Genomic DNA, 115343 nt, shown 5'->3' on the forward strand with positions numbered 1-115343 from the left:
AGCCGTGTCCACATCTGCATCGAGACGTCGCTTGCGGTTTCGCTGAAGGAAAGATCCTGTGGTCCGGCCAGAAAGGCCTTGAGGATGCGCGCTCCGGCCAGGGGATCGTTCTCGCGATCCTCGACCATCAGCGAGCCGCAGATGGCCGCGCGCAGCCGGCGGCCATTCAGCACCATTGGCAGGACGTTGACGCCGACAAATCCGGAAATGACGCCCTTGTCGTTCACGTGCACGAGGGGGCGTATCTGCGGATCGCAGCCGGGCGCATCGAGGTAAAGCTGCTGCATGTAATCGGCAAGTGCCGGCGGCGGTGTGCCCTGGTCGTTGCGGAACACCCGCTGGAACATGCCTGCGATCGCTGGGATGTCCGCGCGTTCAAGCGAACGGATTTCGCTCATTTTCACTCGTTTCCGGCCGCAAAAAAGATAATCATATCAAATATAAGTCGACTTTCTATCTGTCCCGCCACATCGAGTTATCAATTTGGTGCTCTAAGTTGGCACAAACATTTCGGGTTATGGGAACGAGACCCAATTCCCTAGAAGAATACGAACTAAAGAAGAAACGGAGGTGATCCTCGAAGTCAAGCGGGCAGTAGTGTGCTCCATGGCAGTTAGTGGGTTTGTAGATCCGCTTCCGCGAAGCAAGTCATAAGAGAGGCTCTTCATCAACCCACCCATAAGCTGCGCAGATTGGTGCAATGCCGCCAGGATGGCAACATCATGTCCCCTCCCACTTTGGAGCCACGTCTGCGGCCGGTGAAGGTATGACGCGATAGTTGCATTAGGATAATCTCACGCTGAAGCTTGTGCCAAGTAGAATTAGACCTAAACGAGTCGAACCCGGGATGGCATTGAACGGACTTCCGACAGACTATATTGGCGCCTGCAACGCCATGACCCCTACAACGCGCGAAGCGCATCGGAGCCCACGGCAGAATTCGTTAACTGGAAAAGACCCCGGGGTAGCGAAGAAGATGGCCGCGCCCGGCTATCCTTTTGACCGGGGCGGCCATATCGCCTTCGAACTACCAGGTTTGGCGACCGTACCAGTCATCAACTTCGCGACGAACGCGGTCTCGTTCGATCCCGTAAAGCTCCTGAATTCGGCCTTCGAGTTGCTCGCGGTTACCGGCGATCTGATCCAGATCATCGTCGGTGAGTTTGCCCCACTGCTCCTTGATCTTGCCTTTGACCTGCTTCCAATTTCCTTCGATACGGTTCCAGTCCATTCTAGGATCCTCCTCAATTTACAGACGTCACTCCAACTCGCGGAGACCGAATTGGTTCTCGCCAGGCCCACAAAAGACTGACCGAAAGAAAGCCGGAACCGCCGAGAGCCAAATCCAGGAACAAGGTGGTACGGCAGAGCAGAACGATGCAACCCAATGTCAGAATAGGGGAGCAGCAAGGCTGGCAGCGAGCAGCCTTCCCATTAGGGTGAAGCCACTCAATCTGGCCAAAGCAAGTCCAAGGCTTATCAAGGGCGGAGCGCCAAGTCTGCGACCAACGTGGCAGTCGAACTAGCCAATGCGAGACCGCGCATGGTCGACCAGGACACGCTGCGCCGGCGCAGAAGGGGTCCCCATAAAAGTAGTTCGAATTTCCGCGCAGCGGAACATTTTCGAAAGTGGGACGTACTAGTTGGGTCAGGTAGCACGAATCCGCAAATGAATGCCTGGTCGGAAGCGAGCAGAACCGATGCCGTCACGCCTATTCGATGAGGGCGCAGTCGCCGACGATGTCCTTCGGGCGCGTTTCGCTGCGATCGTGGAATCGTCTTTCGATGCCATCGTCAGCAACGATCTGGACGGCACTGTCCGCACTTGGAACAGGGCCGCGGAGCGGCTCTTCGGCTACATGGCAGACGAAATGATGGGGCAGTCCATCCTCGCCATTATCCCGCCGCATCTTCACGAAGAAGAGATGAGACTGCACGACCGCCTGAGGCGAGGGGAGCCGATCGAGCCGTTCGAGACGGTACGCCAACGCAAAGCTGGAAGCTACGTTACCGTTTCGCTGACGGTCTCGCCTATTCGAAACGGCGTGGGCAAGATCGTGGGAGTGTCGGTGGTTGCCCGTGACATTACGTCGACCAAAGAGAAGGAACGGCGCATTCGCCTTCTCCTGCGTGAGGTCAACCACCGGGTTCGGAACCAGTACGCAATCATCCTTGCAATGATCAGGCAGAGCCGCAGCGAGGCAGCCAATGCCGCCATTTTCCAAAAACGTCTCGAAGAGCGTATCTGGGCATTGGCGGCCTCTCACGATTTGATTGCGTCGGCCGACTGGAAGGGGGCCGATCTCGGTGACCTCGTCGAGACACAGATGGCGCCCTTCTATCCGGGTGACACCTATGAGATTGCAGGGCCGTCTCTCGCGTTGGTACCAGTCGCGATCGAGAATCTCGGCATGGCGTTCCACGAACTGGCGCTGAATTCGCTGCGAAGCGGTGTCCTGAAAAACCGAACCGGATCGATCTCTGTGCACTGGGCGCTTGCCCAACGGGGGCCGATCCGAGGCTTCTCGATTACATGGGAAGAGCGGGTCGCAGCGGGCAGCAAAGGTCCGAGTTTTCCGCAGTCCGGGTTCGGAGCCGTTGTGCTCAGGCGCATTGTGGCGCAAGCACTCTGCGCGACGGTGGATGTCGTGTGCGGCGACGGGGAGCTCCGGTGGCGACTGGCGGGACAGGCGGAGCGTTTCCTGGAGCCATACCAGACCGCCGCGGAGCCACGCCCGACCGATGGGTCATAGCGGCTCTGCGGTTCGCGCCGTCATCCTGTCAGGTGGCGACGTTCGTTCATGTACTTGTCGAGATCACTGCGCGCTGGTCCAACACGCCCGAAAATCTCGCGCGCGACCAAGGGCGTCAAACCGTATTCGGCAATGAATTCCGCGAGGTCGTAATGCCCGTAATAAACGGATTCCGACGGATTGATGATCTTCGCGCGCCCCCGTTTTGCAGGTGCGGACGGGGAAGCGGGGTGGTGCTGTGCCATCTCAGACCTCCTGATGCCCTTTGATGTCGGTGTTCGCTTCGCAGCGCCGACCTGTGGGACACTGTGTAACAGTGCCGAAGTGCTCCAAACGGCTTTTTGTTCCCTGTAGAAACCTTCGATCGCGACGGAAGAGGCGGTTTGATGCTGTCGCATCATCAGGGTGCTAGGCGAGGGGCGGTCGGTCGATTTGGTCAGTCGATCTTCCCCATCAGCGCCGTGCCGAGACTGCCCATGGCGAACGAAGCGCCGAAGGCGAAGATCTGCATGAGCAGGGCGACGGGTTCGATTGAGCCATTGTGTCCAAGCACCTGAGGGTTCTGGGCAACGATCACCAGAGCGGTCATTGCGCCCAGCAGGAAACCGGTCGACAGGTGCCAAAAGAGAAAACGCAACAATCTAGGCATTTTCCACCTCCGTGGATGAGGGGCGAGTACCTTCGGCAACAGGGGCTGTCGCAAACAGCGCTCAATCGGAATTGATCGCCTCGCGGCCCACACGTTCCTCCAGCATCACCAGGTAGGATTGCAGGCGGAGAAGCTTCTTCCGATTGTCGGCAACGAGCGCTTTGATCACCTTGGCGCGGTTGATGCCTGGCGCCGCGCGAACGACGGCGCTCGCATCCGCACGGATTGCGTCGATCTCGTGTTCGAGCCCTTTCGCCATTTGCCGCAGCATTACCAATTGGTCTTCGAGCCGATGCGCATACGCATCCGCATCGAGATAAAGCTGGTTGTGTGGTCCAGCATCGAGCGTCGGCGCTTCCTTGCTCATCACCGTGCACTCCTCCGGCAGCCGAACCGGCTAGACCGCAATTGGTTCCCGGCATTTGATTTCGCTGGGTTAACGTGCGGCACGGAAGGCCGCAATTGATCTTCGTTGTTATCCGGCCGTGAGCTTCAGAGCCTCCGGATCACGGACGCCCGATCGAACCAGTTTTTGAGCGGGAGCGCCAACAAGGCGGTACTCATGCGCGGCATCGGGGGCTCTATTGCGACTTTTTCGGTCCGCGCCGTCTCAGAAATCGAGCAAACTGGGCTTCATCAGTTCGAAGGCCGTTAGCCGCCTTCCCCTTGCTGCTTCCACGCGGGATTGTTTCCCCCGGATTTGAAAGAGCGAGAACGGCCGGATGGACATAGCTCTTGCGGCAAACAGCAGGCGTGTTGTGGAGGACTTCCGCGGCCGCCTCGCACATTTGCTTGACTGTCGGGTGCCGGCCCTCCTGCAGGGCTTGTCGCGCGACAGCAAAGGCAGCAACGCTTCCCGCCCAGGTTCTGAACGTCTTGGCGGAGATCGGGGTACCGGAAATATCGGCAAGGTAACGATTGAAACGGCCGGACTCGATAGGTTTCGCCTTGCCGTCGGGCCCAACTGACACGAAGAGCTGCCGCCCGGGAAGCTCTGCAATCTCCTCCAGAATCCGCTGTAGACGGGGATTGCGCAGCCGCCTTCGGATCCGCTGCCCACCCTTGCCCTTGAAGTTCAGCTCGATGCGCCCGTCGCGGATCCTGAGATGTCGCTTGAGAAGCGTAACGGCGCCGTAGCTGCCATTCTGTTCCACGTAGCTCGAATTCCCGATGCGAAGTGGCGCTTGGTCGAGCAAGGCAGTCAATACCGCAAGAATTGTGGTCGGATCGTCAATCGACCCATTCATCTGTCTGCGGACGGTTCGGCGTATCCGCGGAAGCACTTTGGCAAAGGTTGGAAGTTGATCGTACTTGGCGCGGCTTCGCAATTTCTGCCAGGCATCGTGATAGCGATATTGCTTCCGCCCGCGCGCATCATAGCCGGTCGCCTGAAGGTGACCGTTCTTATTCATGCAGATCCAGACACGGTCGTAGGCTGGCGGTAATCCAAGCGCTTCGATACGCGCAATGATGCTGGGGTTCTTCAGGGGCGCGCCGTTCGGACGTCGATAACAAAAGCCGTTCGCCGTGCGCGACCGGCTGTAGCCCGGTTCCTTGTCTGAAACGTAAACAAGGTCGGGCTCAGCCGATGATGCACTCTGGCCTATCTCCAATCAGATCCGCCCCATCAACAAGAGGACCAACAGGACGACGACCAGAACGCCCAGGAGACCGGACGGCCCGTAGCCCCAACTCGAAGAATGGGGCCATGCGGGAAATGCGCCGACCAGCAGCAGGATCAGGATGATCAGCAGTACGGTTCCAAGCATCTTACTGTCCTTCCGCTATTCATGCCCTTGGTTGATAATCATTGCAGGACCTCGATGACCTCGCGGGTCTGCGGATTGATGAGCACTCTCCGGTCGTTAAGGACCACGTAGCCATAGGTAGGCTGATCCGGGATCGTATGAATCTCGACGGTGTCGGGAAGGCGCGTTCCGACCACCAGGTCGCCCTGATAGACTACGGAAGGGCTGCTCTGCTCGAGGACGTATGTCTTGACTTCACCGGGCACAACGACGGTTGTCTGCGCCACGGCGATACCGCCGAAGGCGAGGGCCGCGAATACACTTGCTAGGATGATTTTCTTCATGATCAAGCCTCCTAACTTGCGGGGGACTAACCGACGAGCACGGGAATGGTTCCGAAATGCCGCAAACAGCACCGGTGGAGCGGGGCGGGTGGGCGAGCGTCTTCGGTCGGCCGCAAGGGTGCCGTGACGATGTCTATTCGCGGCTCAGCATCTGTTGCCTATCCAACGGAAATATCGCGCTTTTTGCGATTTCGTTCCGGGTCCGGTTCGATGGACTGTGGCCGGTCGATCAACTTGGCCGGAACCCGCGGTCGTCCTCCGAGTTTATTTGTCGAACAGGAGGAACGATGGTGAAAACGATCGAAACGAATGTCGACGCCGGCGCGGAACGTGGCTTCGAGTGTCAGTTGGCGATGAGCGATCAATTTCGGCTCCTAACGGAATTTGCCGAACATGCCGGTTGGTCGTGGGACGAAATCGCGATCGCTTTGCTGGAGTTGACCGATGATTATGTCGCCGCCATGCGCACGCCGTTGGAAGCCGCCGTGGAATGCGCCAAATTTGTCCCGAAGAGCAACACGCGGCACTGAGGTGAGCGGCATGTGCTGCGCACCAGGGCATCCTGCGGTCATGCTCGCAGCCGCGAAGCTTGGCTTCCACTCCTGTGGGGCGTATCCTTGGTACGGTGTCGCCACGACTGGCGACGCGCATGCCCGGCAGAGGACTGTAGGAACGACCAAGGTAGAAGCGATGGCTTCGGGCAAGAAGACAAATGATGAAAACGTTAGCTTGCTGATGGGCGATCCGGCTCCTCGTGCGGTCGAGCCGGCCGTGGGACGCGTCGATGATGTTCCGGACCGGCTGTTGATACTCGCCAACAGGCTGCAGAGGGCTCTCGATTCCCGGCGAGCCGCAATTGAGGTGGACAGAAATACCGAGGACGAACAATGATGCCGGGCCTGCAGCATTTGCGGGTGCTGGTGGCGGAGGATGAGTTCTTTGTCGCAAATGACATCGCCCTGTGGCTCGAGCGGGCCGGGGCGACCATCATTGGCCCCACACCTACGGTGCAAGAAACCTTGAAGAGCCTGTCGAAGGCGGACGATATTCAGGTTGCTATCCTCGACATCAACCTGAACGGAGAGTTGGTCTTTCCCGTAGCGGATGAGCTCACGCGCCGTTCGGTGCCCTTGATCTTCTTCAGCGGCTACGATGATGTGGGCCTTCCGGAGCGGTTCGGGTCGGCGGCACGTCTTAGCAAATGCGCTAGCTCCTCAGACCTGGTGAGCGCCGTTTTTGAGCAATACCTCATGAATGTGTCGACCCTTGCCCCAATCTACGGTGGCCTGTCCGATCAACTCGTTACAGATCTCGTTCCTGGCCTGCGTCTCCGGGCCAGGGTGCTGATGTCGAGCGTCAAGGCGGCCGATTATCTCGTCGAGCGCACACTCGAACGTGCGATTGCCTTGGCTGCCACGAGAGAGAGAGCACAGCCGCTCGACATGTGGCTACATGAGTTGATGACGAACATTTACAGCGAAGGCCCATACGGGCCGAACTGAGAGCGACCATACCCGGTTACCATGATGGGTGGGTGTGAATGGGTGGTTCACGGACTTCGTCCGGGTTGGGCGTTCGCTTTTCATCCGGCAGATCTTCGGGTTCTGGTTCCTCGATCGGGCGCGGTGTCCGGTTCGGCTCTGGTACTGGGGGCGGCTGCTGGCCGGGTCTATATGGGCTCGGGCTCATTTCGCTCTCCTCGTTTCCATGAAGAACCGGCGTTTTCCCGCATGGTTCCGAGAAGTTTTCGAGGATCGTTGCGGGCGGCGCTTTCGAGGGTATCGGACAGATCCGGCTGGCGCGGGATGGACGGATTCCGGCATTGTCACAGAACCCTTGTCGGCGCGGAAATCCGCCAAGGCGGAAACGGAACAAATCCATGTTTTCAGAGTTTGCAGAGCAACACTTGAGGAGGTCAGTGTCATGGACGACAAGGATGAACTCATTCGCCGGCGTGCCTATGCGATATGGGAAAGCGAGGGACGGCCCGAGGGGCAGGACGAGCGACATTGGGAACAGGCAAGCCGCGAACTGGCTGAGCGTGAGCGCCCCCATCCCACGCAAGAAGCCGACGACGATACAGGAACCCTTGTTGCGCCGTCGACGGCTCCGCACGGAAAGGCCGGTCGCCCCGCCGATGAATCCTGAACGCGGAAGGAGAACTCTCATGCGAATTGCCGAAATCATGACAAGGGACGTTCACATTGCCAGCCCGGACGACACGATCTCAACGGTTGCGCGGGAGATGGCTGATAACGACATCGGCTTCCTGCCGGTCAGGGATAACGATCGCCTGGTCGGGATGATCACCGACCGCGATATCGTCGTACGCTGTGTCGCGGATGGTCGCGACGACAAGACCCGCGTCGGCGATATCATGACTGCCGACGTCAAATACTGCTTTGACGACGAAGACGTGTCCGAGGTTGCCCGCAACATGGGCGACGAGCAGGTGCGCCGCCTGCCGGTCGTCGATCGCAACAAGCGCCTCGTTGGCATCGTTTCGCTGGCTGATGCGGCGCGTCGCGATCCTGCGCTCGCGGGCATCGGCCTCAAAGGCGTGACCGCTCCGGGGGGCGCTCACAACCAAAGGCCATAACGATGGCAGACACCCGCGATCGACGCTCACTATGGCGCTCCCCAGTCCTGCTGTCGGCGCCCGAGGAGCATGCTTGGGCGCGAGAAGTCGCTGTTCACGCCCACGCCGGCCAGCGCGACAAGGCGGGTGAACCGTATATACGGCATTGTCAACGTGTTGCCGATGCCGTTCAGGGTGACAAGACCAAGACCGTTGCCTTCCTGCACGATGTCCTGGAAAAGTCGCCGGGATGGACAGCTGAAAGGCTGCTGGATTCCGGCTTTTCGCCAGAGGTCGTTGCCGCCGTCGAATGTCTGACGCGGCGGCCTGGTGAAACGAAGGATGCGTTGACGATCCGTGCCGCCGCCAACCTGCTTACGCGTGAGGTGAAGCGGGCGGATCTCGGCGACAATCTTGTCCAGCTTGAACGCCAAGGCAAAAGCGGCGCCGAATACAGGCGCAGGCTGCACCTGCTTGAAGAAGTGGTCAGCGATAAGCAGGAAGCGGCGGCGGGCCTCGAGCCCGGCGATGCAGACCTGACGAGCGAAGCGCGGCTTGCCCGCATTGATGCCGCTCGCCGCGCACTTCGTAGCCAGTATACCGCTCGTGTCGCGAAACGATCTCTCGTCGTTCTTTTCGGCCTGGCGATCGTCGGTGCGTTCTATTTGATTTTCATGCAGTGATCCGAACGTGCCGGTTCATTCAACCGGCACGCCGTTCATGCGATAGGCGAGCTCGTCACGAGCTCGGCTGAGCCTGCTCTTGATGGTTCCAACGGCGCAGTCGCAGATATCGGCGGCCTCCTTGTAGCTCAGGCCGTAGCCGGCGACGAGGACCAGGACCTCCCGATGGACGGGGGCCAGCGTTTCGAGCGCAGTGCGCAATTCGCAGTTCAGCACATACCACTCTTGCGGCGGCGCCATGGGTATCGGCAATTCTGCGCAATCGATGACGCCTGGCGCTTCGCGCCGGCGCAACTTGTACTGGGTGCGGAACGCATTGTGCATGATGGTGAAGAGCCACGACTTCAAATTTGTGCCGGGCTCGAAACCATCGATACCCCGCAGCGCGCGAAAAAGCGTTTCCTGCAGGAGATCGTCCGCCTCGAAGCTGGAGGTGACAAATGTGCGTGCAAACGCTCGCAACGCCGGAATGAGATCTACGACCTGGGTTTCCAGCGGCTGCGTATGCTCTTCCTTCTTGAGGGTGGAAGGCATGGGGAAACTGCCTTTCGGGATCGTTTTGTTGCTGTTTTAACAATGCGTGGTTGGCCTTTATGTTCCGCCTCCGCTACGAGCGCCGGGGATGAAACCGAAGGGAAGTAGCGGAACCGTCATCGCTTCGCCAAGCACTCGGCCGCCCTCCTAGAGCAAGAACATTCCGGCCGTTGCAGCCAGCATCACCAAGGCAGTCGCGCCGCCGCGCGTCAACATCCACCAGGGCGCCTTGAGCTGGGCCATGACGTGACGATTGGCGGCCATCATCGTCATGATGGCGATGAGGGGGCCTGCGAGCATGCCGTTTATGATCGCGCTCCAATAGAGCAGCAGGAACGGGTGTTCGGGCAAAATCGTTGATGAACGCCGCCCATGCTTTCCATCGTCGTCATCATTGTCAAAAGTGCTCGTCTGCCGGACCGAATCCACCATGATCGGCCCTCCGTTACCGGTGTCAGTTCAGCGTCGAACGGCCTTGCCAAGCGATGGTTCCCTGCCATCCGGCGCTCCCATTTTGCCTCGTGATGCAACTGGCGACCCCTCCGCGCAATTCGGGACTGCGCGGAGGGGTCGCCAGATGAGAGAATGTCCGCTGCTATGCGGTGACGTTCAGCTTCCCGCTGATGTATCGAAACTCTTGCGTCTTGCCGCCGTAGCCGTAGGCGGCGGCCGGCACCTCGTGCACGAGAATGTAGCTCTCCGAATGCAGCTTGCCGAGCAGTTGTTCGAAGCGGCCGTATACCGCCTCCAGATAGGCAGCCATTTCCGGCTTCGTGTTTGTCCCGTCGACGACTTTGATGTCCAGCCAGAAGCTGTTCAAGTCCTGCTCCGCCAACGACGTGCCGCCGGCGAACCAATGGGCAGGATCGATGTAGGCGACGGCGATCGCAGTGATCGTCGGGTCTTTGCGCAGGTGTGTGGCCGTCAGCTCGCTGACCGCAGCTGCGATCCGGGAAGACAGAGCCGCGTCGGCCTTGCCGCTGACCGTGATGTTGATGATAGGCATGGAAAGCTCCTTTTGGTGAATTGAGATCCGTTGTTGAACTCAATGTGTCATCTTATTTCATGAATAAAAATCGAATTGTTTAATATAAATGCTTCGATTATTATGAAGTATGCAAGCTTTCGATCCCGACCTGCTCCGAACGTTCCTCGCCTTTGCCGAAGGCGGCTCGCTTGCTCACGCGGCTGCCGCAGTGGGCCGCACCGCTTCCGCTGTCACCGCTCAGATGCAGCGGTTGGAGGCAATGGTGGGAGAACCGCTGCTCGCCCCGTCGGGAAGAGGACGTGTCCTCACGCCGGCTGGGGAGGAACTGCTCGTTCATGCGCGGCGGATTCTCGAAGTCCATCGGGATGCGTGGCTCAGCCTAAAGGGCGCGAAGGCCGATGGTCGCCTGACGCTCGGCTGCACCCAGGACTTTGCCGACAGCAATCTGCCTGATCTCTTACGTCTCTTTGCGCGCACACATCCGCGCGTGCGCCTCGATCTGCGGGTCGGGCGCTCCCGGGAGCTGACGGCAGGCTACGACCAAGGAGCGATCGATGTCCTGATCGTCATGCGGGACGGCGCGCAACCGGACGAGATCGCGATGCTGAGCGAACCGATGCTGTGGTTATCCGCATCGGCTGATCCGGTTCCCGCCGGTGGTGAGCTTCCGATTGCGGTATTGGACCCGCCCTGCGGGTTTCGCTCGGCGGCCACCAGTGCGCTCGAAGACGCCGGCTTTGCCTATCGTATCGCGGCGACCAGTCCGAGCCTTTCCGGGTTACGTGCTGCGGTCCGCAGCGGCATCGCGATCACGGCACGGACTGCGCGATTTGTAGGCGAGGGGGTCGCCGTCGCGCCCCAAGCCCTCTCGTTGCCGGCGTTGCCGAAAGCGGAGTTCAGCCTGCGGCTCAAGCCGAAGGCGGACCAGGCCGCCTCCAGTCTCGCGATGCTTCTCGCAGAAGGATTGCCGAACGAGAGCAGCAGGCCTTGATATTATCTCGGTGGGGCCAACGGCAGCTACATTTGCACGGTCATGCCGCCATCGACGGTCAGTGTAATGCCGTTGACGAAGCTTGCAGCGGGCGAAGCCAGGAACACGGCAGCCGGCGCGATCTCTTCCGGTCGGCCCCAGCGTTTCAGGGGAATGCGGACGTCAACGAAAGCCTGGAGCGCCGGATCGGCGGCAAGTGCCGCATTGGTCTCTGTCGCGAACCAGCCAGGCGCGATAGCGTTGACCGTCAACGTGTCGGAGCCGAGCTCGACTGCAAGCGAGCGAGTGAGTGCATCAAGGCCGCCTTTTGCGGCGGTGTAGGCTGGGTCTCCAGGGCGCGCGGCGAAGGCGGCGATGGAGGTAACGAAGATCAGCCGCCCGGAAACCGAACGGCGAAGGTAAGGAAGCGCCGCCTTCGCCATCCCGTAGGCCGCCGTCAAATCCGCGTTGATCAGAGCCGCAAAGGAGGCGGAATCCATGGCGTCGGTGCCACGCCGGCCGCGCTCGCCCACCGCATGGATCAGGATGTCAAGCTGCCCCATCCCCGCTATCGCCGCGTCGACAATCTTTGCCGCATCTGTCAAGACATCGATCAGCGGCAACGAGAATCGATCGCCGGGGAGCTGTGCCGAATTCAGGCCGAGCCCGATCATCGCAAGGGCGACATCGTAGACCGACAGAGTGAACAGCGCGCCCAGCTCGGGGAAAAGAATTCATGGGGGATGAGCTGCGACGCCGTGACAAACGCCGGTGCCGCGGAAAAGAAGATCAGCGCTTGGGTTTGTGCGGGGGAAAGCCGTTTGATCAAAAGCCACCCACCGCGAAAAGGAAGTAGAGGCCGCATGCCGTGATGGCCCCGCCGACGCCGCGCGTGGCCGTCCCGCGATAGAACCGCTCGACGCCCAGGCCGAGGAGAATGCCGAAGACGTGGATCAAGCCGGTGGCGACGACGAAGCCGACGGCATAGGCAGCGGGATCGGCCGCCAACGGGAGTTCAACGCCATGGGCGTATCCATGGAAGATCGCGAAGACGGCAACGACGACGATCGAGACTGCTTCCGGCGGTCGCCAGCGCAACGCGATCGCGACACCGAGTGTGATGACGGACAGGGCAATGACGGCCTCGACATAGGGGAGCCGAAGCGCGTCCGACATGCCGATGATGCCACCGATGCACATGATCAGCGGGAACGTCACCGGCAGAGTCCAGACGGAGCGGCCACCAAGCTGGGCGCCCCAGATGCCGACAGCGGCCATCGCGAGAAAATGGTCTAAGCCGAGGATTGGATGCTGAAAGCCGCTGCCGAAGCCGCCAAAGGCACCGCCGAGGACATGGGCGTCGGCCGAACGCGTGCTGAGGATCGACGCTATGAGTGCGAGCGCCGGCGCGCTCGGGGCTCGCCAGCGCGAGCTCTTGCTGTTGCGAGTGTTCAAGTTGATTTCCTGAGGAATGGCGATTGAAAGCGAGATGCGCCTAGGCCAGGCGGGCCGCTGGAGCGAGGTTGGTGGGCGAGGCAAGCGTGGGCCGAGCAATAATTCGTTCCAGGCGCAATTCTGGCGCCGCAGAAACGGAAATCGGCTGAGCGCGGATCGCCCATCGGCCACCGGCAGGTCGACGGCCCGAGTTCCATGAGCGTCAGACGCCCGGTAATGGGAATGACGTGCGAGGGCTCTGGGGTCGAAGCGAGAAGAGGCTGTTCCACGATCTCGCCGGCGGCAATCACGAGAGCTGTATTTCCTACGACGCTGGCGCGGATCGTCCGGGGTCTGGCGGGAGCTGGTGCCTGATCGACGGCGCGGGCTTCCTTGCGAACAGACTTGATTGACGTTTTGGCGCGCCCGGGCAGGCCGAGACGATGGACCTTACCGATAACGGCATTGCGGGTGACGCCGCCAAGCTCGTGCGCGATCTGGCTGGCGCTCAATCCCTCGGACCAAAGTTGTGTCAGACGCTCAATGCGATCGTCGCTCCAGGTATTTTTCGTCTCGGACATGGACTGTTCTATTTCTTGTTCGTTCGGTTTTCCGACACCTCGTGGAGCCGTGGCGGGCCTGCGGTCTTGTGTTCACAGGGTGATCACGTGATCGGGCGGGTTACCGGCGAGCGCGGCGTAGAGCTGCGGAAAGCAACCGGCCTGGATGCCTGGCACCGTGCCCTTTGGTTTGATCTCGCCCTTTCCGCACTGCTCTAGGGTGCCGTCGGCCATGTTTCGACGAACAGCGCACTGATCGCACATCATCAAAAGGATGTTGTTGGACTTCGCAATTGCCGCGAGTCGTTCTCCGATCGGGTCACCTTCTCGCAGGACATGAAGATTGTCGTCGAAGAAGAACATGCCAACCACCGTTGCTCCGTGCGATCCATCCTCCATCTGCGGCAGAATCATCGTTGAGAGCTTGATGGTCGAAGCGTTGTTCGTGGCGAATACATAGGCGACTTTCATGATTGGAACTCCGTTTCGGTAGACGTGCGCGTTTGAAGCGGGTGCGGCCGGGAGAATTGCTTTGTCGCGGCGGAACTGGTTCCCTTCGCCTCGAGAAACAGCTGCTGCAGTGCGTCATCCAGCGCGAGTGTTTCCGTTTGCTGTGATCCCAGCCGACGCACTGACACGGTCGCCTCAGTTGCTTCCTTTCGACCGACGACGAGCAGCACCGGCACCTTGGCGAGGCTGTGCTCGCGGACCTTGTACGGGATCTTTTCGTTGCGGCTGTCGACTTCGGCCCGAAGCCCGCATGCCTGAAGCTTGTCGACCACATCGCGGGCGTAGCTGTCGGCGTCCGATGTGATTGTCGCCACCACGATCTGCAGGGGCGCGAGCCACAACGGCAGCTTGCCGGCATAATGCTCGATCAGAATGCCGGTGAAGCGTTCGAGCGAGCCGAACATCGCGCGATGCAGCATCACCGGCGCGATCTTCTCGCCGTCGCTGTCGATGTAGAAGGCGCCGAAGCGCTCCGGCAGATTGAAGTCGACCTGGAGCGTGCCGCATTGCCAGTCGCGGCCGATGGCGTCGCGCAGCACATATTCGAGCTTTGGGCCGTAGAAGGCGCCTTCGCCCTCATTGATCGAGAATGGGCGGCCGGTGGCGTGTAGCGCGTTCTTCAGCGCCGCTTCAGAACGGTCCCAGGATGCGTCCGAGCCAATCCGGTGCTCGGGCCGTGTGGACAGCTTGATCCGGATGTCGGTAAAGCCGAAATCCTCATAGATCGACAGGATCAGGTCGTTGACCATGACGCATTCGTCGGTGAGCTGATCCTCGGTGCAGAAGATGTGCGCGTCATCTTGGGTGAACGAGCGCACCCGCATCAGCCCATGCAGCGCGCCAGAGGGCTCGTAGCGGTGCACCTTGCCGAATTCGGCGATCTTGAGCGGCAGGTCGCGGTAGCTCTTCAGGCCCTGCTTGTAGAGCAGCATATGGCCCGGGCAGTTCATCGGTTTCAGCGCAAAGTCCCGCTGGTCCTCGGTCGTCGTCGTGAACATGTGTTCCCGGTAGTTCTGCCAGTGCCCTGAGGTTTCCCAGAGCTGCCGGTCCAGGATGTCGGGTGTATTGACCTCGTGATAACCGGCGGCGGCCTGGCGCTGGCGCATGTAGCCGATCAGGGCCTGGAAGAGCGTCCAGCCCTTCGGGTGCCAGAAGACCGAGCCGGGCGCTTCCTCCTGGAAGTGGAAAAGATCCATCTCGCGGCCGAGGCGGCGGTGATCGCGCTTTTCGGCCTCGGCCAGCATCGTCAGGTGAGTATCGAGCTCGGCCTGGCTCGCGAAGGCGGTGCCATAGATGCGGGTCAGCATCGGTTTGGTCGCATCGCCGCGCCAATAGGCGCCGGCGACTTTGGTGAGCGTGAAGGCTGAGCCGATCTTGCCGGTCGAAGGCATATGCGGGCCGCGGCAGAGGTCGAGCCAATCACCCTGCCGATAGATCTTGACGTCTTCACCTTCCGGAATCGTGTCGACCAGTTCGACCTTGAAGCTCTCGCCTTGGTCGAAGAAATGCCCTTTCGCCCGTTCCCGGCTCCAGACTTCCCTGGTGAACGGTGCGTCACGCGCGACGATCTCACGCATCCGCGCTTCGATGACGGGGAGGTCGGCTGGCGTGAATGGTTCCACGCGGGCGAAATCGTAGAAGAAGCCATTGTCGATCACGGGGCCGATCGTGACCTGCGTGTCGGGATAGAGTTCCTGGACGGCTTGGGCGAGCACGTGGGCGCAGTCATGACGAATGAGATCGAGCGCGCGCGGATCGTCTCGGGTGACGAACTCGATCGACGCGTCGGCATCGATCGGATCAACGACATCGCGCAGTGTGCCGTCGACCAGCATGGCGACCGCTTGTCTGCGCAAGGATGGCGCAATGCTGCCAGCGACGTGGCTGCCGGAAATGCCCGGTTCAAATTGCCGGCTTGCGCCGTCGGGCAGTGTAATGCGGATCATGATAAAACCTCAGAAAGGGAAGGTGCAGCTGGACGTGCGGCATGTTGTGTGGTCGGTGGAACCACGGTCATCATGTTGGCGCTCGCCGCCAGATTGTGCGGTCGGATCGATCCTCAATCGCGACACCGAGCTCGTCCAGGCGATCGCGGAGCCGGTCGGCGGCAATGAAGTCGCGGTTCAGTCGCGCTGTGTTGCGCTTGGCGATGAGCGTCTCGATCTCGTCAATCGATCCAGCGCCATCGGCTTGGAACCAAGCGCTTGGGTCTTGCTGGATCAGGCCGAGAAGGGCACCGGCCGAGAGCAGTGCCCCGCGCAAAGAGGCGCGGATAGTGGGCGAGGATTCGCATTGCGCCATGCGCGCGAGACGGAAGAGTTCAGCGAGCGCGGCCGGGGTGTTGAGGTCGTCGTCAAGCTTGTTGCGAAAGACGCCGAGATAGCGGTCGGGATCGGCCTCGTCGTGCGAAGCATCGCCGAGATCGCGCAGGATGGCGTAAAGGCGGTCGAGGCTGCGGCGGGCTTGCTGCAGGCCCTGAGCGCTCCAGTCGAGAGGCTGGCGATAATGGGCTGTCAGAAGCGCGTAGCGGATGGCCTCGCCGGATGCCTCGGCGAGGAGATCGCGCACGAGCAGCACATTGCCGAGCGACTTCGACATTTTCCGCCCTTCGACGGTGACGAAGCCGTTGTGAAGCCAATAGGTCGCGCGCGTCCCTTGAGCGATTTCGTTCTCATGGTGGGGAAAGATCAGGTCCTGGCCGCCGCCATGGATGTCGATCCGCGGACCGAGATGCCGCTCGATCATCGCGGAGCATTCGATATGCCAGCCGGGCCGGCCGCGGCCCCACGGGCTCTCCCATCCAGGCAGGTCTGGCGTGGAAGGCTTCCACAGCACAAAGTCGGCCGGGTGCTTCTTGAACGGCGCGACTTCGACGCGGGCGCCGGCGATCATCTCGTCGGGCGAGCGGCGCGACAAGGCGCCATAGGCTGCAAAAGACGGGACGTGATAGAGCACATGCCCGTTCGCCTGATAGGCGTGGCCCTCCGCGATCAAACGGCCGATGAGATCGATGATCTCTCCGATATGCTCGGTGACGCGCGGTTCGATCGTCGGCGAGAGTACGCCCAGCGCGGCCATGTCAGCATGATAGGCCCCGATATAGCGGTCGGTGATGGTACCGATCGGCTCGCCGGATGCGCGGGCCGCGTCGTTGATCTTGTCGTCGACGTCGGTGAAGTTTCGGGCATAAGTGACCATCGGAAAGCGGTCGCGGAGCAGCCTTACGAGGACGTCGAAGATCACGGCCGGCCGGGCGTTGCCGATATGGGCGTAGTTGTAGACCGTTGGCCCGCAGACATAGATGCGGACGTTCGCGGGGTCCTGCGGAACGAAGGGCTCTTTGTGGCCTCCGAAGCTGTTGGTGAGGATGAGAGACATAAGGATTCCTTGACTTGCTGAGCGGTCGCGAAGGCCTCAGAGCAGGCGGTCATCCACGCCGCAACAGCTCAGTTTGCCGAGGAAGATTTCAGAAGGCTCGATCGATGTTGACAGCGCGCCAGAGACGGGCCGGAAAGCGCCCGTGCCGGGGTGGGGGAGGCCGCGCAGCCAGCGCCGCACCGTCCCGAAATCGGCCGTCGTGATGCTTACGCCCGGCATGCGTTGAAGCCCTGTTCGATGATCTCCTTCGGGAGATTGCGACCGATCAGGACCAGCCGGGTGACGCGCTCTTCGTCGGCCTTCCAAGCACGCTGATGGTCGCCTTCGAGCAGCATATGCACGGCCTGGACGACGAAGCGGTCGTCATCGTCCTTGAAGGCGATGATGCCTTTCATGCGCAGGATTTCCATGCCGAAATTCTGGACGATGGAGCTGAGCCAGGGCAGGAATTTATTGGGATCGACCGGGTCTTTGCTGACGAGCGCGAAGCTCGACACGTGGTCGTCATGTTCGTGCTCGTGAAACTCATCGAGGAAGTCGGGCTCGACCTCGAGGATGCGATCGAGATCGAAGGCGCCGCGGCCGAGTACCTTTTCGAGAGCGATGTCGCAGCGTTGCGTCCGATGGATGGTCGCCGTGGGGTTGATGCGGCGGATGCGTGTCTCGACCTGCGTCAGTTCTTCCGGCGAGACCAGATCGGTCTTGTTGAGGAGGATCGTGTCGGCGAAGGCAAGCTGTTCTTGCGCTTCGTGGGCCTGTTCGATTTCGCCGAGGAGGTGCTTGGCATCGACGACGGTGACGATCGCATCGAGCTTGGTCTTGGAGCGGACGTCTTCGTCTACGAAGAAGGTCTGCGCAACGGGCGCGGGATCGGCCAGGCCGGTCGTCTCGATCAGGATCGCGTCGAAGCGATCGCGCCGACGCATCAGGCTTTCGATGATGCGGATCAGATCGCCGCGCACGGTGCAGCAGATGCAGCCGTTGTTCATTTCGAAGATCTCTTCGTCAACATCGACGATCAGATCGTTGTCGATGCCGACCTCACCGAACTCATTGACGATGACGGCGTATTTCTTGCCGTGGTTATCGGTCAGGATCCTGTTCAGAAGCGTTGTCTTTCCGGCGCCGAGATAACCGGTGAGGACCGTGACGGGAGTCGGGACAGAGGCGGGCTGCATGGTCGAAGGTCTCCTTAATTGACTGGCCGCTTTTGATCGGCCGCGTCCGTGGGGCTGTTTGGTTTCGTCTAGGGGTGATGATGGAAGGCAGCGGGGCCGCCGGTGACGAGGCAGGTCCCGCAGGTGCCCTGCAGCTCGACGACGCGGCGGGCGATGCGGAATCCAAGCGAGGCAGCATCGTGGTTGACGGCGCTCTCGATCGTCGGGTTCTCGACCTCGGCCGATGCACCGCAGGTCTCGCAGATGAAAAAAAACGCAGGCATGCGCATGATCAGGATGCGCGCATGGGACAAAAGCGTTTCGGCTCTCGATGCGCGAGACGAAGCGCTGCTCTTGCAGAAACTCCAGTGCCCGGTAGACCGTTGGCGGAAGCCGAGTACGCCCTCCAGGTCGGCCATGAGCTCGTAGGCGCCGAGCGGCTGTCCGGCGTGGATGAGGGTTTCCAGAACCTGACGGCGGATTGCGGTGAACTGCAGGCCGCGATCACGGCAAGTCCGTGCAACGTGTTCGAGCGCCTTAGCGATGATCCTCGGAGATGGGGGGCTGGGGCGGCGCAGTGGCGTGCGCTGGACGTTCATGGATGTCTCCCGTCAATTCATGTCGAAACAAGATGGGGTCTTGAGTGGTATGTTATAACGTTGCATGATGAACCGCAATATATCTGCTGGAGAAATCATGAGTAACGTTCTGCTGAGTGAGCCCCTGGTGGGCTTGGCGCCCGCAACTACGCCTAGAAGGCGCCCGACCCGCGAGACCGCGGAGGCTGCCGTTCGAACGCTGATCGAGTGGGCTGGCGATGATCCGGATCGAGAAGGCCTTTTAGGGACGCCGGACAGGGTCGTGCGCGCCTATGAGGAGTTTTTCGAGGGCTATCGGATCGATCCGGTCGACGTGCTCGGACGAACCTTCGAGGAGACGCAGCAGTATAGCGACATGGTCGTTCTGCGCGATGTTCGGCTCGAATCACATTGTGAGCACCACATCGTTCCGATCATCGGCAAGGCGCATGTTGCCTATCTTCCCTCGGATCGCGTCGTCGGCATCAGCAAGCTCGCCCGGCTGATCGAGGTCTACGGCAAGCGTCTGCAGATCCAGGAGACGCTGACGGCGCAGATCGCCGACACCCTCAATGAGGTGCTGAAGCCGAAGGGCGTCGCCGTGGTGATCGAGGCGGCGCACATGTGCATGACGACGCGCGGCATCCGGAAGCCCGGCGTCACCATGATGACGCGCCGGTTCATTGGCGCCTTCGAAACGGATGCGGAGTTGAAGCGGGACTTCCTCACCTCGATTTCTGGATCGCGGGAGGCATTCGGATGACTGAGCGAGCAGGCGATCGGCCCGCTCAATTCGCTCCGCGAGTGTCAGTCGAAGCGGTCGAAGAGGGGCCGCTTCTCGCGCCGAAATTCAACGCGGAAGGGTTCATTCCCGTTGTCACGACCGACGCCCGATCGGGCGAGGTCCTGATGATGGGGGTCATGACCGCAGAGGCGCTGCTACGGACCATCGAGACGGGTGAGGCGCATTACTGGAGCCGCAGCAGGCAATGCCTCTGGCACAAGGGTGCGACCAGCGGGCTCGCGCAGAAGGTCATTCAAATTCGCGTCGATGACGATCAGGATGCGATCTGGCTGAGAGTGGAGGTCGAGCATGGCGCGAGCTGCCATGTTGGCTATCGATCTTGCTTCTACCGGTCTGTTCCCATCGGCCATCTCGGGGATACCCAAGTCCGCCTAACGTTCGAGGAGATCGAGAAGGTCTTCGATCCGCGCATCGTTTATGGAGACGCACCAAACCCCACGCAGCTCTGACAGTCCGCCCGACGTGAACAGACCCATCCACGATTTCTCGCCACTCCTCCAGGCAACTTCCACAGACGCGGGCTGGATGGGCGAAGCTCTGGCGCTTGCGTCTCAGATGCAAGGGCTCGTGTGGCCCAATCCTGCTGTCGGCTGCGTGATCGTTCGGGAAGGCGATATTGTTGGTCGCGGACAGACGCAGTTCGGCGACCGCCCACATGCAAAGCGAATCGCGATTGACCAAGCTGGCGCCCGGGCGCGGGGCGCAACGCTTTACGTGACGCTCGAGCCATGCTGCCATTGGGGAAAGGCGCCGCCCTGCGTCGACGCCATCATGGCCGGGGTAGCCGCCGTGCATGCCTCAATGCAGGATCCTGACCCGCGCGTAAACGGCGGCGGCTTTCGACGTCTGCAAGAGTCTGGCATCCGCGTATCGGTTGGACTGGGCGCCGAGGAAGCGATGTCGATCATGGAGGGCTTCCTCAAACGGGTTGCCTGCGGGCATCCGCTGGTGACAATCTCCAGCCGCGCTCTGGATGCCTTTGGTTCGGTGTCGCAGCCCTTCGATGGCGTCCTGGCAACCTCAACGATCGGACGGATGACCTTTGTGGCGCGACCGGCAATGGAGAATTGCGATCTCACCCCGATTGAAGGGCATGTCACTGTCACCACGCTGATGCAGGACCTCGGTCGACGCGGACTCACAAACCTAGTCATCCTGCCGACCGACCCTCTCGCGCAGCAACGCCGGGCGGCGGGTATCGTCGACTACGACATCGACTGACAGCCTTTCGCACCGCGAGATCAGACCGCCGGCGGCATTTCCTCGAAGTCTCCCGCCAAGTTCACAACGTCGATTTCGGTTACGTCTGTGAGCGCCTTGTGGATCGCGAGCTTCAGAGCTCGATTTCCACCGGGCAGCACGAGAATGACTGTCTCTTGCGGCGGGCAACCAGGCTCGGCACAGGAGAGCTGATTGACGGAGACGACAACATCATCGCTGAGACCGAGCGCATTTCGGGTCCAGGTCTTGATCGTCGCGGCCTGCGCCGGAACACCGTGTCGCGGTCGGGCGAGTGGATTGACAAAGCCACTCATTGCTCGCCCTTCCTGTTCTTTCGGGAAGCACGCGGCAGAAGCGCGTTGAACAGGTCGCGGATTGGTTCGGTTGGCAGGTCCGTGCCGATGATGATGACCCGGCTGCGAACGTCGATGTCCGGCCAATAGTCGAGCCTGATTGGCGAGTAGAGCCTGTTTTGAACGGCGTGGACAACCAGTGGGCGGCCGGGATCGTCAGTCAAGGCGAACAACCCCTTCAGGCGCAGAATGCGCCCATGATGCTGGCTGGTCATGATGTTGAGAAAGCCCTCGACGGCACGCGGATCCAGGGGCTCGTCATGAAAGAGCGGCAGGGCCAGGATGCGATCACCATGCCGATTGATATCGTGATCGCCGGCATGGCCGTCGGCGCTGGCAAGTCGTTCCACGGCGAGCCACCCTGAGACGTCCTCCGGTTTGCCGCTCACGTGATAGGAGCCGTTGCCGATCAGGCTTGCGACATCGAAGGCCGGCTGGTGGCGGTCGTGGATTTGCGCGGCTGGGTTGAGATCGTTGAGGAGTGGCAGCGTTTCCTGGCTGGCGAGGGGCGGCAGGTCCGTCTTGGTCAGGACGATGTGATCGGCGAAGGCGAGCTGCTTCCAGCTCTCCAGATGCGTGTCGAGCGTCTCTCTGCCGCAGACGCTGTCGAATGCCGTAACGACGCCGGCAAGGCGAAAGCTCCGGGCGACGGTGTGGTCGCGTAGGGCGCTTGCCGGCGTCCCCCCGGGGATGAGGCTGTTGACGATCGGCGCCGGGTCAGCGAGCCCGGTCGTTTCGATGATCACGCGGGAGAAGGCTGGCGCGAGACCCTGTCGATGAGCCTCCAACAGCTCGAAGAGCGAAGCGCGGATGTCGCTTGTCGCGAGGCAGCAGATGCAGCCGGTGCTGGTGACCATATATTGCTCTCGGCCGCGCCGAACGAGGTGGTGATCGACGGAGACGGACCCGAACTCGTTGACGACCACCGCAGTGTCCGCAAGGCGCGGGTCCGCCAGCAGATCATTCAGGAGGGTTGTCTTGCCTGAGCCGAGGAAGCCCGTGAGAAGGGTTACGGGTTTCGCGTCGGGATTGGTCTGCTGGAGGGTTGGTCCGTCGAATGCGAGAGGTTTGGGTCCAAAGAAATGGGAGAGCAATGGCGCTAGCTCCCGAACTCGTCTGCATCATCGACGGCGAGGAAGAGACGGCTGATCCCGGTCCCCTCGATCGGCGGCGATCGGTGGAGCAGTGCGGGGAGCGTCCCGGTGGCGCCGTTGCCGCCGCGTATCAGCAGGATGGCGCCGGTCGGCGTCGACTTGATGGTGTCAGGAGAGATCGGCTTTCCCGTTTCTTGCGAGGCGAGCGCGCGGGCTCCGAGCCATTGCGTGCCCGGTCCACGGTAGGTGGTCGCGAGCCTGAGGCGCACATTGTCGGCGTGGAAACGCTTGCATGCATTCGTCGTGATGGTTTCAAGGCGGACGGGCACAGACGATGCCGATGTGAGATAGCGGAAGAGACGTGCAAGAAAGAACACGTCATTGAAGGGCCAGTCGCGGAGCCATGCCGGCTCGAGGCTTATCACGTCAAAGTGGCGTAGCAGCGTCGAGCGGAGCTCCACGGATGAAGCCGTGAAGCGGAAGTTGGGAAGCTGGTCAGCGGGCACTCTCTCGAGCGCCCGAGAGACATCAGTGTCGAGTGTCCGATGCAACATGCTGACCGGACTATCGAGAAGGATGTCGCGAGCCAGGCGTTTCGCCGTCGGGCAGCGGGGTGCGACCAGCCCTGAAGGCGGTGCGGCGCAATCAGGCTGCACGGGCTGGCTCCCACGCCGGGAAGGGATCGGGCAGATTGCGCCATGCTTTCGCATCAAAGCGGGTGTCGCTGAGGAGGCAGGCGTCGAGGGCTGCGCGGATCTTGGCCTCGTCCATGCCGGTTCCGATGAAGACGAGCTCCTGGCGCCGATCGCCCCAGACCTTGTCCCAGTTGCGGTCGATGACGTGCTTCCACTCCGGATGGTCGGGCCAGCGGTCCTTTGGCACGGCCGCCCACCAACGGCCGAGCGGGATTGAGCGCGCAATGGCGCCGGCGAGTGAGAATTCGCCGACCCAATCCGGGCGGGTGGCGAGCCAGAAATGGCCCTTGGCGCGGATCAGGCCCGGCCAGGTCTGGTTGACGAAGGCGCTGAAGGTGTGCGGATGGAAAGGGCGGCGCGCACGATAGACGAAGCTCTGGATGCCGTATTCCTCAGTCTCGGGCACGTGATCCTTGAAGCCGTAAAGCTCCTTGAACCAGAGCGGATGGCGTTTGGCCTTTTCCTCGTTGAACAGGCCGGTGTCGAGAATGTCGCCAAGCGGCGCCCGGCCGAAGTCGGTCTCGACGATGCGCGCGTCGGCATTGAGCGCCATCACGACCTTGCGGACCAAGGCACGCTGCTCGGGTGAAACCTCGGAGACCTTGTTGATGACCACCACGTCGGCGAACTCGATTTGCTCGACTAGGAGGTCGACGATGGTGCGCTCGTCGCCGTCGCTCGCCGTTTCGCCACGATCGCGTAGGAAGTCGTTCGAACCGTAATCTTTCAGCAGGCTCGCGGCGTCGACCACGGTGACCATCGTGTCGAGGCGCGCGATGTCGGAAAGGCTGTTGCCCTCCTCGTCCCGGAACGAGAAGGTGCTGGCGACGGGAAGCGGTTCGGCGATGCCGGTACCCTCGATTAGCAGATAGTCGAAACGGCCGCTCTCGCTGAGACGACGAACCTCTATCAGCAGGTCGTCGCGGAGCGTACAGCAGATGCAGCCATTCGTCATTTCGACCAGCTTGTCGTCCGTGCGCGAGAGATTGGCACCGCCCTCGCGCACCAGATCTGCGTCGATGTTCACCTCGCTCATGTCGTTGACGATGACGGCGACACGGCGCCCCTCGCGGTTGTTGAGAACGTGGTTGAGGAGGGTGGTCTTCCCGGCACCGAGGAAGCCGGACAGGACGGTGACGGGAAGGCGACGATCGGATGACTGAGTTTGCGGCATGGAGGGTCTCTTTGAATTGCAGTGATATGTTATAACGTTGCATATCTATAAGATTTGTGACAATTCCAAGTCAAGGGCCTTCGTTTTCCGAGGTCTCGCGAACTGGAGAGCGTTGGTCCAAGGGTTTATGGAATCAGGACGCACTGCGGACAGGGGGCGGGCAAAGATGCTGATAGAAAAAGGAAATCCGCCGCCTTGCCGTTCAAAGTGGCATGTTCGTCAGCTCGCACAATCTCGGGTATTTTTCGGTCGTTCCGCAGAAATCTGGGATTTCTGACCATGGTGGATTCGCGAAATCTTGGAAAATGACCGCGCAGCAGAATTGAGGAGGGAAGTGCATGATCCGTCGCAATCCATGGGGCGACTGGCCGAGCGTGTCTGAGAGCGCCTTTGTTGATCCGACCGCGATCATCTGCGGGTTGGGATCGTTGAGGACGATGTGTTCGTCGGCCCCGATGCCGTCATCCGCGCCGACGAGGTCGACGAGGCTGGTCAGATGGAACCGATCCGCATCGGGAGGGGCACGAACATCCAGGATGGCGTCGTGATCCATTCAAAGTCGGGGGAGGCGGTGACGATCGGGGCGCACACCTCAATCGCGCATCGTTCGATCATTCACGGACCTTGCACGATCGGCGACGAGGTATTCGTCGGCTTCAATTCGGTGCTGTTCAATCGCACGGTCGGAAATCGCTCAATAATTTCCGACGACTTGTCGATGGCGGTTGGCAGGGCGAAGCCGAATGGCTCGAAGGCTACTCGGCCCCGGAGTCGCTCAGAGGTGATCCCGAATTCGCGGCCATCGTGGCGCGGCAACGTGCGACGAGTAACGATGGGGAGGTGACCGACCGCGCCCATGGAGGCGCGGTCAGATTTCTCAAGGGCCTGGTTGATGCCAAGCGCCTTACTTCATCGTGTATACGTCGATCGAGAAGTACTTGTCGTTGATCTTCTTGTAGGTGCCGTCGGCACGGATTTCGTCGAGCGCCTTGTTGAGCTTCTCTCGAAAGTCATTGTCCTCCTGACGCACGGCGATACCGACACCATCGCCGACAAACTTCTTGTCGGTAATCGGCTCGCCGATGAGTTCGCAGCAATTCTTGCCATCGGCGTTCTTGGTCACCCAGTCGAGCAGCGGCAGCATATCGCCGACCTGCAGATCGAGACGGCCATTGACCATGTCGAGATTGGCTTCGTCCTGGGTCGGGTAGAGCTTGATCTCTGCATCGGGATAGGTGGCGGTGATGTACTCGGCCTGGGTGGTGCCGGATTGAGCGCCGATCACCTTGCCCTTGAGGGCCTCATTGGTGAACTCGGTGATGCCGGAGCTCTTTGGCGCAGCATGCGTCATCGCGGCAAGATAATAGGGATTGGTGAAGGCGACCTGCTTCTTGCGTTCCTCGGTGATGAACATCGACGCGATGATCAGGTCGTACTTCTTGGCAAGCAGGCCGGGAATGATGCCGTCCCAATCCTGGGCAACAACTTCGCATTCGACCTTCATGCGTTCGCAGAGCGCAAGCCCGATATCCACATCGAAGCCGCCGATCTTGCCGGCAGGATCGATAAAGTTGAAGGGAGGATAGGCGCCCTCCGTGCCGATCTTGATCTTTTCCGCTGCCTGAGCCGACGAGGCGGTCGCTGCCATGATGGCCAGCATGGTTGCTGCAATCTGCTTCTTCATTCGCGTTCCCCTTTGTTTGCATCATTCTTGATGCTTCCAAGGAAGACTATGTCGCTCCGGCCTATAAGCGAAATAGATAGGCGCGATAACCGGTATTGTTTTGGTTGATTGACGTTGTTTGTCAGGTGTAGCGACCGTGGCGCTGAAGCACCTCGATCTTGTAGCCGTCGGGATCAACCAGGAAAAAGAAACGAGCGAGCAGGGCGCCATCACGGTTGAAGGCGACGATCTTGCCAGGGTTGAGGCCCGCATCGGCGGCACGTTGATGCTCTGCATCGAGATCGTCGACCGAGAGCGCCAGATGGCCATAGCCATCGCCGAGCGCATAGGGCTCGCTTCGATCCTTGTTGACCGTCAGCTCGAGCTCGAATTCACTCTCCTCATTGCTGAGATAGATGAGGGTAAAGGTTTCGAAGTCCAGCCTTTCGGCGACTTCAAGCCCAAGGGCCAGGCGATAGAAATCGATCGACCTCTTTTCATTGAGAACCCGGATCATCGAATGGATCGCCTTGGCCATCTGCCTCTCCTTCAGCGTTAATTGCCGGTGGGGTAGCAGAGAGCGACGCTCCACGAAACCCCGCCTGGTTGCTCAACCCTTCGCCTGCCGCTTCTTCAGTTGTTGCTCGCGGAAGAAGATGAAGAGGCCCGAGGCGACGATCAGCGCCGCACCGACGATCACGGTCGGGCGGGGTGTGTCGCCGAAGAAGAACCAGCCGAAGACCACGGCCCAGAAGAGCAGTGTGTATTGCAAGGGCACGACGGTCGCGGCATCGGCAAGCTTGAGCGAGCGGTTGACCAGAATGTGCGCCAGCATCGCAACGATGCCGAGCATGCCGAGCTGCAGGAGTGCCTCGCCGTCGACAGGCGCCCAACCGGAAGGGTTGGCCCCAACGCCGACGAGCGAGAAGATCAATGCGCCGACGATTTGCCAGAAGACGAGGGTGGTGTCCGGCGTCGAACGCAGCGTACGACCAAGCATCAGTGCAAAGGCGAACGCTGTGCTGCCTGCAAGCGCAATCAGCGCCGGCAGGCTGAAGCTGTCCTTGGAGGGTTCAAGCGCAATCAACACGCCGGCGAAACCGACGAGGATCGCCGTCCAGCGCCGCCAGCCGACCTTTTCGCCGAGCAGGAACGGCGAAGCGGCTGCAACGTAGATCGGCGCTGCCAGCCAATAGGTCATGGTATCGGCAAGCGGCATATAGGCGACGGCGAAATAGAAGGCCGAGGCATCGATTGCGAAGAGCAGCGAGCGAAGCGCCTGCAGTCCCGGCCGCTCGACCCTGAACATCGAGCGCAGGCCACGCCTGAGGATGAAAGGCGATAGGAACAGAAGTGCCGCGATGCTGCGGATCACCATCAACTGACTGACGGAATAGGTCGCGACCAGCCATTTCCCCATGACGTCGTTCAGCGAGAACATCAGCATGCCGAGCAGCATGATGAGGACGCCGGTTCGGGCGGCGTTCGGGGCGGTTACGGGGGCAGTGATCACGGTCATGTTGGGGCCTTCAGCAAGTTGCGCACGCCATGACACATTCCGCCGGGTCGATCCATTGCCGTCTGCATATGGAACCATAAGTTTTGCGAATGAATCGGTTTGGGTATTGGGGCTCGACCTCACGGGACAAAATTGGTTCCGACCGGGGGGCTAAATTGACTTCACCGTTTGCGGCGCATGTTCCGATCCAAAAACGCTTGCCGCCTCAAACATTTAGATCCCAGGAACCAGCATAGCCCGTTGCGGGCGCAGTGATTGCGCCCGCAACGGGCTATGAGACTACTTCTCAAGTGCTGCTTGCGGCGTATTGCGGAAACTGATCGCCATGCGGTTGTAGGCGTTCATCAGGCCGATCGCGATTGTGAGGTCGGTGAGTTCACGCTCGTCGAACAGCGCACGTGCAGCCGTGTAGGCTTCGTCCGGCACACCCGTCTCGGCGACACGTGTGACGGTTTCGGCCCAGGCAAGGGCCGCCCGCTCACGCGCGTCGAAGAGGTTGCCGGCTTCTCTCCACGCCTGGACCAATGCGATCTTTTCGATCGGTTGGCCCTTTTTCAGGAGGTCGCGGGTGTGCATGTCGAGACAGTAGGCGCAATTGTTGATCTGTGAGATGCGAAGATAAACCAGATCCACCAGCACTGGCGGCAGGCCACTTTGCAGGACGTATCCGTAGACGCCTCCAAGGGCCTTGGCGCCGGCCGGTGCGATCTGGTTGTAGTCGAGACGCTTGCTCATTGTTCTGCTCCTGAATTCGGGTCTACTTGATTGGGGTGGTGAGTTCTTTTTCATTGGTGTCGGCGACGAAGACCGCCAGCAGCTTTGCCGGCGTCGTCTGGCTCGCATTGCGGCTGACGAGGTGGGTAGACGCTGGCGGTTCGTACCAGCTCTCGCCGGCGCGGTAGGTCTGCGTCGGGCCGTCATTGACCTTGGACACGATTTCTCCGGAGAGAACGTAGGCGAAGATGAAGGACGACTTTGCATGCGTGTGCGGAACCGAGGCACCGCCGGGGGGATAGTCGACGATCAGGGCGGTCAACGTCTTGCCCGGAATATTGGGTATCGCCTTTTCGAAGTGCGGCGTGACAACGTCGCCGGGATCGTGCGCTGCGGCCGGCAGCGCCGAAGTGATCGCGGCAAAGAGTGCGCCTGTGACAAATCGAGTGTTCATGATGACATTCTCCTTGATGAGATCTGGCAAGAAGCGAGCCCCCCAGGGAGGTTGGCGAGCTCGCTTCGACAATGATCAGGCCACAACGATGCGGAGCGGGTCGGCAGCTTCCAGGGCTGCTGCGCGATCGGCACTCGGCGGATAGATCCAGGTGGTGTTGATCTTCGTCTTGAGCTCTTTTGCTTTTGCGCCGGTCAGCTTTACCTGACGGTCCCACCCTTCGGTGTAGACAGCACCCCACGGGCCGAGATCGAGACAGGTGACGTACTTTTCCTGGCTGTAGGGAATCGAGGTCACGCCAAGCAGATCGGCTGCAACGTTGTGCCCTGCGGAACGCCCGAGGTTCTGGGCGTGCTGGCAGCTCATCATCGTTCGGTTGCCGACATCGTCCGTTGCCGCACACGCGACGTCGCCGGTCGCAAAGACGTTTGCGTGGCCGATGACCTTGAGGTTCCGATCAACGTGAAGACGGCCGAACGAGTCCTTGTCCGCGTCGATCTCCTTGGTAATCGGATTGGCGCGGGCGCCCGCCGTCCAGATCACGGTGGCCGCGTTGATGCGCTCGCCGGATGAGAGGGTGACGCCGTTATTGTCGATGGCAACGATTGGAGACAGCAGCCGTGTCTCAACGCCCAATTCCGAAAGCGCCTGCTCGATGACCGGACGCGGGCCCGGCCCGAGATCCGGTCCGATCGCATTGCCGCGCTCGACGATCACGACGCGGACGTCTGCATTTTCTCCAAGCGCGGCGCGAAGACGATGCGGCAACTCGGCCGCCGTTTCGATGCCGGTAAAGCCGCCGCCGGCGACGATCACGGTGTTGCGCGCTGGGGTTTCGGGAAGACGACCCAACTTAGAAATGTGTTCCTCCAACTTCGCCGCATCCGCAAGCTGGTCGACATTGAAGGCATGGGCGAGCCCCGGGATATCCGGACGGAACAGGACACTGCCGGTCGCGAGAACAAGTTTGGTGTAGCCGATCGTCGCTTCCCGTCCCTCGTCGTCCGCATAGGTGACGGCGTTGTCCGCTGTCGAGACGGACGTCGCATAACCCTTGATGAAACGCACGCCTGCGTTGGCAAAGATCTCGGACAGGGGCGCCTTCATCTTGGCCACATGCTTTTCGTAGAGGCGGGGGCGAATGTGGAGCTCTGGCTGCGGCGCGATCACGGCAACCTCGACGGAACCGTCTGCCCTTCCTTGCCGGTCCAGTAGCCGCATGGCGCCGAGTGCCGACCACATTCCGGCAAAGCCAGCGCCGATAATCAGGATTCGTTCACGCATTTCTTTTCCTCAGACAAGGCTTCGCCATTGGCTGAACAGGGCCAGCCATCGTGCGATTGCCGTTTCGGTAGAAGTCTCCAAACCGGAGACGGTTTTCGCGATGATCCAATGTCGTCGCTTAACTAGGACTAACTTAGTCGGAGTAAATGAGCAATGTCGAATCCGACCGGTTTCGGAAACGCACTGTCAACGCGGCGAAGACGTCCAAGGACTTGCGCAGCCGGGGCCTCGATGTTATCTCCGACTACATTTGTCGGTGTTTTGGTGTTTCCGTGGCCCACATAAGCGCAGGCGTCGAATACGCTCTCCACTGTCTCCTATTCCTCATTGAGGCAGAGGAGATAGACCAGCCGGCAAGTGCACGCGATCTTGCCGAACTGCAGAAGATTTCCGCCGAATTCGTTGCGAAGCTTTTCACCAAGCTCCAGAAGGCCGGCATCGTCGTCGCCCGAGAGGGGATTGGCGGCGGTTTCGCGCTTGCCCGGCCCGCCACCGACATCACCGCGCTTGATGTTATCGAGGCCATCGACGGACGGAAGCCACTGTTCGAATGCAAGGAAATCCGGGGACAGTGCGCGTTGTTCGGCGATCGGACGCCTGCCTGGGCACAGGACGGCGTCTGCTCCATTCACGCGGTCATGATCGAGGCCGAAAAACGGGCGAGAGAAGTGATGGCCGGCCATACGCTGGCGAGCATTGCCGGACGGGCAGCGTCGAAGGCGCCCAAGGAGCATGCGGGCAACATAAAGGATTGGCTCGCCGCCAGGACGCCGCAGCGCCGTCGCCGCGGCGCGGCAGCGAAGGCCGGTTGATGCTCGCCGCTGCGTTCGGCCGCGCTCTCAGGGGCCGTGCGCTCGGATTTTTTCTGCTTACGGACAAACACAACATCGAGAGGCGTGGGGCGAAGCGCCGTCGCAATGACGCAGTGGTCGCTTGATGTCGCCTCAGGCTAGGTGAAGTCGGGCAAGCTAACATGCTTGCCCGACTTCTTTGCGACATCGGCGGCCGGCTATTCAGCGGCGGACCGCCGCGGCAGCACCCAGTTCCGGCGTGGGAAGTGGCAGGTGTAGCCGTTGGGGTAACGCTCCAGGTAATCCTGGTGCTCCGGCTCGGCTTCCCAGAAGTCTCCGACCGGTTCGAGTTCAGTCACGACCTTGCCCGGCCACAAGCCCGAAGCGTTGACATCTGCGATTGCGTCCTCGGCAATTCGCTTCTGCTCGTCGTCGACGTAGTAGATTGCCGAGCGATAGGACATGCCGATGTCGTTGCCCTGGCGGTTCTTTGTGGTGGGGTCGTGGATCTGGAAGAATACCTCCAGAATCTGCCTGTAGCTGATCGTCCCCGGATCGAAGGCGATCTCGATGCCCTCGGCGTGGGTTCCGTGGTTACGGTAGGTGGCGTTAGGCACATCGCCTCCGGTGTAGCCCACGCGCGTCGCAATGACCCCGGGGAGCTTGCGGATCAAATCCTGCATCCCCCAGAAGCAGCCACCGGCCAAAACAGCTCTGCCAGCTCTATCGGTCATTTAGATATCCTCCACCTGGTTGATGAACGCGCCGTAACCTTCGCTCTCCATTTCCTCGCGTGGAATGAAGCGCAGGGAGGCGGAATTGATGCAATAACGTAGGCCGCCTCGATCCCGTGGCCCGTCGGGAAACACATGGCCAAGGTGACTGTCGCCATGCTTCGAGCGAACCTCGGTGCGGATCATGCCATGGGAACGATCATGCAGTTTCTCGACGTTTGCTGGCACGATCGGCTTGGTAAAGCTTGGCCAGCCACAGCCGGAATCGAATTTGTCGGAAGAGGCAAACAGCGGCTCGCCGGAGACGATATCGACATAAATCCCCGGGCGTTTGTTGTCATTGTACTCGCCCGTGAAGGGACGCTCGGTCCCGCTCTGTTGAGTGACGCGAAACTGCTCGGGCGTCAGTTTTCGGATCGCTTCGTCGGTCTTTCTGTAGGTCATTTCGTTGTCTCCAATGGGGGCGTGTTGTTTGGAAGCTGCGACTTGACTGGCAGGCGCCACATCTGCGGCGCGCGGCTGGTTACCTCGTCCTGGCCAGGACGCTGGCCGATGCACTTCGCGCAATACCTCGTTGCATCGGCCCGCGTCGTGGCTTGGTCACTGGTTGAACTGCCGGCGAGCGATAACGTCGATTTCGAAGCGGTCGATGCCGATGTCGTCGAGTTGGTGATCGCTGTATCGCCCAAGTTCCAAAGCGGTCTGGCGGTAGCGCTGGTGAGCGCGGATTCTCGACAAAAGATAGTGCATGATCATGAGAGGTTCCTTTGTTCAGCCGGCCACGTCGCCGGAGATGGTGTAGTCGTAGATTGCAGTGGATGAGGCGGACCGTTGGGTCGCACAATTCGTCAATCAGGACCGTTTCGAACGGAGCGCCGTAAACGAGTCGACGGCGATCCAGACGGAGAGGGCGAAGAGCCCGACATCCTTGAGCAGGAACTGCCCGGGAGCGACCGAGATCGCTGGAAAGCCGAGCTCAGGCACAAACACACCGGGTGTCGTCACCATGAAGCTGATGGTCGTTGCGAAAAGCCCGGCCGAGAGCAAGCCGCCGACGAGCGAGTAGATCGGCTTTATGACGCGGGCCACGAGGAGGGCGGCGATGCTTAGCTCGAGGATGCCGAGAAGGTTTGAGAAACCTTCCACGCTGAAGAGCGAATAGGTCCAACTCAGCAAGGGATTGTTGCTGACCAGGCCGACCAGACCCTCCGCTTCGTAACGGGTGAATTTCATGCCGCCGAACCAGCCGTAGATCACGGCGAGCGAGCCATAAAGGCCAGCCGCAGTGACGGCTTGGCCGTGGCTATCGATCAGGTCGAGGGCGGAGGCGGCGGAACGAACGTGGACACGCGGACGCGCCGCGCTGTGGTGTGCGAGATCACGAGGCATTGTCTTCTCCTGGTTGGCGGCGTTGGGCCATTCTCCCGATTGGCCTAGTAAACGATACAGGTCTGTATCGATGAGTGGTTAAATATACCGATCTGTATCGTTTGGCAATCCTTCTTTTGGGAATTTGTTGTCGCGTTACACGAGAAATACCGTTTAAAGATCTGGGGCGTGCCTTGGGAGCGGCGCTTGGGCAGCCGGCGCGCGTTGCTTGCATTTCTCGTCGACCGCGATAGAATGATACAAATCTGTTTTGTTTTAAGGAGTGAATATGCGCCGCTCAGAGATCCGAGGTCATCTGCTCGATACCGCTTTGCGCCTGTTCAACCTGCACGGCTACCACGCAACCGGGATCGATCTCCTCATCGCCGAAGCCGGGGTGGCCAAGACGACGCTCTATCGGCATTTTGAAACCAAAGAGGATCTTATCCTGGCCGCACTTGAGCGGCGTGACGAACAATCCCGCGCCGAGATGCGCATCTTTGTCGAGCAGCGTACGAACGATCCCTATGAGCGTCTTCTCGCGACCTTCGATTTCCTCGAAGCTTCGGTCCGGGACAAGCAGTTCCGCGGCTGCATTTTCATGAGCGCGGCGGGGGAGCACAAGGAGGCCGTCGATCCGGTGTTCCGCGCCGCTTTAATGCACAAACGCCTGGTCCTTGCCTATTTCGAGGAGCTCGCGCATGCGGCCCGCTTCGCGGAACCGAAACGCATCGCCGACACGATCAACCTCTTGCACGAGGGGGCGACGGCCATAGCGCAAATGACGCGAACAGGCGAGCCGGTTCGGCAGAGCAAGCGCATGGCGGTCAGCCTGCTCGCGCAGGAGATGCGCGCTTCTTCGGAACCATCCGCCAAGACCGAGGGTGGAGAAAAGCGAGCTACGGCTTCGAACGCAGCCAGAGCATAGGATCATAATATCGTAAGCAACACCGGAAGTGCCCGCGGGGGATACGATGGATCGTCTCGAAGCAATGAAAATGTTGCTGGCAGTCGTCGATGCCGGCAGTATTTCTGCCGGGAGCAGGAAGCTGAATGCTCCACTGCCCAGCGTTAGCCGAAAGGTTGCCGAACTCGAACGGCACCTGGGTGCGAGCCTTATCGTGCGCACCAGCCGCAATCTTCAGCTCACCGATGCCGGCCGGGAATATGTCGAGGCGGCGCGAAAGATCATGGGCGACCTCGAGGAGGCGGAACGTCGGGCGTCCGGCGAGTACCAGACGCCTCGCGGCACCCTGACGATCACCATGCCGGTCGAGTTCGGCGCCCGCTATGTGATGCCGCTCGCACTGAGCTATATGGAGAACTATCCGGAGGTGTCGCTCAACCTGCTCTCGCTCGACAGGACGGTGCACCTGGTAGAAGAACAAGTCGATATCGCCATCCGGTTGGGCGACCTCGCCGATAGTTCTCTCTACGCGGTCAAGGCCGGAGAGTTCGGCCTGCTGACTTGCGCGAGCCCCGCATATCTGCAGCGCCGCGGCGTGCCGGAGCATCCGAGCGACCTCGCAGACCATGACGGAATATTCTTCAACAAGCGGAGTTTCTTCTGGACCTTCGATGTCGCAGGCCAACCGCTCGAGTCGGTCCCCCGCAACCGTCTCGAGCTGAACACCGCGGCAAATTGCGTGGCAGCGGCGGTGGGCGGAGCCGGCATCGCCCGTTTGTTCGATTATCAAATCCCGGACGAGTTGGGCTCAGGCGCCCTCGTGCCGGTTTTGGAAGCTTTCGACCAAAGGCCCCGACCCATCCATATTGTCTATTCCCGCCAAGGTCAGTTGACGCTGAAGGTACGGTCCTTCGTCGACTGGGCGCTGCCTCGCCTGCGCGCTGTCTGCAAAAGAGGCGAGGTATCGCAGGCCTAGTCTGCGAAGGCGGCCCGCACCTCTTCAACAGTCCGGGCCGGATCCTGAAGATGCGGGAAGTGGCCGATACCTGCCAGAAGCCCGAACTCCGAACTGGTACGCTCGGCAAACTCCCTGCCCATCTCCGCGTTGATGTAGATATCCCGGTCGCCCCAGATCACTTTCAACGGAGTCTTGAGCTTGTGAAGATTGGCCTCGAGATAGTCCTCGTCGCGCGTGAAATGGGCGTAATAGAAGGCGAAGGCGTCGGCGCTTGTTACGCCGTCGCGTGCCCAGGAACCCTTCATGTCCGCCTGCACCTCGGACGCAAGTTCGTACTGGGCCTCCGGTGCTAGGCCACGGCGGTGCACGTTTTGCAGGATCTCGTCGCTGGTCTTGTTCATGTAAGCCCGCGTCGGCGTCGCCGTCGGCTCTGCCTTGAGGTTCTGCAGGCTCTCATACATGTACTGCGGCCTGTTGAACGGGGCGAAATCGCCGACGATGATCTTCCTTGCCACGCTTGGTTCGTCGAGCGCCAGCAGCAGTGCGGGAAGGCCGCCGATATCCGAGGCGTAGATGACCAAATTCGCTCGGTCGACGCCCGCCTTGTCCATATAGGCCCTGAGAACCTTGGCATAGTCCTTCGGCGAATAGGAGAACTGTGGCGGTGAGGGGCGCGACGACTGGCCATATCCGGGCCAGTCGAAAGCGTGCACCTCGTAGTCCTTGCCCAATGTTTCCGCGATCTTTTTCCAGACGGCCAACGTTTCCGGGAAGCCATGCAGGAAGAGGACCGTGCCCTTGCCCTTGGGATCGCTCGGATGAGCAACCATACGCCGTAGCGTGATGGTCTCGTCGATCTTGATGAAGTCGATCTTCGGGCCCGTCACCGAGATGGCGCCGGCGTGTGCCGATGCCGCCGATGCCATTGCCACCGAAGCGGTTGCGACGAAATTCTTGAGCGATGGGATAACCATGTCAGGCGTCCTTCAGGTCATTCTGATCCTGCCGATAAGATCCGATATCCGAATGGTCGCGGGCAGATGGTGTTTGTGAGAGGGACCCTCTTGAACTGAACAAAGGCCGCCGGCGGCAAGATGCCCTGCTCCAATGCTCGTTGCCGCGACCTCCTACTGCAACCAGCCGCCCCGAACGAACCATTTGTCCGTATGAGAGGATGGCTCTCAATCTCGCTGGGTGCTGGCCGCCCGACCTCGTTCTTAGCTTTCCGTTCATTCGCGGATCGTCGGTTTTCGACGGCGATCCCAAGCGAAACAGCGAGACGAAAATTTCGCTCGCCTAAAAAGGAAGATCAGAATGAACGATATGACATCCTCTTCGCAGAAAGCGATGCCGGAAAATGCCAGAGCGCTGCCCGGCCACTCGACCGTCGGCACGAACGATCTCGATACCGCCGCTGCCTACTATGACAAATTGCTCGCCGTTTTTGGCATCGGTCGCGTGCTCGTTCAGCCGGGGCGTGCCGTCTACTACGGGCACCGCGCCCTCGAGTTCGGCGTGCTCAAGCCGTTCAATGGCGAGACGGCCATTGCCGGCAATGGTACGATGATCGCCTTTGAGGCCCGCTCTCGGGCGCAGGTGGATCTCGCTTATGCGACGGCTTTGCATGCGGGCGGCTCGGACGACGGCGCTCCCGGTCCAAGAGGCCCTGACGGCGGTGACCCTTACTGCGCTTACTTTCGCGATCCGGAAGGAAACAAGTTCCTGATCTACCGCAAAGGTCCCGACGAGGCCTGACAATCAGCGTAGCCCGGGGCCTCGTCGCCAGGGTGAGGCTCCGACTTTACGTCCAAACGCGTTCGATGACGATCGTGTTCGCAAAGGAAACCCTTAAATGAACTTGGAAAACAAGGCTGGGAAGCGCCAGGTCACGCGGCGCTCGTTTCTGCTTTCAGGCGCTGCGATCGGTGCAGCGGCAGCGGTGCTACCTGTGTCCGGCGTTGCCGCAAACGTCGCGAAAGCGCCGATCAGCAGCGCCGACATCCGCCCCTTCAAGGCCGAAATTCCCGAGACCGCCCTCGCGGATCTCAGACGCCGTCTCGCGGCGACGCGCTGGCCGGACAGTGCGACCGTCAAGGATCGTTCCCAGGGTGTCGATCAGCAGACGCTTCAGGACCTCGTGGCCTATTGGCAATCCGCCTACGATTGGCGCAAAGCGGAACGAAAGCTCAATGCGTTTCCTCAATTCCTGACGAACATCGACGGGCTGGACATTCATTTCATCCACGTGCGCTCGCGCCATGAGAACGCACTTCCGCTGATCATGACTCATGGCTGGCCCGGCTCGGTCTTTGAGCTGCTGGACGTCATCGCGCCGCTGACCGACCCGACCGCTCATGGCGGCAAGGCTGAAGACGCATTCCATCTTGTCATTCCCTCAATCCCCGGCTTCGGCTTTTCACAGAAACCAACCTCGACGGGTTGGGACGCACAGCGGATCGCCATGGCCTGGGACGCGGTGATGAAACGGCTCGGCTACAACCGCTATGTCTCGCAAGGCGGTGACTGGGGCGCCATCATCAGTGACGCCCTCGCGCGTCAGGCCCCGGAAGGGCTGCTCGGTATCCACGTCAACCGGATCGAGCGTGGGACGACGTTTCCAGCCGACGCCGCGCAAGCGTTGAAGAACGGAGGGCCGGCTCCCGAAAGCTTGTCGGCCGACGAGAGGCAAGTTTTCGACGAGGCTCGCGACTTCCTGAACAACGGTTTTGGCTACGCTTCGATCCTCAGCACGCGTCCGGAGACGGTCGGCTACGGGCTTGCGGATTCTCCGGTGGGCCTGGCGGCCTGGCTCTACGACAAGATCGCGGATTGGGTGTTCACTCGAGGCCATCCGGAACAGGCTCTGAGCCGAGACGATATCCTGGACAACATCACTTTGTACTGGCTGACCAACACCGGGCCGTCGAGCGGACGCATTTACTGGGAGAACCTCAAGGCTGGAGTAAAGCTCACCGCGGCCAAGGTTCCTGTCGCCGTAACCGTGTTTCCGGGGGAGGTCTATCGGCCGCCAAGAAAATGGCTGTCAAAAGCCTATCCGAAGCTCGTCTACTATAATCACGCCTCGAAGGGCGGGCACTTTGCTGTCTGGGAGGAGCCGGAACTCTTCGCCGAAGAAATCAGGGCAGGCTTCAAGGCGATGCGTTTTCGCAACTAAGTTCGTCTCCAGGCATGGGCGGACAACGAATTGGGCCAGGGATTGGCGGGCGGCGACCACCGGTTGCAATCCTGACGGCGATTGATTGATTGATGCCCGTCTCATTGGTCAAGCTCCGGGATATGGCCGGCGAGGTGCGATGACGCCTGGCCATTCGCGGTGACTATCGCCGCGCACAATTCGTCAAGTTGCCATCTCGACAACGCCGCGATCACGAGGGTCGTTTGTGTCCCGTCGAAGCACGGCGCCATTGCGTGAGCGACATCCTAAAGCGAGCAGCGCCCTCTTGACGTTCCAACGGACGCTGCTAATTAGAAAGTGGTCCCGCCCTTAAGACATCGGACGCGGGATGAACACTGGTGCCGGGCCCCTCTGGCGAGAGTTTTTACGGCGCTCTCGTGATGTCGGTACCGCCAGCAAATTAGCCGGCGGATTAGCTCCAATGAAAACTGATCTCATGCCTCACGCATGTGCCCCTTCGGCCGTGCGTATTTCCGTTTTGAAACCGCATTTCTTCACCGAATCCGGCGTTGTTCGCGCGAAGGAGGCCCGTCGATGACACAGCCTCAATCGCATTCAAGCGCTCTCGGCTATTTCAAATGGGCCTTCATCGTCACGGTGGTGGGCCTGGTGCTCGGCGCCTGGCTCGGTTGGCAATCGACCGGAACCATCGGCGGTATGGCCTCGGTCTTCTTCATCTGCGCCGTGCTCGCGGTGCTCGAAATCTCGCTGTCCTTCGACAACGCGATCGTCAATGCCAACAAGCTCAAGGACATGACGCCCGCGTGGCAGCATCGCTTCTTGACCTGGGGCATCATCATTGCCGTCTTCGGCATGCGTATCGTCTTCCCGCTGCTGATCGTCGTCATTGCGGCGAACATCGGACCGATCGAAGCGATCGTTCTGGCGGCAAGCAAGCCTGAGGAATACGCGCGTATCATGAACGACGCGCACCTGCCGATCGCAGCCTTCGGCGGCACCTTCCTGATGATGGTGGGTCTGACTTACTTCTTCGATCACGAGAAAGACGTGCACTGGATCAAGTGGGTCGAGAGCAAGATGGCCAGGTTTGCGACCATCAAGGGCATCGAAATCGCCTTCGTTCTCGCCCTTATTCTTGGCTTTTCGACTCTGCTCGAACCGGCAGAGGTCCACACGTTTGTCTATTCGGCGATCTACGGCCTGTTGACGTTCCTCGTGGTTGAGGTGGTCGGCGGTTTGCTCGATGCCTCACAACAAACCATGAGTGCGGCGGCAAAGGGCGGCTTTGGCGCTTTCCTTTACCTCGAAGTGCTTGATGCCAGCTTCTCGTTTGACGGCGTCATCGGTGCCTTCGCACTGACGCAGAACCTCTTCGTCATCGCGATTGGCCTCGGTATCGGCGCCATGTATGTGCGCTCTATGACGATCATGCTGGTGGAGAAGGGCACGCTCAGCGAGTACCGCTACCTGGAACACGGCGCATTCTACGCGATCCTGATCCTCTCGGTGGTCATGTATTTCCAGACACTCGTCCACATTCCGGAAGTGATCACCGGCCTTGGTGGCGCGGCGCTCATCGGCATCTCGCTCTGGTCGTCGATCCGCTACAACAAGCGCGAACGTGAAGTGGAAGAGGTGGAAACGCGGGATTCGCAGCAGCAGCTGCGAGCCTGACAAGGTTTTGAGATGTAACAACGAGCCCGGCGGCCATGTCCGCCGGGCTTATTTTTTCGAGACTTACCCCTCGACGGGGTGCCGTGGTTTTGCGTTAAAACGGCTACGCGCGAAGATACATTTTTGTCGTTTTTGAATGAACGACTTCTGTCGCTCAGCCGAGAGATCGAGCCGTAGATTGTGGCGGGGAAGGACGCACAAAGCCCCGACGCACTGCGGGATGTGTAGGGAAGCGGTCGCGGCAGTATTTGCAAGTCACTTCGTCCGGAACGTGCCCCTGTTGCTTTGCACATATCGCTCGTCGATTTGCGCCGAAGACGCTAGACCCGTTCAAGCTCAGCGGGGGCGCAACCCGCGACCGTCGGCAATCTGCGGTCGCTCGGCTAAGTGCGCCACTTCCTGGTCATTGTGATGATCCGGGCGGACGTCCTTGGCACTGCCACCCTGATGGGCATCTCATCAGATTGACAAATGTGCTACTGAGTAGCAAGTTAGGCTCAAAGGAGTTCAGCCGATGAGTGTGAAATCGTCGATCTCGCTGACCGAGCAGCAGGATTCGTTTGCCCGTTCGCTGGTGGAAAGCGGCCGGTATTCCAGCATGAGTTCCGTTCTTCAACAAGGCCTGGAACTGCTTCGCCAAAAGACCGAAACTGAGGCCGTCGAAACGGCAGCCCTTCGCGAATTGGTCCAGCGGCGATTGAGCGGACCAATTATTTCTGCGACGGAAATGGAAAGCCGCGTCGCGGCAATGATTGAGCGCAAACGGCGGGTTGTTCGTGTGGGCTCTTGAATATTCTGAGGATGCTGAACGAGATTTCGAGTTGATCTTCGATCATCTGTTCGACGCTTATGTCGAACTCGGGGACGCGCCTGACGAGGCGGTTGAGCGTACCGCTGAACGGGTCCGCAAATTGCGTGTCGAACTCGATCGTCTCGTCGATACGCCTTATATCGGGACTCTGCGCCCCGATGTTCATCCCGGGATCCGGTTTCTTCGGCGGGACAAGGCAGCTATTTGGTTTCTTCCGGTGGAACATAGCCGCGCAATCGTTGTCGCGGCAATTTTCTACGGCGCGCAGGACCACATCAGAAATATGCTCGCACGTATGCTGGCGGGCTAAGGTTTCTACAGCCCCGAGGCGTTCGTCAGATTGACCCTAAATCGGTCGCGTCGGCGCTGGTATCTGCGGTTCATTTCCGCACTCGCATGGCCAAGCTGCTTTTGCACGTGGCGCTCGTCGGCTTCGGCCGAGGAGGCCAAGCCGGCGCGCAGCGGACAGATGTTCAGGAACGGCGCTGGAAACCTCGACCTATCTCGTTGGGTCGTTGTGCCGCGCATTGCCAAACTGCGCGCCGCGCCGGATAAACATTCAATGCTGGCCAGTGATTTAAGGAATGTGCTTGAGGAGCTTTACAAGGCGGGCGCCTTTCGGGTGCCGGCCGAAGAGATCTATTGGCCTCAGGAACTGCATGCGACTGTCTTCCGTGCCCTGAATATGCAATACATCACGCGACGAGAGGCCGATGACGGTCGCGTCGACTTCTCGCTGACGCGGGCCGGTTACGAGGCCATCGACGCCGAGGTGCCCTGGTCCTACATCTTGCGTAGGCGATTGCGGGACTTCTTCTCTTTGCGCTGAGCCGTTGAGCGACCCTCCGGCGCGTGACGCCGCTGATGCGCCCGGTCGCGCAGCGATTCAGTAGGCCAAAGCACGGCGCGCTTTAACGAACATGGATCGAGCGTGATTGGGTACGGACTTCTTTGGAAGGCGAAGGCAAGAAGCTTAGTCAGAGTCAGTTTGGCATCGACGTTGCATTCGCGCAAATCGGTTGGCTTTGGCTGCCTGCGCCATGTCCCTCCGTCGGAAATAAATCGCACGTCCACACCGGATGGGACTATGACCCTGCACGACGATGATCTGCTCGTCTTTTCTCATTGATTGGGTGATCTCGTGCGGCATAATTAGTGGGCGGCGTTGCAAATTGATGCTCTCCGATTTGCCCGAAGACTGTCCCTTCAAGGCCCAGCCGGAGTTACGCGAACTCCCTTTTACCTCGATCGTCATCTCGCCGCATTGCGCTGAGACATTTCGGGCAGTATCGAGCGCCTTGATCGCGGCATAGCTTGCGAAGGCGCAGCCATCGATCCATGAATTCGCGCCGGCTTTCCCGAAATGTCGCTCAAGCTGGCCGACAGACTGGTACATTAACATCATAGAGATGCCGTACTTTCGACCGCGATCACGCGCCTCCTCTAGCACCCGCATGTAGCCGAGGAGATCAACCTCATCGAGCATGAACAGCGTCCGGCGTGTGAAACTACCATCGGCCTGCACCATGGCATTGATCAGCGAGCCGATTATGACACGGCCGATACCCGGATAGGACCGAAGGATCGACGCCGGAATGTTGAGGAAGACGTCCTTGCTGCCGCTGACGATATCTCTTGACTTGAACGCATTGCCGCAGACCAGCGCAGAGTAACTGTCGAGCGACAGCCATTGACAGTCCTTAGCTACCGTCGAATACACGCCCGAAAAGGTCCGGTCGGTCATGTTGGTGAAGACGCCGAGCGTTTCACGAATGAAGGCGGACGCAGAATGTTCCTGAATGTCTCGCAGCATCGCAAGAACCGAAGGTTCAGGCTCTGACACGATCTGCCGGAGACTGCGCAAGCTGCGCCGCCCAGCATATTCGGGCGACAGCATCACGTGGGCGAGCAGACCTGTTAGGAGATTGTGCGCCTGGTTCTGGAAGTAGGCGCCATTTGAGCTTTCGAAGTGCCCGCTTTCGGACATCAGCATATGAGCAATGCCGACGATATCCTCCTCCTTTTGCGTCGAACTCTCGATCCCGTCGAGAACGTTGAAACCCATGACTGGATTTTTTGGATCGAGCACCATCACTTCGCGCCCCAGAACACGAGTGCGATGCTCGATCACCATCGGCGCAACCTCGGTCGACGGATCGAGGCAGATCAGCGGCCCGCCATAACGCAAAGCTGTCGGAATGACGTTGCTGGTGGTCTTGTAACCGCCTGACCCGGCAAAGAAGAGCATATGGGTAGAATCGAAATCCTGGCGATAAGTCAGTAACGCCGCCTTGCCACCTTGCCCCCATGTGGTCGGGTCATTCGGTGCGAAGGGCAGCGCGTGGACGATTTCCTTATCAACCCGATAGCGCTCGCCGACAACAATCTCGCCGTCGGGCGGAAACAGCTTTCCGGCCGCCGACATCGGCTGCCAGTCCGCGTCCCCAAAGATTCCACGTCTGGCGCGCTTCACCGGTTCGGGTACGGTGACCGAAATGCGAGCAGAAACTGCCACCGCCAAGAAACCAGCGACCATACCGACGGCTGCGACAAAATCGAGATAGGAGAGCGCCTGGTCCCACGACACGGCGCCGCTCTTCACTGATGGGACAAGGCGGTCGAGTTCGCGAAACGTGTAAAAACCAGCGACAGACAGAAAGCAAACGAAGCTTGCCATCGCAATCGGCCTTCGCCGGTGCAGCGGCAGCGTCCAGACGGCGAGCAGTCCTATAAGCGGGCCGAACAAAAGCGATGGCAGGGGCGAGGCTCGCAGGAACCAGTATGCTGTTTTCCCGGAGAGCCCCGCAGCCAGCCCTTGCCATCGCCAACCGACGACATAGACCGCAAGAGCGGTGAACACGCCCGGCACCAGAACGAGCAAAAGGCTCGGATGCGCTTTTGTCGGCGGCGTCATTCGTCCGCCTTGCCGATTTGCCGAAGACGGCCCTCAACCGGGGGTGCTTGGAACGCTTTCTCGCCAATCTCTCGAAGCCGCTGATATTCCGGCGAGCCAACCTCAATTCTTGCCAATTCGAGAAGACCACCGAGCAGGAATGCCCGGTCGACGGACGACAAGCCGGCGCGAACGACGATGCCGCCAAGCCGGGTATTTGCACGCACGGCGCGTTTGCGGTCAGCCGCCATGAGAAATCTCCGTCTCCGTTCCAGCCCGTCCAACTGTTGGCTGACGCTGCGAAGTGGCGGCGGCAGCAAGCCGCCTTTCTCTTCGCTGCGAAATCGCAAAGCAATCTCCTCGCATATTCGGCCGAGCGCCTCCTGGTCGAACTCCATGTCCGCAAGTCCTGACTTCGTAGCCGCACGCGCAAAGCGATCGGCGGACCTTAAGATCATGGTTCGCTTACGTTCACGCAGCTTCTCAATCTGCGCATCAATGCCGGAAACTGATGATTTCACCGCCATTCCACAGCTATGCCCTGTCGAAACAAATTCAAATAATGATAGTTTTACTATCGTGTTTAAGATAGTAAAAGGAGTTGTCCCGCGTCAACCCCAAAATGCGCAGCAGGCCATCTGACTTCGATTTTGGGAACCGAAGCGATTTCAAGTTCTGGAGACGATCGTGGCGATCATGTTCATCAATGCACAAATGATCAGCAGGGGAGCGGGTCGTCGCATTGTATCGGCGGCAGCTTATCGCCATCGGACCCGAATGCGAGACCAACAGACGGGGATTTCCTTCAACCACGGCCGCAGGGCCTCCGAACTTATCCACGAGGAACTGGCGCTACCGGACCAGATCCCGACCTGGCTGAAGAAGGCGATCGACGGACAGTGCGTCGCCAAGGCGAGTGAGGCACTCTGGAATGCGGTTGACGCGTGGGAAAAGCAGGCGAATGCACAGCTCGCCCGCGAACTGACCATCGCCCTGCCGAAGGAGCTGACGCGGGCTGAGAACATCACGCTCGTTCGCGAATTCGTCCGGGACAATCTGAGCTCTAAAGGAATGATCTCCGACTGGGTCTACCACGACAAGGAGGGCAACCCTCATATCCATATTTTGACGGCGTTGCGGCCGCTGACGGAGAACGGATTCGGGCCTAAGGTGGTGCCAGTGCTTGGCGAGGACGGAAGCCCGCTGCGCATCGTTAGGCCAGTTCGACCCAATGGCCAGATCGTCTATAAGCGCTGGGCGGGTGACAAGGAAACCCTGAAGGCGTGGAAGATCAACTGGGCGGAAACGGTGAACCGGCATCTGGCGGTCGCCGGCCATGAGATCCGCCTTGATGGGCGCTCCTATTCAGAACAAGGCCTCGATGGCATCGCGCAAAGCCGCCTCGGGCCGGCAAAGTCGGCACTCGCCCGTAACGGCGTCGAGATGTATTTCGCGCCAGCCGAGCTTGCACGCCGTCAGAAGATAGCCGACCGGTTGCTCGCCGAGCCGGAGCTTTTGCTGAAACAGCTCGGCAACGAGATCTCCACCTTCGACGATAAGGAGATCGCCAAGAGGCTGCATCGTCATGTCGACGACCCAGTGGACTTCGCCAATATTCGTGCGCGCCTAATGGCCTCGGACGAACTCGTCACGTTGAAGCCGCAACAGATCGATCTGAACACCGGTAAGGTATCCGAGCCGGCGGTGTTCACGACGCGGGAGATTCTGCGCATCGAATACGACATGGCGCAGTCGGTCACGCAGCTCTCAAAGTGCAGGGGCTTTGGCGTCTCACAGAGCCAAGTCGCAGCCGCCATCAGATTAGTAGAAACGGTCGACCCGGAAAGACCCTTAAGGCTTGATCGCGATCAGGTCGAGGCAGTCCAACATGTGACCGGCGACAATGGCATTGCGGCCGTTGTCGGTGTCGCCGGCGCCGGTAAGTCAACCCTGCTTGCCGCGGCGCGTATCGCCTGGGAGAGCGGGGGTCACCGCGTGTTCGGGGCGGCGCTTTCGGGCAAGGCGGCCGATGGTTTGGAGGACAGTTCCGGCATCAGATCTCGGACGCTTGCTTCTTGGGAAGTAGCTTGGGCAAGTGGGCGTGACCTGCCTGGCCGCCGCGACGTGCTGGTCGTCGATGAAGCGGGCATGGTGTCCTCGCGACAAATGGCGCGCGTCTTGAAGACTGCGGGAGAGGCGGGGGCAAAAATCGTTCTTATCGGCGACGCTATGCAACTCCAGCCGATCAACGCGGGTGCGGCCTTCCGAGCGATTTCGGAACGGATATGCTTTGCCGAACTTGCCGGTGTACGCCGCCAGCGCGATAAGTGGGCGCGGGACGCTTCACGGCACTTGGCCCGCGGAGAGGTCGCGAAGGGACTTGAGGCCTATGCCGCCCATGGGCGCGTGATCGAGGCAGAGACCCGTGCGGAAATCATCGACCTCATCGTTTCCGACTGGACTGACGCGCGCAAACGCGTGGTTGAGCAGTCTGTCTCGGAAGGGAGAGGAGGTCTTCTTGGCGGGGATAAACTGCTGGTCCTCGCCCACACCAACAATGACGTTAAGCGGTTGAACATGGCACTACGCCAGGTGATGCTAGAGGATGGCGAGCTCAGTGACAGCCGCGCCTACCAGACCGTGCGCGGGTTACGAGATATCGCCGCTGGCGAACGGATCATTTTTCTCGAGAACGCCCGTTTTATTGAGCCCCGCGCGCCGCTCCTTGGCATGCAATACGTCAAAAACGGCATGCTCGGCACGGTTATTTCCACCGGAGACAAACGCGGCGACACATTGCTGTCGGTCCGTCTCGACAATGGCCGCGACGTGGTGTTCAGCCAGGAGAGCTATCGCAACGTCGATCACGGTTATGCCGCGACCATCCATAAGTCTCAGGGCGCGACGGTCGACCGGACCTTCGTACTCGCCACCGACATGATGGACCAGCATTTGACGTATGTCTCGATGACCCGGCATCGTAATCGAGCCGATCTTTATGTTGCGAAGGAGGACTTTGAAGCGAAGCCAGAATGGGGAAGAAAACCACGCGTCGATCATTTGGCTGGTGTGACTGGTGAACTCTTGGAGGAGGGGGCGACAAAATTCCGATCCGGCGACGGGGATGCGCGGAGGAGCCCCTATGCGGATGTCATGTCGCAAGATGGGACCGTTCATCGCCTCTGGGGGGTGAGCCTGCCGAAGGCACTAAGGGACGCAGGGGCTTCGCGAGGCGACACCATTACGCTGCGAAAGGACGGCGTCGAGACGGTCAAGGTCAGGGTTGCTGTTGTCGATAAACAGACGGGCGATAGGCGCGTCGAGGAGCGTGAGGTCGAACGCAACATCTGGACCGCATTAAAGATTGGAACCGGTGAAGCGCAGCTCGAGCACACAAGTCACCGGTCGGATCTGTTCAAGCAGCTTACCGAGCGGCTTGGCCGATCCGGCGCCAAAACGACTACGCTCGATTTCGAGAACGAGGCTGGATACCAGATGCAGGCGCAAGATTTTGCGCGGCGGCGTGGTCTCTATCAACTCTCGCTGGTTGCGGCAAAAATCGAAGAGGGGGTCTCGCGGCCGCTGGCGTTCATTGCGGAGAAACGGGGGCAGGTGGCGAAGCTGTGGGAGCGAGCGAACGTGGCGCTCGGCTTTGCGATCGAGAGGGACCGGCGCGTCACCTACAATGACGAGCGGACGGTACCCCTCTATGAGGCTATTGCGCAGCCCAGATGCGATCTCATTCCGTCGATGACCGTGTTCGTGCGAAGTGTCGACGAGGATGCGCGGCACGCGCAACTTTCCTCGCCTCTTTGGAGGGAGCGCGAAGATATCCTGCGGCCGGTGCTCGAAAAGATCTATCGCGATGCCGATGCTGCCCTTTCCGCGCTGAATGCCCTCGCCTCGGATGCGACAAGTGAGCCTCGCAAGCTTGTCGAGGTTCTCTCCGCCGAGCCGCACAGGCTTGGCTGCCTGCGCGGCTCGGTATTATTAGTCGACGGCCGGACGGCGCGAGATGAACGGAGAGCCGCGACGACGGGGTTGGAAGCGCTGCTGCCCTTGGTGCGCGCCCATGTGACAGCGTTTCGTCGAAATGCCGAATATTTTCGTGAGCGCGAGAAAATGCGCCGCGCCACGATGTCAGTGTCAATCCCCGCGATCTCGAAGCAGGCAATTACTCGCCTCGAGGAGATCGAGGCTGCCCGGCGGCATGGCGGGGGTGGGGCCTATAAGATTGCCTTTGCCTACGCCGCCGAGGATCGGTCCCTCGTGCAGGAGGTGAAGGCCGTGAGTGACGCGCTGACTGCCCGCTTCGGTCGGAGCGCCTTCACCCAAAAGTCTGATGCAGTCGCCGAACGCAACATTACTGAGCGCATGCCGGAGCAATTCGCCGATGAACATCGTAGAAAGCTAATCCGGTTGTTCCGGGTGATCAGGCGGTTCAACGACGAGCAGGACCTTGGCGAAAGGAAGGACCGCTCGAAGATTATCGCCCGTGCTTGTGTAGAGGTAGGCACGAAATCCATTACCGTTTTACCGATGCTTGCCGCGGTGACGGAATTCAAATCATCCGTGGATGATGAGGCGAGAATCCGCGCGCTGGCAGCTGTGCATTATTGCCAAAATCGTGCGTCTTTCGCCGAGGCTGCAAAGCGGATATGGCGCGATCCGGCTGGTGCCCTCGACAAGATCGAAGCGTTGATCCTCAAGGGGATTGCAGCGGAGCGCATCGCGGCAGCCCTGGCAAGAGATCCCGTGGCGTACGGTACGCTGCGGGGTTCTAGTCGGATCGTTAACAGGCTGCTCGCTTCCGGCCGTGAAAGGAAGGAAGCGTTGTGCGCCGTGCCAGAGGCAGCGGCGCGACTGCGCTTGTTCGGCGCGTCCTGGGGCAGTGCCTTCGAGGCAGAGCGCCAAGCCGTCACGCAGGAGCGCGGCCGAATGGCGGTCGCCATTCCGGGCCTGTCGGATGCGGCTGAAGTTGCTCTACGCCAACTGGTAGCACACGTGAAAAAGGAGCATGAGAATGCGAGGCCCAACGTCCAAAAGCTCACCGTCGCCGCTGCCTTGATCGATCCCGCCGTCCGGCGCGAGTTCGCCGCCGTCAGCCGGGCACTCGACGCGCGCTTCGGTCGCAACGCCATCCTGAGCGGAGAGAAAGACGTCATCAACCGCGTGGCACCGGCGCAGCGCCGCGCATTCGAAGCTATGCAGGAGAGGTTGAAGCTGCTTCAGCAGGCGGTGCGGATCGACGACAATCACAAGATCGTCTCCGAAAGACGTGAAAAGACGATCACCCGGGGACGCGATGTTGAACGGTAGGGGCGTTGAAGAGATTGCTATCTACTGAAGTTGATTAAGCAGCCTCTCCCTTCGGCCACGACTAAGCCTTCGAGCGCTGTCATTCTTAGGGTGGGTGATTGCTGCGAATTCTAAGGCCTGACACGGAAAGCGGAGCGCGGGGAGTTTTCGTTATGCCCAATGCTGATGGCGTTGATGTGGGGAAGTGTGGGGCGAAAGAAAATACCGGCCTGAGTGCGGCATTTGCGATTGAGCGGTTGTAGTTTTCACCGATTGATACTATTTTTTGCCTCAAGTGAGGTGAGGTTTTTAGCGATGTTGGCATTTGAAAAAGTAGCAGACGTACTCGGTCTTCCTCCCAAGGAAATCGGAGCGCGATCACCGCTCGGTCTGGTTTCGCGAATTGAAGGAGGGTTGCCGATCACAGTGCTGGAGCGCGTCTCGCATCTGCTTGCTCCGAATGATGGGCATTTCAAATATCGGTTCGTCCCCAAGGCCACTTTGGAACGGCGCAAGGTCAGCCTGCGCCTCTCCCCAGAGGAAGGCATGAGGGTTGCCCGCGTCGCGCGGGTGTGGAACCTCGCCGTGGACGTTTGGCAAGGGCCAGACGCGGCGCGGGATTTCCTGTTCCGAAGCCACCCCATGCTCGAGGATAGAGCTCCGATTGACGTCGTCATTCAAAACGAGATCGGGGCCGAACTGGTGCTGGAGATCCTCGCCAGTCTCAAATATGGAAGTGCTGCGTGACGGCCCAGGTTCTTGATCGAACACTGTCGGCTTACCGAATAGGAGATCCCAACGGGGCTTATCCGATCTTTGACGCCACTGGTTCTACGATTGCGCCCGGGCGTTGGAACACGCCTGGAACGCCTGTCATCTACACAAGCGAACATTATTCCACCGCTGTATTGGAAAAGCTCGTGCACGGCAGTGGGCGGCTACCGCCGAACCAGCACTATGTTCAGGTGACAATTCCAAGGGGGCTGACCTATGAGGTGTTTTCGACCGCTGCGGTGCCCGGCTGGGACTCAATGCCGGCCGTTGCAAGCAAGGAGTTCGCCGAGGCCTGGTGCCTGCAAAAGCGCAGTGCCGTTCTAATCGTGCCGAGTGTCGTGGCCAGGCTCGATCAGAACATAATCATCAACCCTGCTCATCCTGGCTTTGCGAGCATCACGGTCAGCCTTCATCAGCCAGTATATTGGGATAGGCGGCTGTTCGGATCGTGACGGCGAATGGCACGCGCTGTTCCGTTCTCAGATCATCAACCTGGCTGCGCGTCCCTGCTTGCGTTCCGCGTCGTTGTAGTAGCGGGCAGCCTGCGTCACCGATTTGTGCAATGACTGCTGCATGGCTTCGGGGAGGGGGATACCGCGGTTGGCGGCTTCGGTGTGGTTGTTCCAGTTATCGAATTGCCGATTGCAGACTAGCGAGACATGGTTCGGTGAGAAAATGCATGAGAGTTCCGTAATAAGGTGTTCTCCCGTACAAAGTTAACAAAATCAGGAGTTTAATAGGGAGCGGTGTCGGTGACGGTTCGAATCCCACCAAGGCGAAGGATAGTGGCGAGGGTTACACCGCGATAGATCGGGGCTTCCCGCGGCTTTGTCCTTCCGATTGCCAACTGGGTCTGGCAATCGGACCCTCATCGCTCCAAGCAGACCACGGCCTCGAGTGCTGTGGTGCGTGGCCGCGCCGTAGCATTCGCCGGAGAGGTTCGCACAATCACCGAATCCACGCATTCCAACGCTGCAGCATCATCGCAGCATTGGTGTTGATCCACTCCGCGTCCGGCACGATGACGTAATTGCGAACGTCATCAGCTTGCGGCATTGTCCTGCGTGCTTCCTCCGACATCATTGCGATTGCCTCACGACTCGGCGGCGTGCAGGAAAGTGCTTCGCAGGCTTTGGCCTGCGCTGCTGGTGAATTCAGCCAAAAGGCTATCAGTTTGAGCGCGTTGTCATGATGGGGTGCGCCCTTCACCAAAGCGATGCGGTCGCCGACAAGGAAGGACGCCTTGTAGGACCAACTGATCGGCAGTCCTTCGTTCTGCATTGCCTTTGCCCGCGTCAGCCAAATTTGTCCCAGTGAATAATCGCCATTGCGAAAGCCTTGGACACTTTGATCACCGGATCTCCACCAGAGTGAAACTGAGGGACGGATCTCATCGAGCTTCGCCAGCGCGCGATCCACATCGAGCGGAAACAGATCATCGCGGGAGACGCCGTCGGCGAGGAGCGCGGCTGCCATGACGCGCCAGGGATCATCGAAATTGGGGAATGCGCGTTCCCCTGGGTATTTCATGGTGTCCCACATGTCGGCCCAAGTTTCGGGTGCGGCTTTGCCGGTCTTGTCCGTCCGGTAGGCCAGCAAGGTTGCAGTCGACTGGAGTAACGCGCCACCTGCTGAACAGGTATTCTCATTGAGATCTTCGCGATCTGCAAATTGGCGACAGAACACGGTTAGATCTTCTGTGACTGCCCGATGTGCCTTCGATGCGGCCTGAATTTCGCCGTCGAGATAGAGATCCCAACTGACATTGCCGGTTTTGACCATCGCCGCAGCCTTGGCGCGCATTTCGGCGTTTGTCGCCGCGACGATGACGACCTCGATCCCCGTTTCCTTCGTGAAGGGATCGAACCAGGCCTCCTTCAAGGCCCTGTCATAGGCGCCGCCGGTCGAAGCGATGATCACTTGGTCTGCGGCGAATGCCGGGAGAAACGGGATAGACGAGAGGAGACCAGCGAAAACAGCCGGTCTGACGAAGCTTGCGGAAAGTGGAAGCCGAGAAGGCATGCAGAGGTTCCTTCGTTTGATTAGAACAGGGTTTGACTTTCAGCTACGGGAACTGCGCGCGCTCACAAGATGAACTGTTCCCATCAGCAGGAGTGACGTAGCGACAAGCACCGTCGAAACGGCGGCGATAACCGGCGTCAGGTTGAAGTCGATGTCCTCGAACATCTTGCGGCCGATAGGTTTGCCGCCGATGTCGGATATGAAGAACGCAACCGTCGCTTCGTCGAAGGACGCGAGGAAAGCGAAGACCGCGGCTGCCGCTACACCCGATGCTATGTTTGGCAGCACCACGAAGAAGAATGCCCGCAGCCTGTTCGCCCCGCAGTTCAACGCAGCCAGTTCCAACGTTGGGTCAAACCGCTGAAGTGACGCGGTGACGGGGATGATAACGTAAGGAATTGCCAGCACCGTGTGCGCAATGAGGAAGCCGAGGAAGCTGCCAGTCAATTGTAGAGGCGAAAATGCGAGATAAAGCGCGACGCCAAGCACGATATGCGGCACGATCATCGGTCCGAGCGCGAGCGCCTGCAACGCGGATTTGAACGGAAGGCATCCGCGGGCAATAGCAAGCGCAGCCATAGTGCCGGTGATCGTGGCTGCGGCTGTCGTGGCGAGCGCAATCCTGAAGCTGAACCAGGTTGCTGCCATCCAGTCAGGGTCATTGAAATAGGCGCTGTACCACTTCAAAGTCAGGCCACGGGGCGGGAACTCAATGTGGTTCGTCTCGCTGAGCGACATGGGGATGACGATTAGGGTTGGTAGCAACAGAAAGAAGAGAATGCTTCCAATCGCTACGCCTGCGACAAGAACGCCACCTGCTCTCGAATACTTTCGGACAACGGAAAAAGGAATCCTGTCCAGCATAGTCGGAAGACGGCGTGGCACGGATGCTCGATCAATTGACATTGTTCAACCCTTTGCTGAACGATAGCGCCCTGCGGAAGAGCAAGACGAAAAGGAGTGTGACCGAGAGAAGGACGGTCGAAAGTGCTGCCGCAAAGGGCCAATCGAGCAGGACAATCGTTTGCTGGCCGATGAGTGTCGCGATCAGCATTGAGCCCGGACCGCCCACGAGCGCAGGGGTGATGTAGAAACCAAGGGCAAGCACGAAACACATCACGCTGCCGGCAAAGACGCCAGGTAGGCTGAGTGGCAATGTGACGGCGACGAAAGCCCGAAGAGCCCCGGCGCCGAGATTGCGGGCAGCCCGCACATAATCAGCCGGTAGGGCGCGCAATGCCGAATAGATCGGTAAAATCATGAACGGCATCAACACATGTGTCATGGCGAGAATAACCGCACCGTGCGTGTAGATCAGCTTTAGCGGCGCGTCTGTAACACCCGCGTCTGTGAGCAGGTTGTTCACGATGCCGTTTCGCTGAAGAAGTACGACCCATGCATAGGAACGGATGAGGACGGACGTCCATAGCGGGATGAACACGCAGGCTGCCACGACCATTGCCCGGCCCTTGCGCAGGCGTACCATTAGATAGGCAACCGGGAACCCGAGGAATAAACTCGCCAGCGTCACCCCCATAGCGACCTCGAGGGTGCTTAGGAAAACGCTGATGTGGAGCGGTTCGGCGATGATGCGCTGATACTGAGCAAGTGTTCCTTCGGAAAAGCTCAATGCGATAAGCTTCGAAACCGGGTACAGAAAGCCGACGCCTAGGGCTCCTATTAGCGGTAAGGCCAACGCGAAGGACGTCGGGAGCGAATAGTAACGTGCAGAGGCGATTGTAACGCGTCCAGGGGCTCGTGCATGCGGCGCTGATTGAGGTGGGAAGCCCGTCATGCCGCGTCCCTCGATGGGAAGACATGCACTGCTTCATAATTGAAAAGAATGTCCACATTGTCGTTTTTACCAAGCGGAACAAATCCGTCCGCGGCGATCTGCACCTGGAAGACGACTTCTGGCCGCGCCACCAATCGGACGAGGACGATGTAGATCGACCCAACGAACAGCGAGGCTTCTACGATACCTGGAAGTGCATCCGCACCGCCTTGGCCGCGCCTTAACAAGCGAATGCTCTCTGGGCGAATTGCTAAGCGAAGCGCCTCGCCCGGCGCGTACGCGCGATGGGAGCCACGCGCATCCAGGTTCAGGTTGAGTACTGTTTCATCGGAAAGGCGCACGACCGTATTGTTTGCCGCGTTGTGGAGGCAGTCGCCGTCAACGAAGTTCATGCGGCCAATAAAGTCCGCAACAAACTCGGAACTCGGTTTCCAGTAAAGTTCCGCGGGAGGCCCGAACTGCCTCAGCCGACCATTGGACATGATTGCCACCCGGTCCGACATCGTCAGAGCTTCGTCCTGATCATGAGTCACATAGACGACCGTCGCGCCCAGCCGCTCTTGCAGACGTTTGATTTCAATCTGCATGGCTTCTCTCAGCTTCTTGTCGAGTGCGCCAAGCGGTTCATCCATCAAGAGGACGGGCGGTTCAAACGCCAAGGCGCGCGCTAACGCGACCCGCTGCTGCTGCCCCCCTGAGAGTTGGTTCGGACTGCGCTCCCCATACTGGGCGAGCTGAATGAGTTCCAGCATCTCATCGACGCGCCGCGAAATCGCAGCTTTCTGCAGCTTGCCTCGCATCCTGAGTGGAAACGCGATGTTCTGGCGGATCGTAAGGTGGGGGAAGAGAGCATACTTTTGGAACACCATACCAATGTTGCGGTGATTGGGGGCAAGGTGAGTAACGTCCGCGTTGCCGATTATGATCCGGCCGGCGCTGGGTCCTTCAAATCCGGCAACCATCGTCAGGACCGTCGTCTTGCCGGAACCAGACGGGCCCAAAAGTGAGACAAACTCCCCGGCGGCAATATCGACTGACAGTTCATGAACCGCCGGCACGCTTCCGTATTGTTTTTGAAGCCCTACTAGGGACAAAGATTGGCCAATCAATTCTGTCGTTCCTTTCAGCTGGACGCTGAACAGCGCCTTCCCCCGATGCGGCCCTCAAATTTGGCCGTGATGAGACAGCCTCTTCCGCTTCGACGTCGGAATAGGGCTAAATAATTCGTGCTGAGATTGTTGATGTCCCGCAGGCTGCTTGTTCCGCCGCCTGCGTGACCATGCTTGGGAAAGCTGCTAAAGCTGTATTGACGCGACAAACGCTTTGCAAAACCTTCACACTTAATTTTTGTTGCATCAAAAAGTCGTGGTGTCAACCGAGTGGGGACGTGAAATGCCAAATAGACCGGATGACTCGCTAGATCCCGAGCGCGCTGTGGAAAGGTTGGGCGATGCTGCTTACAGGGAAATGAAGGAGCGGATCATCCGTGGCGTCTATAGACCGGGACACAAGCTTACCGTGCGTGCTGTTGCGCATGAGTTGGACGTCAGTACAACGCCCGCGCGCGACGCAATCAATCGCCTGGCCAATGAGGGGGCGCTGGTCTATGCAGGGCCGAAGACGGTCGTTGTCCCTATCCTGGACGCTTCGGCCCTTCGAGAAATAACTCTCACGCGGCTTGCGCTGGAAGGTCTGGCTTCTGAGCAGGCGGCCCCGCATGCAGCTCCCGAAGATGTGGAAAAATTGAAATCATTACAAGTGCTTATTAATTCTGCCCTCGAAGAAGGACGCTACGCGGATGCGCTTTGGCATAACAAGGAATTTCATTTCACCATCTACCGGCTTTCCGGTTTGCTGCACCTCGTCTCCATTATTGAAAGCCTGTGGCTGAGGATCGGTCCCTCGCTTCACAATCTTTATCCTGAGTTTGCAAATGAGAGATATGGGGTTCGCAACCATGAGGTGGCCATGGAGGCGCTCGAGGAGCGTGACGCGGCGAGCCTGAGGGCGGCAATGGAGGGTGATATTCGTGACGGTTACCGTCGCCTGAAGGTGTCGGTTGGCGTGATTTAAATGGCCGTCATGAACGGAGTTTTTGTTGTACGGACTTGACGATGTGGATTTTTGTTGCAACAAAAGTATAAAGCTCGTGCAAAACGAGCGATCCATATCTCTGTCAGGAAGCCGGAATCATGCTCGTTCATCCGAAAGACGAAATGCGGCAGCTCGCTGCCCGCAACAAATCCCGAATCCTATTTCATCGTGCAAAGGCCGTCTTTCCTGACGGAACTACGAGAGTAACCGTGGAGAGGGATCCTTTCCCGATCTACATTCAGGGCGGGGAAGGGGCCCATCTACTCGATGTCGATGGAAACCGGTTCCTTGATCTCAACAACAACTTCACGACACTTATTCATGGGCATGCCTTCGCGCCGGTCTGTGACGCTGTTTCCAAGCTTCTCCATTCGGGGACCTGTTTCGCCAATCCGACTGAACACGAAATCGCGTTAGCCGAGCTTCTGACCGCCCGCATCCCGGCGATGGAGCGCGTCCGTTTCGTCAACAGCGGGACGGAAGCGGTCATGTTCGCGATCAAAGCGGCTCGCGCCTTCACAGGCCGACACGCGATTGCCCGGATCGAGGGCGCGTATCACGGCGCCTACGATTGGGCAGAGGTTGGTCAAAACCTTGTTCCAGGCGCCGAAGGTTGGGAGCCATCCGCCGTCGCGGCGCCCGCCTACCGCGGCGCTCCGCCGAGTTTGGCTGAAGAGGTTCACCTGCTTCGATTTAATGACGTCAATGGTCTCGACGAACGCCTGGGTGCATCGCGTGATCGTATCGCTTGCATCGTGATTGACCCGATGCCGAGCCGAGCAGGCTTGATGCATCCGGAGCCCACTTTCATCGAAGCGCTGTGCAAAATAGCTCGCAAATATGGGATTCTGATTATTTCCGACGAAGTTCTCAATCTACGGCAAAGCTACGCTGGCGCCTCGGCCCGGTACGGACTTACGCCTGACCTGATCACGGCGGGAAAGATCATTGGAGGCGGCTTTCCGATTGGCGCAATTGGCGGCCGCGAAGAGGTGATGCGCGTCTTTGGTGCCGATCACGCAAAGCCCTTGTTGCCCCAGGGTGGTACGTTCTCCGCCAATCCTGTTTCCATGGTTGCCGGTCGAGTGGCTATGGAGGCCATGACGCAAGAGGCTTTCAACCGCCTTGAGGAAATGGGCGACAGGTTGCGCAGTGGCCTCAAGGCCATCATCGCCAGGTACGATGCTGATTTCTCTGTGACCGGCGCTGCCTCCCTGTTCCGCATCCATCCCAAGCGTAGAGCGCCGATCGAGTTTCGGGATGCCTATCAGGGCGCCTGCGAAGCCGCTGTGATGCGAGGATTGAGCAGCCATTTTCTTGAGATGGGTATTCTTCTTCCAATGGGTGCGGCGGCCTGCCTGTCGACGGCGATGGTCGACAGCGACATTGACCTCATCCTTGAGGCATTTGATGCGTTTTTAGCCCTGGAGGTACGGTCGTGAGAGGAACGGGCTCAATGACGAAACACACTTCCATCGAGACCGTTGCGCAACGCATTGCCGCAAGTCTGCGTCGCCATGACGTGGAGTTCATCTTTGCCCAAAGCCTCCCGTCGGCGGTTATCCTTGCCGCCGAAGCAATCGACATACGCCAGATTGCCTACCGGCAAGAGAATATGGGGGGCGCAATGGCTGATGGTTACGCCCGTCTCTCCGGCAAAGTTGGCGTTGTCGCCGCGCAGAATGGTCCGGCGGCAACCTTGTTGGTACCGCCGCTCGCTGAAGCCCTGAAGGCGAGTGTGCCCATCGTTGCACTGGTGCAGGATGTCGAACGTGACCAGGCAGACAAAAACGCTTTTCAAGAACTTGATCAGATCGCGCTCTTTCAGTCCTGTACCAAGTGGGTGCGGCGCGTAACTGTTCCTGAACGGATCGATGACTATGTTGACGCAGCATTCACGGCGGCAACGTCAGGACGTGCAGGGCCCGTCGCACTTCTGCTTCCCGCTGATCTCTTGCGCGCACGGGTGCCGGCGCCAAGCGCGCCAAGGTCTGTGAGCCTCGGCCACTGGCCTTTGGATCGGATCCGGCCATCCGGTCCGGCACTGGCGCGCGCTGCCTCTCTCATCGCTGAAGCGCGGGCGCCCATTATCATTGCGGGGGGTGGAATTCACTGTGGCGGTGCTGCCGCTGAGCTTATCGCGTTGCAGGAGGAAGCTTGCCTCCCGGTATTCACTACAAACATGGGGAAGGGGGCTGTCGACGAACATCATCCACTTTCTGCTGGCGTTCTTGGCTCCCTGGTCGGCCCCCGTTCACTCGGCCGCCGCACATTGCCAATGGTCGAGAACGCGGATCTGGTTGTTCTGATCGGAACGCGGACCAACCAGAACGGCACGGACAATTGGCGTCAAATTCCAACGAAGGCGACTGTTGTCCACATCGACATCGACCCGGTCGAGATCGGCCGAAACTACGAGTCGCTTCGTCTTGTCGGCGATGCACGCGAGACGCTCGCGGCGCTGCGGACAGAACTAAGCTGCGTCGATCTGACAAGGCGGCAAGCCGATCGCGCCCGCCTGGAGGGAGTTATTGCCGCATACTGGAAGGAATTTGAATTCGACCGGCGTGACGCTGCGACGTCTACATCCCGCCCGATACGGCCAGAGCGCCTCATGGCAGAGCTTCAGCACTTGCTGACGGCCAAGGCGACTGTCGTCGCCGATGCCAGCTATTCGTCCATGTGGGTGCTGGGACAGTTGCGGGCGCCGGCCGCCGGCACGCGATTTATCACGCCTCGCGGACTGGCGGGACTCGGTTGGGGGGTGCCGCTCGCGATTGGCGCCAAGGTCGCTCGTCCGGATAGTTCGGTCTTTGCTGTCGTTGGCGACGGTGGATTTGCCCACAGCTGGGCGGAACTCGAGACAATCGTTCGCATGAAACTGCCCATAACGATCATCGTTCTGAATAATGGGGTTCTCGGTTTCCAACGCGATGCAGAGACTGTGAAGTTTGGCAGCTATACGTCGGCATGTCATTTCGCCGACGTAGACCACGTGAAGCTGGCAGAGGCCTGCGGCTATCCCGCGGTGCGCGTCGACGACCCAAGTGAGCTTGCGCATCACCTCCAAATTGGCTTGACCGGAGCCCCGCTTCTTATCGAAGTCATGACCGATCCTGAGGCGCATCCGCCATTGTCGCTCTTTGCCAAGATGGATGCGGCGGAATGACGAAGCGGACTACTTCGAGAATTGCGGTCGTAACCGGGGGAACATCGGGGATCGGGCTGGCCACAGCCCGACGCCTGCTGCAGCGTGGGGACCGTGTAGCCGTCTTCGGACAATCCGCCACCCACGTGCACGAAGCCGCCCGCGAACTCACGGCAACATTCGACGCCGGGCGTATATTCGCGCGTAGCGTCGACCTGGCCCAGCCCGAACAAATCAGCGCTTTCTTCCAGGAATTGAACGAGCGGTGGGGTAAAGTTGACATACTCGTTTGTAGTGCCGGGATATCGCCTAAGGGACTGTCGGGTGCAGCAGTCTTCCAACAGATTACGCTCGACGAATGGAACGCCGTGTTTTCTGTCAACCTAACTGGCGCAATGCTCTGTTGCCAAGCCGTCCTACCTGGAATGGTCGCTCAGGGATTTGGGCGCATCGTATTCGTGGGTTCTATCGCTGGGCGTGCCCTGCCGAAGATTGCCGGTACCGCCTATGTCACCTCCAAGGCGGCACTGGCGGGCCTTACTCGTTCGCTTGTTGCTGGTCACGCGCCACATGGCATCACCATCAATCTTGTGGCACCAGGTCGCATTGCCACGGAGATGGCAGGCCCGCGTAACAGCGAAACCAATCGGGCCGCCATCTCGCGCATTCCGACGGGCCGCTTGGGTGAACCAGACGAAGTGGCGGCAGCCATCGGATTCCTCGTGTCTGACGAAGCAGCGTATGTGAACGGTGCAACCATCGACGTCAATGGTGGTGAATACGTACCGCCTTGATTGCAAGGTCACGAGCGAAGGCAGAGGTGGTGATGGCGTGTGGAGTACTCATTCAAACCGATAATGTTCAGCTCTTCCTTTTGCTGAAACATATTCTGGCAACCCAAGGGTTCGAGGTTCAGGTTTGCACAGGTCAAGCCGGTCTGTTTGACGCGTTCCAAAAAGAGGCGCCGGTAGCCGTACTGCTCGACTGTTCCTGTCGACCAGAAGCGCTTCTTGGACTTTGCGGGCGGATCAAGGCGGCGGATGCTAATGTGGCGATTGCTGCCTTCATAAAATCTTCTGATGCGGATTACTTCGCACGCCACCCCGGCGTCGACGCCGTCATCTGCAGCCCGTTCGATCCGGAACTCTTGCTCGGTTTCCTAATGCGGCTCCGCACGGCTACGGCTGATAATTCGGACGCTACATCTGGACCGGTCCTTCGTTACAGCGATGTTGAAATGAACATTTCGCGGGTGCGCGTTACTCGGAGCGGAAATCCAGTGACGCTTTCCGCGCTACAGTTTCGTTTGCTTCTGCATCTTATGAAGAAGCCCACCACGGTGCACAGTCGAGAAGACCTGATCGCAGCCGGGTGGCTCCCGAAAGTCGACGTCGAACCTCGCACGGTGGACATTCATATCAGCAACATCAGGCGTGCGCTTAACCGTTATGGCGCCGACATTATTCGTACGGTGCGGTCGGTGGGCTACTCACTCGACGAGAGCATGGAGGCGTGAAGGCTGAGCTTTGCCAGCCTTCTGAGGTTGTTGCTGAGAGCAGGAATTCATCGCGTGCACCACATGGACCACGCAGTCTCAACCTGGCCATTCGCAGGATGCGCTTGAGGTGAGCGAAGAGCATCTCGACCTTCTTGTGACGATGCCGTGAACGTTCGTAATCGGGCGTGCCGGCAATGGCTCTGGCGACGTCACGGGCATCCTCATTGAGATCACGAGGGACTTTGCGAGCAACTGCATTCGGGCAGCTTTCTTGCTGGCCCGATAAAGCCGGGTGCCTTCACTGGTGATGCCCGATCGGGGCGTCGCGTAGGTGCGGCGGAACTGAACCAGCTCCTTGCCCGCCGGGCAGATGTAGCGATCTCCCTCGCCATCCCAATTGAAGTCGGCACGTGAGAAAGTCCCGTCTGTCCGGTTGGACTTGTCGAACACAGGAATATGCGGAGCGATCTCCTTTTCCTTCGTGCTCTTCGAGACTGAAATCGTAAAAGAGCTGCGCCGGAGCCGCCTGAAATCCCATCATTCGCCTGATCCCCTGCCAAATCAAAGAGGATTGAATCACGCGTCCCAAGTGCCTGCAATGACGAGTTTTTCAACAGTATCGGCGCGAAGCAGCCGTCCCGTTATGGCGGCAATCCTCGAAACTACCTAAAGCATCTTGGTCAAGGTGCGACCGGGACACCGCTTACCATCAATCGGCGAAAGACTTCGAACCAAAAGTCATAGTCTGCAGTGCGGCGGTCAACCCAGGCTTCGAGCGCACAATACGCGACGGCCGTCGCCGCCTCATTCCCATAGATATCGGTCGCGACCGCAGCCGCCTCGCCGTGATTGAGCTCTCTGCAGCCATCTTTTCGTGACAGTTCAAAATTGGATGTAGGAATAATTCTGGACACGGGTGAGCCTCCTGGCGTCCGGCGCAGGGGATCAAGAGTTCTGCCGGACGTTTAAACTCGGCGCTCGCGAGCCACAGAACCTCTAGAGTGGTCCTTATCGTGCCGTCCCTGGCAATACGTGTCCTGTCGAGTATCGTCCGGCGAAGCCTCCTTCAACGATTGAAAATTTGCGCTGCAGCTGCTCAAGAACGCGCTGTTTTCGACCAGTTCAAGACTGGTCTTCATTTGTTCGAGCGATCGCGGACGTCTTGGAAGTGGATAGCGAAGCCCTTCTCTGAGTCTACTGAATGCCTATTCTCTCTAAAAAATCAACAAAAATGTTGCAACAAAAATTAGGGGATAAAGGCAAAGCTGGCGAGAATCCCGTTTCCAATCCGGCGGCTAATGGTTGTCTATGGGGTTACTTTTCAAGCGCAGAGATATTATTCCCGCTTTTTTGTGACATCAAAACGGCCCGTCATTGGGCAAGGGCATTACTCGCATGAAGGCTCAGCACGAAAAACCAGTGGTTCTCATTTGCTCGGACAACCCCGACCTTTATCTCCTGCTTTCACATATTCTTGTATGTGACGGTTACCAAACGACACTTGTTGGAGAAGAGGATGTCGTGACGCAGGCGTCGTCCAGGCCCACTGCAGCAGTCATCTTGGACTCGGCGAAAGATACGGACCTCATCCTAAGAGCTTGTGCTGCAATCAAGGGCACGGCATCTACGTCCCACATTCCGACTATCGGGTTGGTCCCAGCCGGAGAGGAATGTCACTACCTGGCTCTGTTGAAAGCTGGTATCGACGAGAACTTTGTTCGCCCGGTCTCTCCCGCAAGACTACTATCGTATCTAAACTCCCTCCCGCGAGGCCGTCTCGGCGGTGTGCAACCGCCGGACGCGAGCTTTGCGCATCTGGGGGGCTCCGATGTCCTCAGATTGAAGGCGGATCGCCGCGCTGTCGCCTACGGTGGATGTGAGGCGCAACTTGGCCCGATCGAATTTCAGTTGCTGCGTTGCTTGCTCGAGGCGCCAGGGCGGGTGTTTAGCCGTCAGGAACTGATTGATGCGGCATGGCCATCCAATTTTTTCGTGCAGGCACGTACCGTCGATGTTCACGTCGGGCGGCTACGTCGTTCACTTCTACGCCTGACGGGTCGAAATCTTATCCGCACTGTCCGTGCATCAGGTTACGCAATCGAGCTTGAGGAGGCTCGGTTGTGAATGCAAAGTAATACCTAGAACTGCTTTCGCCGCGGAATTATTCATTTGCAAAATTGAGTATGATTGTCGACTTCTTGAAGTATGGAAAACGTAAAAAAACTTTTGCAAGGCCTTTGTTGAGTTAAATACCGCGCCGATTAAACCTGCCCCTCCAGCAATTCCTGAAAGTGGAGGGAGATATTCATGAAAGTTGGAAATGGAACGCAGAGAAAATTTCGCGCCGGTGTATTCAGGAACACAAGCAGCCTTATTCAACAAGCTGATACCCACTTCGAAGCCGCGCATTTCCGTGGATTGATGGCTGTCTACGGACGACCCTTAGGCGGCCGCGCGGTTTCTCTCCCCAATGTGCAAGGGCGTCACGTGATCGACTTCGTACGGTGCTCGTATCTTGGCTTGGACAATCATCCCAAGATCATCGCCGGTGCCGTAGCCGCGTTGAACGAATATGGTGCGCTTCATTGGTCTTGCGCACGGACGCGTCTCAATTTTTCGATCCTTGGCGATCTGGAGGCAGCGTTGTCCGAGTTATTTGCTGCCCGGGTGATAACCTACACAACCGTCCTGGCGGCAAACATGAGCGCTTTGCCGCTCGTTGCTTCCGGACACCTGACTGGTGGCGCACGGCCCGTGATGGTGTTCGACCGGCTGGCGCACGCAACCCTTGCCTTTCACAAAGGTACAATCGCGACCGAAACTAAGGTTCAAACGATAGCGCACAACGATCTCGACACACTAGAGGCCCTATGTCGCTCCAACGCCACCGTCGCGTATATTTGCGATGGCGTATATTCAATGGGTGGGAACTCCGACATCGGGCGGTTGCGTCGCCTGCAGGAGCAATACGGGCTCTTTCTGTATATCGATGACGCCCACGGCGTTTCAATCTTTGGCGCGCAAGGTGAGGGCTTCGCTAGACATCAAATCGCGGGCTCTTTGGGCGAGCGCACGATAATTGCCGCTTCTCTTGGAAAGGGTTTTGGCGCTTCCGGCGGCATGATCATGCTCGGAACAGCTCGGCAGGAGGAGCTTTTTCGAAGATTTGCGGTCGCGCATGCGTTTTCGGCATCACTGAACGTTGCGTCTATTGGAGCGGCATTCGCATCACAGGAATTGCATCGAACTAGCGAACTCAATCGTTTGCAACAGACACTTCGTGCAAGGGTCGAGCTTTTCGACAGCCTCATTCCCAGTAACCAGAAAGGCTCATCCTTACCTATTCGGACGGTGGAAATAGGCGACGAAATGACGGCGATCGGAGTCGCGCGAACGCTACTCGACCGCGGTTTCTACACCTCAGCAATTTTTTTCCCCACTGTTGCACGGGGACGGGCAGGCATACGCATCTGCCCGACAGCTGGACACGCAGAGGACGATATTCGGAGCTTAGGTCTCGCGGTCCAAGAGGTGCTGGGAGAGATAGTAAACGGTCGTCAATCGTGAGCGCCGTCCTCCGGGTTGGAACACCAAAAGAATGATGGGTTTCCTATGTACGCACACGCGTCAGAGTGCCGTGTCGTGATGCAAAACTCTATGCGGCTCATGCGGGGAGTTTCCCTTGCCGAATGGGGGGCAACGACCGTTGATCGTGGGATGCAAAGATCCTTCCTGTTCGTTGACGGAGAGGCCGTCTTGTGCGCCCTGGAAAACGGGCTCCTGATGCGGGCCGCTGCGAATAACGTCCTTTCGTATCATGGAATACGAACGGTACTGGAGGGGGGCGTTCTTAACCTGACCAAGTTGTCAGCGGAGGAATTCAACTGGCTTCCAAGTGGAAAGTGTACTCCCGAGCAAAGACGAGAATCGTGACCATGGGAGAGTGCTCGGACGAGCGAGCAGCGGCGCTTCTTTTCGGAGGCTGCGGAATTCAACATCCGCTCTGGCGTCTCGATACCAATTCCAGCTGGCTTTGGACGAAGTGCGACGTTTACGCTTGCGTCGAGCGAAAGGGCGGCCTCGCAATCGCTGGTCAGTGAAAGCGCGCGGGCGACGCTCGCCGGCGTGTATATTCACGTCTATATGCGGCTTCTTGCAATCGATGCACTGCAAGGTTCTGTCGTAGATTTGTCGCCCCGTGTAAGCGCATGCGTGGCAAAAGAAGGTGGCGAGGTTGGCGCATTGTTGTTCATAGCCTGCTCGGACCGCTGTCCAAACCGTTGCCGCTCCTTGGTTTGGCCCGAACGGCGTCACCGTCGACGAGATCACCGCGAAGACTGAAGCCAAGTTCGACGTCAACTTATTCCATCCGTGATCGTTATCACTGATCTCGGCGTCTTTACCGTCAAGCGCTGGGGGCCGCCAAAGATGACCCTTATCGAATTGACACTCCGGCTCATGAACTGGGTGCCGCGGCAATCAAGGGCGCGCTGTCGCGCACCGGCGTCGATGCGGCAGAGGTGGACGAGGTCATCCTCGGCCAGGTCCTACCGGCCGGCGAAGGTCAGAACCCGGCTCGCCAGGCGGCGATGAAAGCTGGTGTGCCGAAAGAGGCCACAGGTTGGGTGTCAACCAACTCTGCGGTTCAGGCCAGCGTGCCGTAGCGCTCGGCATGCAGCAGATTGCGCTCGGCGATGCAAAGATCATTGTCGTCGGCGGGCAGGAATCCATGTCCATGGCGCCCCATTGCGGGCATTCGCGTGCCGGCGTGAAGATGGGCGACTTCAAGATGATCGACACGATGATTTGTCGGCTGGGACGCCGATCTGCTCGGCTAGGTATTGGCAGCATCGTACGGGACCAATGTGCCATCCCCAGCGAAAAAACCGCGAGCGCTGAAAACTTCAACTGCGCGGGCCAAGCCGAGCCTCGTACTGACCGGTTTAGAATTGATGAAATCTATGTCGGCGAAGCTCAGGCTCCATCGTGCAGAGCGAACTTATCCGGCTGGTCAGCCTATATTTAGAAGATGCTGGCGACGACACTATAGCGAGAGCGGAATAGATGCCCCGATTTCACGAAAATCCTAAAACCCGCGACACATTTTGCGACTAGAAGCCTGCAATGTGGGAGTTTTAGGACTTCCGCGACAGGCGAGCCTCGTCGTCGATCAAGGTGAGCCGGCAGGGCGCCGTATCGCCCCAGTGCCAGAGGACAAGGTTGAGGTCGTCGGTCGTTGCGCCGGGAGCGAAGCTCCTTCGATGGCCGCATCATAGGAGACGAGGGTTGTCGGCTGCAGGGCGCCGGCCTGGTTGGATTCGCGCAATGCCGTCATGGTCGACAACGACGTGTATAGAGCCGGTGTGCCTTTTCGATTGAACCGGCCGGCGTGCAGCTCAGCGCCGCGACCCGACATTGGCTCGCGCGCATAGATCGGGTTTAGTGTCCGGTAGAGTGCTCCTCGAAACTCCATCGACGCGATTAAGCGTGCACGCCGGCGTCGACCGCGTCGATATAATCGTGCACGTCATCGGCACGACCGTCACGGACCAGTTGCATTGCCGTCAGGCCGGAGAAGCCCGGCAACGGTTCCGAACGATACCAGGCATAGGCCATCAGCGCCGAGCCGAAGCGGGGCTCGACCTTGTTGACGATCTCGGTCATCTCCCGCAGGCGCCGCTGCGTCTTGTCCGAACGAATGCGATCCTTGCGCTGGATGGCGTCACGTCCCAGCCCGGTCGTGCGTGCAATCTCCTCGCTCGTCGTGCGCAGTGCCCTGGCGATCTTGCGCGGCGAAAAAAGCCCGCCGTCGGCATATTGGGCGACCGGCGAGGAGGAGAGAAAGAGGGGGAAAGCCTGCTCGCAGATCGGGGGGCCTGCTGACGCTTGCGCGCAACCGCGCCCATCGCGATCCCGGCCCGTCGTCCTGCGCAGGGCTGTAAGCCCCGCCAGCCGGGCAGGGATGCTCGGCTGCAGTTGCACCTGACCGCGAGGGCCGCTTTTAATGGTCCAGCTGTGTGGTTGTCTTCTCTCATGGCTCAACTATAGTGAGTGCCGTCATTGAAAACGCGAAATGAGTTTGCACGAACTGAACGGGGCCAATGGTGACGAAATCCAGCGCAGATACGATACTCGACGAAAACGCGGTAGCACACATCAACGGCAAAGGGGCGAATGGGGTGACCGCTGAGCAGAACCTCGATCCGGCGCTACTCGAAAAGATTGCGTCTCTACGCTCGAAGGTGAACGAGACTTTCGGCAAAGTGGCGCTGGCGATGATGGCGACGCCTCGCTACCGCAACCTGTCGATTGCTGATCTTTCGCATCTGGTGCTAGACCCGCTGATCCGCGACCGCATCGCCATCGCACAGTCAGCGAATCCGGGCCCGACAGACACCGGCCTTGCCGGCATTGCTATCTGGGCAAGCGTAACCGAAGAGGTTGACGCGCGCATTCGTGAGCAGATCAAGGCCGGCGTCTTCCCCGTTCGCCTCAAGTCCGAAGAATGGACCGGCGGCAAAATCAATTGGCTGCTCGATGTCATAGCGCCGTCGCCGCGGCTCGCCACATCCGTTCTCGCCAACTTCAAACAGGTGCTGAAAGAAGGTGACCTACGCATTCACCCCCTCGTTTCCCGTCTCGTCGAGCCCGAAGCGCTGAAGAAAATGGGCGCAAGTCCGGTGGAGCCGACGTCGGCCTGATTGGGCCGGCGATCGGCGCCGCCTGCTTGGAAAGCTGTGCGAGATGGCAATCTTTTGGGGCAGCGATGAACAATCGGGCGTGGACCGGCGGTCAAGGTCAACGTGGCGCATTCGGGCTGGAGCTGGTTTTCCGCTTTGAAAGTCGTCCGGTTTCTCAAGCCATTCAACTTCGCGCTGAAGGGGCGTTTAAGATGTCCACCCCGCGCACAGCCTTCTGACCAGTAGCGCCTATTGCGATGGGCTTTAGGCGAAGGCCAATGTGGATGCAACGGTCCGCCAATTTTTCGCACACACCAGCACCTTTTCAACCATAGCGGCATGCTTGCCGTCATGAAGCCGCTTCACCTTCCAAGATTCACCGTATGCGCGCGGCTGGAACGGCCTCGAAGTTCCTGCAGTGACACAAGTTTTTTCGCGACAGATCTCCAAAACGTTGAAAAACAGAGGTTTCTCGGGGCGCCCTCCACTGCGTCCGTCATCCCCTCAATCCAGGTCTGGAATTTCAGAACCGCTCAGTGGTCGTCACGTTTCGCTCGCGTCTCTAAATGAACAGGGACCGCTTTGAGGACGCAGAGTGATCTTTTTTATAAATTTCTACATCGCGTGCTGAAGGCTATTTACAACTCACGCGAGATTGGCTTGATTGGGATTAGGATGGGTGCCTGCGCGGGGGCGTGGCGGTCCATGAGAGGGAGGCGGGATGTGCTGGCCGCACAGACCGCCGGCTTCGGCTGGGGTTCGACAAAACAGCTATACGATTTGGTGCGCAGTGTTCTGCGGGCTATTGCTGATGTTTTCGTCAGCAATGCAGGGCCGAGCGCTCGAAAGGCAAGCGATGGTTTATTTTCTCAGTCACAAGAACGAAGAGACCTACAGCTACACGTACCGTGCGTTGGATGGCGACGTCAGTAAGATCCAGGCTGTTGATCTCACTCGGGATGAAGGTGTGCGAATTCGGCCAGGTTATTCCTATTATGGCCGGCCATTTGAGTCCGAGTATATTCCGACAAAAATCGAGCTTGATGGGCCGAAGCGCCCAATACCCGACGTCTACTCCGCTTTTGGCTTGCTCGTTAGCGAAAAATTTAAGGGCATTGTTGAGAAATTCGAACCGAATGCGCATCAATTCTTTCCCATCGAACTTGTTTGGAAGGACGGCGGCCATGCTGCCGATCGGTTCTGGTTCGTTCCCTGCGCTCGGCTCGACACGGTCGATCGGGAGAAGACAACGTTTGAGTTCCGGAATGTCTGGTTCCTGGATGGAAGTAAGGACAAGGATCTGGTCTTCAATCGATCCCAGATAGGCGACCACCATGTCTGGATCGACAAATTCATTGTGATGCCCAGCCCGGCAATCAGCGAAGGCTTGAAAGCCGAGTTGGATGCAGCCGGGGTTACCGGCGCACACTATCAGCATTTTCCCGAAACGAATTGACGAGCAAACGGATTTAGATCCCGAGCGGAGGTTGGACAATGCCCGTAGAAACCTTCGACAATCTTATATTGCCCTCCGGTTTCTCCGCGCTTATTGGTCCGGTGGCCAGTTCCACGACTGGCGAGTTCCAGAAATCACACGGCATTGCAGAGCGGCTTTGGTCGGATAGTTTGTTCGATCGACTTGTCCGTGGTCTTAATGAAGAGGGCGATCGTGGCGTTCGTCACGATGCGGCGTTTAACGGAACTCTTCTACCGACAACCGAGCGCGGAGGAGCTGTACTAGGTTCCGCCGTTCATCGTGGCCCGCACGTCGTCGCTTTTGACAAAATCCTTTATACCTCAGGCGATATCAATTCGCCGACATTCATAAATCGGCTCCTACTCAACCTGGAAGCTGATTTGGCTGGTGCCGCAGATGATGCCGCCGAAGCTGTTATTCGTGACAAATACGCCAATCAGTTCAAAGCCTTTGCAAAGCTTTTGGGTTTGGCCGATTTGCATCAGGATGTCCTGGACAAACATGCTGATCTTTCCGACCTCAAATCGATTGCCCTGAACAGCTCTGACCCCCGCTTCGTCGATTCAAATGCGGTGACGGCCTACATCAATTCGATCAAGGGCGACTACGAATACGACAAGATCGTCAACACCAAGATCTTCAAGGACCTTGTCCACCTTTATGAGCAGGACCTTTCAAACGCGGAGATCGAGCGCACCCTTATCAGCCGCTATGATGAAACGTCGCGCATCTATTTTCCCGACGGCGAAGATCTGCGACCTGACCATATCAAGATCGACATGCTGGCGCGTGACTCGATCTACTCGGGTTTCGTGGACGATAAGGCTTCGGATCCGAAGAAAGCACTAAAGTGGAGCGAGTTCTCGGACAAGCTCAACTCGGCAGACTATGCTGCAATCTTGGCCGATGTCGAAAGAGGTTTCAACAAGCTCGACGCGGCGGCCCGATCGTCCGTCAGAAGCTTCGATGAACTCTCCGAAAAGCTCAAGGCCGTCGATATGGAGTTCTTCGGCTCTTGGGCTGCGAAGATCTATCAGAAAATCAAAGATACATCGATCGATGTCTTCAACAACGGAACAGACGAAATAAAACGCGTATCCAGCAATATCCTGGATACGTTGAGGAAATTCAGTATCGATGAGAATGGGCAGGTCTCGATCCCGGAACTTTCGCGGTTCCGGGAAATCACACCTGAAATCGCAACCAAGGCACTGGGCGTCACCGCGGCCGCTGGTTTCGGCATCTTGAAATTCCATACTGCCTGGGTGAAGTACGGTGGAAACACACCGGAGTTTCAGGACTGGCTGAAGAGCGAGGCGGTTGGCGCTGCCATCGCTTTGCCGATCGGTGCCGGCCTCATGTATCTGGCGGCAGGCAGTCCGCTTGGAATGGCGGTCCTGATCGGTGGCGGCGCGGTACTTGGCTACATCGAACTCAAGAGCATTTTCAATGACATTGTCGACAACGCCGAAAAGTATCCGGAAGGGTCGATCCTTGTCTCCTTCGCCCAAGGCAGCCTTGCCGTCATGGACGGTATCGAAAAAGTCTTCGCTCCCATAATCGAAATGGGCGCCAACGTCATTGAGGCCTTGGCCGACGGATTCCAAATTGCGGTCACGGCGCTTGCCGATCTCGCCTTGCCGGACATCAAGTTCGTTAGCGGCGAGGCCGTCGAGTTTATCACGACAAAGGGCGAATGGATCATCGGCAGCGACGCTGCGACGGTGATCGGTAGCGCCGACAACGATACCTTGATTCACACCGGGGCAGGAAATGTCTTCGGCCTCGACGGCAACGATTTGCTGATCGGTTGGGGGGCGGACTACATTCCCGCCGGCGAGAAGATCGGACAGGCGCCCGCGAACGGCGCTGAGGATACGCGTCCCATTGCCGCAACGGACCTGAGGCTGACGCTCCATGGCGGCGACGGCGACGATTATGTCATCGCCATCGGCGGCATCGGCGCCATTGCCGTCGGCGGCAAGGGGCGAGACTTCATCTTCAACACGTCGACCATGGGCCAGCTGTATGGCGACACGATCGATGGCGATGGGGTCTCCGGCGCAGGCACGACGGATTCTGACGTGTTCTGGTTCTGGCCGGGCACGTTCATTATGGACGCGCAGCCGAACGACCTGTTGCAGATGTTCGCCTTCCCGCTCCTCGGCGGCTCCAATTCGGTGGCAGGGGTCTATGCCGGCGACGGGTCTCTCGCAATCGACTGGTTGTTCTGGTTCGTCTTCTACGGCTACACCGAAAGCGGCCAGCTCCTCGTCTACAACGCACTGATCGACTCGGTGCTCGAAGCGGTAGATCCGACCCACGGTGACAATGGCGTGGTCGACCGCGTCATGGTGGTTCAGAACTACACCTTCGGCGGCTGGAAGGAAGAGGCATGGGGGCGTCCAGACGCAGGCGATCTCGGCATGACCTTCCGCATCGCGAATGGTCCAGGCGCCACAGAAATCTCGCGCTGGAACTTCGTCTGGGGTCATTTGATGACCTATATCGACGTGCTCTGGAACCTGACCAAGGCGATCCGCTGGCAACCTGTTGATGATCCACTCGTTATCGATCTCGACGGCGACGGCATCGAAACCGTTGCGGAAAGCCAGTCGGGCGTCTACTTCGACCTCGATGGCGATTTTTTTGCGGAAAAGACCGGTTGGGTCGGGCCGGACGACGGTTTCGTCGTCATCGATCGCGACGGCAATGGCCGGGTCGACGATATCTCCGAAATGTTCGGCGGGCCGGACCGGTCGGGTTTTGCGCATCTTGCCGAACTCGACGACAACGGTGACGGTGTCATCAACATCAACGATGCCGGCTTTGCGCAATTGCGCATCTGGCGCGACCTCGACCAGGACGGGGTGACGGACCAGGGTGAGCTTTCGACACTCTCAGCACTCGGCATCGCTTCGCTGGGAACCGGCCGCACTGATCTCGGCAGCCAGACGCCGCAGGGCAATACGCTCTTTGGCCGGGGCGAGTTCACCCGCGTCGACGGTTCGACCGGCAAGCTTTACGACGTCGGCTTCGACACCAATCCGACGGACACGATCTTCCGCGGCGAGCGCGGCGTTGCCGCCTGGCTGAAGGGCACCGGCCAGCCGGATGCCAAGGGTTTCGGCTCGATGACGACGCTCGGCGTCGGCGCGTCCAACGATTTCGAACTGGCAGAAGTGGTGCGCGCGGCTGCCGCCGCAGCGACGACGCCGACGCTCAAGGCGATCCGCGAGGCTATCACGCCGGTCTTCGGCAAGTGGGCACAATCGCTGGAACTGACGCGCGAACTGACGCCGGTGCTCGTCGAAACCGCCGCCGACAGCACGACCCTGGTCGACCGTGGCGTGTGGCGTGAGGACGCCACGGGCGGTTGGTGGGAACGGGCGAGCGGCACGCCCGTCACCGACGCTCAGGGCAACATCATCGCCCGGGCAACGCTTGAACAGTTCCTGACGCAACCGTCAACTGGCGGCACCTGGCGGCTTGAACAGATGTTCTCGCCATCCTCGCGCGGCGAAGCGCTCGAGGAGCGCGAGGCCGCACCCTATCTTGCCGAAATCGTCGACGGGCGCGTGGTGGTACGCGACTACGGCATTCAGAATGCCGACGGCTCATGGCGTCTGGCGAGTGGCAATCCCGTTCGCGATACGTCCGGCAACATCATCGCCACACCGACAATCGCGGATATCCGCGCGCAGGCAGCACCCGCAGGCCTCGAATGGCGCGTCGAGGCGCTTGGCCACAATCCCTATGAGGCGCTGACGGTCGACCGCATGGGCGTCTACATGATCGACGGCAAGGTCGTCGACTATTCGGTGCGCGTCACCGACGAGGATGGGTCCTTTGACGTCTGGGCTCGCAATCTCGATCGCGCCCTGGAGCTGCAGCACAAACTTGGCCAGCCGGGCGAATTCAACCTGCGATCCTACGCGATCGACTTCGACAAACTGGACGAAGTGAACTCCACCGAGGACAGCGCTTACCGCGTCGAGATCCTCACAGCCGGTCAGTTCCATTTCGCGACCTCCGCCTATGGCATCGATTTCCAGCCGGAAATGATGGTCGCGGCCATCGACCCGGTGACGCATCGTATCACCTATTCCGTCGGCACCTACGACGGATCCGCTCTCTCCAACAGCAATCCGGATGGCTCCTACCGTTCGTCGATCGACGTCGCCATCGATCTGATGGGCGTCGTCGTCGACAACTATATTACCGTCAGCCGCGCCTTCTCGGTGCGCGTGGCGCTGCAGGGGGGCCTTGCGGACTATGCCCGCGGGTTGGCCTATGACGTTCAGACCGACAAGTTCTACGCGACGACAGACCGCGAGCTTGCGCCGGTGTTCGAGGCGATCTTCGAGCGCGCGCCCGATGGCGCGACGCCGGCCTACGACTATCTCGTCGCCTGGAAGGAAATCCTCGAGATCGTCTATCCGGACTACAAGCTTGATAACACCGGCAACTTCGTCACCGGCACGATGAAGCTCGACAAGGCGTTCATTTTCCAGATGCTGCTGCCGGCCTTCGAGAACGTCGGCATCGATATCGACCTTGCAGCCGTGCTCGACGCCTTCGGCGTCGACGAAACGCGCCTCGTAGGCAATGCGGCCGATGCGGCAACGGTCAACGGCACGGCCGGCGTCGACTACATTTACGTCACCTCAGAGACGACCCAGGAATACAATGGCGGTCGCGATGCCGACGTCTATTTTGTCGGCAAGAACTTCGGCCAGGATACGATCGCCGATGTCGACAACATCATGCGCGGAGAGCAGCCCGATCAGGTGCGCTTCGCCCATGCCCGGTCGACGGACGTCTATGCGACGCGCGACGGCCAGGACCTCGTCATCCAGGTGATCGGCACCGACGATGTGCTCAGGATCAAGAACCAGTTCCTCGGCGACAAGATCGATCCGCTCTTCAAGAAGTACAATTTCGCGCCGGCGACCCAGATCGCTTCGATCGTGTTTGCCGATGGCGTAATCTGGGATCGTCTGGAAATCGCCAAGGCCGTGAGCCATCCGCTTGCCACCGACGATCTGGTGCTCGGCACGGAATCGAAGGATTATATCCAGGGCGGCAAGGGCAACGATGTCTTGCGCGGCGGCCGTGACGGCGACATCTATGTCTTCCTGGCGGGCGACGGCAAGGACCGCATCGTCGAAAGCAACGACTGGTGGAGCGACACCGAACAAGGGAAATACGACTTCCTGCAGTTCGGCGGCGCGATCACGCCTGACAATCTGAAGCTCTACCGTGCCGGCGAGAGCAACGACCTCGTCATCAACATCATCGATGCAAACGGCAACCCGACCGGCGACCAGGTCACGATTGAGGACCAGTTCTACTGGGCCAACGTCCTCCTGCTCGGTCTGCTCTTCCCGCACCGTATCGAGAATGTCGGCTTCGCCGACGGCTCGTTCCTCAGCCATACGGACCTGATGGCGCGGGTGCTGATCGACCTGAAGACGGACGGCGCCGATATCATCTACGGCTTCAACAACGACGATAGGCTCGACGGCGGCAAGGGTGACGACGTGCTCGTCGGTCGCGCGCAGGACGACACTTACACTTACGGCCGCAACTACGGCCGTGACGTGGTGGAAGACGGCGCTGACGATTTCTTCGGCACCAGCTATGACACCCTGAAATTCACCAATGGCCTGCGCTGGACCGATTTCGAGTACGAGCGCGACGGCGCCTCGGCCACGGTCACGATGCGCGTCAAGGGAACGAACGACGCGGTGATCCTGAAGGATCAGTATCTCTCCGAGTTGCTGTTCGGCTTCCGCGACATGGTGGAGCGGCTGGAATTTGCCGACGGAACCGTCTGGGATTACGTCAAGCTCGCCCAGCATTTCATCGATCTTTCGAGCACCCCGGGTGACGACGTCATCTACGGCTTCGACATCGCCAACACGCATGACGGCGGCACCGGCAACGACCGCCTCGAGGGGATGGGCGGCTCGGACACCTACATCTTCTCGCGCGGCTACGGAACCGACACCGTCTTCGACAGCGGAGGTGAACGGGACCGCCTGATCCTCGAAGGCATAGACCTCGACGATGTCGAATTTGCCCGCGCCGGCACGACGCTCATCCTGAGATTGCGCGGCTCGGCCGACCAGATCATCCTGGAGCAGCAGTACAATCGCGCTGGCGGTCAAGGGAATGCGATCGAGACCTTCGTCTTTGCCGACCGCATCGTCAGCCACAAGGATCTCAATCCGGAGGATATCGACCTCGTCGGGACCGTCGCGGGCGAGACGCTGACCGGCACCGACTTCGCCGAAACGATCGACGGGCGGGGCGGCGACGACACGCTTGTCGGCGGCAGCGACGGAGACAGCTATCTCTTCGACGTCGGCTACGGCAACGACGTGATCGTCGACCGGCAGCGTGCCGTGCGCTGGGCGGACAGCTACGGCAAGGAGAAAGACGATACAATCCGCTTCGGCGACGACGTCACCATTCACAACGCCGTCTTCACCAAGGACGGCGACGATCTGCTGATTTCGATCGACCAGCGAACCGATACGCTGCGTGTACGCAACCAGTTCCGTGCCATTGAAGACCAGATCGAATGGTTCGAATTCAAGGACGGTACGCGCTGGCACGTCTCCGACATCGAGGAGCGGCTGGCGATCGTCGGCGGATCGCGCGGCGACGACCGGATCGAAGGCGCGCTCAACAGCCAGAACGTACTTGACGGACGCGAAGGTGACGACACGCTGATCGGCGGGCGCGAGGGCGACACCTACGCCTTCGGCGGTGCCTACGACCTCGACACCATTCAGGAGCGCACCGATGGCGTGACGGGAACGGTTGACCGCATTGTCTTCGGCTCGACGGTCGACCTCGCGTCGCTCCGGATCCTGCGCGATGGTTTCGATCTCATCTTCGACCTCGGGAACGGCGAGGATCGGCTGACCATCGTAGACGGCCTGTCGACGCGGCCGGTGGAGCAGTTCATTTTTGCCGACGGCACCTCGCTCAGCCTCGACGAAATCCGCACGCGCATGCTCGTCGGCACGGCCGGCGACGATGTGCTGGTCGGCTTCGACGGCCGCAACGACGTGCTCGACGGCGGGGCCGGCTCGGATGAATTGGAAGGCGGCAGCGGCAACGACGACTACCGCTTCGGCCTCGATTCGGGCAACGATTCCGTTCGTGACACCGCCGGCATCGACCGGATTCTCTTCGGCGCCACCGTCAACTCCAGCATGGTTCGTTTCTCCGACGAGGACGGCGATCTGCTGATCCGGCTCGAGGGTATGAACGACACGCTGATCATCCACGGTGGCGCGCTGCGCAACGTCAATGCCGGGCGGATCGAAAGCTTCGTCTTTGCCGACGGTTCCGGCATCACCATGGATGAGGTCTGGGGGCTTCTGGTCGCAGCACAGCAAACCGGCGGCGCCGACATCATCGATACCCGTACGGGCGGTCAGATCGACGCCGGTGGTCAAGGCGGCGATGATCTCATCTATGCCGGCAACCAGACGATCCTGCGTTTTGCGGCCGGCGACGGCACCGACATTATCGACACCAGCCAGCAGGCGGCCGGCAGCCGTCTGATCTTCGAGGATCTCGATTCCAAGGACGCAGTGGTGCGTCACCTTGACTTGACGGGTCAGGACCTGGCAATCACCTTCCCGGCCTCCGGAGATATCGTGCGCATTCGCGGCGCGCTCAACAGCGCGAACATTCCGGTCATCCAGTTTGCAGACGGCGTCGTCTGGGATCGCGCGACCGTCATCGCGGCGGCGATGCTCTCGCAGGCCAATGCGCACGACAACGTGATCACCGGCTCCTCGCTCGCAGATCGGATCGAAGGCAAGGGTGGCGACGACGACATTCAGGGTGCTGGCGGCAACGACACCTATGTCTTCACGCGCGGCGACGGCCGCGACGTGATTGCCGACACGGCCGGCACGGATGTTCTTGAAATCACCGGTTACCGGCCGGCGGACGTCATCGTCAGCAAGCCAGTTTCGGATCGCGATGACCTGCTTTTGACCTTCGCCGGCACCGACGACGAGGTCCTGTTGCGCATGGGAAGCGGCAGCGGCATCGACAGCATCAAGTTCGGCGATGGCACGACCTGGTCGCGCGCCTTCCTCTTCCAGACCGTGGTCAACCGCGGCACCGCGTTTGACGACGAGATCATTGCCACCGGCGAAGCGGATGTCCTGACCGGCAGCACCGGCAACGACTTTCTGGCCGGCATGGGCGGCAGCGACACCTATCGTTATCAGCGCGGCGATGGTCGCGACATCATCAACGACCAGGGTGCGCCAGGCGACATCAACCAACTGGTGATTGCGGACTATGGTCCGGCCGACGTGACCGTGATCCGGCATCCGGACCGCGCCAACGATCTCATCCTGCGCTTTGCCGGCGGTGACGAGATAATCGTGATCGGCGGCTTCAATCAGAACGGCCGTCACATCTCCAAGTTTACCTTCCAGGACGGCACCATCTGGACGATGACGGAGGTGCTGTTCAGGCTCGCTCAGTCCAGGCAGGCGGGACAGGCCGAGACGCTCACCGGCACGAGCGGCGCCGACACGATGTTCGGCGAGGGCGGTAACGACTACCTCTCCGGCGGCAACGGCGGCGACACCTATGTCTTCCGCCGTGGCGACGGAGAAGATGTCATCGAGGACAACGGCTCCACCTCCTCCACGCCGGCCGATGTCATCGAGATCCGCGGCTACACGGCATCCGACGTGACCATCAAGCGGTCAGTGGCAGCGCCCAACGACTATACGATCACCTTTGCCGGCACGAATGACCGGATCTATGTCGTCGGAGGCATCGGGTCGGCGGACGACATCATCGAAACCATCCGCTTTGAGGATGGCTCGACGATCACCCATGCCCAGATCCTTGCGCTGAGCGTCGCGGATGCCGGCACCGACAGCGACGACATTATCACCGGCTATACCGGCGACGAGCAGCTTGCCGGTGGCAAGGGCAACGATCGCATCTCCGGCGGCGATGGCAGCGATACCTACCTGTTTGCCCGCGGCGACGGGCAGGACACAATCGAGGACAACGGCAATCGCGACACGGACGTCATCCGCATTTCCGGCTACCTTCCGAGCGATGTCATTCTCGATCGCGCGGTGTCTTCGGCCGACAGCCTGATTATCCGCTTCGCCGGCACCAACGACCAGCTGACGGTTCTGCGCACACTCGAAGCGAGCGACGAGGACCAGATCGAGCAGATCCGCTTCGACGATGGCACCGTCTGGACCATCGCGGACCTCAAGGCACGACTGCTTGCCGGCTGGAAGACGGACCGAAGCGAACGCATCGTCGGCTTCAATTCGGATAACATTGTAGCCGGCGGCGGCGGCCAGGATCTCCTCATCGGCGGCGACGGCAGCGATACCTATCTCTTTGCCCGCGGCGACGGCGAAGACACGATCGACGACAATGGCTGGCACGACACCGATGTCATCAGGATATCCGGCTACCTTCCGTCCGAGGTCGTCCTCGAACGGTCGGCGGTCTCGTCCGACAGTCTGGTCATCCGTTTCGTCGGCAGCAATGACCGTCTGACGATCCGCCAGACGCTGGAGCAGAGCACCGAGGACCAGATCGAACAGATCCGCTTCGACGACGGCACCGTCTGGACTATCGCCGACGTCAAGGCCCGTCTGCTGGCCAGCTGGAAGACGGCGGCAAGTGACCGCATCGTCGGCTTCAACGCCGACGACACGCTCGGCGGGGGGCTCGGCAACGACACGCTGAACGGCGGCGATGGCAGTGATACCTATGTCTTTGCTCGTGGAGACGGGCAGGATACGATCGAGGAGAATGGCTGGCACGATACCGATATCGTGCGCATTTCCGGCTACCTGCCCTCCGAGGTCATCCTCGAGCGCTCGCCCGTTTCTTCTGACAGCCTCATCGTGCGTTTTGCAGGCACGCAGGATCAGTTGACGATCCTGCATACGCTGGAGCAGAGCACCGACGATCAGGTCGAGCAGATCCGCTTCGATGACGGCACCATCTGGACGATCGCTGACGTCAAGGCGCGGTTGCTTGCCGGCTGGAAGACCAACGGCAACGATGCCATCTCCGCCTTCAACAGCGATGACGCGGTCGCAGGCGGCCTTGGCATCGACCGGCTTGTCGGCGGCGACGGCAACGATACCTACACGTTCAACCGTGGCGATGGCCAGGACACGATCGAGGACAACGGCTGGCATGACACCGATGTCGTCAGGATATCGGGCTATGTGCCTGCGGATGTCTCGGTCAGCCGCTCGGTGGATGCGGCCGACACGCTGATCATTCGTTTTGCCGGCACCAGCGACGTGCTGACGATTGTCAACACGCTCTCCGCCAGCGCCGAGGACCAGATCGAGCAGATCCGTTTCGACGACGGCACCGTCTGGACGATCGCTGATGTCATCGCCCGCCTGCCGACCGGAACGGATCTCAGCGGCGACAACTGGATTTCGCTGACAAGCGCCAACGAAAGCCTGCCCGGCGGCACCGGCAACGACCGCCTGATCGGCGGCGATGGCAGCGACACCTACACGTTCAATCGCGGCGACGGAATCGACCGGATCGAAGACAACGGCAATGGTGACACCGACGTCGTCGTCATCAACGGCTATGTTCCGGCCGACGTCTCCATCTCCGCCGACAGTCTCTCTCCGTCCTCGCTCGTCCTGCGCTTTGCCGGCAGCAACGACGAACTGATGATCGTCAACACGCTTTCCGGCAGTAGCGAGGACCAGATCGAGGAAATACGCTTTGCCGACGGCACGGTCTGGACGATCGCCAGCATCAAGGCGCGCCTGGCAAATGGCTGGAGCACCAACGGCAACGACGCCATCTCTACGGGCAGCGGCAGCCAGACACTTGGCGGCGGGCTCGGCAACGACCGGCTTTCCGGCGGGGCCGGCAGCGACACCTATCAATTCGCCCGCGGCGGCGGCCATGACGTAGTCTTCGACGCCGGCGACGGCGGTACAGATGTCCTGCGCATCAGCGGCTATACGCCGGCCGAGCTGACGTTGACGGCGTCGCGTTTCAACCAGGCGACGCTGGAGATCAGCTTCGCCGGCACGAGCGACCGCCTGAGCGTCATCAATGCTCTTAATGGTGACATTGCCGGCCAGATCGAGCAGATCGTGTTCGACGATGGCACGGTGTGGTCCGTGGCCGATATCGTCGACCGTGTCGGCAGTGCGGTCGACCCTGATTCCGATCAGGTCGTCGATGGCGACAACGCCGTCAATACCCTGTCTGGCGCCGGCGGCAGCGACTGGCTGTCGGGCAAGGATGCCAGCGACACCTATATTTTTGCACGGGGTGATGGCGCCGACCGCATCAAGGAGGCAGGCGGCGGCGATACCGATGTCGTTCGCATCACCGGCTATGCGCCATCCGACGTGCGCCTCTCGCAGGGGAGTGGTTCGGCCAACACGCTCGTCATCCGTTTTGCCGGCTCTAACGACGAACTGACCGTCGAAAACACGCTCAACGGCGACTATGCCGATACGATAGAGCAGATCCGTTTCGACGATGGCACGGTCTGGTCGATGGCCGATGTTCGCTCGCGCCTGCTCGCGTCCATGACGACGGATGGCAACGACCTCATCGTTACCTGGGACAACAACGAGACGGTTGCCGGTGGGAAGGGCGATGACAATATCGAGACCGGCTACGGCACGGATACGATCGTCTTTGCGCGCGGCGACGGGCACGACACGGTGTCGCGCAACATTCTTTATGGCGGCGCCGACACGCTGAAGCTCACCGACCTCAATGCCTCCGATATCGTCATCCGCGGCGGAACTTTCGGCGACGGAAGCCTCACGGTCGAAACTCTTGATGGCAAGAATTCGATCCGGTTCAGCAACGGGCTGTCGCTCCTGTCGCAGATCATCTTCGCCAATGGCACCGTATGGAACGCTTCAGAGATCCAGGCCACCATCGTCGAACACCCTGTTGATCCGACGGAGACCGTTTACCTCAGCGGCGACGGAACGTTCGTCGGCACCGCTCTGAACGAGTTCCTCGACGGTTGGAGAGGGTCCGACAGCTACACCTATGCCGCCGGCGGCGGACACGACACGATCAGCGACTACGCCTATGATCTGGCCGACGTCAACACGCTGACCATGAGTGGCATCGCTTCCACGGCCGTCTCTTTTGGACCGGGCTTTGACGATGCCGACGACCTGATCATCCATGTCAATGGCGGTGGCTCGCTGCGCATCCGCGATTTCTTCGATGTCGGGGCCGATTACCGCAACGGGGTCGACACGATCGCCTTTGCGGACGGCGTCACGCTGGATCGCGCGACGATCGCCACCATGGCGATGCCGACGCTGCCCGTCACGACCGGCGATGACGTGCTCGCCCATGGCGCACTCGACAACGTTATCGACGCGCTCGCGGGCAACGACATCGTTCGCGCCGGCGGCGGCGATGACGATCTCACCGGCGGCCTCGGTGACGACTTCCTGATCGGCGAGGACGGCAGCGACGCCTATCGTTTCGCTCGGGGCGATGGCAAGGAAATCGTCCTCGACGCGTCCGGCGACGGTGCGGTGGAAGGACCGCAGGACCTCAACATCCTGCACCTTTCCGGCTACGTGGCTTCCGATCTCGTGTTCACCCGCGATACGGCCGATCCTTCCGTCGTGATCCTGACCTTCGTCGGCAGCGAAGATCGCATCGTTTTCGCGTCGTCGAACGGCGAGACGTCCGGCTTCAGCTTCGGTGATATCATCCTTGACGACGGGGCGGTGCTGACGCAGGCCGATATCGCCGACCTGATCATCGTCGATGCCGTAATCGACGGCACGACCGGCGACGATGTTCTCTTCGGCGCCTACGACAACGAAACGCTGACGGGCGGTGCCGGCAACGACGTGCTGGCGGGTGGTGAGGGCGCCGATTCCTATCACTTCACGCGCGGCGATGGCCGTGATCTCGTCGTCGATCCACCCGGCATCGAAGTCGTCAATACTCTCAACCTGCACGGCTACACCGCCGCCGAGCTGGTCTTCTCGGTCGATCCGATCGAACCGGGCGAGATCACCCTTACCTTTACGACAAGCGAAGACCGGATTGTCTTCCGTCCGGATTTCAATTCGGCTGCCGGAAACGACGGCGTCGCCTATTTCCCCTTCGGCGAAATCGTGCTCGACGACGGCACCGTTCTGTCGACCATGGATATCGCCTCCGGCCTCAGCGTTTCTTCAATGGAAATGCTGGGCGGTACGGCGGGTGACGACATACGCACGAACTCGGCGGTAAGCAGCTACATCTACGACGGCGACAATCCGGAGATGTCAGTCGTCGGCGGTGGCAGCGACACCTATGTTTATGCCCGCGGCGACGGCAACGACATTTTCCACGACATGACGGACAATCCGGGCGAATTCGACCGGCTGGTCCTCAGCGACATCCTGCCTTCGGACGTTCGCGTCTCTTCGCCGGGCGGTCAGACCTACGTGCTGTCGATCGACGAGAACGCCGGCGATGCTTCGGCCCGCGCAAAGATCGTCCTGTTGATGGCGCCGGCCGAGGGTGGTGGCGAAGTACCGTCATTCGCGGCGATGAACACGCTCGCCGCAGGCGGTCTCGGTATCGAGGAAATCGAGTTTGCCGACGGGACCATCTGGACGCCCGCTACGATCAGCCAGCACGTGGTCTCCTACGAGCCCGATGGCATCGACATCCCCAATGCCTACCCGCCGACGGACGGCAACGATCGCTTCACCGGCACCTCTGGCGAGGACGTGATCGAGCTCGGCCTTGGCAACGACTATGCCGAGGGAGGCTATGGGCATGACACCTACGTCTATACCCGTGGCGAAGTCCACGATGCCTATCGGGACGCGGACTATTGGACCGGGGGAGTAGCCGGTGAGATCGTTCTGCACGACGTCGCCGCAGCGGAGGTCTCGGCAAGCATCGCCAACGGCAACATCCTGCTGACGATTGCGGGCAGATCGCCCGACGGTTCGGATGCGGGGACGATCACGCTGATCTCCGCAGCTGACAACGCCAGCGAATTCAGAGGCTTGCGCGTCCTCTTCGATGATGGCGCGGTCTGGGAGACCGCCGACCTCGCCCAGAAACTTCGGACAGGCTCCCAAACGCCCGGCAACGACACCGTTTATGGCACGGTGCTCGACGAGACCTTCGACCTCGGGGAGGGCAATGACATCCTGAAGACGAAGAGCGGGGTCGATACGTTCGTCTACGCACGTGGCGACGGTCATGACATCGTCGAAACCGGCTCTTCCGAGCTGAACGTCGTGTTTGACGGCATCAACCCGGGATCGGTCTCGATCCTGCGCCACGCCGACGACATGATCGTCAAGATCGGCGATAGTGCGCCCGGCGCTGGCGATGGCGGCAGCATTCGCATTCTCGACGGATATTCTCGCTCATATGGCCTCGTTGAGATCAACTCGATCACCTTTGCCGACGGTACGGCCTGGGACCAGACGGAAATCGCGCGGGCCTATGTCGCCGGCCAGCTGACTTCGGGTGACGATACCGTCGTGAATGCCGGAACCGGCCTCACCTACGAACTCAGTGCCGGCAACGATCATATCCAGGCGAGCGGTTCCTTTACCGACACCTACGTCTATCGCAACGGCAATGGCCATGACATCATTGTCGAGGACGGCTGGACCTCCTATCCGGAATCGGCAGGCGACGTGCTGCATTTTGCGGACATCGGGCGCAGTGGCGTGCACTGGATGCGCAACGGAGACAATCTGATCGGTGCCGTGCAGGCAGATGCCGCACTTGGCCGCCTGGCGGGTTCGGTGACGCTGAAAAATGCGTTCCATGCGAATGCCGCTGATTACACCCGCGTCGACACGATCCGCTTTGCCGGTGGCGAGGCCGTATCGATCGAAACGCTGATGGGCGAGGCGCAAGCGGGCAACCCGGGTGGGCCGACCGACGCCGTCGACTACGTCGTCGGGTCGAACGGCAACGTGACCTTCACCTACGAGCGCGGCGACGGCAGTCGGGTGATCGACACGCTCGCCAACGGCGGCAGCGACACGCTGGTGCTGGCCGACATCGCAGCCGCCTTCGTTTCCTATCACCGTGTGGGCTCCAGCGTCGAAATCCGGATTGCGGAAACAGCACCCGGCGCCGGCAATGGCGGATCGATCCTCATCGATGCGCTGCTCGACACCTCGCTCGCCTCTCGCGGCGTGGAAACCGTGCGCTTCGCCGACGGTTCGACGGTCAGCAAGGCATCGATCATTGGCGCTGTCGCCTATAACGGCACCGCCTATGCCGATTCCATCGTCGGGTCTTCCGCCGACGATACGCTTTCCGGCAATGGTGGGGTCGATCTGCTTGCCGGCGGAGCCGGCAACGACACCTATCGCTGGACCCGTGGCGACGGCAGCGACATCATCGACGAAAGCAATTCGAGCGGCACGACCGACCGACTTGTGCTTTCAGGTGTTCTGCCGACGGCAGTCTCCGTGCGCGCGGATGGCAACACCACGGTCCTGACTATTGCCGAAAGCACCCCCGGTGCGGGTGACGGCGGCGTCATCAGGCTCCTGCAATCCGTGGTTCAGAGCGGACAGGCAGGCGTCGAACGGGTGGAGTTCGCAGACGGCACCGTCTGGACCATGCTTGCAATCCGCGCCGCATTGCTGTCGAGCCGCGCCACCGCCGGTCACGACGTCATCTATGGGTTCTCGAGCAACGACACGCTTGCCGGCGGCGCTGGCAACGACATCCTGATCGGCGGTAACGGAAACGACACCTACGTCTACAATCGCGGAGACGGGGCGGACGTCGTCAACGAGACCGGCACCTTCGACGGCAAGGCAGATTCGATCGTGCTGCGCGGCATCCTCGCGTCCCAGGTAACGGTCGGCAAGGATGGCTCGGACGCGGTCTTGATCATCGCAGAAAGTGCTGCCGGTGCGGGTGACGGCGGTCGCATCCGCATCTATCAGCAGCTCGATCCGTATTTCGAACGCGGCGTGGAAACGATCGTCTTCGACGACGGCACAATCTGGACGCCGGATATGCTGCGCGCCCGCGCCATCGATCTCCAGACGAGCGAAGGTGGGGATACGATCCTCGGTTCGACGGCGAGCGAAAGCTTCGAAGGCGGTGGCGGCGACGACGTCATCGTTGGCGGCGAAGGCAACGACACCTACACCTACCGGCGCGGCGATGGTAACGATGTAATCGACGAGGGCACAACCTTCGGCGGCACGGCGGATAAGCTCATCCTCGCCGACATTACCGCTTCCGCGGTCTCCGTCCGTTCGGACGGCGCCGACGCGGTCCTCTTCATTGCCGAAACAGCGCCAGGCGGTGGCGATGGCGGGCGTATCCGTCTTTCCAACACGCTCAATCCCTATTTTGAGCGCGGCATCGAGACCATCCAGTTCGCCGATGGCGCCACCTGGACGATGAACACACTGAGGGAAATGGCGATCGCCGCGCAGACCACGGCCGGCGACGACGACATCTTCGGCTTCACCACCTCCGATATCTTCGCGGGTGGCAAGGGCGACGATCGGATCTCCGGCGGCGAGGGTAACGACACCTATATCTATGCGCGCGGTGACGGTATCGACGTCATCGACGAGAACGCCACCTTTGGGGGCACTGCCGACAAGCTGCGCCTGCAGGGCATCGCTGTTGCAGACGTCCGCCTCGTGCGCGATGGCTCGGATGCCATCCTGATCATCGCCGAGAGTGCGGCAGGCGCAGGCGACGGCGGTGTCATCCGCATCGTCAACACGCTCAACCCGTACTTCGAGCGCGGCGTTGAAAGCATCGTGTTCGATGATGGAACGACCTGGCTTCTGGCCGACTACCAGCGCATCGCCATCGAGCAATCGCAGACCGATGCCGACGACGTGGTGACGGGCTTTACCACGTCGGAAACGCTGACCGGCGGACGCGGCGATGACCACCTCCACGGGGGCGACGGCTCCGACACCTATGTTTTCAATCGCGGCGATGGTCGCGATGTCATCGAGGACAACGGCAACGGCGATACCGACGTCGTCTTCATCCGCGGCTATGCGCCGGCGGACCTGAGCTTCAGTGAAAGCCGCTATCCGGCGGATTCGCTCGTCATCCGTTTTGCCGGCAGCACCGACGAACTGACGATCGTCAACACGCTCGACCAGAGCGCGGAAGACCAGATCGAGGAGTTCCGCTTCGAGGACGGCACCGTCTGGACCATCGCCGACATCAAGGCGAAGATTCTCGCAGGTCGCGTCACGGCTGGCAACGATACGATCAACGGGTTCTACGGCGACGATCAACTCGCCGGCGGCCGTGGCAACGACGTCCTGAGCGGCGGCTACGGCGCCGATACCTACACCTACAGCCGCGGTGACGGTTACGACCTGATCATCGATGGGGAAAATCAGGCGGGCGACGTTCTTGTGCTCGTCGGCATCGATCCTGCCTCGATCCAGGTACGGCGCGGGGTCGGCGACGATCTCGACCTTCTCATTGCGGAATCCGCCGCAGGCACAGGCGATGCCGGCCGCATCACCATCCGCAACTCGTTCCTCGCCTCGTCGCTGATGGGGATCGAGACCGTGCGCTTTGACGATGGCACGGTCTGGACCAAGGCGATGATCGAGGGTCTGGCGATCCGCAATGTTGCCACCCCCAATGACGACCGCCTCACGGGGACGTCGTCTGCCGATACACTGGCCGGCCTTGCCGGCAGCGACTACTTGTCCGGTGGCAATGGAGACGACGTCTATCGCTTCGCGCGCGGCGACGGCTCCGACACGATCCGCGACTTCGGCAACGGTGTCGACCGGCTTGAAATCTCGGGCTACGCGGCAAGCGAGATCAGTTTCACCCGCCGCGGTCGCGACGGCCAGGACCTCATCATTCGCCTAGGCACCTCCGGTGAAACCATCACGGTCATCAATGGGCTGATGAACGGCACAGCCGACCGGATCGAGGGCGTCGTCATCGTCGACACCGGCGAGACGATCTCGATCGACACGATCAAGGCCTCGCTCGTCTTCGGCTCGGAGACCAGCGGCAACGACCAGATCATCGGCAGCGATGCGGCCGATACGATCCGCGGCGGCGCCGGTGTCGACCTTATGATCGGCGGCGCGGGCAGCGATACCTACCACTATAAATCCGGCGACGGCGACGATCGCATCGCCGACGACAGCAACAGCGTGGGCGACCGGCTTGTGCTCGACGATATCGCTTCGACCGATCTCGTCTACGCGCGCCGCAGTCCGCCGGAAGGCTTCGATCTCGTTCTGCGCTTCAAGGGGGCCCAGGACCGCCTGACGCTTGCCGACACGTTTGCAAGCGGTAGCAACGGCATCGAAACGATCACCTTCTCTGACGGCATCACATGGACGCTGGCCGACATGCGCGCGGCGGCGCTTCGCTTCGCCTCGACCCAGCAAGGCGAGACCGTCCGCGGCTTTGACGGCGCCGACATCCTGAACGGGCTCGGCGGCAACGACTGGCTGATCGGCTATCAGGGCGCCGATACCTATCGCTTTGCCAAGGGCGACGGCCAGGACACGATCGAAGACAGCTCAACCAGCCTCGGCGACCGCCTCGTCCTTGCCGACCTCCTGTCGATGGAAACCACGGTGTCGCGTCTTTTCAAGGCGAGTGACGATGTCGTTCTCACCTTCGCCACGGGCAAGGATTCAATCACCATTCGCGACATGCTGGCGACCGATGGGTCCGGCATCGAGGAAATCGTCTTCTCGAATGGCGTCGTCTGGACGCGCCAGACGATCCTTGATCTTCTGGAAAACAAGGCGCCGGTCGCGGTCGAGGACGGCATCTACTCGTTCAAGACCAATGCACCGCTAGTTCTGTCCAGGGCCGAATTGCTGCTGAACGATTTCGATGCCGACGGCGACACGCTCTCCGTCATTGCGGTGACCGGCGACGACAATGTCGATGCCGAAATCGACGCGGTGGGCAACATCGTGGTGACGGCGCACCCCGGCTACACCGGCCCGGCGCAGTTCACCTATACGGTATCCGATGGCCGAAACGGCCTGACCACGGCCACGGTCAGCGTTCGCGTCACGCCTTTGGCGCAAGCCAAGGACGACTATGGCTTCGAGGTGGCCGAGGACGGCTTCCTACAGATCTCGACCGAGCGGCTGCTCTCGAACGACGTCGATGGCGACCGGATGATCGTCGCGCAGGTGCTCGATGCCGTGAACGGCCATGTGAGCCTTGCGAGCAACGGCCAGATCAGCTTCACGCCGACGGCGAATTTCAACGGGCTGGCCTCCTTCCGCTATGTGGCCAACACACCGGAAGGCGGCCGCGCGGAAGGCGTCGTCTACATCAATGTCACGCCACAGAACGATGCGCCGGATGCACGCAACGACAGCGGCTTTGCGACGGACGAGGACGTCCCGTTCGAGATCGACACGAAGACACTCGTTCTCAACGACATCGACATCGACGGTGACAAGCTCAAGGTGACGAGCGTCACCGGCACGCCTGATCTGGTCGCCGAGCTGACGGCCGACGGCTACATCGTCGTGCGCCCGGCGCCGTTCTTCTTCGGACAGGCGACGATCTCCTACACGGTCTCCGACGCGTCCGGCGCGACCGACACGGCGACGATCACCGTCAATGTCCGGCCGGTCAACAACGCTCCCGAGCCGGCCCCGGACAGCATAGCGACCAACGAGGATGCGCCGCTGCTTCTGACCGCCGCCTCGCTTCTTGCCAATGACATCGAACGAGACGGCGACCTGATGGCCATTGCGTCAGTACGCAACGGTTACGGTGGCAGCGTCCAGCTCTTCGATAATCAGACGGTGCTGTTTACCCCTGCAGCCAACTTCTTCGGCCAGGCCCACTTCTTCTACACGGTCGACGACGGCCAGGGCGGCAAGGTCGAAACTCGTGTGGACGTCGACGTCGCGCCGGTCAACGATGCGCCCGAAGCCCGGGACGACAGCTACAGGAGCGCAGGCGGCACTTATCTGCGCGGCACCGAGGACACGCCGCTCATCATCAATATCGCCGACCTGCTGGCCAACGACCGCGACATCGACGGCTTTGCCCTGACGATCGAAACGATCAGCTACTCGGAGAACGGCACGGCAGAGCTGCTCGGCGACGGCACGATCCGCTTCACGCCGGACGCGAACTTCTGGGGCGAAGCGACCTTCCGTTACGTCATCTCGGACGAAGGCGGTCTCGTCGACGACGGCACTGTCACCCTCTATTTCGAGCCGGTCGGCGATGCACCGCCGGTTGCCGCAAACGACACGATCACGATCTACGAGGATGTACCGACCGTCATCCCGATTTCTGCCCTGCTTGCCAACGACACCGATATCGACCGCGATCCGCTGCGGATCATCTCGATTGCTCGCGGTCTCGGTATGCACGGCTCGGTTTCGTTCACGCCGGAAGGCGACATCCTCTTCACCCCGGCGCTCAACAGCACCCAGGAAAGCAGCTTCGCCTATACCGTCACGGACGACGCCGACGGCACCGACACGGCAACCGTCAGGATCGTCATCATTCCGGTCAACGACGCACCGACGGCAGCCGCCGACTTCGGCTCGACCTCGCTCGACCGGCCGCTCGTCCTGCGCATTTCGGACCTGATGGCCAATGACAGCGACGTGGATCTCGATCCGCGTGATTTCGACCTGCTGCGCTTCGTCGGCATCCGCTCGCTGCAGCACGGCAGGGCGTCGATCTACAATGGCGAGTTCGTCGTCATCGAGTATGACCGTGGTTTCTCCGGCGCCACGTCGCTCGAATACACGATCGCGGACGAACACGGCGTCGAGGACGATGGCACGGTCTCAGGCGTCGTGACCGACCAGCATGCAGGGACTATTACCGGCACGGCCATCCGCGATCTGCTGATCGGAACGCATCTTGGCGAGCGCATCGACGACCTCGGTGGCGACGACGACATCTTCGCCCGTGAAGGCGACGACATCATCATCGCCGGCGACGGCGCCGACCGTATCGACGGCGGCGATGGCTATGACCTCGTCGATTTCAGCGCCTCGAACATCGGCATTCGCACCGACCTGCAGGCCCTGATCGGCCAGGGCGGCTATGCCCAGGGCGACCTCTACTTCAACATCGAGGCATTCTACGGCACACGTTTTGCCGACGAGCTTGCCGGCAATGCCGCCGACAACAGGCTCTCCGGCGGCGAGGGCAACGACATCCTGCGCGGCCGCGGCGGCGCCGATACGCTCGAGGGCGGGCTCGGCGACGACCGGTTGGAAGGCGGCGCGGGCGCCGACACCCTCAACGGCGGTGAAGGCTCCGACACGGCAGACTACTCGACCTCGCTTGCCGCTGTTGCGGTCTCCCTGATAGCAGGCACAGCTCTTGGCGGCGATGCGGCCGGTGATACGCTGGTAAGCATCGAGAACCTGACCGGCAGCGATTTCAACGACCGGCTGGAGGGCGAGGCGGCTGCAAACGTGCTCATCGGCGGGCGTGGTGACGACGTGCTTATCGGTGGCGCCGGCAACGACGTTCTCGTCGGCGGCCGGGGTGCGGACGTGCTTGAGGGCGGGGACGGTATCGACCGCGTCGAGTACCTGCTTTCGAGCGAGGGCGTGACGATCAATCTCGCCAACACGGCCGCCGGCGGCGGCGATGCGCAGGGTGACGTCTTCACCTCGATCGAACTGATCGTCGGCAGCTACCACAACGACGTGATGATCGGCGATGCGGCCGACAACGTCTTCCGCGGCGGCCTCGGCGCCGACGCGATCGATGGCAGCGCAGGCTTCGACACGGCCGACTACGGTTCGGCAACGGTGGCGGTCAGCATCAACCTGGCGCTTGGCACTGGCACTGCCGGGGAAGCGGCTGGCGATACGCTCACCAGCGTCGAAAAGCTCATCGGCTCGGCCTACAACGACACGTTCGTCGGCTCGGCCAATGCCGATGTCTTCGAAGCCGGCTTCGGCAACGACCATCTCGCCGGCAACGCCGGTTCCGACATGTATCTCTTCGGCTACGATTCCGGCGCCGACACGATCGCGGAGAATGGGCTTGCGGCCGATATCGACCGGCTGATCTTCGACGCCGCCGTCCGGCGCGCCGACATCAGCCTCGTGCGCCAAGGTGACAGCCTGCTCATCGAACTCGAACATGACGATGGGCTGTTGATCGATACCGCGCTCGTGAACGGCCACTTCCTCGGCCGTGAGACCGGGCTTGAAGAAATCGTCTTTGCCGATGGCACGGTCTGGGACCGCGACGATATCGACGTGCTGACGCGCGTTGGCCGCTTCAACGCGGTCAACGACGTCATCCGCTTTGCCGACGAAGATACTGACCTCGTCATCGCCGCCGACCGGCTGACCCGCAATGATGCGAGCGAAGGAACCGAGTTCCTGCAGATCATTGCCGTCTCCAACAGCGTCAACGGCACGGCGACGCTGAACGCTGACGGCAGCGTGACCTTCCGCAGCGCCCGGGACTTCTGGGGCGATGCCTATTTCGACTACACGGTTCGCGACCAGTTCGGCCGGGAATCGACGGCACGCGCCGAAGTCAACGTGCTCCCGGTCAACGATGCGCCGGTGGCCGCCAATGACGGCGTCTTTACCGGCATCGAGGATACGCCGCTCTACATTCCGATCTCGGCGCTCCTTGCCAACGACATCGACGTCGATGGCGATACGCTGACGATCATCGAATTCGGTCCGGCGCTGGGCGCCGATGGCCTGCCGCTCTACCCAAGCCAGTTCGAGAATGCGACGTTCGGCAGTGCGCAGATACAGGGCAACCACGTCGTCTTCTCGCCTTCCGTCAACCACAACGGCTTTGCCGGCTTCCGCTACACGATCACCGATGGCAACGGCGAGGTCTCGACAGCGCAGGTGGAACTCACCTTCGTCGGCGTCAACGATGCACCCGATATCGGCCGGGACCGCATCACGGTGCGCCAGGGCCAGAACACGCCGATCCTCATCTCGTCGCTCATCGGCAACGACACCGACGTCGAAGGCGACGACATTTCGTTTTCCAGCTTCGGCAATGTGGTTAACGGCACGGCGGTGCTCGTGACGGATGCAAACGGCGTGGTGTCGATCGACTTCACCGGCAGCGCGCTCGGAGCCGCAAGCTTCACCTACACGATCACCGACGAGCACGGTGCAAGCACGACGGGCACCGTCGAGATAAACGTCATCCCGCTGAACGACCCGCCGAACGCCCTCAACGACAGTGGCTTCACGACAATCGAGGACCAGCCGATCATCATCGATCCGGCATCGCTGCTTGCCAACGACAGTGATCCGAATGGTGACCTTCTGGTGATTTCCGCGCTGGAACGCTTCCCGCTGAACGGCAAGGTGGAGTTCAATGCGGACGGCATGATCGTCTTCACGCCAAGGGCCGACTACAACGGCCGGGCCGGATTCACCTATACCGTCTCCGACGGGCGCGGCGGTTTCGACGAGGCGTTCGTCTCGATCACGATCGTGCCTGACAATGACGGACCGATCCTGCGTGACGACGTGGTTTCCGGTATCGAGGATCAGCCGGTCATGATCCTCGCGGCGGAAGCCTTCGCCAACGATATCGAGCCGGACGGTGACGTCATCTTCTTCGAGGACGCGTGGGTTCTCGGCGTCGTCACCAACGACGTCACCAACCGTACAGAAAAGAGTGAAAGCTTCGAGCTTACCTCGCCGCTTGTCTCTCAGACGGCCACCGTGTCGCTTGCGATGGCCGACGGCTCACCGGTACCGTCCTGGCTTGTCTTCAACGCCGAGACGCTCACCTTCACGGGCGTTCCGCCACAGGGCACCACCGCTCCGCTGACGCTGGCTCTCACCTTCTCCGACACCGCCGCCGGCGGCGAGATCGTCACCTTCGAGGACACCTTTGTCATCGATCCGACCGACACGGCAGCCCTTTCGGCCGGGATCTCCTATGATGCTGACCTGATGGCGGTCAGCCAGTCGGAAGGAACCTGGTCGGCAAAACTCGCCTCGGGTCAGGACCTGCCGTCATGGCTCGCCTTCAACCCGACGACACGCCAGCTCTCCTATACGGATGTTGCACCGCCGACCAATAACGGCCTTGCGCGCGTCCAGGCGGCCTTCACGCCGACGAATGCGGCGCAGAACGGTTTTGCCGTCGAATTCCTGATCGACCCGACACAGCCGATCGATCCGGCGATCAACACGCTCCTGGCCGGTGATCCCTACTTTGCGGCACAAGGTCTCTTCGTCCTGCCGGTGGCCGACGATGCAACCGTTTCGGCCGAAAAGACGTCCGGCTTCTACTTTCCGGATTGGCTGGAATTCGACCCTGAAACGCTCACCCTTTCGGGCACGGCGCCCGAGGTCTATGTCGGTCGCATTCCGGTTCGCATCGAAGTGGGCGCCTCGGCCGAGGACGGTCGGCCGGCCTTCTCGCTGATCCGCGACTTCGTCGTCGACGACGCGCCGCAAACGAGCGGCGGAGCCTCGGGCTTCAACCTCGTGGTCGAAGACGGACGCCTGAAGCTGATCACCGGCGAGGATTTCTTCGGGATGGTCGCGGTCGCCTACACGGCGGTCGACATCAAGGGTGCGGTCTCCGCGGAGCCCGCCGTCATCGTCGTCAACATCGAGGCACAACGCGAAAAGCCGGATGCGTCAAGCGATGGGTTCAGCGTCACTGAAGATGGCACCCTCTCTTTCTCGCTGGCGGACCTCCTCGGCAACGACCGTGACGACGACGGCGATCCGATCCGCCTGGTTTCGTTCAGTGAACCGGCCGCAGGCACACTTACCGTTCATATCCCGGAAATTTCCGTCGATATGCCGGCGCTTGGCGGCATGTCCGGCCCGGTGAGCCATTCCGCCGTACTTCGCGGAGGTGCTGCACTGCCGGCGTGGCTTTCCATTGATGCGGCGACCGGCCGAATTCATGGCACGCCGCCGCTCGGCGCCAAGACCACGCTTGCCATCGACGTGACATCGACCGACGGTACGTCGAGCGTCGTCACCACCATTTCGCTCGACGTGGACGGCAACGACGGCGTCACCTTCACCTACCGGCCGGACAGCCAGTATTCCGGTCCGGACACCTTCACCTACACGATCACGGATGATCGCGAGGGCACGGCTACTGCCTCGGTCGACATCGACGTCATCGCCGCGAACGACCCGCCGGTGGCGGTCGACGACCGGGTCTCCGGCGTCGAGGACACGGTTCTTGTCATTTCGCCGACGACGCTGCTCGCGAACGACCTTGACGTGGATGGTGATCCTCTTCGGATCGTCTCCGTCAGGGCCGGAGCGCAAGGCACGGTCGAACTGCTCAACGGCCAGATCGTCTTCACCCCCGCCCGCAATTTCGACGGGCAAGCCTGGTTCGAATACACGATCACCGATGATGCCGACGGCATCGATACCGGCCGGGTCACCGTTGACGTCGCTTCGACCAACCGTGCGCCGGTCATCGTCGCCGACAGCTTCACCGGCACCGAGGATGTGCCCTTTATCGTCCGCATCGCCGATCTCATCGGCAACGACTACGATCCGGACGGTGACGACTTCAGCTTCGTCGTCATCGATCAGCAGGGCGTCGACGGCCATGCCTTCGAACTGCCGGATGGTCGCTGGAGCCTGACGCCAGAAGGCGACCACAACGGCGTGGCCACCTTCACCTACCGGATCACCGATGGCCGCGGAAATACGGTCGGGACGAATGCGATCACGGTTAATTTTGCTGCGGTCAACGATGCGCCGGTGGCGCGGGCCGACGGCGGCTATGTCACGGCGGAAGACCGGCCGATCGAGATCGATCTTGCAGCACTTCTCGGTAACGACAGCGACGTCGATGGCGACGGCCTTTCGGTCGTCGGCGTGCTCGATCCGATCAATGGTTCGGTCACGCTTGCCGGCGGCAAGGCGATCTTCACGCCGCGTGCCGACTACTTCGGCAATGCCGGGTTCTCCTACCGCGTCGCTGACGGCAATGGCGGCTTTGCAACCGGCACGGTCGCAATCACCGTCCAGCCGGACAACGACCTGCCGATCGCAGTACCCGACACCGGTTGGACAATCGACGAAGACACCTTCATCGATATCGACCCGGCGACCCTGATTGCCAACGACGTCCACCCGGACGGCGAGACCATCGAGTTCATCGGAGCAAGTGGGGCGGGTGTTTCGACACTTGCGAACGGCGTGATCCGCTTCACGCCCTCAACGGACGCCAACGGCACCTTCGTCTTGACCTACACGATCGGCGACAGTTCCGGTGACCGGGTGTCGAGCACGTTTACGGTCGTCGTCCGCCCGGTCAACGATCTGCCGGTCGCCGCCACCGACACGTCCTCGGGCCGTGAGGACCAGCCCGTCGTCATCCCGATCAGCCAGTTGCTCAGCAACGATGGCGATCCGGACGGTCACGACATCTCGCTGACCGGGGTCTTCAATGCAGTTGGCGGGGCGGTCGCGCTCGATGGCGCCGGAAACGTGGTCTTCACCCCCAATGCCGACCGCAACGGACCGGTCAGCTTCGAGTATCGCATCACCGATGCCACCGGCGGCAATGCCACGGCGACGGCGACGATTAACCTGCAGCCGGTCAATGACGCGCCGGAGGTTGCCGCCTTCGGCCCGCTGAACGGCACCGAGGATACACGCCTTGCCGTACAGTTGCCGGCATCCGCGTTCAGCGACATTGACGGCGACACCCTGACGACGACCGTTCGTACCGCAGGCGGCACACCCTTGCCAAGCTGGCTGATCTACGATCCGGCAACGCGCGGCCTGTTTGGTGATCCGCCGCCGGATTTCGCAGGCATCCTCAACCTCGAGGTCGTTGCGACTGACGGGACGGTGAGCGCCGTGCGCGCCTTCCAGGTGGTCATCACCAACGTCAACGATGCGCCGGTCGCCACCGACGACGTCATTCAGGTCGCACAGAGCCAGCCGATCACCATTCCGATCGCCTCGCTGCTTACCAACGACACGGATGTCGACGGTAATCCGCTGACGGTCATAGCCGTTGCCGGTGGCCCGGGCGTGACCGCGACGCTCGACGGTTCCCGCAATGTCGTTCTGACGCGCGGCCCGAACGTGACGGGAGACCTCTCCTTCACCTACACGGTGAGCGATGGCGAGGTCACGGATACGGCGACCGTCGTCGTACCCCTTGAAGACCTCAATGACGCGCCTGTCATCGGCACTATTCCGGCGCGGCACGTGGCCGAGGACGCCGCGATCGACTTCACGCTGCCGACCGATATCGCCACCGATCTCGATGGCGATGCGCTGAGCTTCACGGCGACGCGCCAGGGCGGCGCGTCCTTGCCGACCTGGCTGACCTTCGACGCGCAGACGCCGAGGTTCACCGGCACGCCGCCGGCGAATTTCTTCGGCACCATCGGGCTGACACTGATCGTCAGCGATGGACAGGCGACCGCAAGCCGCGATTTCGACCTGGTCATCGATCCGGTCAACGATGCACCGGTCATTTCGGCGCCGTTCTCCGATCGCTTCGTCAACGAGGATTCGCTTTTCGACATCACCCTCCAGCAGGGGCTCTTCTCGGATGTCGACGGCAATCCGCTGACCTACACGATCACGCTTGCCGACGGCTCGCCGCTGCCAGGCTGGATCACCGCCCAGCATCAGCTCCTGCGGCTGCAGGGCCGCGCGCCGGAGAACTTCAACGGCTCGATCGATATCAAGGTGACCGCTTCCGACGGTTCGCTTTCTGCGTCCGACTACTTCAAGTTGACGGTCAACCCGATCAACGATGCACCGGTGCTTGCAACACCGCTGCCGGACAATACGATCACCACCGGCAAGGCGTTCTCGATCAACATTCCGGCGACGACCTTCACCGACCCGGACGGCGACCCGCTGCAGTTCGCGGCCAAGCTCGCCAACGGCCAGGCGCTGCCGACATGGATGACGTTCGACGGTACGAAGTTGACCGGTACGGCACCCTATGCCCAGCAGGGCACCATGGATATCGAGATTCTTGCAAGCGACGGTACCCTGCAGAATTCGGATGTCTTCCGCATCACCTTCGAGCGCGGCAACTCGGCGCCCGTCGCCAACAACGATAGCGGCTTCAAGGTTCGCAGTGGCGCGCCACTGACGATCGACGGCGATCGGTTGCTTGCCAACGATACGGATGCTGACGGCGACGCCTTGAAGATCGTCGGCTACAGCCAGGCAGGCCATGGTTCGGTCAAACTGGACGCCGACGGCAACTTCACCTACGTGACGGCGGGCGGCTATTACGGCAACGACCAGTTCGTCTACGTCGTCAGCGACGGCAAGGAAACGGCGACGGCGACCGTCGCCATCGTCGTCGACACGCCCTATGACAATACGCAGACCGGCGGAAACGGCTCGGACATGTTGCTGGGCGACATTTTCGGCAACAGTTTCCTGTCAGGCGGAAGCGGCAACGACACGCTGCTCTCCTTCTTCGGCGACGACCGATTGATGGGTGGCGCCGGCAATGATCTGCTCTATTCGCTGTCGGGCGACGACATCCTCGACGGTGGTCTCGGCGACGACCAGTTGTTTGCCGGATCCGGAAACGACATCCTTTCCGGCGGCAGGGGCAACGATACGCTCTATGGCGGCGCCGGACGGGACGAGTTCCTGTTCTCCAACGGGGACGGGTCCGACAGGATTGCCGACTATCAGACACGCAACGGCGACCGCATCAGTCTCGACATCGAGGGTATCGATGATTTCGACGATCTGCTTGCGCATGCGCAGGAGCAGAACGGCGGCGTTCTTCTGGACTTTGGAAACGGGGACGAGCTGTTCCTGAGCGGCACGCGGCTTGCCGCGCTCGACCGGGACAGCTTCACATTTTACTGATGCCGCCTGCCGAACCCGAGGTTTGGCGGCAGCACGGGCGACGGACATGGAAGCGACGGACGGTTGGCCCGCCCTTCTTGTTTAAAGGTACTGGGGCGAGTAGGAATTGATGCAGAAAAGACCGGGGTCCGGGGCGGGGGAGTCCGCCGTGACTGAGGCCGTCAAGGGCGTGCGCAAGGGGTTTATCGCGGCCGCAGCGCTGAGCGGCATCGTCAGCATCCTGATGTTGACCGGGCCGCTCTTCATGCTGCAGGTCTACGACCGTGTTCTTTCCAGCCAGTCGATCCCGACGCTGGTCACTTTGCTGGCGTTTGTCATCGCACTTTATGGGATGATGGCGCTCTTCGACTTTCTGAGAGCCCGTATCCTCTCGCGCATTTCCCACTGGATCGACGATCGGCTGGCGCGGCCGGTCTTTGAGAACTGGATCGAGCGGCAGGGAGGGGCACAGGCGCCCGGTTATAAACCGGTGACGGACCTTGCCAATATCCGGGGTCTTCTCGGTAGCCCCGCCTTCATCGTTCTTTTCGACCTGCCCTGGTTTCCGGTCTATCTTGTCGTCGTTTTCCTGCTGCATTTCGATCTTGGCCTGCTTGCCACCGCCGGCGCGGTGGTCGTCACGATCATCGCCGTCGCCAATGAGTGGCTGACAGGGCGAGGCACGCAGCGCGCATCGGTCATGGAAATGGCTGAGAACCGGTTTTCTGACGAAACCTTCCGCAATGCCGACAGCATCGTCGCCATGGGTATGGTCGGCAGTACCGGACGCTACTGGCGCGGACTTCGGGCCGAAGCGCTCGGCGCCATGCAGGAAGTATCGGAGAAGGCAGAATTCCTGACAGCGCTGTCGAAGGCGTTCCGCATGTTCCTGCAATCGGCGATCCTGGCGCTTGGCGCCTATCTTGTGATCAAGCAGGAACTGAGTGGCGGAGCGATCGTTGCCTCGTCCATTCTGTCGGGGAGGGCGCTGGCCCCGATTGACCAATTTATCGGCGGCTGGAAGCAACTGAAGCGCTCGCGGCTCGCTTATTCGAGGCTCAAGGATTTCATGGCCCGCAATGCCGCCCAGCCATCGAAAGCCGTGGTCGAACTGCCGCCGCCGGTCGGCAATATCCTCTTTGACAACGTCACGAAATTCGCACCCGCTCTTGGCGGCCGCCGCGAAAACCGCCCGATTGTCGCCGGCGTGAGCTTTGCGCTGAAACCGGGTGACGGCCTTGGTGTGATCGGGGCTTCGGCTTCCGGCAAGTCTTCGCTAGCCCGGCTTCTGGTCGGCGTGTGGATGCCCGATCAAGGGGCCGTGCGCATTGACGGCGCAACCTTCGACCAATGGGGCGGCGAACGCATCGGTCCTCATATCGGCTATCTGCCTCAATCGTTTGATCTCATCTCGGGATCAATCGCGCAAAACATCAGCCGATTTGATCAGAATGCGCGCCACGACGACATCGTTGAGGCGGCGAAGCTTGCGGGCGTGCATGAAATGATCCTTTCCCTTCCGGACGGCTATGCCACGGCGGTCGACAACGGCATCACGCCTTTGACCGGGGGGCAAAGGCAACGCGTCGCGCTTGCCCGCGCTATCTTCCGCAAGCCGCGGCTGATCGTACTCGACGAACCGAACTCCAACCTTGACGCCGACGGCGACGCGGCGCTGTCAGAGGCTATCCTCAAGCTCCGTGAGGCCGGTTGCGTCGTCGTCGTGATGGCTCACCGCCCAAGTGCGATCGCGGCGGTCGACAAGATCCTGATGCTGAAGGAAGGCCGCTGCCTCGAGTTCGGGGAGAAGGCGGAAGTGTTGCGCAAGGTAACGCGGGTGGCCTGAGGACAACAGGAATGAACAACGAGACCAAAGCGCCTTCTACCAATTTCCGCGGACCGGCAATTCTCGGCCTGTCGCTCATCGCTTTCCTGTTCGGCGGCAGCCTTGCCTGGGCCTATTTTGCAGAGGTTTCCGGCGCTGTCATCGCGCAAGGAACCGTCGACATTCAGGGCAAACCGAAAACGGTCCAGCATGCCGACGGGGGCATCGTTAAGGCGATCCATATCTCGGCCGGTGATGCCGTGCACAAGGACGACGTGCTGATTGAGCTCGACAGTACGACGATTGCGGCGAACCTTGCGATCTATCGCGGCAGATTGCGCGACGCATTTGTGCGCCGGGCACGGTTGCTGGCGGAGCTGGACAGCAAGGTCGAGTTTCCTCCTCCGCGCGCGATCGACATCGAACGGTTTCAGCTGACGGACATCGAGCCCGCCATGGAACAGCAGCGCATCCTCATGCGGGTGCGCCGCCAGACCCGGGACGGCGAGATCAGTCAATACGATGAGAAGATCGCGCAGTTGCGCAACCAGATCGAAGGGACCGAGGGATTGCGGCGTGAGAAGCACCGGCAGATCGAGGTCTACGAACAGGAGCGGGCATCGTTGCAGCGGCTGGTCGAACAGGAAGCGGCGCCCCGAAACCAGCTTCTCGGTATCGACCGCGCGACCGCCGATCTGCGGGGCCAGATCGCCGAACAGGCTGGCGAAATCGCCCGCCTGGAAAATTCGATCTCCGAAGCCGAGATCGCCCGCGCACAGGTCGACAAGCAGATGCGGGAGAAGAACACCCTGGAACTCGAGGAGGTCGAGGCCAAGATCGACGAGATGCAGCAACAGATCCTTGCGACCGACCTTCAGTTGCAGCGCACCACCATCCGCTCTCCGATCGACGGAATCATCCACGAGCTCGCAATGCACACAATCGGCGGCGTCATCCAGCAGGGCCAGGCGATCATGCAGATTATTCCAACCGATGGCGACCTGGAGATCGAGGTCAATGCCGATACACGTTCCGTGGACGAAATTACTCTTGATCGCCGGGCGGTCGTGCGTTTTCCCGCCTTCCATGAGCGCACCACGCCGGAGATCTTCGGTCGCGTCATTCAGGTGTCGCCGTCGAGCGTGGTCGAAGAACGGACAGGGGCTGCGTTCTATCGCGTTCGCATTCAGGTCCCGGCCAGCGAAAAGGCGAAGCTGGGGAGAAGAAGGCTCATACCAGGCATGCCGATCGAAGCAGTGATGCCGACAGCCGACCGGACGGTCTTGAGCTATCTCTTGAAGCCGCTTGCCGATCAGATCGAGCATGCGATGCGCGAGCAATGATCAGGAACGAGTTCAGCCACGATTTCGCCTTGTGACTAGCGGTCTCCATTCGAGCCGCCGACATTGGCTACTATCTCGTCGTTCTCTGATAGGTGTCCGCATAGATTGTGGACCGCGCGGGAACGACCGTCGTCAGTCCAAGGTCGTTGGCTGCGGTCATGCCATCAACGAGCACGCGCAGCTTATCGGGTCGCGCGATTGCATCGAGGTAGGGACGAGAAATATCGCCGCGGTGCGCGAGCCGCTTTCTCGACGGCGTTCGGCGTGCCACTGTCCAGGAAAATCCGTGCGCGACCAGACGCCGGACGGCGACAGAGTTTTCGTATGAACTTTCGCTTGCCTGGCCACAGCGCGATCGTGCGTCGGCAGATAAAAGTAACTTATACAAGCTACTTTGTTTCGCTTCTGCGGCCACCGATCTGAGCTTTCATTCTTTCGAATACCTCGGGGCAGAACTCGAACTGCCTCGCTGTGCCGCGTCCCATCGAATTCTTACCGAGTGTCTCACGCAATATCCCTCTCTCCACAAGGGGGTCGATAGACTCCTTGACCCCGTTACGTGTCAAACCCGTAATTTCGATGACATTGGAGAGCGTTAACTGCTCGTGGCGCTGATGCATCATGTAGAGCACCGTCATCATGCCGATTTGCTTCAATCGCGATTGCGGCGTTTCACCTTCGACCGGATTATCGAGGATTTCCTGGAGGGCAAAGGCCGAAAACAATTGGCTCTGCCATTGGGCGTTGTGTGCGCTTGTCATCTATTTAACTATCGTGTATGAGTCAGTTTAAGTGGGTTCGAGTTAAGGAAAACTCTGGGGCGGTGTCATACAAGAGAAGGACGGTGTGCATGAAAAACTCTCTGGTAAGGGCATTTGTTGCTGCCGCCAGCGTAACTTCATTTGCGCTCGTTTTCGACGATAAAGCGCGTGCAAGCGATTGGGGATGCCAGGTTATCCTGTGCCTTTCCAACCCCGGCAGCCCCATGCAGTACAGTGCGTGCCGACCGCCGATCCAAAAGCTCTGGCGGTGGCTTGCAAAAGGCAAATCCTTTCCGACCTGCAGCGGTGTAGGGTTTAGCAGTTCAGGTACCGGTTACGAGCCGTACTACTGCGATGATGGTTATCGGCTGACCGGTTCATTCGAGCCGCGCGGGCGAAGTGCCACCTGCGTGTCGACCATCCACAAGCGAGTGAGCGACGAATATTGCTCATTCGGACGCAAGGGCCAGGCGGGTGTTCAAGGGGCTGTTGTTTCGCAGCAATGGAAACGACAGGGCGGTCGCCTTCAATGCATCGCCCAGGTTACCACCCGTCCGAATGTACGTCATCATCCACACTACATCGACGTGATCATCGAGGGTGTCGGCAAGCAACGGGTCTGGTACTGACCCATGCCTAGTACCTTCATCGATCTTGCGCAGACCTGCGCGCCAAACGTCGCGGTCGAAATCCTCGCCGGCGTCGTCAGTCTCGAAAGCGAGTTCGCGCCCTTGGCCATCCGGGTCAATAGCGGGGCACCACTTTCAAAACAGCCCACAACCAAGGCTGAAGCGATTGAGATCGCCTCTATACGCGCTTTAGAGAAGCAAGACATCCAACTCGGTCTTGGCGGTATCGGCGTCGAAGAACTTCGAAAGCTAAAACTCTCGATTTCCGACGCGTTTGACCCATGCCTCAACCTGCAGGCGACCGCATACCTGCTTGACGGGTATTACCGGCTCGCGGTGAAGGCCGGCGCCGACGCAGAACGGGCCGAGCGTGTGATGCTTCAATCCTACTATGGGCGCGACGATGCCTCCATCGGCGCAATGGTCAAATACGACGAGCAGGTCCGCCAGGAGATCAAGCGACTGAGCGAAAACCTCGCAGCACTGACGATCGGTGTTGGGGGGCAGCGGAGGCGTCCAGCTGCGCTGGCCTCGGCCGACGGAGTTGTTGAAGACCCTAAAGGTGAACGATCAACTGATCGGTCGGCGTCCGTGCCGATCTGGGATGTCTTCAATTCGAGAGGACGGTCCTCCGTCCTCCTGTTTCAGAACAATCAACCGGAGCAAAGTGAATGACCTTCAGTTTCCGTATCCGCCCTGTAGCCGCTTCGACCCTGGTGGCAGTTGCTGTCGTGGTCTGCACGGTCGAGCCCGCGTTCGCGCAGGCGGCCGGCATTGAGACTGTCCTGCAAAATATCGTCGACATGCTGACTGGTAACATTGCCAAACTGCTCGCCGTCATTGCGGTGATCATGATCTCTATCGCTTGGATGTTCGGCTACATGGATCTCAGAAAGGCAGGTTTCTGGATCATCGGTATCGGTGGCATCTTCGGCGCCACCGAGCTTGTGAACACCATCGTTGGCGGCTGACGCCGTGGTGTCCTCGCGCTCAATGCTCGAGGAAGACACGCTATTCATCGCCTGCACCCGCCCCGCGATGATTGCCGGTGTGACGATGGAGGCCATGGGCATAAACATCATGCTCACGACCATCCTCTTCATCGTCGCAGGATCGATCGCTTACGCCCTCGTCGGTGGCGTGTTTCATCTCGTGTTTCGCGCGCTCGTCACACACGACCACAACCTATTTCGGATCCTGCTTGCCTGGGTCGGAACACGCGGCCGGACCCGTAACGGTACCTATTGGGGCGGCGCCACGCTCTCGCCGCTTAGGCTGACCCGGCGGCATGACGAAAGGGACCTCGGATTTGCTTAACATCGCCACACTTCGGTCTCGCGAACTCGGTCCGGAGACCCATATTCCCTATATCCGTCACGTCGATGGGCCGACGATAGCGCTCGAATCTCGGGCGCTGATGGTTATGATCGCACTGGAGGGCGTCTCATTCGAGACCGCAGACGTTCTCGATCTTAACGCCCTTCACCGCGACCTAAATACACTTTACCGCAACATCGCCGACGAACGGCTTGCCCTGTGGACCCATCTTATCCGCCGTCGTGACGACAACTATCCGGCAGGGACCTTCGCGACGCCGTTTTCGAGCACGCTCAATGACAAGTATCGTGAGCGCATGGTTCGTGAGGAGTTATTCCGCAACGACCTCTATCTCACTCTCATCTGGTCTCCGGCCCGAATTCCTGGTGATATCGCCGCAAAATTGATGTCTCGCCTCCGGCGAGCTCGTCAATTTGGCGGCGAGCTTGATGATGACGCCCTGAAGCACCTTCATGACAGGCTCGTCGATGTCACAGCCGCGTTGAAACGCTTCGAACCCCGTGTGCTGTCTCTGCGGGACCACGATGGTCTGCTCTTTTCGGAACCAAGTGAGGTACTGCATGAACTCGTCGGCGGCCGCCGAGAGCCGGTTCCTTTAACCGAGGGGCGCATTGCATCGGCGATTTATTCCGACCGCGTCATCGTCGGACGTGAAACGATCGAAATCCGGCATGAGGCGGAAAGCCGGTACGTCGGCATGCTCAGCTTCAAGGAATATCCCGCACGCACCAAAACCGGGATGCTTGACGCCGTGCTCACCAGCCCCTTCGAACTTATCTTGTCACAATCCTTCTCCTTCATCTCTAAGGCTGACGCGCGCGCCATTATGGGGCGCAAGCAGAACCAGATGATCAGCAGCGGCGACAAGGCGGCCTCGCAGATCGACGAGCTGGACGATGCCATGGACGATCTGGAGTCAAACCGGTTCGTTCTGGGCGAGCATCACATTACCCTATCGGTCTTTGCGGGCTCACTGAAGCAACTGACCGACAATCTCGCCAAAGCCCGTACAAGTCTGACCAGTGGCGGCGCCGTAGTGGCACGAGAAGATCTCGGTCTCGAGGCGGCCTGGTGGGCGCAACTGCCCGGCAACTTCCGCTATCGTGCCCGGTCCGGGGCGATCACGTCTCGGAACTTTGCTGCTCTGTCGCCTTTCCATTCGTATCCGATCGGTCAGCCGGACGGCAACGAATGGGGACCTGCCGTCGCCCTGCTAAAAACGCCATCAGGGGCGCCATACTACTTCAATCTTCACTATGGCGATCTCGGTAACACCTTCGTCTGCGGACCGTCGGGCGCCGGGAAGACGGTCCTCCTCAACTTTTTACTCTCACAGCTCGAAAAGCATGATCCCCACGTGGTGTTCTTTGACAAGGACAGGGGCGCCGATCTTTACGTGCGCGCCGCTGGCGGCACCTACCTTCCGTTCAAGAACGGCGTCCCGACTGGCTGCGCTCCTCTGAAAGCCCTCGAGCTGACTCCGGAAAACAAGATGTTCCTGACGCGCTGGGTCGGCAAACTCGTCGCTTCATCGACACGGGAACTGACGGTGACCGAGCTCCGCGACATTGCCTTAGCAATCGATGGCCTTGCCGATCTGCCCGTGGACAGCCGCACGATCGGCGCGCTCAGAACTTTTCTCGATAATACCGATCCGGAAGGCATCGCGGCCAAGCTGCGACGGTGGGAGAAAGGAGGGCTACTTGGCTGGGTCTTCGACAATGTGAACGACGACGTCGGCTTTGGCGCGTTTGGCTTCGGCGGTAATTTGGTCGGCTATGACATGACCGACTTCCTCGATAACGAGGAGATCCGCACGCCCCTCATGGCCTACCTCTTCCATCGGGTCGAGCAACTGATCGACGGCCGGCGGATCATCATCGTCATCGACGAGTTCTGGAAGGCGCTTCAGGACGAAGGCTTTCGCGATCTCGCCCAGAACAAGCTCAAGACGATCCGCAAGCAGAACGGCTTGATGTTGTTCGCAACGCAAAGCCCGCGCGATGTGCTCGTCTCACCAATCGCGCACACGATCATCGAGCAATGCCCGACACAGATTTTTCTCCCGAATTCGCGTGGTCATCACGCCGACTATGTCGATGGCTTCAAACTCACAGAGCACGAATACGAACTGATCGCACGCGAGCTTTCCGTCGAGAGCCGTCGGTTCGTGCTGAAGCAGGGACACAATAGCGTCGTCGCTGAACTCAACCTTGATGGCTTAGACGAAGAGCTCGCCATTCTGTCCGGTCGGACCGCAAATGTCGAACTTGCCGATGCGATCCGAGCGCGGGTTGGTGACCGGCCGAACGACTGGCTTCCCGTTTTCCAGGAAAGAAGGAGTACAAGCTGATGGCTTGCTATCGACCGATGGCGGCGGTTGCCGTTGTTCTCATCCTAACGATCGAAACTGCATCCGGGCAAGGAATTCCGGTCATCGACCGGACGGCGATCGCCAAACAAATCGAGAGCATTGCCCAACTCAAGTCGCAACTCGACGCGTTGAACCAGCAGATCAAACAGGCCCAGCAGCTCTATGGGTCGCTAAATAAGCTCACCGACATGGCTGACGTCGTAAGCGCCCTCAATGATCCGGGGATCCGTAAAGCTCTGCCCTCGGACTTTAATGCCGTCGAAAGTCTGCTGAACGGCAATGGCACCGGCGCATACCGAGACTCCGCCTCAACGTTCCTTGGGGTCAATTCCAGCTATCAGACCAACGCCGGTGACTTTTACGCGCAAGAGCTTTCGCGCATCCAGAAAAAGAACGCCGGTCAAATGAGCCTCGGCCAGCAGATTTACGATGCGGCGACCAAGCGCATCGACGGTATCGACCAGCTTCGCCAAAAGATTTCGACTGCAAGCGACGCCAAGGACATCGCCGACCTTCAGGCGCGGCTCCAGGTCGAAACCGCATTCCTTCAAGCCGATGTGTTGCGCATGGACGCTCTTCGCATGGTGCAACAGGCACAGGCGCAGGTTGATGAACAGCGCAAGGCCGAGGACTGGCGCAGGCGCATGGATGCGATGAAGGAGGCCTTGCAATGAGGACAGCCTTCGTTCTTCTCACGGCCCTTTTGGTCGGTTGTTCGGAGCAAACCGAACGAACCTACACTGTCGACGAACTCGTAGCCAACGAAGGGTTTCTTTCCGACACCATTACCAAGTGCCGCAATAATACCGGGGGGCTTCACAATACGGCAAACTGCCGGAACGCTGAGGCTGCCGACTTCAAGCTGCGTCTCCTGAATATGCAGAAAGCATTGGGAGGCTGAGCCATGTACCAAGTGTTTAGCTTCGTCGACGAGCAGTTCAAGACTCCCCTGGAGACCTTCATTTCCGACGGAACGTCGAACATCTCCCAATGGGCCTCGGGCCCTTTGACGGCGGCGGTGACCCTCTATGTCGTTCTCTACGGCTACCTCGTCCTTCGAGGCTCGGTCCAAGAGCCGATCCTCGACTTCGCCTATCGAGGGATTAAACTTGCGATCATTGTTGCGCTGGTGAAAAACACGAGCGCCTATCAGACCTATGTCGCGCACGTCTTCTTCGACGTCCTGCCGCGCGAGATTTCGCAGGCCCTGAATACCGGCAAAGCGCCGAGTGCGTCGACCTTCGATAGTTTACTCGATAAGGGCCATGCCACTGCCACTGAGATTTGGAAGCGCGCCTCCTGGCCCGTCGACATGGTTACCTCGTTCGGAGGTATGATGGTCATCGGCGCGAGCTTTTTTGTCGCGGCAATCGGTTATGTCGTCTCGCTATATGCCCGACTGGCCCTTGCCATTGTTCTGGCGATCGGCCCGATCTTCGTGGCGTTCGCAATGTTCCAGTCAACCCGGCGCTTTACCGAGGGATGGATCGGGCAACTCGCAAATTTCGTGATCCTCCAAGTCCTCGTCGTCGCCGTCGGTTCGCTGCTGATCAATTGCATCGACACCACTTTCACAGCGGTCGAAGGGTATAGCGATTTGCTGATGCGACCGACCGCGCTTTGCGCCGTTTGCCTAGCCGCACTCTATGTCTTCTATCAGCTCCCGAACATCGCCGCGGCGTTGGCCGCCGGTGGCGCTTCATTGACCTACAGCTATGGTGCCGAGCGCGCCCGCGAGAGTGCGCTTGCCTGGGGTGCGTCTCGGACCCGTGTCACCGGCCGAACTGTGAGGGCCGCCGGGCGAACCCTATTCTCAAAAGGGACTGGATCATGACGCCCTTCACGCGACCAAAACTCAGAGCTTTCCCGCTGCTTTGCGTGGCTGCAACCTTAAGCGCCTGCGCATCCATGACCTATCCGCTCCCTAAATGCGACGGCTACTCGCGCCGGCCGCTCAATCGCTCGATGTGGCAGTGGGAGAATAGCAACTTCAAGCGAACGCATTCGGACGCACGGTCTGCTATGGCGGCGCGCACGGTCACGGCCTATGCCGAAGAAGATGAGGACCCATCCTCATTGGCCCTTTTGGATTTCGCCGCATCCTACAGTCCTTGCGAAGGGTAATGCCATGGTGAGGAAAGACGAACTCAAAGCCTATTTCGAAAAGGCGCGGCGCTTCGACCAGGAGCGGATATTCGAGGTCGAACGCTCGGCCCGTGTTGCCTGGCGGGTGGCCATCGTTGCCGGCATTCTTGCTGGAGCCTCAGTCGCCGCCGTCGCAGGTTTGACACCGCTGAAGACAGTGGAACCATTTGTCGTGCGCGTTGATAACTCGACGGGCATCGTCGACGTCGTGTCGGCCCTGACATCGACGGCCGGTAACTATGATGAGGCCGTGACCAAATACTTTGCGGCAAAGTATGTCCGTGCGCGTGAAGGCTATACCTGGAGTGAGGCTGAGGTGAATTTCCGCACGGTCGCGCTCCTATCCACCCAGCCGGAGCAGACGCGGTTCTCGGCGATCTATCGCGGTAGCAATCCAGAGTCGCCGCAAAACTCATATGGGCGCAGCGCCACGGCGCGCATCAACATCGCTTCGATCTCGTTAATCAACCCGACTGTCGTCTCGGTCCGCTACATGCGCACGATTACGCGCGGGGAGGAGATTAGGACCACGCACTGGGTCGCAACACTCACATTTTCCTATGTGAACGCGCCGATGTCATCCACCGATCGGCTGGTGAACCCGCTCGGTTTCGCTGTCAGCGAATACCGAGCCGACCCGGAGGCCATCAATTGATCCGCACTGCGACGATTTTCACTCTTTTCCTGGCAGGGTCGGTGTCCACCGCGTTCGCACTCGAAATTCCACGCGGCGCGCCACAGGACAGTCGCGTGCGTTTTGTCGATTACCAGCCCTACAACATCACCCGCATTATCGGTTCGCTTCGGTCATCGGTGCAGGTCGAATTCGCGCCCGACGAGGAGATTGCCCATGTCGCCCTGGGGAACAGCATTGCCTGGGAGGTGGCGCCGGCCGGCAACATCCTGTTCCTGAAACCACGCGAGAACCAGCCGGTAACCAACATTTCGGTCGTAACTGCCCGGCGCGACGGGTCGACCCGCAGCTATCAGATGGAACTGACCGTACGCGATGGAGAAGTGGAGGTCGGCCAACAAACTTACTTCTACGTCAAGTACCGTTATCCGGCAGACGAAGCGGAACGCCGGCGCGAGGCGGCCGCGGCGCGGGCGCTTGCGGCACAGGCGAAGGCGGTCGACAACGTTCTGGCGCTCCACGAAGCCTATGGACCGCGAAACTGGCGTTACTCAGCACAAGGTTCCCAAGCGCTCGAACCCCAAGCGGTCTACGACAATGGGAAAGTGACAACCTTTGCCTTCGTCGGCAATCAAGAAATGCCGGCGATCTACATCGAGAACTCAGATGGTAGCGAAAGCCTGATAACCAAATCCGTCGACGGCAATCTGGTCCTCGTTCATGCGATTGGCCGGAAGTTCGTCCTGCGGAGGGGAACGGAGGTGCTCTGCGTCTTCAATGAAGCCTACGACCAGGCCGGCGTCAAACCCGATACCAGCACAACTTCGCCCTCGGTCGAGCGTGTCGTGCCGGGCGATATTGCCGCGGCGCAATAGGAGGCACTCATGGTTCACGAAGATGACAGGATTCCGGGCGAGCGCGCCGAGACCCTTGCTGGTGGGCGGATTGATAACAATCCCTCTCTAAAACGGGGCGCCGTGGCGCTGACGGTGGTCGCATTCGTTGCCTTCGCCCTCTGGTCGGTGAGCGGCGAGAAGACGCTGCCAGACAAAACAAAGTCGGAGCGGGTTGTCATTCGCCAAACGACGGACTTCGAGCCGGCGAAGCATCCACCGGAGCCAGTAGAGACCGTGCCGGAAGTGAAGCTGCCGACCCCGGTCGTGACGGAAGAGGTAAAGGAGGATGATCCTCTACTTGACTCGGCACGTCGCGCACCCGTTATGGCTTATAGCGGCGGTCAGACAAACCGCAGTTCGCATCGGGATATCGACGATCCCGCCACGTCGACGGATGGCACCTTCCTGCCGCTCGATGGCACGGTGGACCAAAATTCGGTCGGCCGCAACGAGCAACAGTTCAACGCATTGCTGCAGCCGACCCGACTTGAGGGGGCGCGCGCCGGCACTCTCGGCAATCGGGACTTCATCATTGCTATGGGGACTTCGATCCCTTGCGTTTTGGAAACGGCACTGGCGTCGGATCAGCCGGGCTTTACGAGTTGCGTTATCAACCGAGACGTTCTTTCCGACAACGGCCGCGTTGTGCTGATGGAAAAGGGTACTCAGGTCGTCGGCGAATACCGCGGCAGCCTCCAACACGGCCAGAAGCGCCTCTTCGTCCTCTGGAGCCGCGCGAAAACCCCAAAGGGGGTCATTGTGGCACTGGCCTCGCCGGCGACAGATGCGCTCGGTCGGGCGGGCGTGGACGGATTTGTTGACACTCACTGGTGGGAGCGGTTCGGCAGCGCGCTCCTTCTGTCCATCGTAGGCGACGCCACCAGTTACGCGAACAACCGTTTGCAAGACAGCGACGTTGACGCGCAAAACACGGCCAGTGCGGGGAAGCAGGCAGCAGCCATTGCCGTCGAGCAGTCGAACAACATTCCGCCTACGCTCATGAAGCACCAGGGCGAGTTCGTTTCGATCTTCGTTTCGCGCGATCTCGATTTTTCCGGTGTCTACAAACTTCAGGTGAGGGAGCCGAGAAACCGCATTCTCGATCGAGCTGTTCTTGGCGACTTCAGCCCGGGCCTGACCCCTGTTGAGAGGAGGCTGCATGGTAGAGGCGCCCGATGAGGCGGTCGTCCGCGAATTGTTGTCCCCACTGGCGCCGTTCTTGAAGGACGAAACGCTCTATGAAGTAATCGTCAATCGTCCAGGTAAGGTGCTGACGGAGGGGCCGGGTGGTTGGCAGGTCCATGCCATGCCGGACCTCACGTTTGACAAGTTGATGCGCCTGGCCCGGGCCGTGGCGAGCTACTCCAACCAATCAATCGATGAAACCCGGCCGGTCCTGTCGGCTTCACTTCCTGGCGAAGAGCGGATCCAGATCGTTATCCCCCCTGCGACCAGCAAACGCACGGTCAGCATCACGATACGGAAGCCGTCGTCGGTGACGTTGAGCCTCGACGATCTGGAGGAGAGTGGGCTATTCCGGCACGTGGCGTCAGTCCGAGATGGAAGCGCCGCGTCAGACCGCGACCTCGTTGAACTGCATCAAAAAGGTGCTTATGCAGAATTTCTACGAAGGGCGGTGCTGGCGCGCAGGAATATAATCATCTCCGGGGCGACAGGGTCCGGTAAGACGACGCTCTCCAAAGCGCTCGTTCGTCATGTTCCGGACGATGAGCGGATCATCTCGATCGAAGACACACCAGAACTCGTCATCCCGCAGGCGAACCACGTTCGGCTGTTCTACTCCAAGGGTGGGCAAGGGCTTGCCAAACTCGGCCCCAAGGAACTGCTAGAATCCAGTCTCCGGATGCGTCCCGATCGCATCTTCCTACAGGAACTGAGGGACGGAACGGCCTTCTACTACCTCCGCAACGTTAATTCCGGACACCCTGGTTCAATCACGACTGTGCATGCTGACTCTGCAAGGCTTGCATTCGAACAGTTAACGTTATTGGTGAAGGAATCCGAAGGTGGACAGACTCTTGATCGGAGCGACATCCGAAACCTTCTGAAGATCGCGATCGATGTGATCGTTCAATGCAAGCGCATCAACGGGCAGTTCCGTGTAACGGAAATCCATTTTGAAACCAACTGACGGGCAGACGTAATCCAACGTTGGAACACCGAGCCAGTCTTGGTCGTCGTATAGCGGCAGTTATTGCCAGTCCGCGCATCTCGCCTGACATGCTGGCGAGTGTTTTGGTCCTGGTGAAGGGTTACGGGGCGGCGCCTCTCAGGTGCCATGGGGGAGATTTTGGCTCTAAGAACCCCATGCGGCAGGGACCTCGACATGCAGCACAATGCTAAGCCGGCGAGAAGTGAGAACGCTAACTATGTAGTCGAGGCTCCACTCGCCGTGACGTGTTTTGCTCGCACCATCGACACTAAGCTCGGGGCGCAAAAAGGCAACGGCCCGGCGATCTTCCGATCCCGAGCCGTTTCATCCTTGGGAGGATAAGGCGCCTCTCAAGACGCCGGAATTGTTAGCCGCGGCGCGTGTCGGGGAAGTTTGCCGGGTCGATGCCGAGGGTGCGCAGGTCGCTTGCCTTCGGGCGGCGGTGACCTTCGACAGCGGCGGCGGCAGCGCTAGCAGCGCCGAGAACTGCGAACGCACGGCCGATGAACCCCTTGTGATAAGTTGTGGTAGCCATCTTCTTGCTCGCTTTCGTTTTCTCTTTGATGAGCAAAAGATGGGGTTTGCGCAGTCTTTTTGCAATGCACAATCAGGCACGCCAGCCATGCAAAGGATGCAGGCCCGGCCGGCAATCAAACCGACCGGGCCTGCGGAAAGGCCTTGGGAGGAGGCGCTCTTGGAAAAAACCCCGACAAGCCTGAGGTGGTTTTCCGGGATTTGACTGATTTAGTCTTCGCTGGCAGCCAGTTGCGAAAGCACTTCGCCACGCCCACGAGCCCGAAGGATCAGCGGTATGATCAGGGCCGCAGCCGCGATGATCAGGAGCACCGCGGCTATCGGCGAAGTGAACAGCACGCTGTAGTCACCCTGGCTGATCGCAAGTGCCCGGCGGAGTTGCTGCTCGGCAAGCGGTCCGAGGATCAGGCCGACGACAACAGGGGCAATTGGATAGCCGAAGACGCGCATCGCATAACCGAGCAGCCCGAAGGCGAGCAGCATGCCGAGTTCATAGACCGACGGGTTGGCGCCGATGGTGCCGAGCGTCGCGAACAGGAGTATGCCGGCATAGAGCCACGGCTTCGGGATCGTCAACAACTTCACCCAGAGGCCGATCAGCGGCAGGTTCAGAACGAGCAGCATGAAGTTGGCAATGAGCAGGCTGGCGATCAGGCCCCAGACGAGCTGCGGATTGGTTGCAAACAGCAGCGGCCCCGGCTGGAGACCGTACTGCTGGAAGCCGGCGAGCATGATCGCAGCCGTTGCGGTGGTCGGCAGGCCGAGCGTCAGGAGCGGCACTAGCGTGCCTGCGGCAGAAGCGTTATTCGCCGCTTCCGGACCTGCAACGCCTTCGATTGCACCATTGCCGAATTCTTCCGGATGCTTCGTCAGACGCTTTTCCGCCGCATAGGACAGAAAGGTGCCAATCTCGGCGCCGCCTGCCGGCATGGCACCAATTGGGAAGCCGATGAAGGTGCCGCGCAGCCAGGCCTTCCAGGAGCGCGCCCAGTCATTGGCACTCATCCAGATCGAACCGCGGACGGCTTCGACCTTGTCCGGCCCCTTGTCGCCCTGGGCCGCAATGAACAATGTCTCGCCGATGGCGAACATGGCGACGGCGAGTGTCGTCACTTCGATGCCATCGAGCAGTTCCGGCACTCCGAAGGAAAGGCGTGCCTGGCCAGTCAACTGGTCGATGCCGACGACGGCGAGCGCCAGGCCGACGAAGAGCGACGTTAGGCCGCGAAGAGTGGAGTCACCGAAGGCCGAAGAGACGGTGACGAAGGCGAGTACCATCAGCGCGAAATATTCTCGCGGACCGAAGACCAAGGCCAACTTGACAATATAGGGTGCGATGAAGGCGAGGCCGAGCGTGGCGATCAAACCGGCGACAAACGAGCCGATTGCGGCCGTTGCCAATGCCGGACCACCGCGGCCGGCGCGGGCCATCTTGTTACCCTCGAGCGCGGTCACGATCGACGCGCTTTCGCCCGGCGTATTCAAGAGGATCGAGGTCGTCGAGCCGCCATACATACCGCCGTAGTAGATGCCGGCGAACATGATCAGCGAGCCGCCCGGATCGAGGCGATAGGTGACCGGCAGCAGTAGCGCCACGGTCAGTGCCGGGCCAATGCCGGGCAGGACGCCGACGGCTGTGCCGAGCGTCACGCCGATCAGCGCGTAGAGCAGGTTCATCGGCTGCGCAGCAACCAGCAATCCCTGCAGCAGGAAATCAAAAGTAGCCATGGTCGTCGGCCCTCTTAGAAGAATAGGCGTTCAAGCGGCCCTGCGGGCAGCGACAATTGCAGGAGCTTGGCGAAGATCACCCACACGACAAAACAGAGCACGATACCGAGCGGGAGAGAGAACCAGAGCTTGCGCTTGCCGAAACCACGAGCGGTCAATGCGAACAGAATGCCGGTAGCGATAGAGAAGCCTGCGACGTTCAGCAGGAGCATCTGTGCGGCGAGGCCGACGACGATCCAGACAACCGGGGCAACCTCCTGGCGCTCGCGCTCGGGAAAGTCGCCGCGAAACGCTTCGAACGCGGTCCAGATCGCAAGACCAAGAAGACAGCAGGCGATCGCATAGGGGACGGTCGTTGGTCCGACCTGGGAATAGCCCGCAGCGCCAACAAGGCGCGACACGTCCCAGAAAATGAGTCCAGCGATAACGGCGAGGACCGCCGCGATGAAGAGCGCCGCCCGATCCGGGCGACGCGTTGCAGTTGAAGGGTGATGCCCCTTGGTCATTTCACCAGTCCAATGTCCTTGAGAACACCTTCGGTCGCCGCAACATCCTTGTCGAGCTGGGTGTTGAAGGCGTCACCTGCCAGGTAGCTGTCCTGCCAACCCTTGGTTTTCAGGACTTCCTGCCAGCCGGCGGACTTTGCAAGCTTCTCGATGTCAGCCGATACGGCAGCTTTCTGCTCATCCGACAGGCCCGGAGCGGCTGCAACCATGCGCCAGTTCTCGACGACCACATCGACACCGGATTCCTTCAGTGTCGGAGCGTCAACACCAGGAATGCGTTCAGCACTGGAGACGGCGAGGAGGCGAAGCGTGCCGGCTTTGACCTGCGATTCGAATTCGCCGTAGCCGGAAATGCCAGCAGTGACCTGGCTGCCGAGGATCGCGGCAAGCGCTTCACCGCCGCCGGAATAAGCGATGTAGTTGATCTTGGTCGGGTCGACACCGGCCGCCTTTGCGATCAGGCCAACGGCAATGTGGTCAGTCCCGCCGGCCGAGCCGCCCGCCCAGGAAACCGCACCCGGATCCTTCTTCAGAGCTTCGACGAGCTCGCCCATCGTCTTGATCTCGGACGCAGCGGGTACGACGACCGCTTCGTATTCGCCGGTCAGGCGTGCGATCGGCGTAACGTCCTTGAGGGTAACCGGGGACTTGTTGGTAAGGATTGCGCCTACCATGACGTAGCCGCCGACGATCAGGGCGTTCGGGTTGCCCTTCTGCTGGCTTGCGAACTGAGCGAGACCGATCGTGCCACCGGCGCCCGGTACGTTCTGAACCTGGACGTTGCCGGAGATGCCTTCCTGCTGCATGACCGTCTGCAGCGAGCGGGCCGTCTGATCCCAGCCACCTCCCGGGTTTGCCGGTGCGATGATGGTGTAGTCAGCGGCGGCGGCCGGCAACGACATGGCGCCGGCGAGAATCGTTGCGAGGAAAATGTGTTTCAAGGTCAGTCCTCCGTGAGGCGCGTTTTCACCGCGCACGTTGTTTCTGCGTGCGAACGGGAAGACAGCGATGGGTTTCTTTGACCCTTATCGCCTGACCGAGTTGGTGGCTTCCTCCCAGTACGCAACCGGCGACCCGCCTCCACGGGCACCAGTGACCCTAAGCCATCATAGAAAGCTGACATTTAGCTGACATCAAGCCCCGAATGACAATTTCGAGCTGTGGCGTTTACGAATTCTTAGTTTCCCGCCGGAACTGGAGGAGGATTGGACCACACGCCAGGCAGGGTGCCTCGCCTCGGATGCGTCGGAATGCTTGATGAAAGCCGAATCGCGTCATGACAACTGGCGGGACGGTCAGAACAAGAGCAGTTCAAAATCCTGCGCTGAGGTCGAATGGAGCGTGAACCTTCGTCGCGGACCCGCATGATGGTCTGCCGGGGCGAATTTCCTGGCGGTGGCTGAAACGCTCATCCCTGTTGCGAGATCCTCGCGTACATCCTGCTCGACCGAGCTTGCGAGATCGACGCCGCCCAGGGCGAGGCGGTAACGGCTTTGAGTAGAAGCTGAACAGAAAACCACACAAGCGTCCGAGCTCGCATGTGGCAGCGACGCCATGACGGATTTGGCGTTGGCGTGCCGTGAGCGTCGCGGCAACCACTCCCAGTAGTGCGGAGAAGATCGTCGTAGTCGTCAGCACGATGACGATCAAGATCAGTGTGGCTTCTCGGTGAAACGGGAGCACCCGAT

Annotated in this window: 98 protein-coding genes and 11 pseudogenes (1 of these 109 running past the window's edge); 52 read left to right on the top strand and 57 right to left on the bottom strand. The window is 60.2% G+C overall.

Annotated elements, in window-relative coordinates; all coding sequences use genetic code 11:
- Both BLU35_RS19615 and BLU35_RS19620 read right to left on the bottom strand, forming a co-directional pair.
- Positions 1 to 398: pseudogene (locus tag BLU35_RS19615) on the bottom strand (hypothetical protein); the annotation flags it as partial.
- Between the two features lie 629 nt (positions 399 to 1027).
- On the bottom strand, positions 1028 to 1231 hold the full coding sequence (locus tag BLU35_RS19620) for a CsbD family protein (RefSeq protein ID WP_057252190.1): 204 nt from the start codon (positions 1229 to 1231) through the stop codon (positions 1028 to 1030).
- A gap of 469 nt (positions 1232 to 1700) precedes the next feature.
- On the opposite strand from BLU35_RS19620, the gene BLU35_RS19625 reads away from it, so the two are divergent.
- Complete coding sequence (locus tag BLU35_RS19625; protein ID WP_176907323.1) at positions 1701 to 2753, top strand: PAS domain S-box protein; 1053 nt, start codon at positions 1701 to 1703, stop codon at positions 2751 to 2753.
- A 20-nt stretch (positions 2754 to 2773) separates the two neighbouring features.
- Here BLU35_RS19625 and BLU35_RS19630 read toward each other — a convergent pair whose 3' ends face one another.
- The 6 genes from BLU35_RS19630 to BLU35_RS19655 form a co-directional block, all read right to left on the bottom strand.
- Positions 2774 to 2998 carry a hypothetical protein gene (locus tag BLU35_RS19630; protein WP_093234123.1) on the bottom strand — a complete coding sequence of 75 codons (225 nt, stop codon included), beginning with the start codon at positions 2996 to 2998 and terminating at the stop codon, positions 2774 to 2776.
- Positions 2999 to 3189: 191 nt separating this feature from the next.
- The gene (locus BLU35_RS19635; RefSeq protein WP_143032955.1) at positions 3190 to 3402 is read right to left on the bottom strand and encodes a hypothetical protein; all 213 of its coding nucleotides are present in this window, start codon (positions 3400 to 3402) and stop codon (positions 3190 to 3192) included.
- A 61-nt stretch (positions 3403 to 3463) separates the two neighbouring features.
- Entirely contained in the window at positions 3464 to 3769 is a 306-nt protein-coding gene (locus BLU35_RS19640) for a hypothetical protein (protein WP_093234126.1), read from the bottom strand.
- Positions 3770 to 3983: 214 nt separating this feature from the next.
- Entirely contained in the window at positions 3984 to 5015 is a 1032-nt protein-coding gene (locus tag BLU35_RS19645) for a DNA topoisomerase IB (protein ID WP_093234128.1), read from the bottom strand.
- The gene (locus tag BLU35_RS19650) at positions 5016 to 5171 is read right to left on the bottom strand and encodes a DUF3309 family protein (RefSeq protein WP_082663635.1); all 156 of its coding nucleotides are present in this window, start codon (positions 5169 to 5171) and stop codon (positions 5016 to 5018) included.
- A gap of 38 nt (positions 5172 to 5209) precedes the next feature.
- The gene (locus BLU35_RS19655) at positions 5210 to 5494 is read right to left on the bottom strand and encodes a DUF1236 domain-containing protein (RefSeq protein WP_093234129.1); all 285 of its coding nucleotides are present in this window, start codon (positions 5492 to 5494) and stop codon (positions 5210 to 5212) included.
- Between the two features lie 287 nt (positions 5495 to 5781).
- Between BLU35_RS19655 and BLU35_RS19660 the strand changes: the two genes are divergently transcribed.
- The 6 genes and pseudogenes from BLU35_RS19660 (at position 5782) to BLU35_RS36845 (ending at position 8755) form a co-directional block, all read left to right on the top strand.
- The gene (locus BLU35_RS19660) at positions 5782 to 6024 is read left to right on the top strand and encodes a hypothetical protein (protein ID WP_286161563.1); all 243 of its coding nucleotides are present in this window, start codon (positions 5782 to 5784) and stop codon (positions 6022 to 6024) included.
- 160 nt (positions 6025 to 6184) lie between these two features.
- Positions 6185 to 6385: a hypothetical protein gene (locus BLU35_RS35050; protein WP_143032956.1), complete on the top strand. Its 201-nt coding sequence runs from the start codon at positions 6185 to 6187 to the stop codon at positions 6383 to 6385.
- Positions 6382 to 6996, top strand: coding sequence for a response regulator (locus tag BLU35_RS19670; protein WP_093234136.1), 615 nt, complete (start codon positions 6382 to 6384; stop codon positions 6994 to 6996). The genes BLU35_RS35050 and BLU35_RS19670 overlap by 4 nt, the downstream gene beginning before the upstream one ends.
- Positions 6997 to 7417: 421 nt before the next feature.
- Positions 7418 to 7526: pseudogene (locus BLU35_RS36160) on the top strand (DUF2934 domain-containing protein); the annotation flags it as partial.
- 135 nt (positions 7527 to 7661) lie between these two features.
- On the top strand, positions 7662 to 8093 hold the full coding sequence (locus BLU35_RS19680; RefSeq protein WP_093234140.1) for a CBS domain-containing protein: 432 nt from the start codon (positions 7662 to 7664) through the stop codon (positions 8091 to 8093).
- Between the two features lie 2 nt (positions 8094 to 8095).
- Complete coding sequence (locus tag BLU35_RS36845; protein WP_093234142.1) at positions 8096 to 8755, top strand: HD domain-containing protein; 660 nt, start codon at positions 8096 to 8098, stop codon at positions 8753 to 8755.
- Between the two features lie 15 nt (positions 8756 to 8770).
- On the opposite strand, the gene BLU35_RS19690 is transcribed toward BLU35_RS36845, so the two are convergent.
- The 3 genes from BLU35_RS19690 to BLU35_RS19700 form a co-directional block, all read right to left on the bottom strand.
- Positions 8771 to 9289, bottom strand: a complete 519-nt coding sequence (locus tag BLU35_RS19690; RefSeq protein WP_093234144.1) for a sigma-70 family RNA polymerase sigma factor — start codon at positions 9287 to 9289, stop codon at positions 8771 to 8773.
- A 147-nt stretch (positions 9290 to 9436) separates the two neighbouring features.
- Positions 9437 to 9721 carry a hypothetical protein gene (locus tag BLU35_RS19695; RefSeq protein WP_093234147.1) on the bottom strand — a complete coding sequence of 95 codons (285 nt, stop codon included), beginning with the start codon at positions 9719 to 9721 and terminating at the stop codon, positions 9437 to 9439.
- 163 nt (positions 9722 to 9884) lie between these two features.
- Positions 9885 to 10295, bottom strand: coding sequence for a tautomerase family protein (locus tag BLU35_RS19700; RefSeq protein WP_093234149.1), 411 nt, complete (start codon positions 10293 to 10295; stop codon positions 9885 to 9887).
- A gap of 109 nt (positions 10296 to 10404) precedes the next feature.
- Between BLU35_RS19700 and BLU35_RS19705 the strand changes: the two genes are divergently transcribed.
- Entirely contained in the window at positions 10405 to 11268 is an 864-nt protein-coding gene (locus tag BLU35_RS19705) for a LysR substrate-binding domain-containing protein (protein WP_093234150.1), read from the top strand.
- Positions 11269 to 11294: 26 nt separating this feature from the next.
- Here the strand turns inward: BLU35_RS19705 and BLU35_RS19710 are convergent.
- From BLU35_RS19710 to BLU35_RS19750, 9 genes and pseudogenes are all read right to left on the bottom strand, one after another.
- Positions 11295 to 11915 (bottom strand): annotated as a pseudogene (locus BLU35_RS19710) (SDR family oxidoreductase); the annotation flags it as partial.
- 157 nt (positions 11916 to 12072) lie between these two features.
- The gene (locus BLU35_RS19715) at positions 12073 to 12702 is read right to left on the bottom strand and encodes a HupE/UreJ family protein (protein ID WP_093234152.1); all 630 of its coding nucleotides are present in this window, start codon (positions 12700 to 12702) and stop codon (positions 12073 to 12075) included.
- Positions 12699 to 13262, bottom strand: a complete 564-nt coding sequence (locus BLU35_RS19720) for a GcrA family cell cycle regulator (protein ID WP_093234154.1) — start codon at positions 13260 to 13262, stop codon at positions 12699 to 12701. The genes BLU35_RS19715 and BLU35_RS19720 overlap by 4 nt, the downstream gene beginning before the upstream one ends.
- A gap of 72 nt (positions 13263 to 13334) precedes the next feature.
- The gene (locus BLU35_RS19725; RefSeq protein ID WP_093234155.1) at positions 13335 to 13712 is read right to left on the bottom strand and encodes a SaoD/DsrE family protein; all 378 of its coding nucleotides are present in this window, start codon (positions 13710 to 13712) and stop codon (positions 13335 to 13337) included.
- A complete protein-coding gene (gene thrS / locus BLU35_RS19730; protein ID WP_093234157.1) occupies positions 13709 to 15697 on the bottom strand; it encodes a threonine--tRNA ligase in 1989 nt (662 codons plus the stop codon). Before thrS ends, BLU35_RS19725 begins: the two co-directional genes overlap by 4 nt.
- 70 nt (positions 15698 to 15767) lie before the next feature.
- Positions 15768 to 17129, bottom strand: coding sequence for a cysteine--tRNA ligase (gene cysS, locus BLU35_RS19735; protein ID WP_093234159.1), 1362 nt, complete (start codon positions 17127 to 17129; stop codon positions 15768 to 15770).
- Positions 17130 to 17165: 36 nt separating this feature from the next.
- A complete protein-coding gene (locus BLU35_RS19740) occupies positions 17166 to 17348 on the bottom strand; it encodes a hypothetical protein (protein ID WP_093234160.1) in 183 nt (60 codons plus the stop codon).
- Positions 17336 to 18307, bottom strand: a complete 972-nt coding sequence (locus BLU35_RS19745) for a CobW family GTP-binding protein (RefSeq protein WP_093234162.1) — start codon at positions 18305 to 18307, stop codon at positions 17336 to 17338. The genes BLU35_RS19740 and BLU35_RS19745 overlap by 13 nt, the downstream gene beginning before the upstream one ends.
- A 68-nt stretch (positions 18308 to 18375) precedes the next feature.
- Entirely contained in the window at positions 18376 to 18885 is a 510-nt protein-coding gene (locus BLU35_RS19750; protein ID WP_093234163.1) for a hypothetical protein, read from the bottom strand.
- Between the two features lie 97 nt (positions 18886 to 18982).
- On the opposite strand from BLU35_RS19750, the gene folE reads away from it, so the two are divergent.
- The 3 genes from folE to ribD are packed head-to-tail and all read left to right on the top strand — an operon-like array spanning position 18983 to position 20890.
- On the top strand, positions 18983 to 19627 hold the full coding sequence (folE, locus tag BLU35_RS19755; protein ID WP_093234165.1) for a GTP cyclohydrolase I FolE: 645 nt from the start codon (positions 18983 to 18985) through the stop codon (positions 19625 to 19627).
- Positions 19624 to 20118 (top strand): phosphoribosyl-AMP cyclohydrolase, encoded by a 495-nt coding sequence (gene hisI, locus BLU35_RS19760; protein ID WP_093234166.1) that lies wholly within the window; start codon positions 19624 to 19626, stop codon positions 20116 to 20118. The genes folE and hisI overlap by 4 nt, the downstream gene beginning before the upstream one ends.
- A complete protein-coding gene (gene ribD, locus BLU35_RS19765) occupies positions 20087 to 20890 on the top strand; it encodes a bifunctional diaminohydroxyphosphoribosylaminopyrimidine deaminase/5-amino-6-(5-phosphoribosylamino)uracil reductase RibD (protein ID WP_353615041.1) in 804 nt (267 codons plus the stop codon). Before hisI ends, ribD begins: the two co-directional genes overlap by 32 nt.
- A gap of 20 nt (positions 20891 to 20910) precedes the next feature.
- Here ribD and BLU35_RS19770 read toward each other — a convergent pair whose 3' ends face one another.
- The 5 genes from BLU35_RS19770 to BLU35_RS35950 form a co-directional block, all read right to left on the bottom strand.
- Complete coding sequence (locus BLU35_RS19770) at positions 20911 to 21204, bottom strand: hypothetical protein (protein WP_093234169.1); 294 nt, start codon at positions 21202 to 21204, stop codon at positions 20911 to 20913.
- Positions 21201 to 22337, bottom strand: coding sequence for a CobW family GTP-binding protein (locus tag BLU35_RS19775; protein ID WP_093234171.1), 1137 nt, complete (start codon positions 22335 to 22337; stop codon positions 21201 to 21203). Before BLU35_RS19775 ends, BLU35_RS19770 begins: the two co-directional genes overlap by 4 nt.
- Positions 22338 to 22342: 5 nt before the next feature.
- Positions 22343 to 22993 carry a DUF1826 domain-containing protein gene (locus BLU35_RS19780; protein WP_176907325.1) on the bottom strand — a complete coding sequence of 217 codons (651 nt, stop codon included), beginning with the start codon at positions 22991 to 22993 and terminating at the stop codon, positions 22343 to 22345.
- Positions 22983 to 24206, bottom strand: coding sequence for a zinc metallochaperone GTPase ZigA (gene zigA, locus BLU35_RS19785; protein WP_093234175.1), 1224 nt, complete (start codon positions 24204 to 24206; stop codon positions 22983 to 22985). Before zigA ends, BLU35_RS19780 begins: the two co-directional genes overlap by 11 nt.
- A 202-nt stretch (positions 24207 to 24408) precedes the next feature.
- Positions 24409 to 24759, bottom strand: a complete 351-nt coding sequence (locus tag BLU35_RS35950; protein ID WP_210185151.1) for a hypothetical protein — start codon at positions 24757 to 24759, stop codon at positions 24409 to 24411.
- On the opposite strand from BLU35_RS35950, the gene BLU35_RS19790 reads away from it, so the two are divergent.
- Complete coding sequence (locus tag BLU35_RS19790; RefSeq protein ID WP_210185150.1) at positions 24703 to 25050, top strand: LbetaH domain-containing protein; 348 nt, start codon at positions 24703 to 24705, stop codon at positions 25048 to 25050. The genes BLU35_RS35950 and BLU35_RS19790 overlap by 57 nt on opposite strands.
- A 60-nt stretch (positions 25051 to 25110) precedes the next feature.
- On the opposite strand, the gene BLU35_RS19795 is transcribed toward BLU35_RS19790, so the two are convergent.
- The 6 genes from BLU35_RS19795 to BLU35_RS19820 all read right to left on the bottom strand — a co-directional run bounded on the left by BLU35_RS19795 (position 25111) and on the right by BLU35_RS19820 (position 29840).
- On the bottom strand, positions 25111 to 25890 hold the full coding sequence (locus tag BLU35_RS19795) for an ABC transporter substrate-binding protein (protein WP_176907328.1): 780 nt from the start codon (positions 25888 to 25890) through the stop codon (positions 25111 to 25113).
- Between the two features lie 121 nt (positions 25891 to 26011).
- Entirely contained in the window at positions 26012 to 26407 is a 396-nt protein-coding gene (locus tag BLU35_RS19800; RefSeq protein ID WP_093234177.1) for a VOC family protein, read from the bottom strand.
- Between the two features lie 72 nt (positions 26408 to 26479).
- The gene (locus BLU35_RS19805; protein ID WP_093234179.1) at positions 26480 to 27388 is read right to left on the bottom strand and encodes a DMT family transporter; all 909 of its coding nucleotides are present in this window, start codon (positions 27386 to 27388) and stop codon (positions 26480 to 26482) included.
- Positions 27389 to 27667: 279 nt separating this feature from the next.
- On the bottom strand, positions 27668 to 28123 hold the full coding sequence (locus tag BLU35_RS19810; protein ID WP_093234180.1) for a carboxymuconolactone decarboxylase family protein: 456 nt from the start codon (positions 28121 to 28123) through the stop codon (positions 27668 to 27670).
- A gap of 22 nt (positions 28124 to 28145) precedes the next feature.
- A complete protein-coding gene (locus tag BLU35_RS19815; protein WP_093234182.1) occupies positions 28146 to 28556 on the bottom strand; it encodes a cupin domain-containing protein in 411 nt (136 codons plus the stop codon).
- 75 nt (positions 28557 to 28631) lie between these two features.
- Positions 28632 to 29840: an NAD(P)/FAD-dependent oxidoreductase gene (locus BLU35_RS19820; RefSeq protein ID WP_093234184.1), complete on the bottom strand. Its 1209-nt coding sequence runs from the start codon at positions 29838 to 29840 to the stop codon at positions 28632 to 28634.
- Between the two features lie 272 nt (positions 29841 to 30112).
- Here BLU35_RS19820 and BLU35_RS19825 point away from each other — a divergent pair, with 272 nt between their 5' ends.
- A complete protein-coding gene (locus BLU35_RS19825; protein ID WP_093234279.1) occupies positions 30113 to 30652 on the top strand; it encodes an RrF2 family transcriptional regulator in 540 nt (179 codons plus the stop codon).
- Positions 30653 to 30849: 197 nt separating this feature from the next.
- Here the strand turns inward: BLU35_RS19825 and msrA are convergent, their stop codons facing one another.
- From msrA to BLU35_RS19845, 4 genes are all read right to left on the bottom strand, one after another.
- Positions 30850 to 31365 (bottom strand): peptide-methionine (S)-S-oxide reductase MsrA, encoded by a 516-nt coding sequence (msrA, locus tag BLU35_RS19830; RefSeq protein ID WP_093234186.1) that lies wholly within the window; start codon positions 31363 to 31365, stop codon positions 30850 to 30852.
- The gene (msrB, locus tag BLU35_RS19835) at positions 31366 to 31809 is read right to left on the bottom strand and encodes a peptide-methionine (R)-S-oxide reductase MsrB (protein ID WP_093234188.1); all 444 of its coding nucleotides are present in this window, start codon (positions 31807 to 31809) and stop codon (positions 31366 to 31368) included.
- Between the two features lie 156 nt (positions 31810 to 31965).
- On the bottom strand, positions 31966 to 32121 hold the full coding sequence (locus tag BLU35_RS19840) for a DUF1127 domain-containing protein (protein ID WP_093234190.1): 156 nt from the start codon (positions 32119 to 32121) through the stop codon (positions 31966 to 31968).
- 96 nt (positions 32122 to 32217) lie between these two features.
- The gene (locus tag BLU35_RS19845; protein ID WP_093234192.1) at positions 32218 to 32754 is read right to left on the bottom strand and encodes a YkgB family protein; all 537 of its coding nucleotides are present in this window, start codon (positions 32752 to 32754) and stop codon (positions 32218 to 32220) included.
- 268 nt (positions 32755 to 33022) lie between these two features.
- Between BLU35_RS19845 and BLU35_RS19850 the strand changes: the two genes are divergently transcribed.
- Positions 33023 to 33661, top strand: a complete 639-nt coding sequence (locus BLU35_RS19850) for a TetR/AcrR family transcriptional regulator (protein ID WP_093234193.1) — start codon at positions 33023 to 33025, stop codon at positions 33659 to 33661.
- A gap of 46 nt (positions 33662 to 33707) precedes the next feature.
- Entirely contained in the window at positions 33708 to 34616 is a 909-nt protein-coding gene (locus BLU35_RS19855; protein ID WP_093234194.1) for a LysR substrate-binding domain-containing protein, read from the top strand.
- On the opposite strand, the gene BLU35_RS19860 is transcribed toward BLU35_RS19855, so the two are convergent.
- Positions 34613 to 35572 (bottom strand): alpha/beta fold hydrolase, encoded by a 960-nt coding sequence (locus tag BLU35_RS19860; RefSeq protein ID WP_093234195.1) that lies wholly within the window; start codon positions 35570 to 35572, stop codon positions 34613 to 34615. The genes BLU35_RS19855 and BLU35_RS19860 overlap by 4 nt on opposite strands.
- A 340-nt stretch (positions 35573 to 35912) precedes the next feature.
- Here BLU35_RS19860 and BLU35_RS19865 point away from each other — a divergent pair, with 340 nt between their 5' ends.
- From BLU35_RS19865 to BLU35_RS19885, 5 genes are all read left to right on the top strand, one after another.
- Entirely contained in the window at positions 35913 to 36353 is a 441-nt protein-coding gene (locus tag BLU35_RS19865) for a VOC family protein (RefSeq protein WP_093234196.1), read from the top strand.
- Between the two features lie 97 nt (positions 36354 to 36450).
- Positions 36451 to 37773 (top strand): epoxide hydrolase family protein, encoded by a 1323-nt coding sequence (locus BLU35_RS19870; protein WP_093234197.1) that lies wholly within the window; start codon positions 36451 to 36453, stop codon positions 37771 to 37773.
- 555 nt (positions 37774 to 38328) lie between these two features.
- Positions 38329 to 39429, top strand: a complete 1101-nt coding sequence (locus tag BLU35_RS19875) for a DUF475 domain-containing protein (RefSeq protein ID WP_093234198.1) — start codon at positions 38329 to 38331, stop codon at positions 39427 to 39429.
- Between the two features lie 514 nt (positions 39430 to 39943).
- The gene (locus BLU35_RS19880) at positions 39944 to 40219 is read left to right on the top strand and encodes a type II toxin-antitoxin system ParD family antitoxin (protein ID WP_093234199.1); all 276 of its coding nucleotides are present in this window, start codon (positions 39944 to 39946) and stop codon (positions 40217 to 40219) included.
- Positions 40200 to 40550: a type II toxin-antitoxin system RelE/ParE family toxin gene (locus tag BLU35_RS19885; protein ID WP_093234200.1), complete on the top strand. Its 351-nt coding sequence runs from the start codon at positions 40200 to 40202 to the stop codon at positions 40548 to 40550. Before BLU35_RS19880 ends, BLU35_RS19885 begins: the two co-directional genes overlap by 20 nt.
- A gap of 5 nt (positions 40551 to 40555) precedes the next feature.
- Here BLU35_RS19885 and BLU35_RS36165 read toward each other — a convergent pair.
- A pseudogene (locus BLU35_RS36165) lies at positions 40556 to 40705 on the bottom strand (integrase); the annotation flags it as partial.
- Positions 40706 to 40709: 4 nt separating this feature from the next.
- Between BLU35_RS36165 and BLU35_RS19895 the strand changes: the two are divergent.
- Positions 40710 to 41069, top strand: coding sequence for a hypothetical protein (locus BLU35_RS19895; protein WP_176907330.1), 360 nt, complete (start codon positions 40710 to 40712; stop codon positions 41067 to 41069).
- Positions 41070 to 41213: 144 nt separating this feature from the next.
- On the opposite strand, the gene traG is transcribed toward BLU35_RS19895, so the two are convergent.
- The 3 genes and pseudogenes from traG to BLU35_RS36710 form a co-directional block, all read right to left on the bottom strand.
- Positions 41214 to 43154, bottom strand: a complete 1941-nt coding sequence (gene traG, locus BLU35_RS19900; protein ID WP_093234203.1) for a Ti-type conjugative transfer system protein TraG — start codon at positions 43152 to 43154, stop codon at positions 41214 to 41216.
- Positions 43151 to 43384, bottom strand: a complete 234-nt coding sequence (locus BLU35_RS36170) for a conjugal transfer protein TraD (protein ID WP_286161568.1) — start codon at positions 43382 to 43384, stop codon at positions 43151 to 43153. Before BLU35_RS36170 ends, traG begins: the two co-directional genes overlap by 4 nt.
- Positions 43374 to 43660 (bottom strand): annotated as a pseudogene (locus tag BLU35_RS36710) (TraC family protein). Before BLU35_RS36710 ends, BLU35_RS36170 begins: the two are co-directional and overlap by 11 nt.
- A gap of 160 nt (positions 43661 to 43820) precedes the next feature.
- Between BLU35_RS36710 and traA the strand changes: the two are divergent.
- From traA to BLU35_RS19920, 3 genes are all read left to right on the top strand, one after another.
- A complete protein-coding gene (gene traA / locus BLU35_RS19910) occupies positions 43821 to 48452 on the top strand; it encodes a Ti-type conjugative transfer relaxase TraA (protein WP_093234205.1) in 4632 nt (1543 codons plus the stop codon).
- 294 nt (positions 48453 to 48746) lie between these two features.
- Positions 48747 to 49178 (top strand): antitoxin Xre/MbcA/ParS toxin-binding domain-containing protein, encoded by a 432-nt coding sequence (locus tag BLU35_RS19915; RefSeq protein WP_037381763.1) that lies wholly within the window; start codon positions 48747 to 48749, stop codon positions 49176 to 49178.
- Positions 49175 to 49657 (top strand): RES family NAD+ phosphorylase, encoded by a 483-nt coding sequence (locus BLU35_RS19920; RefSeq protein ID WP_093234206.1) that lies wholly within the window; start codon positions 49175 to 49177, stop codon positions 49655 to 49657. The genes BLU35_RS19915 and BLU35_RS19920 overlap by 4 nt, the downstream gene beginning before the upstream one ends.
- Positions 49658 to 49684: 27 nt before the next feature.
- On the opposite strand, the pseudogene BLU35_RS36180 reads toward BLU35_RS19920, so the two are convergent.
- The 5 genes and pseudogenes from BLU35_RS36180 to BLU35_RS19940 all read right to left on the bottom strand — a co-directional run.
- A pseudogene (locus BLU35_RS36180) lies at positions 49685 to 49819 on the bottom strand (integrase); the annotation flags it as partial.
- Positions 49820 to 50153: 334 nt separating this feature from the next.
- The gene (locus BLU35_RS19925) at positions 50154 to 51227 is read right to left on the bottom strand and encodes an ABC transporter substrate-binding protein (RefSeq protein ID WP_093234207.1); all 1074 of its coding nucleotides are present in this window, start codon (positions 51225 to 51227) and stop codon (positions 50154 to 50156) included.
- A 39-nt stretch (positions 51228 to 51266) separates the two neighbouring features.
- Positions 51267 to 52133, bottom strand: a complete 867-nt coding sequence (locus BLU35_RS19930; RefSeq protein WP_093234208.1) for an ABC transporter permease — start codon at positions 52131 to 52133, stop codon at positions 51267 to 51269.
- Entirely contained in the window at positions 52123 to 53022 is a 900-nt protein-coding gene (locus tag BLU35_RS19935; protein WP_093234209.1) for an ABC transporter permease, read from the bottom strand. The genes BLU35_RS19930 and BLU35_RS19935 overlap by 11 nt, the downstream gene beginning before the upstream one ends.
- Entirely contained in the window at positions 53019 to 54131 is a 1113-nt protein-coding gene (locus BLU35_RS19940) for an ABC transporter ATP-binding protein (RefSeq protein WP_093234210.1), read from the bottom strand. Before BLU35_RS19940 ends, BLU35_RS19935 begins: the two co-directional genes overlap by 4 nt.
- Before the next feature lie 283 nt (positions 54132 to 54414).
- On the opposite strand from BLU35_RS19940, the gene BLU35_RS19945 reads away from it, so the two are divergent.
- The 5 genes from BLU35_RS19945 to BLU35_RS19965 all read left to right on the top strand — a co-directional run bounded on the left by BLU35_RS19945 (position 54415) and on the right by BLU35_RS19965 (position 59780).
- The gene (locus BLU35_RS19945) at positions 54415 to 55095 is read left to right on the top strand and encodes a GntR family transcriptional regulator (protein ID WP_093234211.1); all 681 of its coding nucleotides are present in this window, start codon (positions 54415 to 54417) and stop codon (positions 55093 to 55095) included.
- 119 nt (positions 55096 to 55214) lie between these two features.
- Positions 55215 to 56558: an aspartate aminotransferase family protein gene (locus tag BLU35_RS19950; protein ID WP_093234212.1), complete on the top strand. Its 1344-nt coding sequence runs from the start codon at positions 55215 to 55217 to the stop codon at positions 56556 to 56558.
- Positions 56559 to 56572: 14 nt separating this feature from the next.
- Positions 56573 to 58285 carry an acetolactate synthase catalytic subunit gene (locus BLU35_RS19955; RefSeq protein WP_093234213.1) on the top strand — a complete coding sequence of 571 codons (1713 nt, stop codon included), beginning with the start codon at positions 56573 to 56575 and terminating at the stop codon, positions 58283 to 58285.
- Positions 58282 to 59058, top strand: coding sequence for an SDR family oxidoreductase (locus BLU35_RS19960; RefSeq protein ID WP_093234214.1), 777 nt, complete (start codon positions 58282 to 58284; stop codon positions 59056 to 59058). Before BLU35_RS19955 ends, BLU35_RS19960 begins: the two co-directional genes overlap by 4 nt.
- Positions 59059 to 59090: 32 nt before the next feature.
- Positions 59091 to 59780 (top strand): winged helix-turn-helix transcriptional regulator, encoded by a 690-nt coding sequence (locus BLU35_RS19965; RefSeq protein ID WP_093234215.1) that lies wholly within the window; start codon positions 59091 to 59093, stop codon positions 59778 to 59780.
- Here the strand turns inward: BLU35_RS19965 and BLU35_RS36185 are convergent.
- Positions 59725 to 60239: pseudogene (locus tag BLU35_RS36185) on the bottom strand (IS5/IS1182 family transposase); the annotation flags it as partial. The gene BLU35_RS19965 and the pseudogene BLU35_RS36185 overlap by 56 nt on opposite strands.
- Before the next feature lie 203 nt (positions 60240 to 60442).
- Positions 60443 to 60676 carry a Y4oE-related protein gene (locus tag BLU35_RS19975; protein ID WP_286161565.1) on the bottom strand — a complete coding sequence of 78 codons (234 nt, stop codon included), beginning with the start codon at positions 60674 to 60676 and terminating at the stop codon, positions 60443 to 60445.
- Between the two features lie 287 nt (positions 60677 to 60963).
- Here BLU35_RS19975 and BLU35_RS35055 point away from each other — a divergent pair, with 287 nt between their 5' ends.
- The 5 genes and pseudogenes from BLU35_RS35055 to BLU35_RS20000 form a co-directional block, all read left to right on the top strand.
- Entirely contained in the window at positions 60964 to 61161 is a 198-nt protein-coding gene (locus BLU35_RS35055; protein WP_143032958.1) for a hypothetical protein, read from the top strand.
- Positions 61158 to 61886 (top strand): response regulator transcription factor, encoded by a 729-nt coding sequence (locus tag BLU35_RS19980; protein WP_093234216.1) that lies wholly within the window; start codon positions 61158 to 61160, stop codon positions 61884 to 61886. Before BLU35_RS35055 ends, BLU35_RS19980 begins: the two co-directional genes overlap by 4 nt.
- 183 nt (positions 61887 to 62069) lie before the next feature.
- Positions 62070 to 63329, top strand: coding sequence for an 8-amino-7-oxononanoate synthase family protein (locus tag BLU35_RS19985; protein WP_093234217.1), 1260 nt, complete (start codon positions 62070 to 62072; stop codon positions 63327 to 63329).
- Between the two features lie 381 nt (positions 63330 to 63710).
- A pseudogene (locus tag BLU35_RS19995) lies at positions 63711 to 64103 on the top strand (autoinducer binding domain-containing protein); the annotation flags it as partial.
- Positions 64104 to 64213: 110 nt separating this feature from the next.
- A pseudogene (locus BLU35_RS20000) lies at positions 64214 to 64569 on the top strand (thiolase family protein); the annotation flags it as partial.
- A 328-nt stretch (positions 64570 to 64897) separates the two neighbouring features.
- Here BLU35_RS20000 and BLU35_RS20005 read toward each other — a convergent pair.
- Both BLU35_RS20005 and BLU35_RS20010 read right to left on the bottom strand, forming a co-directional pair.
- Positions 64898 to 65235, bottom strand: a pseudogene (locus BLU35_RS20005) (RES family NAD+ phosphorylase).
- 8 nt (positions 65236 to 65243) lie between these two features.
- Positions 65244 to 65630: an MbcA/ParS/Xre antitoxin family protein gene (locus BLU35_RS20010; protein WP_093234281.1), complete on the bottom strand. Its 387-nt coding sequence runs from the start codon at positions 65628 to 65630 to the stop codon at positions 65244 to 65246.
- Between the two features lie 233 nt (positions 65631 to 65863).
- On the opposite strand from BLU35_RS20010, the gene BLU35_RS20015 reads away from it, so the two are divergent.
- Both BLU35_RS20015 and BLU35_RS20020 read left to right on the top strand, forming a co-directional pair.
- The gene (locus BLU35_RS20015; RefSeq protein WP_093234219.1) at positions 65864 to 66463 is read left to right on the top strand and encodes a toxin-activating lysine-acyltransferase; all 600 of its coding nucleotides are present in this window, start codon (positions 65864 to 65866) and stop codon (positions 66461 to 66463) included.
- A 790-nt stretch (positions 66464 to 67253) separates the two neighbouring features.
- Positions 67254 to 67898, top strand: a complete 645-nt coding sequence (locus BLU35_RS20020; RefSeq protein WP_143032959.1) for an imm11 family protein — start codon at positions 67254 to 67256, stop codon at positions 67896 to 67898.
- A 380-nt stretch (positions 67899 to 68278) separates the two neighbouring features.
- Here BLU35_RS20020 and BLU35_RS35680 read toward each other — a convergent pair whose 3' ends face one another.
- Positions 68279 to 68422 (bottom strand): hypothetical protein, encoded by a 144-nt coding sequence (locus BLU35_RS35680; protein WP_176907332.1) that lies wholly within the window; start codon positions 68420 to 68422, stop codon positions 68279 to 68281.
- A 69-nt stretch (positions 68423 to 68491) separates the two neighbouring features.
- On the opposite strand from BLU35_RS35680, the gene BLU35_RS20025 reads away from it, so the two are divergent.
- The 3 genes from BLU35_RS20025 (at position 68492) to BLU35_RS20035 (ending at position 99937) form a co-directional block, all read left to right on the top strand.
- Positions 68492 to 96790 (top strand): tandem-95 repeat protein, encoded by a 28299-nt coding sequence (locus BLU35_RS20025; RefSeq protein ID WP_176907334.1) that lies wholly within the window; start codon positions 68492 to 68494, stop codon positions 96788 to 96790.
- 148 nt (positions 96791 to 96938) lie between these two features.
- Positions 96939 to 98615, top strand: a complete 1677-nt coding sequence (locus BLU35_RS20030) for a type I secretion system permease/ATPase (RefSeq protein WP_210185149.1) — start codon at positions 96939 to 96941, stop codon at positions 98613 to 98615.
- An 11-nt stretch (positions 98616 to 98626) separates the two neighbouring features.
- Entirely contained in the window at positions 98627 to 99937 is a 1311-nt protein-coding gene (locus tag BLU35_RS20035) for an HlyD family type I secretion periplasmic adaptor subunit (RefSeq protein WP_093234223.1), read from the top strand.
- Between the two features lie 79 nt (positions 99938 to 100016).
- Here the strand turns inward: BLU35_RS20035 and BLU35_RS36190 are convergent.
- Together BLU35_RS36190 and BLU35_RS20045 are read right to left on the bottom strand one after the other, a co-directional pair.
- Positions 100017 to 100285, bottom strand: a pseudogene (locus tag BLU35_RS36190) (DUF6088 family protein); the annotation flags it as partial.
- Positions 100286 to 100326: 41 nt separating this feature from the next.
- Positions 100327 to 100698: a helix-turn-helix domain-containing protein gene (locus BLU35_RS20045; RefSeq protein ID WP_093234224.1), complete on the bottom strand. Its 372-nt coding sequence runs from the start codon at positions 100696 to 100698 to the stop codon at positions 100327 to 100329.
- 89 nt (positions 100699 to 100787) lie between these two features.
- On the opposite strand from BLU35_RS20045, the gene BLU35_RS20050 reads away from it, so the two are divergent.
- The 13 genes from BLU35_RS20050 to virB11 are packed head-to-tail and all read left to right on the top strand — an operon-like array spanning position 100788 to position 110866.
- Positions 100788 to 101327, top strand: coding sequence for a hypothetical protein (locus tag BLU35_RS20050; RefSeq protein ID WP_093234282.1), 540 nt, complete (start codon positions 100788 to 100790; stop codon positions 101325 to 101327).
- Between the two features lie 3 nt (positions 101328 to 101330).
- Positions 101331 to 102002 (top strand): lysozyme family protein, encoded by a 672-nt coding sequence (locus BLU35_RS20055; RefSeq protein ID WP_093234225.1) that lies wholly within the window; start codon positions 101331 to 101333, stop codon positions 102000 to 102002.
- Entirely contained in the window at positions 101999 to 102298 is a 300-nt protein-coding gene (locus BLU35_RS20060; protein WP_093234226.1) for a TrbC/VirB2 family protein, read from the top strand. Before BLU35_RS20055 ends, BLU35_RS20060 begins: the two co-directional genes overlap by 4 nt.
- Positions 102299 to 102320: 22 nt before the next feature.
- Positions 102321 to 102644 carry a VirB3 family type IV secretion system protein gene (locus BLU35_RS20065; RefSeq protein ID WP_093234283.1) on the top strand — a complete coding sequence of 108 codons (324 nt, stop codon included), beginning with the start codon at positions 102321 to 102323 and terminating at the stop codon, positions 102642 to 102644.
- Positions 102616 to 105018: a VirB4 family type IV secretion/conjugal transfer ATPase gene (locus BLU35_RS20070; RefSeq protein WP_286161566.1), complete on the top strand. Its 2403-nt coding sequence runs from the start codon at positions 102616 to 102618 to the stop codon at positions 105016 to 105018. Before BLU35_RS20065 ends, BLU35_RS20070 begins: the two co-directional genes overlap by 29 nt.
- Positions 105018 to 105713, top strand: a complete 696-nt coding sequence (gene virB5, locus BLU35_RS20075) for a P-type DNA transfer protein VirB5 (RefSeq protein ID WP_093234228.1) — start codon at positions 105018 to 105020, stop codon at positions 105711 to 105713. Before BLU35_RS20070 ends, virB5 begins: the two co-directional genes overlap by 1 nt.
- Positions 105710 to 105940 carry an EexN family lipoprotein gene (locus tag BLU35_RS20080; protein WP_093234229.1) on the top strand — a complete coding sequence of 77 codons (231 nt, stop codon included), beginning with the start codon at positions 105710 to 105712 and terminating at the stop codon, positions 105938 to 105940. The genes virB5 and BLU35_RS20080 overlap by 4 nt, the downstream gene beginning before the upstream one ends.
- 3 nt (positions 105941 to 105943) lie before the next feature.
- Positions 105944 to 106873, top strand: a complete 930-nt coding sequence (locus BLU35_RS20085) for a TrbL/VirB6 family protein (RefSeq protein WP_093234230.1) — start codon at positions 105944 to 105946, stop codon at positions 106871 to 106873.
- On the top strand, positions 106870 to 107163 hold the full coding sequence (locus BLU35_RS36195) for a hypothetical protein (RefSeq protein WP_093234231.1): 294 nt from the start codon (positions 106870 to 106872) through the stop codon (positions 107161 to 107163). Before BLU35_RS20085 ends, BLU35_RS36195 begins: the two co-directional genes overlap by 4 nt.
- Before the next feature lie 4 nt (positions 107164 to 107167).
- Positions 107168 to 107839, top strand: a complete 672-nt coding sequence (locus BLU35_RS20095; protein WP_093234232.1) for a VirB8 family type IV secretion system protein — start codon at positions 107168 to 107170, stop codon at positions 107837 to 107839.
- Positions 107839 to 108693 (top strand): P-type conjugative transfer protein VirB9, encoded by an 855-nt coding sequence (gene virB9 / locus BLU35_RS20100; protein ID WP_093234284.1) that lies wholly within the window; start codon positions 107839 to 107841, stop codon positions 108691 to 108693. The genes BLU35_RS20095 and virB9 overlap by 1 nt, the downstream gene beginning before the upstream one ends.
- 9 nt (positions 108694 to 108702) lie before the next feature.
- Positions 108703 to 109893 carry a type IV secretion system protein VirB10 gene (gene virB10, locus BLU35_RS20105; RefSeq protein WP_093234233.1) on the top strand — a complete coding sequence of 397 codons (1191 nt, stop codon included), beginning with the start codon at positions 108703 to 108705 and terminating at the stop codon, positions 109891 to 109893.
- Positions 109874 to 110866 (top strand): P-type DNA transfer ATPase VirB11, encoded by a 993-nt coding sequence (virB11, locus tag BLU35_RS20110; RefSeq protein WP_093234234.1) that lies wholly within the window; start codon positions 109874 to 109876, stop codon positions 110864 to 110866. The genes virB10 and virB11 overlap by 20 nt, the downstream gene beginning before the upstream one ends.
- Positions 110867 to 111254: 388 nt before the next feature.
- Here the strand turns inward: virB11 and BLU35_RS20115 are convergent, their stop codons facing one another.
- The 5 genes from BLU35_RS20115 to BLU35_RS36850 all read right to left on the bottom strand — a co-directional run.
- Positions 111255 to 111422: a hypothetical protein gene (locus tag BLU35_RS20115; protein ID WP_089045897.1), complete on the bottom strand. Its 168-nt coding sequence runs from the start codon at positions 111420 to 111422 to the stop codon at positions 111255 to 111257.
- A gap of 209 nt (positions 111423 to 111631) precedes the next feature.
- Complete coding sequence (locus BLU35_RS20120) at positions 111632 to 113149, bottom strand: tripartite tricarboxylate transporter permease (RefSeq protein ID WP_093234235.1); 1518 nt, start codon at positions 113147 to 113149, stop codon at positions 111632 to 111634.
- A 14-nt stretch (positions 113150 to 113163) separates the two neighbouring features.
- Entirely contained in the window at positions 113164 to 113655 is a 492-nt protein-coding gene (locus BLU35_RS20125) for a tripartite tricarboxylate transporter TctB family protein (protein WP_093234236.1), read from the bottom strand.
- A complete protein-coding gene (locus BLU35_RS20130) occupies positions 113652 to 114596 on the bottom strand; it encodes a Bug family tripartite tricarboxylate transporter substrate binding protein (RefSeq protein ID WP_093234237.1) in 945 nt (314 codons plus the stop codon). The genes BLU35_RS20125 and BLU35_RS20130 overlap by 4 nt, the downstream gene beginning before the upstream one ends.
- A 370-nt stretch (positions 114597 to 114966) precedes the next feature.
- Positions 114967 to 115343, bottom strand: partial view of a 6TM ABC transporter family protein gene (locus tag BLU35_RS36850; RefSeq protein ID WP_093234238.1) — the 3' portion only. 178 nt of this gene lie beyond the right edge of the window; the window shows 377 of its 555 coding nt (coding positions 179-555); its start codon lies beyond the right edge, outside the window; it ends in the stop codon at positions 114967 to 114969.

The organism is Sinorhizobium sp. NFACC03 (assembly GCF_900103435.1).
In the GTDB taxonomy this organism is placed as follows: Bacteria; Pseudomonadota; Alphaproteobacteria; order Rhizobiales; family Rhizobiaceae; genus Ensifer.

What these genes read in the sequence shown, in the direction of transcription:
- BLU35_RS19620 (WP_057252190.1), bottom strand. Translation starts at nt 1,231, where the DNA reads ATGGACTGGAACCGTATCGAAGGAAATTGGAAGCAGGTCAAAGGCAAG.
- BLU35_RS19625 (WP_176907323.1), top strand. Translation starts at nt 1,701, where the DNA reads ATGCCGTCACGCCTATTCGATGAGGGCGCAGTCGCCGACGATGTCCTT.
- BLU35_RS19630 (WP_093234123.1), bottom strand. Translation starts at nt 2,998, where the DNA reads ATGGCACAGCACCACCCCGCTTCCCCGTCCGCACCTGCAAAACGGGGG.
- BLU35_RS19635 (WP_143032955.1), bottom strand. Translation starts at nt 3,402, where the DNA reads ATGCCTAGATTGTTGCGTTTTCTCTTTTGGCACCTGTCGACCGGTTTC.
- BLU35_RS19640 (WP_093234126.1), bottom strand. Translation starts at nt 3,769, where the DNA reads ATGAGCAAGGAAGCGCCGACGCTCGATGCTGGACCACACAACCAGCTT.
- BLU35_RS19650 (WP_082663635.1), bottom strand. Translation starts at nt 5,171, where the DNA reads ATGCTTGGAACCGTACTGCTGATCATCCTGATCCTGCTGCTGGTCGGC.
- BLU35_RS19655 (WP_093234129.1), bottom strand. Translation starts at nt 5,494, where the DNA reads ATGAAGAAAATCATCCTAGCAAGTGTATTCGCGGCCCTCGCCTTCGGC.
- BLU35_RS19660 (WP_286161563.1), top strand. Translation starts at nt 5,782, where the DNA reads ATGGTGAAAACGATCGAAACGAATGTCGACGCCGGCGCGGAACGTGGC.
- BLU35_RS35050 (WP_143032956.1), top strand. Translation starts at nt 6,185, where the DNA reads ATGGCTTCGGGCAAGAAGACAAATGATGAAAACGTTAGCTTGCTGATG.
- BLU35_RS19670 (WP_093234136.1), top strand. Translation starts at nt 6,382, where the DNA reads ATGATGCCGGGCCTGCAGCATTTGCGGGTGCTGGTGGCGGAGGATGAG.
- BLU35_RS19680 (WP_093234140.1), top strand. Translation starts at nt 7,662, where the DNA reads ATGCGAATTGCCGAAATCATGACAAGGGACGTTCACATTGCCAGCCCG.
- BLU35_RS36845 (WP_093234142.1), top strand. Translation starts at nt 8,096, where the DNA reads ATGGCAGACACCCGCGATCGACGCTCACTATGGCGCTCCCCAGTCCTG.
- BLU35_RS19690 (WP_093234144.1), bottom strand. Translation starts at nt 9,289, where the DNA reads ATGCCTTCCACCCTCAAGAAGGAAGAGCATACGCAGCCGCTGGAAACC.
- BLU35_RS19695 (WP_093234147.1), bottom strand. Translation starts at nt 9,721, where the DNA reads ATGGTGGATTCGGTCCGGCAGACGAGCACTTTTGACAATGATGACGAC.
- BLU35_RS19700 (WP_093234149.1), bottom strand. Translation starts at nt 10,295, where the DNA reads ATGCCTATCATCAACATCACGGTCAGCGGCAAGGCCGACGCGGCTCTG.
- BLU35_RS19705 (WP_093234150.1), top strand. Translation starts at nt 10,405, where the DNA reads ATGCAAGCTTTCGATCCCGACCTGCTCCGAACGTTCCTCGCCTTTGCC.
- BLU35_RS19720 (WP_093234154.1), bottom strand. Translation starts at nt 13,262, where the DNA reads ATGTCCGAGACGAAAAATACCTGGAGCGACGATCGCATTGAGCGTCTG.
- BLU35_RS19725 (WP_093234155.1), bottom strand. Translation starts at nt 13,712, where the DNA reads ATGAAAGTCGCCTATGTATTCGCCACGAACAACGCTTCGACCATCAAG.
- thrS (WP_093234157.1), bottom strand. Translation starts at nt 15,697, where the DNA reads ATGATCCGCATTACACTGCCCGACGGCGCAAGCCGGCAATTTGAACCG.
- cysS (WP_093234159.1), bottom strand. Translation starts at nt 17,129, where the DNA reads ATGTCTCTCATCCTCACCAACAGCTTCGGAGGCCACAAAGAGCCCTTC.
- BLU35_RS19740 (WP_093234160.1), bottom strand. Translation starts at nt 17,348, where the DNA reads ATGCCGGGCGTAAGCATCACGACGGCCGATTTCGGGACGGTGCGGCGC.
- BLU35_RS19745 (WP_093234162.1), bottom strand. Translation starts at nt 18,307, where the DNA reads ATGCAGCCCGCCTCTGTCCCGACTCCCGTCACGGTCCTCACCGGTTAT.
- BLU35_RS19750 (WP_093234163.1), bottom strand. Translation starts at nt 18,885, where the DNA reads ATGAACGTCCAGCGCACGCCACTGCGCCGCCCCAGCCCCCCATCTCCG.
- folE (WP_093234165.1), top strand. Translation starts at nt 18,983, where the DNA reads ATGAGTAACGTTCTGCTGAGTGAGCCCCTGGTGGGCTTGGCGCCCGCA.
- hisI (WP_093234166.1), top strand. Translation starts at nt 19,624, where the DNA reads ATGACTGAGCGAGCAGGCGATCGGCCCGCTCAATTCGCTCCGCGAGTG.
- ribD (WP_353615041.1), top strand. Translation starts at nt 20,087, where the DNA reads ATGGAGACGCACCAAACCCCACGCAGCTCTGACAGTCCGCCCGACGTG.
- BLU35_RS19770 (WP_093234169.1), bottom strand. Translation starts at nt 21,204, where the DNA reads ATGAGTGGCTTTGTCAATCCACTCGCCCGACCGCGACACGGTGTTCCG.
- zigA (WP_093234175.1), bottom strand. Translation starts at nt 24,206, where the DNA reads ATGCCGCAAACTCAGTCATCCGATCGTCGCCTTCCCGTCACCGTCCTG.
- BLU35_RS19790 (WP_210185150.1), top strand. Translation starts at nt 24,703, where the DNA reads ATGGAACCGATCCGCATCGGGAGGGGCACGAACATCCAGGATGGCGTC.
- BLU35_RS35950 (WP_210185151.1), bottom strand. Translation starts at nt 24,759, where the DNA reads ATGGATCACGACGCCATCCTGGATGTTCGTGCCCCTCCCGATGCGGAT.
- BLU35_RS19795 (WP_176907328.1), bottom strand. Translation starts at nt 25,890, where the DNA reads ATGAAGAAGCAGATTGCAGCAACCATGCTGGCCATCATGGCAGCGACC.
- BLU35_RS19800 (WP_093234177.1), bottom strand. Translation starts at nt 26,407, where the DNA reads ATGGCCAAGGCGATCCATTCGATGATCCGGGTTCTCAATGAAAAGAGG.
- BLU35_RS19805 (WP_093234179.1), bottom strand. Translation starts at nt 27,388, where the DNA reads ATGACCGTGATCACTGCCCCCGTAACCGCCCCGAACGCCGCCCGAACC.
- BLU35_RS19810 (WP_093234180.1), bottom strand. Translation starts at nt 28,123, where the DNA reads ATGAGCAAGCGTCTCGACTACAACCAGATCGCACCGGCCGGCGCCAAG.
- BLU35_RS19815 (WP_093234182.1), bottom strand. Translation starts at nt 28,556, where the DNA reads ATGAACACTCGATTTGTCACAGGCGCACTCTTTGCCGCGATCACTTCG.
- BLU35_RS19820 (WP_093234184.1), bottom strand. Translation starts at nt 29,840, where the DNA reads ATGCGTGAACGAATCCTGATTATCGGCGCTGGCTTTGCCGGAATGTGG.
- msrA (WP_093234186.1), bottom strand. Translation starts at nt 31,365, where the DNA reads ATGACCGATAGAGCTGGCAGAGCTGTTTTGGCCGGTGGCTGCTTCTGG.
- msrB (WP_093234188.1), bottom strand. Translation starts at nt 31,809, where the DNA reads ATGACCTACAGAAAGACCGACGAAGCGATCCGAAAACTGACGCCCGAG.
- BLU35_RS19840 (WP_093234190.1), bottom strand. Translation starts at nt 32,121, where the DNA reads ATGATCATGCACTATCTTTTGTCGAGAATCCGCGCTCACCAGCGCTAC.
- BLU35_RS19845 (WP_093234192.1), bottom strand. Translation starts at nt 32,754, where the DNA reads ATGCCTCGTGATCTCGCACACCACAGCGCGGCGCGTCCGCGTGTCCAC.
- BLU35_RS19850 (WP_093234193.1), top strand. Translation starts at nt 33,023, where the DNA reads ATGCGCCGCTCAGAGATCCGAGGTCATCTGCTCGATACCGCTTTGCGC.
- BLU35_RS19855 (WP_093234194.1), top strand. Translation starts at nt 33,708, where the DNA reads ATGGATCGTCTCGAAGCAATGAAAATGTTGCTGGCAGTCGTCGATGCC.
- BLU35_RS19860 (WP_093234195.1), bottom strand. Translation starts at nt 35,572, where the DNA reads ATGGTTATCCCATCGCTCAAGAATTTCGTCGCAACCGCTTCGGTGGCA.
- BLU35_RS19865 (WP_093234196.1), top strand. Translation starts at nt 35,913, where the DNA reads ATGAACGATATGACATCCTCTTCGCAGAAAGCGATGCCGGAAAATGCC.
- BLU35_RS19870 (WP_093234197.1), top strand. Translation starts at nt 36,451, where the DNA reads ATGAACTTGGAAAACAAGGCTGGGAAGCGCCAGGTCACGCGGCGCTCG.
- BLU35_RS19875 (WP_093234198.1), top strand. Translation starts at nt 38,329, where the DNA reads ATGACACAGCCTCAATCGCATTCAAGCGCTCTCGGCTATTTCAAATGG.
- BLU35_RS19880 (WP_093234199.1), top strand. Translation starts at nt 39,944, where the DNA reads ATGAGTGTGAAATCGTCGATCTCGCTGACCGAGCAGCAGGATTCGTTT.
- BLU35_RS19895 (WP_176907330.1), top strand. Translation starts at nt 40,710, where the DNA reads ATGTTCAGGAACGGCGCTGGAAACCTCGACCTATCTCGTTGGGTCGTT.
- traG (WP_093234203.1), bottom strand. Translation starts at nt 43,154, where the DNA reads ATGACGCCGCCGACAAAAGCGCATCCGAGCCTTTTGCTCGTTCTGGTG.
- BLU35_RS36170 (WP_286161568.1), bottom strand. Translation starts at nt 43,384, where the DNA reads ATGGCGGCTGACCGCAAACGCGCCGTGCGTGCAAATACCCGGCTTGGC.
- BLU35_RS19915 (WP_037381763.1), top strand. Translation starts at nt 48,747, where the DNA reads ATGTTGGCATTTGAAAAAGTAGCAGACGTACTCGGTCTTCCTCCCAAG.
- BLU35_RS19925 (WP_093234207.1), bottom strand. Translation starts at nt 51,227, where the DNA reads ATGCCTTCTCGGCTTCCACTTTCCGCAAGCTTCGTCAGACCGGCTGTT.
- BLU35_RS19930 (WP_093234208.1), bottom strand. Translation starts at nt 52,133, where the DNA reads ATGTCAATTGATCGAGCATCCGTGCCACGCCGTCTTCCGACTATGCTG.
- BLU35_RS19935 (WP_093234209.1), bottom strand. Translation starts at nt 53,022, where the DNA reads ATGACGGGCTTCCCACCTCAATCAGCGCCGCATGCACGAGCCCCTGGA.
- BLU35_RS19945 (WP_093234211.1), top strand. Translation starts at nt 54,415, where the DNA reads ATGCCAAATAGACCGGATGACTCGCTAGATCCCGAGCGCGCTGTGGAA.
- BLU35_RS19950 (WP_093234212.1), top strand. Translation starts at nt 55,215, where the DNA reads ATGCTCGTTCATCCGAAAGACGAAATGCGGCAGCTCGCTGCCCGCAAC.
- BLU35_RS19955 (WP_093234213.1), top strand. Translation starts at nt 56,573, where the DNA reads ATGACGAAACACACTTCCATCGAGACCGTTGCGCAACGCATTGCCGCA.
- BLU35_RS19960 (WP_093234214.1), top strand. Translation starts at nt 58,282, where the DNA reads ATGACGAAGCGGACTACTTCGAGAATTGCGGTCGTAACCGGGGGAACA.
- BLU35_RS19965 (WP_093234215.1), top strand. Translation starts at nt 59,091, where the DNA reads ATGGCGTGTGGAGTACTCATTCAAACCGATAATGTTCAGCTCTTCCTT.
- BLU35_RS35055 (WP_143032958.1), top strand. Translation starts at nt 60,964, where the DNA reads ATGCCTATTCTCTCTAAAAAATCAACAAAAATGTTGCAACAAAAATTA.
- BLU35_RS19980 (WP_093234216.1), top strand. Translation starts at nt 61,158, where the DNA reads ATGAAGGCTCAGCACGAAAAACCAGTGGTTCTCATTTGCTCGGACAAC.
- BLU35_RS19985 (WP_093234217.1), top strand. Translation starts at nt 62,070, where the DNA reads ATGAAAGTTGGAAATGGAACGCAGAGAAAATTTCGCGCCGGTGTATTC.
- BLU35_RS20015 (WP_093234219.1), top strand. Translation starts at nt 65,864, where the DNA reads ATGGTGACGAAATCCAGCGCAGATACGATACTCGACGAAAACGCGGTA.
- BLU35_RS20020 (WP_143032959.1), top strand. Translation starts at nt 67,254, where the DNA reads ATGTTTTCGTCAGCAATGCAGGGCCGAGCGCTCGAAAGGCAAGCGATG.
- BLU35_RS35680 (WP_176907332.1), bottom strand. Translation starts at nt 68,422, where the DNA reads ATGTTTGTCCAGGACATCCTGATGCAAATCGGCCAAACCCAAAAGCTT.
- BLU35_RS20035 (WP_093234223.1), top strand. Translation starts at nt 98,627, where the DNA reads ATGAACAACGAGACCAAAGCGCCTTCTACCAATTTCCGCGGACCGGCA.
- BLU35_RS20045 (WP_093234224.1), bottom strand. Translation starts at nt 100,698, where the DNA reads ATGACAAGCGCACACAACGCCCAATGGCAGAGCCAATTGTTTTCGGCC.
- BLU35_RS20050 (WP_093234282.1), top strand. Translation starts at nt 100,788, where the DNA reads ATGAAAAACTCTCTGGTAAGGGCATTTGTTGCTGCCGCCAGCGTAACT.
- BLU35_RS20055 (WP_093234225.1), top strand. Translation starts at nt 101,331, where the DNA reads ATGCCTAGTACCTTCATCGATCTTGCGCAGACCTGCGCGCCAAACGTC.
- BLU35_RS20060 (WP_093234226.1), top strand. Translation starts at nt 101,999, where the DNA reads ATGACCTTCAGTTTCCGTATCCGCCCTGTAGCCGCTTCGACCCTGGTG.
- BLU35_RS20065 (WP_093234283.1), top strand. Translation starts at nt 102,321, where the DNA reads ATGCTCGAGGAAGACACGCTATTCATCGCCTGCACCCGCCCCGCGATG.
- BLU35_RS20070 (WP_286161566.1), top strand. Translation starts at nt 102,616, where the DNA reads ATGACGAAAGGGACCTCGGATTTGCTTAACATCGCCACACTTCGGTCT.
- virB5 (WP_093234228.1), top strand. Translation starts at nt 105,018, where the DNA reads ATGGCTTGCTATCGACCGATGGCGGCGGTTGCCGTTGTTCTCATCCTA.
- BLU35_RS20080 (WP_093234229.1), top strand. Translation starts at nt 105,710, where the DNA reads ATGAGGACAGCCTTCGTTCTTCTCACGGCCCTTTTGGTCGGTTGTTCG.
- BLU35_RS20085 (WP_093234230.1), top strand. Translation starts at nt 105,944, where the DNA reads ATGTACCAAGTGTTTAGCTTCGTCGACGAGCAGTTCAAGACTCCCCTG.
- BLU35_RS36195 (WP_093234231.1), top strand. Translation starts at nt 106,870, where the DNA reads ATGACGCCCTTCACGCGACCAAAACTCAGAGCTTTCCCGCTGCTTTGC.
- BLU35_RS20095 (WP_093234232.1), top strand. Translation starts at nt 107,168, where the DNA reads ATGGTGAGGAAAGACGAACTCAAAGCCTATTTCGAAAAGGCGCGGCGC.
- virB10 (WP_093234233.1), top strand. Translation starts at nt 108,703, where the DNA reads ATGGTTCACGAAGATGACAGGATTCCGGGCGAGCGCGCCGAGACCCTT.
- virB11 (WP_093234234.1), top strand. Translation starts at nt 109,874, where the DNA reads ATGGTAGAGGCGCCCGATGAGGCGGTCGTCCGCGAATTGTTGTCCCCA.
- BLU35_RS20115 (WP_089045897.1), bottom strand. Translation starts at nt 111,422, where the DNA reads ATGGCTACCACAACTTATCACAAGGGGTTCATCGGCCGTGCGTTCGCA.
- BLU35_RS20120 (WP_093234235.1), bottom strand. Translation starts at nt 113,149, where the DNA reads ATGGCTACTTTTGATTTCCTGCTGCAGGGATTGCTGGTTGCTGCGCAG.
- BLU35_RS20125 (WP_093234236.1), bottom strand. Translation starts at nt 113,655, where the DNA reads ATGACCAAGGGGCATCACCCTTCAACTGCAACGCGTCGCCCGGATCGG.